The 112,875-nt window shown below is 66.6% G+C and carries 113 protein-coding genes, 2 tRNA genes and 2 pseudogenes (1 of these 117 only partly in view); 67 read left to right on the top strand and 50 right to left on the bottom strand.

The genetic code is table 11. The features are described 5' to 3' along the window. The first annotated feature begins 52 nt into the window (after positions 1-52). On the top strand, positions 53-1,468 hold the full coding sequence (locus DVK07_RS11780; protein ID WP_121597239.1) for a GntP family permease: 1,416 nt from the start codon (positions 53-55) through the stop codon (positions 1,466-1,468). Positions 1,469-1,555: 87 nt separating this feature from the next. On the opposite strand, the gene ligA is transcribed toward DVK07_RS11780, so the two are convergent. From ligA to DVK07_RS11740, 8 genes are all read right to left on the bottom strand, one after another. Then, positions 1,556-3,736 (bottom strand): NAD-dependent DNA ligase LigA, encoded by a 2,181-nt coding sequence (gene ligA, locus DVK07_RS11775; RefSeq protein WP_121597238.1) that lies wholly within the window; start codon positions 3,734-3,736, stop codon positions 1,556-1,558. A 589-nt stretch (positions 3,737-4,325) separates the two neighbouring features. Next, positions 4,326-5,525 carry an amidohydrolase family protein gene (locus tag DVK07_RS11770; protein ID WP_121597237.1) on the bottom strand — a complete coding sequence of 400 codons (1,200 nt, stop codon included), beginning with the start codon at positions 5,523-5,525 and terminating at the stop codon, positions 4,326-4,328. Between the two features lie 114 nt (positions 5,526-5,639). Beyond that, positions 5,640-5,975: a glutaredoxin family protein gene (locus DVK07_RS11765; RefSeq protein WP_121597236.1), complete on the bottom strand. Its 336-nt coding sequence runs from the start codon at positions 5,973-5,975 to the stop codon at positions 5,640-5,642. Further along, positions 5,972-6,355 (bottom strand): CTP synthetase, encoded by a 384-nt coding sequence (locus DVK07_RS11760; protein ID WP_121597235.1) that lies wholly within the window; start codon positions 6,353-6,355, stop codon positions 5,972-5,974. The genes DVK07_RS11765 and DVK07_RS11760 overlap by 4 nt, the downstream gene beginning before the upstream one ends. Beyond that, on the bottom strand, positions 6,355-7,272 hold the full coding sequence (guaA, locus tag DVK07_RS11755) for a glutamine-hydrolyzing GMP synthase (RefSeq protein WP_121597234.1): 918 nt from the start codon (positions 7,270-7,272) through the stop codon (positions 6,355-6,357). Before guaA ends, DVK07_RS11760 begins: the two co-directional genes overlap by 1 nt. Then, entirely contained in the window at positions 7,273-8,928 is a 1,656-nt protein-coding gene (locus DVK07_RS11750; RefSeq protein WP_121597233.1) for a CTP synthase, read from the bottom strand. A 110-nt stretch (positions 8,929-9,038) separates the two neighbouring features. Continuing rightward, positions 9,039-10,364 (bottom strand): PQQ-binding-like beta-propeller repeat protein, encoded by a 1,326-nt coding sequence (locus tag DVK07_RS11745; protein ID WP_121597232.1) that lies wholly within the window; start codon positions 10,362-10,364, stop codon positions 9,039-9,041. Positions 10,365-10,777: 413 nt separating this feature from the next. Beyond that, positions 10,778-10,861, bottom strand: a tRNA-Leu gene (locus DVK07_RS11740). A gap of 146 nt (positions 10,862-11,007) precedes the next feature. Between DVK07_RS11740 and DVK07_RS22210 the strand changes: the two genes are divergently transcribed. Beyond that, positions 11,008-11,679, top strand: a complete 672-nt coding sequence (locus DVK07_RS22210) for a hypothetical protein (RefSeq protein WP_147441154.1) — start codon at positions 11,008-11,010, stop codon at positions 11,677-11,679. On the opposite strand, the gene DVK07_RS22205 is transcribed toward DVK07_RS22210, so the two are convergent. From DVK07_RS22205 to DVK07_RS11730, 3 genes are all read right to left on the bottom strand, one after another. After that, positions 11,673-12,344 (bottom strand): hypothetical protein, encoded by a 672-nt coding sequence (locus DVK07_RS22205; protein WP_147441153.1) that lies wholly within the window; start codon positions 12,342-12,344, stop codon positions 11,673-11,675. The two genes, DVK07_RS22210 and DVK07_RS22205, sit on opposite strands and share 7 nt — an antisense overlap. A 73-nt stretch (positions 12,345-12,417) precedes the next feature. Continuing rightward, a complete protein-coding gene (locus DVK07_RS11735; protein WP_121597231.1) occupies positions 12,418-13,467 on the bottom strand; it encodes an ATP-binding protein in 1,050 nt (349 codons plus the stop codon). A gap of 90 nt (positions 13,468-13,557) precedes the next feature. Further along, a complete protein-coding gene (locus DVK07_RS11730) occupies positions 13,558-14,439 on the bottom strand; it encodes a DMT family transporter (protein WP_121597230.1) in 882 nt (293 codons plus the stop codon). A gap of 112 nt (positions 14,440-14,551) precedes the next feature. On the opposite strand from DVK07_RS11730, the gene DVK07_RS11725 reads away from it, so the two are divergent. Both DVK07_RS11725 and DVK07_RS11720 read left to right on the top strand, forming a co-directional pair. Then, positions 14,552-15,118 carry a DUF309 domain-containing protein gene (locus DVK07_RS11725; RefSeq protein WP_121597229.1) on the top strand — a complete coding sequence of 189 codons (567 nt, stop codon included), beginning with the start codon at positions 14,552-14,554 and terminating at the stop codon, positions 15,116-15,118. An 84-nt stretch (positions 15,119-15,202) separates the two neighbouring features. Next, the gene (locus tag DVK07_RS11720; protein ID WP_121597228.1) at positions 15,203-16,006 is read left to right on the top strand and encodes a succinylglutamate desuccinylase/aspartoacylase family protein; all 804 of its coding nucleotides are present in this window, start codon (positions 15,203-15,205) and stop codon (positions 16,004-16,006) included. 49 nt (positions 16,007-16,055) lie between these two features. On the opposite strand, the gene DVK07_RS11715 is transcribed toward DVK07_RS11720, so the two are convergent. Beyond that, on the bottom strand, positions 16,056-16,436 hold the full coding sequence (locus DVK07_RS11715) for a cupin domain-containing protein (RefSeq protein WP_121597227.1): 381 nt from the start codon (positions 16,434-16,436) through the stop codon (positions 16,056-16,058). A 55-nt stretch (positions 16,437-16,491) separates the two neighbouring features. Here DVK07_RS11715 and DVK07_RS11710 point away from each other — a divergent pair, with 55 nt between their 5' ends. The 3 genes from DVK07_RS11710 (at position 16,492) to DVK07_RS11700 (ending at position 20,911) form a co-directional block, all read left to right on the top strand. After that, on the top strand, positions 16,492-17,676 hold the full coding sequence (locus tag DVK07_RS11710; RefSeq protein WP_121597226.1) for a CBS domain-containing protein: 1,185 nt from the start codon (positions 16,492-16,494) through the stop codon (positions 17,674-17,676). A gap of 76 nt (positions 17,677-17,752) precedes the next feature. Then, positions 17,753-19,804 carry a DUF460 domain-containing protein gene (locus DVK07_RS11705; protein ID WP_121597225.1) on the top strand — a complete coding sequence of 684 codons (2,052 nt, stop codon included), beginning with the start codon at positions 17,753-17,755 and terminating at the stop codon, positions 19,802-19,804. Positions 19,805-19,924: 120 nt separating this feature from the next. Beyond that, on the top strand, positions 19,925-20,911 hold the full coding sequence (locus DVK07_RS11700; protein WP_121597224.1) for a tyrosine--tRNA ligase: 987 nt from the start codon (positions 19,925-19,927) through the stop codon (positions 20,909-20,911). Between the two features lie 6 nt (positions 20,912-20,917). Here the strand turns inward: DVK07_RS11700 and DVK07_RS11695 are convergent, their stop codons facing one another. Further along, positions 20,918-21,718: a topoisomerase DNA-binding C4 zinc finger domain-containing protein gene (locus DVK07_RS11695; RefSeq protein WP_121597223.1), complete on the bottom strand. Its 801-nt coding sequence runs from the start codon at positions 21,716-21,718 to the stop codon at positions 20,918-20,920. Between the two features lie 132 nt (positions 21,719-21,850). Between DVK07_RS11695 and DVK07_RS11690 the strand changes: the two genes are divergently transcribed. Beyond that, positions 21,851-23,200: a RimK/LysX family protein gene (locus tag DVK07_RS11690; protein WP_121597222.1), complete on the top strand. Its 1,350-nt coding sequence runs from the start codon at positions 21,851-21,853 to the stop codon at positions 23,198-23,200. Between the two features lies 1 nt (position 23,201). On the opposite strand, the gene DVK07_RS11685 is transcribed toward DVK07_RS11690, so the two are convergent. After that, positions 23,202-25,544, bottom strand: coding sequence for a DEAD/DEAH box helicase (locus tag DVK07_RS11685; protein ID WP_121597221.1), 2,343 nt, complete (start codon positions 25,542-25,544; stop codon positions 23,202-23,204). A 202-nt stretch (positions 25,545-25,746) separates the two neighbouring features. On the opposite strand from DVK07_RS11685, the gene DVK07_RS11680 reads away from it, so the two are divergent. From DVK07_RS11680 to DVK07_RS22665, 5 genes are all read left to right on the top strand, one after another. Continuing rightward, positions 25,747-26,109 (top strand): TRAM domain-containing protein, encoded by a 363-nt coding sequence (locus DVK07_RS11680; protein WP_121597220.1) that lies wholly within the window; start codon positions 25,747-25,749, stop codon positions 26,107-26,109. 92 nt (positions 26,110-26,201) lie between these two features. Next, positions 26,202-30,257, top strand: coding sequence for an LAGLIDADG family homing endonuclease (locus DVK07_RS11675; RefSeq protein ID WP_121597219.1), 4,056 nt, complete (start codon positions 26,202-26,204; stop codon positions 30,255-30,257). An 825-nt stretch (positions 30,258-31,082) separates the two neighbouring features. After that, positions 31,083-31,538, top strand: a complete 456-nt coding sequence (locus tag DVK07_RS22200) for a hypothetical protein (protein ID WP_147441152.1) — start codon at positions 31,083-31,085, stop codon at positions 31,536-31,538. Continuing rightward, on the top strand, positions 31,535-31,759 hold the full coding sequence (locus tag DVK07_RS22195; protein WP_147441151.1) for a hypothetical protein: 225 nt from the start codon (positions 31,535-31,537) through the stop codon (positions 31,757-31,759). The genes DVK07_RS22200 and DVK07_RS22195 overlap by 4 nt, the downstream gene beginning before the upstream one ends. 46 nt (positions 31,760-31,805) lie before the next feature. Continuing rightward, positions 31,806-31,970 (top strand): hypothetical protein, encoded by a 165-nt coding sequence (locus DVK07_RS22665; RefSeq protein WP_158603150.1) that lies wholly within the window; start codon positions 31,806-31,808, stop codon positions 31,968-31,970. A 325-nt stretch (positions 31,971-32,295) separates the two neighbouring features. Here the strand turns inward: DVK07_RS22665 and DVK07_RS22190 are convergent, their stop codons facing one another. The 7 genes from DVK07_RS22190 to DVK07_RS22175 all read right to left on the bottom strand — a co-directional run bounded on the left by DVK07_RS22190 (position 32,296) and on the right by DVK07_RS22175 (position 38,974). After that, entirely contained in the window at positions 32,296-32,475 is a 180-nt protein-coding gene (locus DVK07_RS22190) for a hypothetical protein (protein ID WP_147441150.1), read from the bottom strand. Positions 32,476-32,939: 464 nt separating this feature from the next. Beyond that, positions 32,940-34,208, bottom strand: coding sequence for a hypothetical protein (locus DVK07_RS22185; RefSeq protein WP_147441149.1), 1,269 nt, complete (start codon positions 34,206-34,208; stop codon positions 32,940-32,942). Positions 34,209-35,186: 978 nt separating this feature from the next. Further along, on the bottom strand, positions 35,187-36,062 hold the full coding sequence (locus DVK07_RS22180; RefSeq protein WP_147441148.1) for a hypothetical protein: 876 nt from the start codon (positions 36,060-36,062) through the stop codon (positions 35,187-35,189). A gap of 6 nt (positions 36,063-36,068) precedes the next feature. Beyond that, the gene (locus tag DVK07_RS22660; RefSeq protein ID WP_158603149.1) at positions 36,069-36,212 is read right to left on the bottom strand and encodes a hypothetical protein; all 144 of its coding nucleotides are present in this window, start codon (positions 36,210-36,212) and stop codon (positions 36,069-36,071) included. 137 nt (positions 36,213-36,349) lie between these two features. Continuing rightward, positions 36,350-36,481 carry a hypothetical protein gene (locus tag DVK07_RS24205; RefSeq protein WP_255410479.1) on the bottom strand — a complete coding sequence of 44 codons (132 nt, stop codon included), beginning with the start codon at positions 36,479-36,481 and terminating at the stop codon, positions 36,350-36,352. A 948-nt stretch (positions 36,482-37,429) separates the two neighbouring features. After that, positions 37,430-38,380, bottom strand: a complete 951-nt coding sequence (locus DVK07_RS11670) for a tyrosine-type recombinase/integrase (RefSeq protein ID WP_121597218.1) — start codon at positions 38,378-38,380, stop codon at positions 37,430-37,432. Next, the gene (locus DVK07_RS22175) at positions 38,381-38,974 is read right to left on the bottom strand and encodes a hypothetical protein (protein WP_147441147.1); all 594 of its coding nucleotides are present in this window, start codon (positions 38,972-38,974) and stop codon (positions 38,381-38,383) included. It abuts the gene before it with no gap. Between the two features lie 59 nt (positions 38,975-39,033). Between DVK07_RS22175 and DVK07_RS11665 the strand changes: the two genes are divergently transcribed. The 6 genes from DVK07_RS11665 to DVK07_RS11640 all read left to right on the top strand — a co-directional run bounded on the left by DVK07_RS11665 (position 39,034) and on the right by DVK07_RS11640 (position 42,855). After that, positions 39,034-39,330, top strand: coding sequence for a hypothetical protein (locus DVK07_RS11665; protein WP_121597217.1), 297 nt, complete (start codon positions 39,034-39,036; stop codon positions 39,328-39,330). A 129-nt stretch (positions 39,331-39,459) separates the two neighbouring features. Further along, positions 39,460-39,798, top strand: a complete 339-nt coding sequence (locus tag DVK07_RS11660) for a hypothetical protein (protein ID WP_017343686.1) — start codon at positions 39,460-39,462, stop codon at positions 39,796-39,798. Continuing rightward, on the top strand, positions 39,795-40,595 hold the full coding sequence (locus DVK07_RS11655; protein ID WP_394338881.1) for a hypothetical protein: 801 nt from the start codon (positions 39,795-39,797) through the stop codon (positions 40,593-40,595). The genes DVK07_RS11660 and DVK07_RS11655 overlap by 4 nt, the downstream gene beginning before the upstream one ends. A 24-nt stretch (positions 40,596-40,619) precedes the next feature. Next, positions 40,620-41,411 (top strand): hypothetical protein, encoded by a 792-nt coding sequence (locus tag DVK07_RS11650; protein WP_121597215.1) that lies wholly within the window; start codon positions 40,620-40,622, stop codon positions 41,409-41,411. After that, the gene (locus tag DVK07_RS11645) at positions 41,408-42,058 is read left to right on the top strand and encodes a chromosome partitioning protein ParA (RefSeq protein ID WP_121597214.1); all 651 of its coding nucleotides are present in this window, start codon (positions 41,408-41,410) and stop codon (positions 42,056-42,058) included. Before DVK07_RS11650 ends, DVK07_RS11645 begins: the two co-directional genes overlap by 4 nt. A gap of 95 nt (positions 42,059-42,153) precedes the next feature. Continuing rightward, positions 42,154-42,855: a peptidase gene (locus tag DVK07_RS11640; RefSeq protein WP_121597213.1), complete on the top strand. Its 702-nt coding sequence runs from the start codon at positions 42,154-42,156 to the stop codon at positions 42,853-42,855. 34 nt (positions 42,856-42,889) lie between these two features. Here the strand turns inward: DVK07_RS11640 and DVK07_RS11635 are convergent, their stop codons facing one another. Then, the gene (locus DVK07_RS11635; protein WP_121597212.1) at positions 42,890-43,195 is read right to left on the bottom strand and encodes a HalOD1 output domain-containing protein; all 306 of its coding nucleotides are present in this window, start codon (positions 43,193-43,195) and stop codon (positions 42,890-42,892) included. A 123-nt stretch (positions 43,196-43,318) separates the two neighbouring features. On the opposite strand from DVK07_RS11635, the gene DVK07_RS11630 reads away from it, so the two are divergent. The 3 genes from DVK07_RS11630 (at position 43,319) to DVK07_RS22650 (ending at position 46,900) form a co-directional block, all read left to right on the top strand. Continuing rightward, on the top strand, positions 43,319-44,848 hold the full coding sequence (locus DVK07_RS11630; protein ID WP_121597211.1) for a phenylalanine--tRNA ligase subunit alpha: 1,530 nt from the start codon (positions 43,319-43,321) through the stop codon (positions 44,846-44,848). Continuing rightward, complete coding sequence (gene pheT, locus DVK07_RS11625; protein WP_121597210.1) at positions 44,848-46,629, top strand: phenylalanine--tRNA ligase subunit beta; 1,782 nt, start codon at positions 44,848-44,850, stop codon at positions 46,627-46,629. The genes DVK07_RS11630 and pheT overlap by 1 nt, the downstream gene beginning before the upstream one ends. 115 nt (positions 46,630-46,744) lie before the next feature. After that, positions 46,745-46,900 carry a hypothetical protein gene (locus DVK07_RS22650; protein ID WP_158603147.1) on the top strand — a complete coding sequence of 52 codons (156 nt, stop codon included), beginning with the start codon at positions 46,745-46,747 and terminating at the stop codon, positions 46,898-46,900. Between the two features lie 45 nt (positions 46,901-46,945). Here DVK07_RS22650 and DVK07_RS11620 read toward each other — a convergent pair whose 3' ends face one another. After that, positions 46,946-47,584: a bifunctional 4-hydroxy-2-oxoglutarate aldolase/2-dehydro-3-deoxy-phosphogluconate aldolase gene (locus DVK07_RS11620; protein ID WP_121597209.1), complete on the bottom strand. Its 639-nt coding sequence runs from the start codon at positions 47,582-47,584 to the stop codon at positions 46,946-46,948. A 244-nt stretch (positions 47,585-47,828) separates the two neighbouring features. On the opposite strand from DVK07_RS11620, the gene dgoD reads away from it, so the two are divergent. The 3 genes from dgoD (at position 47,829) to kdgK1 (ending at position 50,959) form a co-directional block, all read left to right on the top strand. Next, complete coding sequence (gene dgoD, locus DVK07_RS11615; protein WP_121597252.1) at positions 47,829-48,980, top strand: galactonate dehydratase; 1,152 nt, start codon at positions 47,829-47,831, stop codon at positions 48,978-48,980. Between the two features lie 40 nt (positions 48,981-49,020). Further along, positions 49,021-49,851: an SDR family NAD(P)-dependent oxidoreductase gene (locus DVK07_RS11610; protein WP_121597208.1), complete on the top strand. Its 831-nt coding sequence runs from the start codon at positions 49,021-49,023 to the stop codon at positions 49,849-49,851. Positions 49,852-50,002: 151 nt separating this feature from the next. Further along, a complete protein-coding gene (gene kdgK1 / locus DVK07_RS11605; protein ID WP_121597251.1) occupies positions 50,003-50,959 on the top strand; it encodes a bifunctional 2-dehydro-3-deoxygluconokinase/2-dehydro-3-deoxygalactonokinase in 957 nt (318 codons plus the stop codon). 64 nt (positions 50,960-51,023) lie between these two features. On the opposite strand, the gene DVK07_RS11600 is transcribed toward kdgK1, so the two are convergent. Beyond that, positions 51,024-52,028: a Gfo/Idh/MocA family protein gene (locus tag DVK07_RS11600; RefSeq protein WP_121597207.1), complete on the bottom strand. Its 1,005-nt coding sequence runs from the start codon at positions 52,026-52,028 to the stop codon at positions 51,024-51,026. A 262-nt stretch (positions 52,029-52,290) separates the two neighbouring features. Between DVK07_RS11600 and DVK07_RS11595 the strand changes: the two genes are divergently transcribed. After that, complete coding sequence (locus DVK07_RS11595) at positions 52,291-53,682, top strand: ATP-binding protein (RefSeq protein ID WP_121597206.1); 1,392 nt, start codon at positions 52,291-52,293, stop codon at positions 53,680-53,682. A 37-nt stretch (positions 53,683-53,719) separates the two neighbouring features. On the opposite strand, the gene DVK07_RS11590 is transcribed toward DVK07_RS11595, so the two are convergent. Next, positions 53,720-54,538 carry an SWIM zinc finger domain-containing protein gene (locus DVK07_RS11590; protein ID WP_121597205.1) on the bottom strand — a complete coding sequence of 273 codons (819 nt, stop codon included), beginning with the start codon at positions 54,536-54,538 and terminating at the stop codon, positions 53,720-53,722. A gap of 269 nt (positions 54,539-54,807) precedes the next feature. Here DVK07_RS11590 and DVK07_RS11585 point away from each other — a divergent pair, with 269 nt between their 5' ends. Both DVK07_RS11585 and DVK07_RS23315 read left to right on the top strand, forming a co-directional pair. Next, positions 54,808-55,296, top strand: a complete 489-nt coding sequence (locus tag DVK07_RS11585; RefSeq protein ID WP_121597204.1) for a type II toxin-antitoxin system death-on-curing family toxin — start codon at positions 54,808-54,810, stop codon at positions 55,294-55,296. A 25-nt stretch (positions 55,297-55,321) separates the two neighbouring features. Further along, the gene (locus tag DVK07_RS23315) at positions 55,322-55,462 is read left to right on the top strand and encodes a hypothetical protein (RefSeq protein ID WP_199719475.1); all 141 of its coding nucleotides are present in this window, start codon (positions 55,322-55,324) and stop codon (positions 55,460-55,462) included. Between the two features lie 202 nt (positions 55,463-55,664). Here the strand turns inward: DVK07_RS23315 and DVK07_RS11580 are convergent, their stop codons facing one another. Together DVK07_RS11580 and DVK07_RS11575 are read right to left on the bottom strand one after the other, a co-directional pair. Next, a complete protein-coding gene (locus tag DVK07_RS11580; protein ID WP_121597203.1) occupies positions 55,665-56,708 on the bottom strand; it encodes a site-specific integrase in 1,044 nt (347 codons plus the stop codon). Positions 56,709-56,807: 99 nt separating this feature from the next. Continuing rightward, complete coding sequence (locus tag DVK07_RS11575; protein WP_094519959.1) at positions 56,808-57,068, bottom strand: hypothetical protein; 261 nt, start codon at positions 57,066-57,068, stop codon at positions 56,808-56,810. 382 nt (positions 57,069-57,450) lie between these two features. Here DVK07_RS11575 and DVK07_RS11570 point away from each other — a divergent pair, with 382 nt between their 5' ends. Beyond that, a complete protein-coding gene (locus DVK07_RS11570; RefSeq protein WP_049902462.1) occupies positions 57,451-57,708 on the top strand; it encodes a winged helix-turn-helix transcriptional regulator in 258 nt (85 codons plus the stop codon). Positions 57,709-57,722: 14 nt separating this feature from the next. Here the strand turns inward: DVK07_RS11570 and DVK07_RS11565 are convergent, their stop codons facing one another. Further along, positions 57,723-58,499, bottom strand: coding sequence for a hypothetical protein (locus tag DVK07_RS11565; protein ID WP_121597202.1), 777 nt, complete (start codon positions 58,497-58,499; stop codon positions 57,723-57,725). 202 nt (positions 58,500-58,701) lie between these two features. Here DVK07_RS11565 and DVK07_RS11560 point away from each other — a divergent pair, with 202 nt between their 5' ends. Further along, a complete protein-coding gene (locus tag DVK07_RS11560) occupies positions 58,702-59,127 on the top strand; it encodes a type IV pilin (protein ID WP_199719479.1) in 426 nt (141 codons plus the stop codon). 11 nt (positions 59,128-59,138) lie between these two features. Here DVK07_RS11560 and DVK07_RS11555 read toward each other — a convergent pair whose 3' ends face one another. Together DVK07_RS11555 and DVK07_RS11550 are read right to left on the bottom strand one after the other, a co-directional pair. Continuing rightward, positions 59,139-59,396 carry a hypothetical protein gene (locus DVK07_RS11555; protein WP_080506889.1) on the bottom strand — a complete coding sequence of 86 codons (258 nt, stop codon included), beginning with the start codon at positions 59,394-59,396 and terminating at the stop codon, positions 59,139-59,141. Between the two features lie 239 nt (positions 59,397-59,635). Continuing rightward, positions 59,636-59,845: a hypothetical protein gene (locus DVK07_RS11550; RefSeq protein ID WP_007345570.1), complete on the bottom strand. Its 210-nt coding sequence runs from the start codon at positions 59,843-59,845 to the stop codon at positions 59,636-59,638. A gap of 113 nt (positions 59,846-59,958) precedes the next feature. On the opposite strand from DVK07_RS11550, the gene DVK07_RS11545 reads away from it, so the two are divergent. The 10 genes from DVK07_RS11545 to DVK07_RS22170 all read left to right on the top strand — a co-directional run bounded on the left by DVK07_RS11545 (position 59,959) and on the right by DVK07_RS22170 (position 66,959). Next, the gene (locus tag DVK07_RS11545) at positions 59,959-60,369 is read left to right on the top strand and encodes a hypothetical protein (protein WP_192961279.1); all 411 of its coding nucleotides are present in this window, start codon (positions 59,959-59,961) and stop codon (positions 60,367-60,369) included. Next, entirely contained in the window at positions 60,366-60,629 is a 264-nt protein-coding gene (locus DVK07_RS11540) for a DUF378 domain-containing protein (RefSeq protein WP_121597201.1), read from the top strand. Before DVK07_RS11545 ends, DVK07_RS11540 begins: the two co-directional genes overlap by 4 nt. Then, positions 60,629-61,144, top strand: coding sequence for a hypothetical protein (locus tag DVK07_RS11535; protein WP_121597200.1), 516 nt, complete (start codon positions 60,629-60,631; stop codon positions 61,142-61,144). The genes DVK07_RS11540 and DVK07_RS11535 overlap by 1 nt, the downstream gene beginning before the upstream one ends. Before the next feature lie 171 nt (positions 61,145-61,315). Further along, positions 61,316-62,896: a hypothetical protein gene (locus DVK07_RS11530; RefSeq protein ID WP_199719473.1), complete on the top strand. Its 1,581-nt coding sequence runs from the start codon at positions 61,316-61,318 to the stop codon at positions 62,894-62,896. Continuing rightward, complete coding sequence (locus DVK07_RS11525) at positions 62,896-63,075, top strand: hypothetical protein (RefSeq protein WP_121597199.1); 180 nt, start codon at positions 62,896-62,898, stop codon at positions 63,073-63,075. The genes DVK07_RS11530 and DVK07_RS11525 overlap by 1 nt, the downstream gene beginning before the upstream one ends. Before the next feature lie 2 nt (positions 63,076-63,077). Beyond that, complete coding sequence (locus DVK07_RS11520; RefSeq protein ID WP_233565412.1) at positions 63,078-63,647, top strand: hypothetical protein; 570 nt, start codon at positions 63,078-63,080, stop codon at positions 63,645-63,647. After that, a complete protein-coding gene (locus DVK07_RS11515; protein ID WP_121597197.1) occupies positions 63,644-64,414 on the top strand; it encodes a hypothetical protein in 771 nt (256 codons plus the stop codon). The genes DVK07_RS11520 and DVK07_RS11515 overlap by 4 nt, the downstream gene beginning before the upstream one ends. Beyond that, positions 64,404-65,495, top strand: coding sequence for a hypothetical protein (locus tag DVK07_RS11510; RefSeq protein ID WP_121597196.1), 1,092 nt, complete (start codon positions 64,404-64,406; stop codon positions 65,493-65,495). The genes DVK07_RS11515 and DVK07_RS11510 overlap by 11 nt, the downstream gene beginning before the upstream one ends. A 189-nt stretch (positions 65,496-65,684) precedes the next feature. Further along, entirely contained in the window at positions 65,685-66,119 is a 435-nt protein-coding gene (locus DVK07_RS11505; protein WP_121597195.1) for a hypothetical protein, read from the top strand. A gap of 3 nt (positions 66,120-66,122) precedes the next feature. Continuing rightward, positions 66,123-66,959 (top strand): hypothetical protein, encoded by an 837-nt coding sequence (locus DVK07_RS22170; RefSeq protein WP_147441146.1) that lies wholly within the window; start codon positions 66,123-66,125, stop codon positions 66,957-66,959. A gap of 248 nt (positions 66,960-67,207) precedes the next feature. Here the strand turns inward: DVK07_RS22170 and DVK07_RS11500 are convergent, their stop codons facing one another. The 8 genes and pseudogenes from DVK07_RS11500 to DVK07_RS11465 all read right to left on the bottom strand — a co-directional run. After that, positions 67,208-68,824 (bottom strand): hypothetical protein, encoded by a 1,617-nt coding sequence (locus tag DVK07_RS11500; protein ID WP_121597194.1) that lies wholly within the window; start codon positions 68,822-68,824, stop codon positions 67,208-67,210. Next, the gene (locus DVK07_RS11495; protein WP_121597193.1) at positions 68,821-69,183 is read right to left on the bottom strand and encodes a hypothetical protein; all 363 of its coding nucleotides are present in this window, start codon (positions 69,181-69,183) and stop codon (positions 68,821-68,823) included. The genes DVK07_RS11500 and DVK07_RS11495 overlap by 4 nt, the downstream gene beginning before the upstream one ends. Then, entirely contained in the window at positions 69,180-69,656 is a 477-nt protein-coding gene (locus tag DVK07_RS11490) for a hypothetical protein (protein ID WP_121597192.1), read from the bottom strand. The genes DVK07_RS11495 and DVK07_RS11490 overlap by 4 nt, the downstream gene beginning before the upstream one ends. Continuing rightward, the gene (locus tag DVK07_RS11485; protein ID WP_121597191.1) at positions 69,653-69,985 is read right to left on the bottom strand and encodes a hypothetical protein; all 333 of its coding nucleotides are present in this window, start codon (positions 69,983-69,985) and stop codon (positions 69,653-69,655) included. Before DVK07_RS11485 ends, DVK07_RS11490 begins: the two co-directional genes overlap by 4 nt. Then, entirely contained in the window at positions 69,975-70,673 is a 699-nt protein-coding gene (locus DVK07_RS11480) for a DNA cytosine methyltransferase (RefSeq protein ID WP_121597248.1), read from the bottom strand. The genes DVK07_RS11485 and DVK07_RS11480 overlap by 11 nt, the downstream gene beginning before the upstream one ends. A gap of 112 nt (positions 70,674-70,785) precedes the next feature. Further along, complete coding sequence (locus tag DVK07_RS11475) at positions 70,786-71,028, bottom strand: hypothetical protein (RefSeq protein WP_121597190.1); 243 nt, start codon at positions 71,026-71,028, stop codon at positions 70,786-70,788. Positions 71,029-71,208: 180 nt separating this feature from the next. Further along, positions 71,209-71,281: transfer RNA gene (locus DVK07_RS11470), tRNA-Arg, on the bottom strand. A 27-nt stretch (positions 71,282-71,308) separates the two neighbouring features. Further along, positions 71,309-72,145 (bottom strand): annotated as a pseudogene (locus DVK07_RS11465) (MMPL family transporter); the annotation flags it as partial. Between DVK07_RS11465 and DVK07_RS24270 the strand changes: the two are divergent. The 7 genes and pseudogenes from DVK07_RS24270 to DVK07_RS11430 all read left to right on the top strand — a co-directional run. Beyond that, positions 72,131-72,388 (top strand): annotated as a pseudogene (locus DVK07_RS24270) (TrmB family transcriptional regulator); the annotation flags it as partial. The pseudogenes DVK07_RS11465 and DVK07_RS24270 sit on opposite strands and share 15 nt — an antisense overlap. Positions 72,389-72,548: 160 nt before the next feature. Further along, a complete protein-coding gene (locus DVK07_RS11455) occupies positions 72,549-74,231 on the top strand; it encodes a PAS domain-containing protein (protein ID WP_121597189.1) in 1,683 nt (560 codons plus the stop codon). Positions 74,232-74,337: 106 nt separating this feature from the next. Further along, the gene (rimI, locus tag DVK07_RS11450) at positions 74,338-74,844 is read left to right on the top strand and encodes a ribosomal protein S18-alanine N-acetyltransferase (protein ID WP_121597188.1); all 507 of its coding nucleotides are present in this window, start codon (positions 74,338-74,340) and stop codon (positions 74,842-74,844) included. A gap of 90 nt (positions 74,845-74,934) precedes the next feature. After that, entirely contained in the window at positions 74,935-76,734 is a 1,800-nt protein-coding gene (gene pepF / locus DVK07_RS11445; RefSeq protein ID WP_121597187.1) for an oligoendopeptidase F, read from the top strand. Positions 76,735-76,789: 55 nt separating this feature from the next. Beyond that, on the top strand, positions 76,790-77,266 hold the full coding sequence (locus DVK07_RS11440) for a hypothetical protein (RefSeq protein WP_121597186.1): 477 nt from the start codon (positions 76,790-76,792) through the stop codon (positions 77,264-77,266). A gap of 382 nt (positions 77,267-77,648) precedes the next feature. Continuing rightward, positions 77,649-78,062, top strand: a complete 414-nt coding sequence (locus tag DVK07_RS11435) for a winged helix-turn-helix domain-containing protein (RefSeq protein ID WP_121597185.1) — start codon at positions 77,649-77,651, stop codon at positions 78,060-78,062. Between the two features lie 71 nt (positions 78,063-78,133). Continuing rightward, positions 78,134-79,273 carry an aminopeptidase gene (locus tag DVK07_RS11430; RefSeq protein ID WP_121597184.1) on the top strand — a complete coding sequence of 380 codons (1,140 nt, stop codon included), beginning with the start codon at positions 78,134-78,136 and terminating at the stop codon, positions 79,271-79,273. 538 nt (positions 79,274-79,811) lie between these two features. Here DVK07_RS11430 and DVK07_RS11425 read toward each other — a convergent pair. Next, on the bottom strand, positions 79,812-81,116 hold the full coding sequence (locus DVK07_RS11425) for an O-acetylhomoserine aminocarboxypropyltransferase/cysteine synthase family protein (protein WP_121597183.1): 1,305 nt from the start codon (positions 81,114-81,116) through the stop codon (positions 79,812-79,814). A 151-nt stretch (positions 81,117-81,267) separates the two neighbouring features. Between DVK07_RS11425 and DVK07_RS11420 the strand changes: the two genes are divergently transcribed. After that, entirely contained in the window at positions 81,268-82,488 is a 1,221-nt protein-coding gene (locus tag DVK07_RS11420) for an SPFH domain-containing protein (RefSeq protein ID WP_121597182.1), read from the top strand. A gap of 28 nt (positions 82,489-82,516) precedes the next feature. Here DVK07_RS11420 and DVK07_RS11415 read toward each other — a convergent pair whose 3' ends face one another. From DVK07_RS11415 to uvrB, 3 genes are all read right to left on the bottom strand, one after another. Then, the gene (locus DVK07_RS11415; protein ID WP_121597181.1) at positions 82,517-83,107 is read right to left on the bottom strand and encodes a hypothetical protein; all 591 of its coding nucleotides are present in this window, start codon (positions 83,105-83,107) and stop codon (positions 82,517-82,519) included. Between the two features lie 76 nt (positions 83,108-83,183). Then, on the bottom strand, positions 83,184-83,714 hold the full coding sequence (locus tag DVK07_RS11410) for a hypothetical protein (protein WP_121597180.1): 531 nt from the start codon (positions 83,712-83,714) through the stop codon (positions 83,184-83,186). Between the two features lie 101 nt (positions 83,715-83,815). Continuing rightward, positions 83,816-85,870 (bottom strand): excinuclease ABC subunit UvrB, encoded by a 2,055-nt coding sequence (gene uvrB / locus DVK07_RS11405; RefSeq protein WP_121597179.1) that lies wholly within the window; start codon positions 85,868-85,870, stop codon positions 83,816-83,818. A gap of 128 nt (positions 85,871-85,998) precedes the next feature. Between uvrB and DVK07_RS11400 the strand changes: the two genes are divergently transcribed. Together DVK07_RS11400 and hisG are read left to right on the top strand one after the other, a co-directional pair. Further along, the gene (locus DVK07_RS11400; protein WP_121597178.1) at positions 85,999-86,409 is read left to right on the top strand and encodes a hypothetical protein; all 411 of its coding nucleotides are present in this window, start codon (positions 85,999-86,001) and stop codon (positions 86,407-86,409) included. 518 nt (positions 86,410-86,927) lie between these two features. Further along, the gene (gene hisG / locus DVK07_RS11390) at positions 86,928-87,818 is read left to right on the top strand and encodes an ATP phosphoribosyltransferase (RefSeq protein WP_121597176.1); all 891 of its coding nucleotides are present in this window, start codon (positions 86,928-86,930) and stop codon (positions 87,816-87,818) included. A gap of 9 nt (positions 87,819-87,827) precedes the next feature. On the opposite strand, the gene DVK07_RS11385 is transcribed toward hisG, so the two are convergent. From DVK07_RS11385 to larB, 3 genes are all read right to left on the bottom strand, one after another. Beyond that, positions 87,828-88,094 (bottom strand): GIY-YIG nuclease family protein, encoded by a 267-nt coding sequence (locus DVK07_RS11385; RefSeq protein WP_121597175.1) that lies wholly within the window; start codon positions 88,092-88,094, stop codon positions 87,828-87,830. 109 nt (positions 88,095-88,203) lie between these two features. Continuing rightward, positions 88,204-88,356 (bottom strand): hypothetical protein, encoded by a 153-nt coding sequence (locus DVK07_RS23310; RefSeq protein ID WP_008440770.1) that lies wholly within the window; start codon positions 88,354-88,356, stop codon positions 88,204-88,206. A gap of 157 nt (positions 88,357-88,513) precedes the next feature. Further along, complete coding sequence (larB, locus tag DVK07_RS11380) at positions 88,514-89,281, bottom strand: nickel pincer cofactor biosynthesis protein LarB (RefSeq protein ID WP_121597174.1); 768 nt, start codon at positions 89,279-89,281, stop codon at positions 88,514-88,516. Between the two features lie 306 nt (positions 89,282-89,587). Here larB and DVK07_RS11375 point away from each other — a divergent pair, with 306 nt between their 5' ends. Next, positions 89,588-89,755: a DUF1931 family protein gene (locus tag DVK07_RS11375; RefSeq protein ID WP_004047560.1), complete on the top strand. Its 168-nt coding sequence runs from the start codon at positions 89,588-89,590 to the stop codon at positions 89,753-89,755. 102 nt (positions 89,756-89,857) lie between these two features. On the opposite strand, the gene rpiA is transcribed toward DVK07_RS11375, so the two are convergent. From rpiA to DVK07_RS11360, 3 genes are all read right to left on the bottom strand, one after another. Further along, on the bottom strand, positions 89,858-90,613 hold the full coding sequence (gene rpiA, locus DVK07_RS11370; protein ID WP_121597173.1) for a ribose-5-phosphate isomerase RpiA: 756 nt from the start codon (positions 90,611-90,613) through the stop codon (positions 89,858-89,860). Positions 90,614-90,695: 82 nt separating this feature from the next. Continuing rightward, positions 90,696-91,820 (bottom strand): ORC1-type DNA replication protein, encoded by a 1,125-nt coding sequence (locus tag DVK07_RS11365; protein ID WP_121597172.1) that lies wholly within the window; start codon positions 91,818-91,820, stop codon positions 90,696-90,698. A gap of 105 nt (positions 91,821-91,925) precedes the next feature. After that, entirely contained in the window at positions 91,926-93,044 is a 1,119-nt protein-coding gene (locus DVK07_RS11360; RefSeq protein WP_121597171.1) for a TIGR01177 family methyltransferase, read from the bottom strand. An 84-nt stretch (positions 93,045-93,128) separates the two neighbouring features. Here DVK07_RS11360 and DVK07_RS11355 point away from each other — a divergent pair, with 84 nt between their 5' ends. After that, positions 93,129-93,689 (top strand): TATA-box-binding protein, encoded by a 561-nt coding sequence (locus DVK07_RS11355; protein WP_096394324.1) that lies wholly within the window; start codon positions 93,129-93,131, stop codon positions 93,687-93,689. Between the two features lie 114 nt (positions 93,690-93,803). Further along, complete coding sequence (locus DVK07_RS11350; protein ID WP_121597170.1) at positions 93,804-94,163, top strand: hypothetical protein; 360 nt, start codon at positions 93,804-93,806, stop codon at positions 94,161-94,163. Between the two features lie 36 nt (positions 94,164-94,199). Here DVK07_RS11350 and DVK07_RS11345 read toward each other — a convergent pair whose 3' ends face one another. After that, entirely contained in the window at positions 94,200-96,419 is a 2,220-nt protein-coding gene (locus tag DVK07_RS11345) for an ATP-dependent DNA helicase (protein WP_121597169.1), read from the bottom strand. Between the two features lie 143 nt (positions 96,420-96,562). Here DVK07_RS11345 and DVK07_RS11340 point away from each other — a divergent pair, with 143 nt between their 5' ends. From DVK07_RS11340 to argF, 13 genes are all read left to right on the top strand, one after another. Further along, positions 96,563-97,063 (top strand): amino acid-binding protein, encoded by a 501-nt coding sequence (locus tag DVK07_RS11340; protein WP_121597168.1) that lies wholly within the window; start codon positions 96,563-96,565, stop codon positions 97,061-97,063. A 182-nt stretch (positions 97,064-97,245) separates the two neighbouring features. After that, the gene (radA, locus tag DVK07_RS11335) at positions 97,246-98,277 is read left to right on the top strand and encodes a DNA repair and recombination protein RadA (RefSeq protein WP_006629066.1); all 1,032 of its coding nucleotides are present in this window, start codon (positions 97,246-97,248) and stop codon (positions 98,275-98,277) included. Between the two features lie 497 nt (positions 98,278-98,774). Continuing rightward, positions 98,775-100,502 (top strand): ammonium transporter, encoded by a 1,728-nt coding sequence (locus tag DVK07_RS11330; RefSeq protein ID WP_121597167.1) that lies wholly within the window; start codon positions 98,775-98,777, stop codon positions 100,500-100,502. Positions 100,503-100,651: 149 nt separating this feature from the next. Then, positions 100,652-101,989 carry a glutamate-1-semialdehyde 2,1-aminomutase gene (locus DVK07_RS11325; protein WP_121597166.1) on the top strand — a complete coding sequence of 446 codons (1,338 nt, stop codon included), beginning with the start codon at positions 100,652-100,654 and terminating at the stop codon, positions 101,987-101,989. Between the two features lie 866 nt (positions 101,990-102,855). Next, complete coding sequence (locus tag DVK07_RS11315; protein ID WP_121597165.1) at positions 102,856-104,097, top strand: argininosuccinate synthase; 1,242 nt, start codon at positions 102,856-102,858, stop codon at positions 104,095-104,097. Next, entirely contained in the window at positions 104,098-105,570 is a 1,473-nt protein-coding gene (gene argH / locus DVK07_RS11310) for an argininosuccinate lyase (protein ID WP_121597164.1), read from the top strand. It abuts the gene before it with no gap. A 222-nt stretch (positions 105,571-105,792) separates the two neighbouring features. Then, the gene (gene lysW, locus DVK07_RS11305; RefSeq protein ID WP_004599337.1) at positions 105,793-105,981 is read left to right on the top strand and encodes a lysine biosynthesis protein LysW; all 189 of its coding nucleotides are present in this window, start codon (positions 105,793-105,795) and stop codon (positions 105,979-105,981) included. A 78-nt stretch (positions 105,982-106,059) separates the two neighbouring features. Further along, positions 106,060-106,986 (top strand): lysine biosynthesis protein LysX, encoded by a 927-nt coding sequence (lysX, locus tag DVK07_RS11300; protein WP_121597163.1) that lies wholly within the window; start codon positions 106,060-106,062, stop codon positions 106,984-106,986. Then, complete coding sequence (argC, locus tag DVK07_RS11295) at positions 106,983-108,032, top strand: N-acetyl-gamma-glutamyl-phosphate reductase (RefSeq protein ID WP_121597162.1); 1,050 nt, start codon at positions 106,983-106,985, stop codon at positions 108,030-108,032. Before lysX ends, argC begins: the two co-directional genes overlap by 4 nt. Beyond that, entirely contained in the window at positions 108,029-108,949 is a 921-nt protein-coding gene (locus DVK07_RS11290; RefSeq protein WP_121597161.1) for an acetylglutamate/acetylaminoadipate kinase, read from the top strand. Before argC ends, DVK07_RS11290 begins: the two co-directional genes overlap by 4 nt. Next, on the top strand, positions 108,946-110,073 hold the full coding sequence (locus DVK07_RS11285; RefSeq protein WP_121597160.1) for an aspartate aminotransferase family protein: 1,128 nt from the start codon (positions 108,946-108,948) through the stop codon (positions 110,071-110,073). Before DVK07_RS11290 ends, DVK07_RS11285 begins: the two co-directional genes overlap by 4 nt. Beyond that, positions 110,073-111,236: a [LysW]-lysine hydrolase gene (locus DVK07_RS11280; protein WP_121597159.1), complete on the top strand. Its 1,164-nt coding sequence runs from the start codon at positions 110,073-110,075 to the stop codon at positions 111,234-111,236. The genes DVK07_RS11285 and DVK07_RS11280 overlap by 1 nt, the downstream gene beginning before the upstream one ends. 68 nt (positions 111,237-111,304) lie before the next feature. Then, complete coding sequence (argF, locus tag DVK07_RS11275) at positions 111,305-112,204, top strand: ornithine carbamoyltransferase (protein ID WP_121597158.1); 900 nt, start codon at positions 111,305-111,307, stop codon at positions 112,202-112,204. A gap of 28 nt (positions 112,205-112,232) precedes the next feature. Here argF and DVK07_RS23305 read toward each other — a convergent pair whose 3' ends face one another. Beyond that, positions 112,233-112,388, bottom strand: a complete 156-nt coding sequence (locus tag DVK07_RS23305) for a hypothetical protein (protein ID WP_004599330.1) — start codon at positions 112,386-112,388, stop codon at positions 112,233-112,235. Between the two features lie 155 nt (positions 112,389-112,543). Between DVK07_RS23305 and DVK07_RS11270 the strand changes: the two genes are divergently transcribed. Continuing rightward, positions 112,544-112,875, top strand: the beginning of a protein-coding gene (locus DVK07_RS11270) for a nucleotidyltransferase domain-containing protein (RefSeq protein WP_121597157.1). 529 nt of this gene lie beyond the right edge of the window; 332 of the gene's 861 nt are visible here — the first part of the coding sequence; its start codon is at positions 112,544-112,546; the stop codon falls past the right edge of the window.

The following is a 112,875-nucleotide window of genomic DNA, read 5'->3' as shown; positions in this document are numbered from 1 at the left end:
AATTTGGGGCCGCAAAAAGATTTAAATGATAATATCGAACAGTATCACCGGCATGGCTCCGATACCGCTTCAGTCAGCTATCGAGTTCTCGCATAGTCCGCTACTAACTTTCATAATTGGACTGATAATCGTCGTCGCGCTGCTCGTGTGGCTGGACCTCCCGGCGTTCATCGGGCTGATCATCTCGGCGTTCCTGGTCGGCGTGGTGAACACAATCTTCGTCGCCGACTTCACCGCCGCCGACGCCGGAAGCCAGGTCGCGACGGCGTTCGGGAACGGGATGGCGGGGATCGGCATCCCGATCCTCATGGCGGCGGTCATCGGCAAGGGGATGTTAGAGAGCGGTGCGGCCCAACGGGTCGTCCGCGGGTTCCAGAACCTCCTCGGCGAGAGCAACTCCGACGTGGCGCTGCTCGGAAGCAGTTCGGTGCTGGCGATCCCGGTGTTCTTCGACAGCGTGTTCTACCTGATGGCGCCGCTCGCGCGTTCGATGCGGGCGCGCGTCGGCCGCGACTACACGCTGTTCATCGTCGTCGTCGGTGCGGGTGCGGCGACGACGCACGTGTTCGTCCCGCCCACGCCGGGCCCGCTCGCGGTCGCCGCCGAGATCGGGAGCAACCTCGGGACGACGATCCTCGTCGGGCTGGCCGTCGCGATTCCGGCCGCCGTCGTCTCGGGGCTCGTGTACGGGCGCTGGATCAACAGCCGGCTCGACATCCCGCTGCGGGACACGATGTCGACGTCGACGGAGGAGCTCCAGGAGGTCGCCGACCGGCCGACCAGCGAGCTGCCGGGCGTGCTCGAATCGCTGGCGCCGATCCTGCTGGCGGTGCTGCTGATCGCGTCCTCGACGGCCGTCAACACCTTCCAAGAGGTCCTTCCGGCGCTCGCCTCGCTTCAGCCGATCACGGACTTCCTCGGCAACAAGAACGTCGCGCTGACTATCGCCGCGCTCGCGGCCGCGTACACGTTCTACCGCTACGAGGCGATGACCCGGAGCGAGTGGAGCGACGAGCTCACCGAGGCGCTGAAAAGCGGCGGGAACATCGCCGCGATCACGGCGGCCGGCGGGGCGTTCGGCGCGCTGCTCGCCGCGTCCGGCATCGGTGACTACTTGGCCAACGCGCTTCAGGAGGTCGGCATCGGCCTGCTCGTTACGGCCTGGCTCATCGCCGCGATCGTCCGCATCGCGCAGGGGTCGGCCACGGCCGCGATGTTGACCGCCGCGGGGATCATGGCGCCGCTCACCGGACAGCTGACCGTTCACCCGGCGTACCTGGTGATGGTCATCGGCGCCGGCGGGAACATCTTCTCGTGGTTCAACGACTCCGGCTTCTGGCTCGTCAGCGAGATCGGCGGGCTCACCAAGCGGGAGACGCTCCAGACGTGGACCGCGCTCACGACGATCATCTCGGTGACCGGGCTGATCACCGTGCTGATCCTGTCGACGGTCCTCCCGCTCGCCTGAGGCGAGCGACCCGTTTTTCCGAGCGGTTTTTTTTTTCCTGCGACTCGACCGCGCCAGCGACTCGACCGCGCAGCGGCCGCGCCGTCGCTACTCGTCGCCCTCGGGGGGCCACGCCACGCCGCGCTCCGCGAGCAGGTCGGCGAACTCGTCCTCGTCGGCGACCGGCACGTCCTCGGCGGCCGCGTCGTCGCGCTTCGATTGCCCGGGACTCTCGCCCGCGACGAGGTAGTCGGTGTTGCCGGAGACGCTCGACGTGGCGTTGGCCCCGTGCGCCTCGACGTGCGCCTGCGCCTCGCTCCGCGGGACGGACAGCGAGCCGGTGAACACGAACGTGAGTCCGTCGAGCGCGTCGACCGGGCCGTCGCCCGCGTCGGTCTCGAACGGCTCGGGGTCGACGCCGCGTTCGCAGAGCCCCTCGATCGCGGCGCGGTTCTCCTCGCTGTCGAGGAACGAGCGGATCGACTCCGCCACCTCGGGCCCGACGTCGTCGACCTCGCGGAGGGCCGCCTCGTCGGCGTCGAGGAGCGCGTCGAGCGTCCCGAAGCGCGCGGCGAGCGCGCGGGCCGTCGTCGCGCCCACGTCGGGGATCCCGAGCCCGGCGAGGAAGTCGTCGAGCGGCGGGTTCCGGGTCGCGTCGAGCTCCGCGATCAGGTTCTCGGCGCTCGTCTCGCCCCACCCCTCCAGGTCGGCCAGCTCCTCGGCGGTCAGGTCGTAGAGGTCCGGCAGCGACTCGACGAGGCCGGCCTCGCGGAGCTGTTCGACGCGCTCCGGACCGAGCCCCTCGACGTCGAGCGCGTCGCGGCGCGCCCAGTGTTCGACCGCCCGCTCTAACTGCGCCGAGCAGCCGAGCCCGCCGGTACAGAACGCGAGCGGCCCGTCGCGCTCGATCTCAGCGCCGCAGACGGGACACTCCTCGGGGAACTCGTAGGTCCCCTCGCTGCGCTTCTCGACGACCTCCGGGACGTAGGGTATCACGTCGCCCGCGCGGTAGATCCGGACGCGGTCGCCGACGTTGACGCCGAGCGCCTCGATCTCGGCGGGGTTGTGGAGCGTCGCGCGAGAGACGGTGACGCCGCCGACGTCGACGGGATCGAGCTCGGCGACGGGCGTGAGCCGCCCGGTTCGGCCCACCTGAACCGTGACCCCCTCGACGGTCGTCGTCGCGGTGCGCGGCGGGAACTTGTGCGCGAACGCCCAGCGCGGCGCGCGCGACGTGGCCCCGAGCGCCTCGCGGTGCGCGAGCGCGTCGGCCTTGATCACGACGCCGTCGACCGCGTAGTTCAGGTCGTCGCGGGCGTCGAGGATCGCGTCGCGGTACTCGATGGCGGCCTCGACGTCGTCGACGACTTCCACGCGGTCGTTCCGGGGCAGACCGAGCGACGCGAACGCGTCGAGCGCGTCGCGGTGCCGCGCGGGGCGCTCCGGGCCGTCCTCGCCCGCCTCCCACGCGAGTACGTCGAAGAAGAAGACGTCGAGGGGGCGCTCGGCGACGACCGCGGGGTCGAGCTGGCGGAGCGTCCCGGCCGCGGCGTTGCGCGGGTTCGCGAACGGCTCCTCGCCGCGCTCGATCAGCTCGTCGTTGTACGCCTCGAACGCGTCGCGGGGCATGTACACCTCTCCGCGGACCGCGAGCCGGTGGGGGTGATCGTCGCCGCGCAGGCGGCCGGGGACCGAGCCGATCGTCCGGACCTGCTCGGTGACGTCGTCGCCCTCGCGGCCGTCGCCGCGGGTCGCCGCGCGGACGTACTCGCCGTCCTCGTACACCACTTCGATCGAGAGGCCGTCGAACTTCGGCTCGCAGACGTACGCGAGGTCGTCGGGGTCGAACTCGGGGAGGTCGCCTGACTCGGCCGCGTCGGCCAGCCCCTCGCGGACGCGCTCGTCGAATTCTCGGACCGCGTCCGCGTCGGTGTCGTTGTCGATCGAGAGCATCGGCGCGACGTGCTCGACCGTCTCCAGCGCGTCGAGGGGTTCGCCGCCGACCCGGCGAGTCGGCGAGCCCTCGGTCGGGAGGTCGAACGCGCCCTCCAGTTCCTCCAGCCGGGCGAACAGCCGGTCGTACGCCTCGTCCGAGATCAGAGGATCGGCCGCGACGTAGTACCGATGGTCGTGCTCGCGGAGCGCCGCCCGGAGCCGAGCCGCCTGCTCGGCGGCCGCGTCCGGCGAGAGGTCGTCGACCGGGTCGAAGTCGGTCGGGGGGTCCTCGACGTAGGGGTTCTCGTCCGGGTCCGCGTGCCGGGTCGACGACCCGGATTGCGCGCTCGTCATCGACCGACTCTTGCGTCGGCTCGGGTTAAAGGCGACCGTTCGACTCCCTCCGCGGCCGGCTACGCAGATCGGCGGCAGCGAGACAGTATTTAAATATCAGCGCGGCGGCGATAGCTACTTATAAACGGACGCGCGGTGCGGTGGCGTTGCCGGCGGCTCCGCCGCCGGCTGCAAGAGGCGCGTCGCGCCTCCCTGCGTGCCGACGAGCGCCCGAAGGGCGCGAGTCGCACGCGCGAGGGAGTCGGTCGCCGAGCGAAGCGACGGCGACCGACGAGGCTGGGGAGGCGTGAGGCGCTGTGCGGTCGTGGTCGGGTGGGACTCAAAGGGGCAGTCGCGAGGGCGCCGTAGGCGATGTAAGCACCGCAACGAAGGAGCGAACGGAGTGAGCGACCGAGTGAGGAGCGCAACGAGCGTACGGCGCCCTCGCGACTGGGGCTTTGGAGGTCCTCACCGCCGATCCACTGTCGATCATTTATAAACAAGCGACTGAGGCTTTCGACGCGTTCACCGCAGAATCGTCGGTCGGTTGGAAACAGCCTACGGCGGCACCTCTCAGTCGCTTATGAGAGCCGAAGCGGAACCACACACCCTATTCTACGCGCTCGCCGCGCGCGAACACCGCCTCGGGATCCTGCCACGCCGTCACGTCCTCCGTGGGGTCGGCGTCGAGGACGACCAGATCCGCCACATACCCCTCTTCGACCCGGCCGACGTCGTCAAGCCCCAGCAGGTCGGCGGCGTTGACCGTCGCGGCCTCCAGCGCCCGCTCCGGCGAGAGCCCGTAGTCGACCATGTGGGCCATCTCCTGCGGAATCTCTTCGAAGAAGTTGAACGGCGTGCCCGCGTCGGTGCCCATCGCGATGGGGACGCCGGCGTCAAGCGCGTGGTTCCACGCGTCCTCGAAGCGGTTCGCGGCGTCCTCCGCCTTCGCGACGGCGTCCTCGGGGATTCCGGCCTCGACGCCGTTGTCGACGATCCCGCGGAGCGCGCTTGCGGTCGGCACCCAGTAGGTGCCGCGCTCGGCCATCATCTCGGCCGCCTCGCGGTCCATGAACGTCCCGTGTTCGATACTGGAGATGCCGGCCTCAACGGCGTTCTTAATGCCCTCCTCGCCGTGGGCGTGGGCCCCGGTCGGCGTGTCGGTCGGCGCGGCCGCGTCGGTGAACGCGGCCAGCTCCTCGGGCGTCAGTTCGGGCGCGCCCGTCACCGCGCCCTCGGTGAGGACGCCGCCGGTGGCCATACACTTGAGCACGTCCGCACCCGCTTTCAGCTGCTCGCGGGCCGCCTTCCGCACCTCCGCGGGGCCGTCGGCCTCGCGGCCGAACCAGTTGCCGTGGCCGCCGGTCATGATCACGTTGCGGCCGCACGCGAGGACGCGCGGGCCCGGGATATCGCCCGCCGCGACCGCCTCGCCCGCGTCGAGCGCGAGCGTCCCGCGGCTCCCGAGGTCTCGGATGGTCGTGACGCCGGCCTCGACGGCGGCTTCGAGGTTGCTCGCGGCCCGGTAGCTCGCGGTGTAGTCGCTGTCGGACACCGCGGTCGAGACGTCCGGACGCCCGTCCATCATGGCGTGGACGTGCGCGTCGATCAGCCCGGGCGCGACGACGCGGCCGCTCGCGTCGACGCGGTCGATCTCCTCGTCCGGAACGTCCGCGACCGCGTTCGCGGCCGCCTCCGGGTCGCCGACCGCCGCGATCTCGCCGTCGACGACGGCCACGTCGGCCCGCCGGGTTCCGTCCGCGTCCGCGACTCGACCGCCGGTGAACAGGTGTGTGCCTCCTTTTGCCATGCTAATCAGAGGGAGGGACACGAACCTAAAGGGTCGGGTCGCGGTAGGAGAGATCGCGGGTGATGGTGGGCGGGGCGCGGGCGAATCGCGGGCGGGGCGCGGGCGCCGACCGCGTCAGGTCGCCGCCAACAGCTTCAGACGCAACTCTCGCTCGTCGACCTCGTACTTGAACGCCGGGTGGCCGTCGACCAGCACGTACGGGACGCGCTCGCCGTACTCCTCGGCCAGTTCGGGGTCGGTGTCGACGTCGATCACGTCGAGGTCGACCCGTACGCCGTCGAGGTCGGCCGCGACCGACTCGATCGTCTCGCGGGCGACGACACAGAGCGAGCAGTCCTCGCGGGTGTAGAGGGTGACCGGGACGGTCGCGGGGGCGTCGTCGGACGCGTCGTCTCGGGCCGCGTCCCCGTCGCCCTCCTCGGCCGCCGTCGAGTCGTCCTCCCCGCTCACGGCTCGCCGTCGTCGTCGGACAGCAGCTCCTCGGCGACCGTCGCTGCGTCGAGCAGGTCGGGGTCGACCGCGAGGTCGGCGACGGTCGCGACGAACTCCGGCAGCGACCGGCCCGCGTACGTGACGATCCGGACGTCGGGGTTCAGTTCCTTCGCGACCGGGATGCCGGTGGCCTCCTCGACGTCGGTGAGGACGAACAGGTCGGCGTCGGCGACGCCGGCGTCCTCCAGCTTCGCCGCCGTGACGAGCCCCTCGATCCGGCGGATCTCGACGCCGAGCGCGGCCAGCTCCTCGCCGAGGCCGTGCTCGTCGGGGCCGGCGACGATCGCGATTTCCCCCTCGGCGCGACCGCCGTCGGGGCGGACGGGAGCTCCCGCCATCACTCGTACTCGATCGTCGCGGGCGGCTTGTGGGTCACGTCGTAGACGACGCGCGCCACGTTCTCGTTCTCGCCCGTGATCCGGCTCTGGATCCGCTGGAGCGTGCTCCAGTCGAGCTCCTGCGCGCGGGCGGTCATCCCGTCGCGGCTCTCGACGGAGCGCACGGCGACGACCCAGCCGTGGACGCGGTTGTCGCCTTTCACTCCCGTCGCCTTGCCGAGGACCGCGGCGAACGCCTGCCACGGGTCGTACTCCTCCAGCTCCTCCTCGACGACGTGGGTCGCCTCGCGGGCGACCGCGGCCTTCTCCGGGGTCACCTCGCCGACGATCCGGACGGCGAGCCCGGGACCGGGGAACGGCATGCGCTCGGAGATGATCTCCTCGAGTCCGAGCGCGCGGGCGACCTCGCGCACCTCGTCCTTGTAGAGGTCGCGGACCGGTTCGACGATCCCTTCGAAGTCGACGACCTCGGGGAGCCCGCCGACGTTGTGGTGCGACTTGATGTTCCCCTCCGACTCGATGCGGTCGGGGTAGATCGTCCCCTGGACGAGGAAGTCGGCGCCCACGTCGCGCGCGACCGTCTCGAACTCGTCGATGAACCCCTCGCCGATGACGTGGCGCTTCTCCTCGGGGTCGGTGACGCCGGCGAGCCGGTCGAAGAACCGGTCCTGCGCCTCGATCACCCGCAGCGACTCCATGAAGTCGAACGTGTCGCGGATCTCTTCGGTCTCGCCCTTCCGCATCAGCCCCGTGTCGACGTAGACGGGGGTGAGCTGGTCGCCGACCGCCTCGTACGCGAGCGTCGCCGCGACCGAGGAGTCGACGCCGCCCGAGAGGGCGATCACGGCGTTCGCGTCGCCGATCGCCTCCCGGATCTCCGCTTTCGCCTCCGCGATGAATGCCTCCGTCTCGACCATCTATAGCCTCACGTCCGCGTTCCGCTCGGTTGTGTCCGTCGATCCCAGCGCCGCCTCGACGAGCGAGACGAAGGGGGGGCTCGCGCGGTCCGGGCGCGACCGGAACTCGGGGTGCGCCTGCGTCCCGAAGAAGAACGGGTGGTCCGGGCGTTCGAGGATCTCCATCCGGTTGTCGGCGCGCCCGGAGAAGACGAGCCCGTCGGCCTCCAAGGCGTCGATGTACTCGGGGTTCACCTCGTAGCGGTGGCGGTGGCGCTCCGTACAGGAGTCGGCGCCGTACACGTCCGCGGCGAGCGTGCCGGGCTCGATGTCGGTCTCGTGGGCGCCGAGCCGCATCGTCCCGCCCATGTCCTCCGTCTCGTACTGCTCGGGGAGGAGGTCGATGACGGGGTGGGGCGTGTCGGGGTCGATCTCCGCGGAGTGCGCCCCGTCGAGCCCGAGGACGTTGCGCGCGTGTTCGACGACGGCCATCTGGAAGCCCAAGCAGAGCCCGAGGAACGGCACGTCGTTCTCGCGGGCGTAGCGGACCGCCTCGACCTTCCCGTCCGTGCCGCGGGAGCCGAACCCGCCGGGGACGACGACGGCGTCGGCCTCGGCGAGCCGCTGTTCGTGCTCCTCCCGCGTCTCGTCGGCGTCGACCCACAGCACGTTCACCTCGGTGCCGGTCTGGATGCCGGCGTGTTTCAGCGCCTCGTGGATCGACATGTAGGCGTCCTCGAGCGCGTACTTGCCGACCAGGGCCACGTCGATCTCCTCGTCGCGGTCGCGGGTGACCAAGTCGCGCCACTCGGTCGAGCGCTCTTCCTTCGGGAGCGCCTCGTCGACGAGGCCGAGCCGCTCCATCACGTACTCGTCGAGCCCCTCGTCTTCGACCATCAGCGGGACGTGGTAGATGTCCTCGACGTCGGGGTTCGAGAAGACGGCGTCCGTGGGCACGTCGCAGAATAAGGCGATCTTCTCTTTCGTCTCCGGGTCGAGTCGGTCCTCGGAACGGCCGACGAGGATGTCCGGCTGGAGCCCGATCGAGCGCAGCTCCTTCACGGAGTGCTGGGTCGGCTTCGTCTTCTGCTCGCCGTTCTTCGAGTAGGGGACGAGCGTGACGTGGGTGAAGAGGATGTCCTCGTCGTCCTCCTCGTGCGCGAACTGGCGGAGCGCCTCGAGGAACGGCATCGACTCGATGTCGCCGACCGTCCCGCCGATCTCGACGAGGCAGACGTCGGAGCCCTCGGCGGCCTCCCGGATGCGGCGCTTGATGTCGTCGGTGACGTGCGGGATGATCTGGACGGTCTTGCCGAGGTAGTCGCCGGCGCGCTCGCGCTCGATGACGTGCTGGTACGTCTTCCCCGTGGTGACGTTGTGGTCGAACGTCATGTCGGTGCCGAGGAAGCGCTCGTAGTTGCCCAGGTCGAGGTCGACCTCGCCGCCGTCCTTGAGGACGTACACCTCGCCGTGCTCGTACGGGTTCATCGTCCCGGCGTCGACGTTGAGGTAGGGGTCCACCTTGACGGCGGTCACGTCGAAGCCCGCGTTGGCGAGGAGGCGCCCGGTGCTGGCGGCCGTGATGCCCTTGCCCAGCCCGGACATCACTCCGCCCGTGACGAACACGAACTTCCGACCCAGCGAGGGGTCGTACCCCGTGTCGGGATCTGCTGGCATATCGACCGTCCGTCAGGGGCCGGCAAAACCGTTTCGGACCCTCCGTTTCGGGTGGACGTTCGTGACTCTCCGCCGAGACCGCCCGACCGCCCGATAGCGTGGCGGTCGGCTCACTCCGGCGCGGCGAGCCGGTAGCACATGCCGGGTTCGTCGGTGTCCTCCGGGGCGCGCTCGGTGTAGTAGACCCCGTCGTCGGTGACGAACGGCGCGCTGGTCACCTCGCCGTTGCCCTCGACCGCCCAGGTCACCGAGCCGTCCCCGCGGTCGAGCGCGTAGAGGTGCTCGTCGTACGAGCCGACGAGGACGTGCCCGTTCGTCACGGTCACGTTCCCCGTGATCCACCCGTCGGTCGGGGTCGACCACAGCTCCTCGCCGGTCGCTAAGTCGATCGCGTAGACGTTCGTGTCGTGGCTCCCGACGTACACCGTGCCGTCGTGGACCGCCGGCGCGCACATGACGCCGCCCGTGCGGATCGGGTCGGGCTCGGCCGACGGCGACACGGAGTCGTCCGTCTGGAACTCCCAGATCCCGGAGCCGTCGGCGACGTCGACGGCGGTGACGGTGCCGGCCCACGACGGGACCACCGCGATCCCGCGGCTGACCGCGATCGGCGCCTTGACGTCGCCGCCGGTGTCGAAGGTCCACGCGCGCTCGCGGTCCGAGAGGGACCACGCGTAGACGCGGCCGTCGTTGGCCCCGAACAGGAAGCGGTCGCGGTCGAGGTCGACCGCGACGGTCGAGTGCGGGTGGTCGGTCGGCCGGCCGTCGCGCCACACCTCGTCGCCGGTCTCGGCGTCCAGCGCGACGGCGGCGCCGCTCGGCGGCGAGAACTCGACGGCGACGTACAGCGTTCCGTCGTGGTACGTCGGACTGGCGGCGGCCGCGTCGCCGACGTCGGTCTGCCACTCGATCTCGCCGCTCGCGACCGAGACCGCGGAGACGACGCCGTCGTAGGTGCCGACGTACGCCAAGCCGTCGGCGATCGCGGGGGTGCCGTGGCTCCCCCACTTGGCGTCGGAGAGGTCCGTCGCCCAGTTCGTCGTCCCGTCGACCGCGATCGACTGGATCCGGCCCGTGTCGTCGGCGACGAGCATGTCGCCCGCCGGCGTCGGTATCGGACTGCCCTTCGAGGCGGAGTGCTCGCCGCGGTTCGCCGGCACCGACCACCGCACCTCGACGGTCTCGGGTATCGTCGCGTCGATGTGGCCGTGGTTCCGGAGCCCCTGCCGGAACTGCGACGCGAGTCCGTCCGACGACTGCGGTCGGGCGTCGAGGTCCAGCGGCAGGTCGACCTCGTCGAACCCCGATCCGGCGCCGGCGGCGGGCGAGTCACCGTCGCCCGACGAGTCGCCGCCGAGCGAGCTACAGCCAGCGAGTCCCGCGACGCCGACGCCGCCGGCGACGCGGAGCAGGTCGCGACGCGTCCGTTCTCTCATACGGACCCGTTCGCGGGTGAGGATAAAAATCCACGTCGCTCGGACCGAGCCGGAGCGGAGTTGCCGACCGCGACGCGGCCGCGGCTGGTCGCGTTCGAGTGAAGTTTTGCGAGGGAAGAGCGCTCCGAGAGCGTCTTCCGCATCACGGGGGTTGACCCCGGCGATGCGAGGGGAGGGATTTGAACCCACGGACCACCGCGAGACGGTCCGGCTCGCTTCGCTCGCCGGCTGCGACTCGCGTGCTCTCGTTCGCTCGCGTCGCTCGCTCACGAGAACTCTACAGGAGCGGAGCTTGAATCCGCCGCCGTTTCCGGGCTTGACGATACCGGGGGCTCTGCGTGAGTCGAGTGAAGTTTTGCGAGGGAAGAGCGCTCCGAGAGCGTCTTCCGCATCACGGGGGTTGAACCCGGCGATGCGAGGGGAGGGATTTGAACCCACGGACCTCTACAGGAGCGGAGCTTGAATCCGCCGCCGTTTCCGGGCTTGGCTACCCTCGCACGCAGTCATCTGTATTAGTTCACGGAAATTTAAGCCACCGATTTCCAAGTGTAGGTTATAGAATATCCGGCCCTAGTTGAGCAAAAAATAGGTTACCAGATTACACAAGATGTTTTATTGGACGCGACAATTGTCCAACAGACAAATGCTACCTTCCCTATCAGGATTTATCTGGCAAATTGTTGCGGGGGTGGTAGCGACAGGTACAGTAGCAATATTGAGTTATGTATTTAAGTCGGAAATTGTTCGCAAGTGGCGACGCACAAAGAACTATATATTTGACTCAAAAGTCGATATTAATTTAACTAGAGTAGACCGATACTCAGATCCACCTACAAGATCCCTTGATATGAGGTTCTTCAATGAATTAAAACAAGATATTGATGAAATTACATTTGAGGGCCTTTCAGATGACTGTCTGAAAGTGAGCATCCCGGGAATATCTACACCAATAGAGGTTCGTATTGAAAATGAACCTTCATTTGATGATCCACATGGAAATTCTGAGAAATTTGAATTGCGGGTTGAAACTCAAAATTCAATGACGTTTGGATATCGCTCTGATGAATCACTACGGACTTTTGAACGGGTTGCTAGCGACATTAGTAGTCGTGCTGAGGAGAATTTCCAAGGCTCTCCAAGTACAACTTTTCTTACAGGCACATTATTCGGACAGACTCCAGTCACAGATGGCGTGATTGAAGATGAGGATCTGGAAATGAGAGCTGTATTCAAAGATTCAACTTTGGAGATGAGGTTTAGTGATCCTCGCTTACTGAGCCGAGGAATTCGCAAATATTTCACACCGATTCAGTAGGCATAGGTAATGAGAATTTCCTCAACGAACGAGAGGAATTTCTCTCTCTCGTAATCTCCGGGAGATACAACCTGTACGAATCCATCGGCTGTAACTCGTGCTTTGATTTCACGGCCGTCAAATTCAATAATGGGGCCAATTTGGTTTTTGTCAGCACTTATAAATGCGTCACCCATATCGATATCACGTTCAATCTCGTCTCCGTACAGTGTTCCAGATCGAACGCGTTCTTCTCTATCCTCAAATCCACCCATCCAGTGTCCAGGATGGTTTTGAACAATTTCAGTCAAGTTGAAGCTTGCCCTACGAACATCTAGATCTATCGCCTCAGATAGTTTGTCGAATGGGAATGTGCCGCTTGATCTTGATACCATAATAAATTTGTCAGGAACACTCCAGATCCTCGCCCAGTCCCAATCAGATTGCCTTGTTTCTGTGACATCAACAGACCCATTATCGATAAGAACCTGTTTTTCAGTTAGAGTTCGCTTTGCGGCGATCAGGCCTTCTTGGAATAAAATATTACCATCAAGAGACACTTTCTCGTTCTTAATATCAATATAACATTCAGTATTATCTTCACCTTCTTCTTCAGAGATGTGTGTGTCACTGATCGTCCCGAAGTCGGCTGGTACTAATGCTACGACTCCGGATGTGAACGTCATAGCAGCGAGATTGTTGTAATCTACCTTAGTGGTTGGGGAAATAAATCAGAGCTGTAGTTCCTCTGTCCCCAATTCACTTTTTCGTCGCACCGACCAGCGTCGCGCGGAACCCGCCCTCGGCGGACTCGCCGATCTCGAGCGTCCAGCCGTGCGCGGCCGCGACGCGTTCGACGATAGCGAGTCCGATGCCCGTGCCGCCGTCCGGCGAGACGCCGAAGTCGGTCAGTTCCGCGCGCGCCTGCTCGTCGTCCGGAAGCCCCGGGCCGTCGTCGGCCACGTACACGCCTCGGTCGTCGACGCCGACCCGGACCGTGGGCTCGTCGCCGCCGTGGTCGAAGGCGTTGCCGATGAGGTTGCTGACGGCGCGCCGGAGCAGGGTCGGGTCGCCGGCCACCGGCCCGGGGTCCTCGACGACGAGCTCGGCGTCGGCCGGGCAGTCGCCGACGTCGCCCGACTCCAAGCAGTCGGCGGCGAGGTCTCCGAGGTCGACCGCGGCGTCCGCGGTCTCGACGGCGTCCGGATCGCGGGCCATCACCAGCGCCTCGTCGATCATCGACTCGATCCGGTCGAGCGCCTCCTCGGCGGCCGCCAGCCGCTCGGTGTCGCCCGTCTCGCGGGCGAGGTCGACGTACCCCCGCGCGACCGACAGGGGGTTCCGGAGGTCGTGCGAGAGGAGGCCGGCGAGCCGTTCGAGCCGCTCGTTGAGCCGCTCTAACTCTCGTTCTCGCTCGACGCGGTCCGTGACGTCGCGGACCACCCCGACCGCGCCGACGACCGAGCCGTCCCGTTCGACGGGGGTCAGCCGCGTCTCGGTGGTCACCTCGCGCCCGTCCGCGAGCGTCATCGTGAGCTGGACGCGCTCGTCGTCCGTCTCGCCCGCGAGGACGCGCTCGACGGCCGCCCGGTAGCGCTCGCCGGTCTCCTCGGACCAGTACCCCTCCTCGACGAGCCGCTCCGGGTGCTCGTCGTGGAGGACCGCCTCGTCGAACCCGGTCACCTCGCGGAGCCGGTCGTTGACGAACACGCGGTTCCGGTCGGCGTCGAGGACGTACGCGCCGTCGCCGAGCGCGTTCACGACCGACTCGGCGTGGTCGATCGGGCTCGACTCCGGCGAGGAGTTCATACGATCGGTACGGGCCGAACGGGCAAGTGTCTCTCGGGTAGCGGCAGGCGTGACGGTCGAGGCGGGCGGCGGCTCGTCCCGCGCGCCGCCTCACCCCGCGATCATCGCGACGCCGACCACCGCGAGGACGGCCGCGACGAGCCGCAGCCGGAAGTGGCGCTCGCCGAGCAGCAGGCCGCCGAGGACGACCGCGACGATCGCCTGCGTGTTGATCACGGGAGAGGCGACGCTCGCGGGCAGCGCCGCGAACGCGACCGTCGTCAGGTGCTCGCCGACGGCGACGAGCGCGCCGGCGGCGAGGAACTTCGGGAGGTCGTCTCGGCCCGCCTCGATGGGGTTCCGGACCGCCGCGGGGAGCAGCACGACCGCCACGCCGGCGAGCAGCAGCGGCACCCAGAGCGTGCCGGGGATCGCGAGTTCCTGGAGCGCGACCCGCTTGCCCACGTCGGCGACCGCGTAGCAGGCCGCGCTCGCGAGCGCCAGCTGCGCGGGTCGCGAGCGGGCGGCCCGCGCGAGCGGCGCGAAGAAGCTTCCCGGCTCGTAGTTCGCGACGTACACCGCGAGCGTGGTGACGACGACGCCGGCGACCTGGATCGGCGCTAACACCTGCCCGAGCAGCCCGACCTCCAGCGGGAGGACGAACATCGGGACGACCTTGTTGATCGGCGCGACGTACGACACCGCACCGTTCTCGATGGCGCGGAGGAAGAGGACGAACGCCGCGGCCGTCGCGAGGCTCGTGACGGCGACGACCGCGAACCGCCGCGGGACGACGAGCCCGGCCAGCCCGGCCGCGGCGTCGCCGAAGCCGACCGTGAGCCCGGTCCCCGCGAGGAACCACCCGAGCGCCGCGGCGTTTATCGCCACGGTCAGCGCGGCGGGAGGATACTCCGAGAAGGCGCGCTTCAGGACGAAGAGGTACGCCCCCCAGACGACGGCGGCGGCGAGCGCGAAGAGGAGTCCGGCGTCCATTCGTTCGCCCCGAGCGCGACCGGGGGAAAAGAAGGGTTCGATCCGGTCCCGAGCCGGTTCATGCCCCTCCCCCGCGAAACGGTTAGGTCGCTCCCGCGTGAACGGCCCGCACATGGACGACCACACCCGCGACCCGGGCGTCGCCCCGCCGCTCGGGGACCCGACCGGGTGGCACGCGGGCGACGGCGCCCCGGACGAGTCCGGGGCAGGCGAGGAGGACCAGTCGGCGGGCGGCCCGCCTGACGCGCGCGTGGTCGGCGGCTACTGGGAGCACGCGACGCTCCGGCGCGCGACCGAACACGGCGTGCGGCTGTTCAACGACGGCGCCTACCACGAGAGCCACGACTGCTTCGAGAGCGAGTGGTACAACTACGGCAGCGGCACCGTCGAGAGCGCATTCCTCCACGGGATGGTTCAGGTCGCCGCCGGCGCGTACAAGCGCGTCGACTTCGAGAACGACACCGGGATGCGGTCGCTGTTCGAGACGGCCCTCCAGTACCTCGACGGCGTCCCGAGAGATTTCTACGGGGTCGACGTCGACGACGTCCGGGAGACGCTCCGGGCCGCGCTCGACGACCCCAGCGCGGTCGACGACTGGCGGATCGCCCTCGACGGGGCGCGTCCCCCGGCGTACCCCGCCGACTACGAGTACGCCGAGCGCGTCGACGAGGAGCACTGAGGGGACCGGCCGACCCGAGCGGCGACGGTCGATCTCCCGCCGCGGATCCGAACGCCACTTATCCGCCGCGCGCCTGCGAGTCGTATGGAAGTTCACGATCTGGGCGACGGGGAGCCCGAGGTCGCCGTCGTCGGCGCGATCCACGGCGACGAGCCCTGCGGCGCCCGCGCCGTCGAGCGCCTGCTCGACGCGGACCTCGACCCCGAGCGACCGGTGCGGCTGATCGTCGCCAACGAGGAGGCCCTCGACGCCGGCGAGCGGTATCTCGACGCCGACCTCAACCGCGTGTTCCCGGGGAATCGGGACGCGGAGGCACACGAGGTGCGGCTCGCGGCCGACCTCGTCGACGCCGTAGCGGGGTGTACCACCCTCGCGGTCCACTCGACGCAGTCGTACGCCGAGCCGTTCGCCGTCATCGACTCGATGGACGAGGTGACGCGCGCGGTCGCGCCGCACCTCCCGGTCGACGCCGTGATCCAGACCGACGCGTTCACCGAGGGACGGCTCATCGAACACCCGCACACGCTCGAAGTGGAGGCCGGGCTCCAGGGCTCGGAGGCCGCCGCGGACAACGCCTACTGGCTGGCGCGGGCGTTCCTCGCCGCGACCGGGGCCGTCTCCGCGCCCGGCGCCGACGACGTGCTCGACGTCGGCGGCCGCGAGGACGTTCCGGTGTTCCGGCTCCGCGAGCGGATCCCGAAGCCGGAGGCGGAGGCGTACGAGGTGTTCGCGCGCAACTTCGAGCGCGTCGAGTCCGGCGAGCGGTTCGCGGCCGCCGACGGCGAGCCGCTGCTCGCCGACGAGCCCTTCTACCCCGTGCTGCTGTCGCCGAACGGCTACCGCGACCAGTTCGGGTACGTCGCCGACCGCGTCGGGGCACTGGAGTAGCGGGCCGCCTCCCGCTCCGACCCCGGCGAGCGCGGTCGGCCTCGACTTCCTACTCGACGAGCTCGATGGTGTCGTCGCCGTTCGGCACCGCGCAGATGAACGCGCCGGGCTCGTCGCCCTCGTTGCGGTACCAGTGTTCGACGCCCGCGGGGACGAGGAGCGCGTCGCCGGGCGAGACGGCGTGCTCCTCGTCCCCGATCCCGACGACGTACTCGCCGGCGAGGACGTACTGCTCGTGTTCGACCGCGTTGGTGTGGCGCGGGACCTCGGAGCCCGGCGCGAGCTCGAACCGGCGTATCGCGAAGTTCGGGGCGCCGTCGGACTCGTCGAGGAGGACGCCCTTCGAGAGTCCCTCGGCGGCGTCGGCGGGCTCGTACGAGATTTCGTCCGCGCGTTTCACGACCGGGTCCGGGTCGCTCGCATCGGTCATGGCTGTCCGTGACGGGGCCCGTGTATTTAACCGATCACCACCCGAACTCGATGGCATGCGTGGAATCAAGGTCGGGAGCGCGTTCGGGATTCCGATCCGGCTCAACTGGACGTTCCTGATCGTCTTACCCCTGTTCGCGTACCTCATCGGCGGACAGGTGGGAGAGATCGCCGAGGTGATGAACGAGGTCGCCGGGCTCGGGATCGACGCCGGCGCGGTCGCGGCCGGGAACACCCCGTGGCTGCTCGGGCTGGCGGCCGCGGTGGGGCTGTTCGTCGGGGTGCTGCTCCACGAGTTCGGCCACTCGCTGGTCGCGATGCGCTACGGCTACGAGATCGAGTCGATCACCCTGTGGCTGCTCGGCGGGCTCGCCAGCTTCGCCGAGTTCCCCGAGGACTGGAAACACGAGTTCTGGATCGCGATCGCCGGCCCGCTCGTCAGCGTCGCGGTGGGGGTCGCCTGCTACGGGGTCGTCCTCGTCGGGGCGGGGGGCTCCGACGCCCTCCTCTTCGTGTTCGGCTACCTCGCGCTGTTGAACGTCGTCCTCGCCGGCTTCAACATGCTCCCCGCGTTCCCGATGGACGGCGGCCGGGTCCTGCGTGCGCTGCTCGCGCGGAACCAGCCGCACGCGCAGGCGACCCAGCGGGCCGCCGCCGTGGGGAAGGTGTTCGCGTTCCTGATGGGGATCGTGGGCCTGTTCACCTTCCAGCTGCTGCTCATCGTGCTCGCCTTCTTCGTCTACATCGCCGCCTCCGGCGAGGCGCAGCAGACGACCCTGAAGGCCGCCTTCGAGGGCGTCACCGTCACCGACATCATGACGCCGCGCGGGGACCTCCACACGGTGTCGGAGGACACCTCCGTCGCCGACCTGATGAGCCGGATGTTCGAGGAGCGCCACACCGGCTACCCCGTCCTCGACGGCGACGAGCTCGTCGGGATGGTCACCTTAGAGGACGCCCGCTCGGTCCGCGAGGTCGAGCGCGACGCCTACCGCGTCGACGACGTGATGGCGACCGACCTCGTCGCCGCCGACCCGAACGCCGACGCCCTGACCGCGCTCCAGACCATGCAGGAACACGGCGTCGGGCGCCTTCCGGTCGTCGACGCCGACGGCGAGCTCGTCGGTCTCATCTCGCGGTCGGACCTGATGACCGCGTTCAACATCATCCAGACCGGCGGGACGCCCGGGATCATCAGCGGCCGGCAGCAGGGGGCGGGCGACGAGCCGCGGATACTCTGACCGCTCGCCGGCCTAACGCCGAGCGACCCCCGCCCCCGGCGTGGGGTATATACGCGGCAACGACCTACCTCGGCCCGTGACAACCCGGACCATCCGCGCCCGCGACCGGCCGGTGTTCGGCGTCGACGTCCACAGCGGCGACGTCCGCGGCGACAGCCCCTCCTACGCCCTCGTGGTCCTCGACCCCGTCGACGAGGACGACCCGGACGCCCCGGACGCAGACGGGCCGATGGCGCGGGTCACCCGCGACGTGGTCTCCTTCCGGAAGCTCTGCCGGCTGATCGACGACCGCGAGCCCCTCTACGTCGCCACCGACAACGCCTACGAGCTGGCGGCGGACAAAGGGGAGCTGGTCGGGTTCCTCCGGTCGCTCCCGGACGGCACCCGGCTCGTCCAAGTGACCGGCGCGGAGCGCCCGGAGCCGCTCTCGCGGGTCGCCTCGCGACACGGCATCCCGTACGGCAAGGAGCCGATGAAGGAGGCCGAGGCGTCGGCGCGGCTCGCGGCGGCCAACGTCGGCCACGAGGTGACCGCGTTCACCGACGAGACGCGGGTGAAGGTGTCTCGGGGGCGCTCGACCGGGAAGGGCGGGTGGAGTCAGGACCGCTACACCCGACGGATCCACGGCAACGTCCGGAAGCGGACCCGGCAGGTCCAGTCGAAGCTGAAGGAGGCCAACCTCGACTTCGAGCGCGACGTGACCGAGAAGTACGGCGGCTACGCGAACGCGACGTTCACGGTCGAGGCCCGCCCCGAGGACATCCCCGTCTCGAACTCCCGGGCCGGCGACGTGCGCGTCGAGGTCGAGCGCGAGCGCCGCGACGGGATCGAGTACGAGCCCTTAGTGAAGCGGCGCGACCGCGTCATCGTCGGGATCGACCCCGGGACGACCACCGCCGCCGCGGTCGTCGGCCTCGACGGCACCGTCCACGCGCTGTACTCCTCGCGAACCGGCGACACCGCCGAGGTGACCGAGTGGATCGTCGAGCAGGGGCGTCCGATCATCGTCGCCGCCGACGTCGAACCGATGCCGGAGACCGTCGAGAAGTTCCGGCGCTCGTTCGACGCCGCCGGCTGGCGCCCCACCACCGACCTCCCGGTCGACGAGAAGCTCCACCGCACCCGCGAGGCGGGCTACGCGAACGATCACGAGCGCGACGCGCTGGCCGCGGCGCTGTACGCCTACGACGACCACGAGGACCAGTTCGAGCGGATCGCGGCGAAGACGCCGCCGCGGCTCGACCGCGGGGCGGTGATCGCCGGCGTCGTCGCGGGCGAGTCGTCGGTCGAGGCCGTCATCGAGGACCTGAGCGAGGACGACGGCGGCGACGGCGACGACGGCGGCGACGCCGACGAGACGGACCCCACGGAGCCCGAGCGCACCGAGGAGGAGGAGACGATCCGGCGGCTCCGCGAGCGCGTCGACCGGCTGGAGTCGCACGCCGACTCGCTGGAGGAAGACCTCGACGAGCGCGACGATCGGATCGCGGAGCTGGAGTCGGAACTGGACGAGGCGAAACGCGAGGAGCGCATCGAGGCCCGCACCCGGCGGGCGGTCTCGCGGCTGGAACGCGAGACGGACCGGTTAGAGCGCGAGCGCGACGAGGCCCGCGAGCGCGTCGAAGACCTGGAACGGAAGGTGGAGACGCTGAAGGAGCTGTGGCGGCTCGACCACTCGAACTTCGGCGACGTCGCCGAGGGGCAGGGGCTCGTGAGCGTGAAGGTCGTCGAGCAGTTCACGCTCGACGCGCTCGACGCCGCCGACGAGGCGTACGGGCTCGTCGCCGGCGACGTGGTGTACCTCCGGGACGCCTCCGGGGCGGGCCGCCGGACCGCGGAGCGGCTCGCGGAGGCGGAGCCGCGGGCGGTGATCCGCGGCGAGGGGAACCTCTCCGACGTGGCCGACGAGGTGCTGTTCGAGCGCGCGGTCCCCGTCGTGCCCGCCGACGCGGTGCCGGTCCGCGAGGTCGACGAGCTGGCGGTCGCGAGCGAGGAGGACCTCGCCGCCGCCGTCAACGAGTGGGAGGAGCGCGCCGAGGAGCGCCGGCGCGACGAGAAGGCCGAGCGGATCGACCGGATCATCTCCGAACACCGGGCGGGGCGGACGCTCCCCGAGACGGAGGAGTGAGGGCGGCGCGGTCGCCTCGAACCCGAAGAGCGAGCGCCCGACGGCCGCGCTGGCGGCGCTCCGCGTGATCCGTCGGCACGCATCCAGAAGTCATATGTCCGGTAACGCACAGTCGGACGTATGGACGCTCACGAGCTGATCACCCGGAACGCGGCCGAGGTGGTCACCGAGGCGGAGATCGAGGCGCTGGCCGACGACCCCGAGGGCAAGCGGGCGTACGTCGGCTACGAGCCCTCGGGCGTGCTCCACATCGGTCACATGCTCACCGCGAACAAGCTCATCGACCTCCAGGAGGCCGGCTTCGAGGTGACCGTACTGCTGGCCGACGTACACGCCTACCTCAACGACAAGGGGTCGTTCGAGGAGATCCGCCACACCGCCGAGCGCATGCGCGACCAGTTCATCGCGTACGGGCTCGACGAGTCGAACACGCAGTTCGTGCTCGGCTCCGACTTCCAGCTCGACGACGACTACACGCTCGACCTCCACGCCCTCGAACTGGAGACCACCCTCGCCCGCGCCGAGCGCGCGATGGCCGAGATCACCTCCGGCGACTCGGTGAAGGTGTCGCAGGCCGTCTACCCGCTGATGCAGGCGCTCGACATCCCGTACCTCGGCGTCGACCTCGCGGTCGGCGGGATGGAGCAGCGCAAGGTCCACATGCTCGCGCGCGACGTGCTCCCGAGCATCGACCGGGAGCCGCCGACGAGCCTCCACACGCCGCTGATCGCCGACCTCGGCACCGGCCGCGGGAAGATGTCCTCCAGCGAGGGCGTCACCATCTCGATGGAGGACTCCCGCGAGGACATCGAGTCGAAGGTGAACGACGCCTACTGCCCGCCGACGGCCGACCCCGAGCCGACCGACGAGGGCGAGTCGCGCGAGAACCCCGTCCTCCAGGTGTTCGAGTACCACGTGTTCCCGCGGTTCGACGCGGTCACCGTCGAGCGCCCCGAGGAGTACGGCGGGAACCTGGAGTACGACGCCTACGACGACTTGGAGGCCGACCTCGAGTCCAGCGATCTCCACCCCGCGGACGCGAAGGGCGCGCTCGCGGAGTACCTCGACCGCCTCATCGCGCCGGGGCGCCAGCAGCTCGCCGAGTAGTCGACGCTATCCGGTGTTCGGATCCGGCGCTTCCGCCGTTCCGTTCCCCGTCTTTTCGCCGTCTATTTTGTGCCCGTCGAGCGGACAGGTCCCGTCCAGACAGCCCAGCCCGGCGGCCGTCTCGAAGACGGGGAGCCCGCAGTCGCACTCGTCGACGACGACGCCGGCGGGGAACGAGAAGGTGGTCTCGCAGTCGGGGTAGTTCTCGCAGCCGAGGTAGACGCGGCCGGGCGCGGAGCGCACCCGGAGGTCGCCGTCGCAGTCCGGACAGTCCCAGACCCCGTCAAAGCGGTCGCTGACGGCGTCCTCCATCGGGTCGCAGGCGGGGTCGAGACAGAGGTGGAACGGCTCGCCGCGTTCGACGCGGATCTTCGGGAGCCCGCAGTCGTCGCAGGTCGCGTCCGTCACGCTCGCGCCCGCCGGGAGCCCCCACCGCGTCTCGCAGTCGAGGCAGACCACGTCGCCGCGCGAGCGCACGAGCGGTCCGCCGTCGTCCGGGCAGGTCCCGACCGGGACGCCCGCCTCGGTGACGGGGAGCGCGCGGCTCGCGGTCGCCTCCTCGGCGACCACCCGGAGTCGGCGGGAGCCGTCGCGGGCGGTGACGGTGAACCCGTCGCCGTCGCCCTCGACGACGACGCTCTCGGGGCGGGTGAGCCACGCGACCGGCTGGTAGCCGTCGGCGTCGTGGACGAGCGTCGTGTCGTCGGGCTTGATCAGGACGACGACGCGCCCGCGGTGGGTGCGGGTGCGGTCGCCGCGGTCGGTTACCTCGCAGTCGCCGGCCAGCACGCGGAGTCGTTGCGGCATGGGACCGGTGGCCGCGGTATGGGTGAAAAGCGGTCGGCGGCGAGCCGCTCCGCGCGACCGGCCGCCCGGTCGCCGCTCTTTACACCGGGTATTGTGTGGTTAACTTAGCAAGATCGCTCTGGGAGGGCAGGTATGAGAGAGGGCTCCGGTTCGGACCCGTCGGTGACGGCCGACGGAGCGTCCCCGGTTCGAGTGGGCGTGTTGAGTTTCCACAACAGCAAAGAGACCAAAGCGATCCTCAACGCCGTCCGGGCGCTGGGACACGAGCCGGTCTGGCTCCGCGAGGAGAACACCAGATCGTGGATCGAAGACGAGAGCCTCCGGTTCGACCCCGACGTGGATGTCGTCGCGAACCGACTGCTGATGACGAAGGCCGCCGAGCCGTTGGACGACCTCGGGATCGCGACGGCCTACGCAGCGTCCCGCGCGGTGTTGAACCCGCCCGAGGTCGTCGTCCAAGCGCTTCACAAGTACGGGACCGCGGCGAGGCTCGCGACGGCGGGGATTCCGGTCCCGGACGCGTACATCGCATTCAGCCAACGGACGATCAACGAAGGGAACCGCCTCACGAGCGAGAAGGCGGTCCACAAGTCCGCGATCGGGACGAACGGGAATCGGATGGCGGTCGTCGGCGCGGACGACGTCGTCGCTCCGCACATCGCTCGCCGTCGGGCGTTCTTACAGGAGTTTATCGACACGGGCACCGAGCGACCGTTCGACGTCCGCGCGTACGTCGTCGGCGACCGCGTCGTCGGCGCGATGAAGCGGTACGCGCCGTCGGACGAGTGGCGAACGAACGTCGCCCTCGGGGGCGAGGTCGAAGACCTCACCGCCGACCTGCCCGAGGAGGCGGCGCGACTCTCACGAGAGGCGGCCGACGTGCTCGGCCTCGACTACGCCGGCGTCGACCTGTTGCGTCGCGACGGCGCCTGGTACGTGCTCGAGGTGAACGTGACGGCGGGATTCAAGGGGCTCTTCGAGGCGACGGGGATCAGTCCGGCGCCGTACATCGCCGCGCTCGCTATCGAGCGGGGCGGCGGCAGCGTCGATCGCGACCGCGTCACGTCCCTCGCGTCGGTTCTGGACGATTCGGTCCCTGACTGTAAGCCCTCGATCGATCCGGAGCCGGAGGAACCGATGACGATCGGCTACACCGAGGCCGTGACGGTGAGCGCGGGCCAGCGGGCGGTCGACGTGGTCGCCAAGTCGGACACCGGCGCTCGGCGGACGAGCATCGACTTCGACGTCGCCGCCGAGACCGGCGCCGGGCCGATACTCAAGACGGTCCGGGTGAAGTCCGGATCGCACCAGAAGCGACAGCGGCGCCCGCTCGTCGAGGTCGACGTGAAGATCGGGAACCGCTGGCAGACCGTGACCGCGAGCGTCGAGAACCGGAGCCACATGAACTATCCCGTGCTGCTCGGGCGGGACGTTCTCGACGGGTACCACGTGGACGTCACGAAGCGGGAACGCGAGGAGTGACCTACTCCACCCGGACCGTCCGCGTCGCCGTGACCGGCAGCAGCGGGAGGTCCGGGAAGACGACCTCGACGACGAACTCCAGCTCGTCGGCGTCGGGCGTGCCGAACACGCCGACCGGGACCGTCGCCTCACCGTCGAGGTACGTCGTCGTCGCGGTCATCTCCACGTCGTTGACCGTGACGCGGATCCCGGCGCGGGCGCTCCCGGAGGCGGCGGTCACGGCGACCTCGCACATCTCGTTTTCGCCGACCGCGATGCTGTCCGGGAACTCGCCCCAGTCGACGTCGACCCGGGGACAGTCGCGCGCGGCCTCGACGATGCGCTCCGCGACGGAGGCGCTCATGCCGGCGTTTTCGAGTTCGGTCGCGCCGCCGTCGACCACGTCGGCCGGAGAGGTGAGGCCGGCGTCCGCGAGGCGCTCGGCGCGGCCGGAGCCGACCCCCTCGATCGCCGTGAGCGCGACCGCCTCGCGGGAGACGCCGTGTTCGACGCGCGCCTCCACGCGGCGGGCGAGGTTGGCGGCGCGCGGGCCGGCGAAGCGGTCGAGGAACTCCGCGAGCGCGGCGAGCAGTCGGAGCGCGTTCTGCCGGATCACCCACGCGTCCGACCGGAGGTCGCTGGGGATCGAGTCGGCCATTCCGGCGAGCAGGATGGCGAACACCTTGCGGTGACCGTCTTCGAGGTCGGTGTCGCGCCCGTCGAGAATTCGGTCGATCGCGTCTGACTCGGCGGAGCGCGCGGAGACCGAGTCGAACTCGCCGGCCGACGCGACGGTCTCCAAGACGGAATCGACCGTCAGCGTCTCGCGGTCGGCGAGCCGTCGGAATCGGCGGGCGGTGTCCAAGCGGAGGTAGTACTTCGAGGCGAGTCGCCCGAGTCCGGTCGGCTCGATCGCGAGATTGTCGTCGGCCGCGACGAACCCGTCGTCGACGAGCGATTCGAGCGTGTCGCGCACGCGGTCGCGGAGCGTCGGGAAGTCGTACTGCTCCGGCTGCGACTGCGCGCGGACGTAGTAGAAGGTCGTCTCTAACCACGCCATCACGTCCTCGAGCCCGCGGATGGTGCCCATCGCGATCTCGGCGTTGAGGTGGGACTCGAGGTCCGCCGCGAGCCGCGACTCGATCTCCTTGCCGTCGCGCAGCAGCTTGCGGTACTTGTCGGCGTCGGCGCGGTCGCAGACCACCCAGCCGTACCCCACGTCGTCGTACTCGGGGCGCCCGGCGCGGCCGAGCATCTGGAGCACGTCGAGCGGCGAGATGTCCGTCTCCCCCTCCAGCGGGTCGTGGTACTTCGTGTCGCGGATGACGACGCAGCGCGCCGGGAGGTTCACCCCCCACGCGAGCGTCGACGTCGAGAAGAGGAACTTGATCTTCCCCTGCTTGAACCACTCCTCGACGCGGTCGCGGTCGTCCTTGCCGAGGCCGGCGTGGTGGAAGCCGACGCCGTCGGTGACCGACTGCCGGAGCGTGTCGTTGGTCAGCTCCGTCGCCTCGTTGTGGAAGTCGTAGTCGTCTCGGGAGTCGATCGGGATGTCGCGCTCGGTGATCTCGTCGCGCGCCTTCTTCGCGGCCTGGACCGTGTCCTGCCGCGAGGAGACGAACACGAGCGCCTGCCCGTCCTCGCGGACGTGCGGCTCGGCGAGGTCGAGCGCGCGGTAGAGCCGCCGGTACTTGTCGGCGAAGGCGTTCGACCCGTGCGAGTACGTCTTCACGCCCGTTTCGAGGTCGACGGGGCGGTACTCGTCGCCGAACGCGTAGGTCGTCTCCGCGGGCGCGTCTAACCACTCCGCGACGTCGTCGATGTTCGGCATCGTCGCCGACAGCGCCACGACGCGGGGGTCCTGGAGCCGACGGAGCCGGGAGACGGTGACCTCCAGCACGGCGCCGCGCTTCTCGGAATCGAGCAGGTGGACCTCGTCGATGACGACGCAGTCCACGTCGGTGATGAAGGAGTAGCGCGCGGAGTCGTGCTTCCGCGTCGCGCTGTCGGCCTTCTCGGGGGTCGTCACCAGCACGTCCGCCCGCTCGGCGCGGCGGGGGTTGAGGTCGCGCTCGCCGGAGACGACGTAGACGGAGTAGCCCAGCTCCTCGAACCGCTCCCACTCGCTCTCCTTCTCGTTGGTGAGCGCGCGGAGCGGCGCGACGAAGAGGGCGGTGCCGCCCTCCGAGAGGGTCTTACAGATGGCGAGCTCGGCGAGCGCCGTCTTTCCGGAGGCGGTCGGCGCCGAGGCGACCACGTTGTGGTCGGTCTCCAGAATTCCCGGGAGCGCCTCCCGTTGCATCCGGTTGAACTCGTCGAACCCGAAGGCGTCGGCGAACTCCGGCACCGCGTCCGCGACCTTCACGGCACACCACACCCGTGCGCGAGTCGTCGGGAACCGCGGCTGTGTCGCATCGGATCGAGAGGGGGGCTTCGAGGGCAAAGGCGTTTCTCATGCGGGCGCGAGGAGAATCGGACCGTCCGAGCGGCGAAGCGCGAAGCCGCGGGGCGCCGAAGCGCCGCCGCGGACCCACATCGTTTAGGCGACCGCGGCCGACCGGGCGGGTATGATTCCCACCTCGCCGCTCGTCGTCGGTATCGCCGCCGCGGTCGCGGTGCTCGCGCTGTTCGTGCTCGCCCGCCGGCTCCGCGGACCGTCGGCCGACGCGCGCGAGTCGAAGCGCGCCCACGACGCGGCCCAAGAGCGCGAACCGCCCGTCGAGATCGGCGAGACGTACGAGTTCGGCGTCACCGAGCTGACCGAGCACCACTCCGGCGACGAGGTCGCCGTCGGCAAGGTCGAGGGGTTCGTCGTCTTCACCGAGGAGATCCCGAGCGGGCTCGAACCGGGCGACGTGATCCGCGCGAAGGTGCTCTCCTTCAACGAGGGGCGCACCTCCGCCGACGCGACGTTCGTCGGGCGCGCGTAGTCGGGGACGGATCGTCGGAGCGAAACGGCGGCCGCGACCACGTCCGCCCCGAACCGGAGGTTCATACGTGATGCCGACGAAGTGGTGTCGCAATGGCTCAGGCCGGCACCCAGGACCTCACGGAGCGGTTCATTCAGTTCTATCGCAACTACTATCGGGAGGAGATCGGACAGCTCGCGCAGCGGTACCCCAACGAGCAGCGCTCGCTGTACGTCTCCTACGACGACCTCTTTCAGTTCGACCGCGACCTCGCCGAGGACTTCCTGAACAAGCCGGAGCAGATGCGCGAGTACGCCGAGGAGGCGCTGCGGCTCTACGACCTCCCCGCCGACGTCAGCCTCGGCCGCGCGCACGTCCGCATCGAGGACCTCCCCGAGAGCGTCGACATCCGCGGCATCCGCGTCCACGACGACCACATCGGCAAGCTCGTCTCGATCCAGGGCATCGTCCGGAAGGCCACGGACGTCCGCCCCAAGGTGACCGAGGCCGCCTTCGAGTGCCAGCGCTGCGGCACGATGACGTACATCCCGCAGTCCGACGGCGGCTTCCAAGAGCCCCACGAGTGTCAGGGCTGTGAGCGGCAGGGCCCGTTCCGCGTCAACTTCGACCAGTCCGAGTTCGTCGACTCCCAGAAGCTCCGCATCCAGGAGTCGCCCGAGGGACTGCGCGGCGGCGAGACCCCCCAGTCGATCGACGTCGACATCGTCGACGACATCACCGGCGAGGTGAGCCCCGGCGACCACGTCACCTGCGTCGGCGTCCTCCACATCGAGCAGGTCGAGCAGGGCAACGAGAAGTCCGCCATCTTCGACCTCTACATGGACGGCGTCTCCATCGCCATCGAGGACGAGGAGTTCGAGGACATGGACATCACGGAAGCGGACAAACGCGACATCATCGAGCTCTCCGAGCGCGACGACATCTACGAGGCGATGGTCGGCTCCATCGCGCCCGCCATCTACGGCTACGAGGAGGAGAAGCTCGCGATGATCCTCCAGCTGTTCTCCGGCGTCACCAAACACCTCCCCGACGGGTCGCGGATCCGCGGCGACCTCCACATGCTCCTGATCGGTGACCCTGGTACAGGTAAATCTCAGATGATTTCGTACGTAGAAAACATCGCACCGCGCTCGGTGTACACGTCCGGGAAGGGGTCGTCCGCAGCGGGGCTGACGGCCGCGGCCGTCCGGGACGACTTCGGCGACGGCCAGCAGTGGTCCCTCGAAGCCGGCGCGCTCGTCCTCGCGGACAAGGGAATTGCGGCAGTCGACGAGCTCGACAAGATGGACTGCGTCACGGGCGACACGCTGGTCTCGCTCGCCGACGGGCGCGTCGAGCGCATCGACGAGCTGTCGCGGGAGGCCGCCGAGGACGGCGATGTCGAGGAGCTCTCGAACGGTCGCCGCGTCCGCGACGTCGACCTCGACGTCTGGTCGATGGACGAGGACGGCAACCTCGTCGAGCGCTCCGTCTCTGCGGTCCACGAATACGACGCGCCGTCGGAGCTGACCCGGGTGACGACGGAGACCGGGGAGTCACTGACCGCGACGGCCGACCACCCGTTCTTCGTCCTGGACGACGGCGAGCGCGTCGAGCGCGAGGCGGCCGCGCTCGACGACGGCGACTGGGTGTACGTTCCCCGAGAGATTCCGACGAAGGCCGCCGACGGCGGAGCGGTGGCCGCGAGCGGCGGAGATGGACCGACGACCGAACCCGTGGACAGCGAGGGAATCGACGCTGACGGCGTCGACGCCGCCATGGCGAGCGTCCTCGGGTACCTCTCCGGCGACGGGAACGTCTACTACGACCGCGACGAGGGCGTCTACGGCGTCCGGTTCACCAACGCGGACGACGAGCTCTTGGACGACTTCGAGCGCGCGGCGCGGGCGGCGTTCGACGCGGAGCCGACCCGTCCGCCGAGCGAACAGCGCGACGACGGCGTCGAAACGGTCCGCGTCACCGGGAAGGAACACGCCGACGCCGTCCTCGACGCGGGGATGAACCTCGGTCGGTACGACGGGAAGTGCTTCCCGACCGCCGTTTCGACCGGGGGCCGCGCGGCGAAGGCCGCGTTCGTTCGCGCGCTCGCCGACAGCGAGGGGCACGTCGACGAGTCGGCCGGAAACGTTCGGATCGCGTCGGCGAGCCGAGACCTGCTGGACGGAACGCGGAACCTCCTGTTACAGTTCGGCGTGTCGAGCCAGCTCCAGCACCGCGAGCGGCATGGGGGCCGCGACGTGTACTACCTCACGGTGACCGACGCGGACTCGCTCGCGGCGTTCCGGCGGTACGTCGGGTTCACGGCGGCACGGAAGGCGGCGGCGCTCGACCGCGTCGTCGACGCGGCCGACGGCGACCGCACGATCCTCGACGTGGTCCCGGAGGTCGACGACGTGCTGGCGCGGTGTCGCGACTCGCTCCGGCTCCACCAGAGCGAGTGCGGAGTGAATGCGGTTACGTACCACGACTTCGAGAGCGGGGCCGCGAACGTCTCGCTCCGCCGTGCCGAGCGGATACTCGCCGGGTTCGAGGACCGCCGGGAGCGCGCAGACGACGACCGCGACGCGCTCGACGAGACGACGACGTGGGAGACCCTCTCGGAGCTTCGGAGTCGATACCACGTCACGCAGTCCGAGTTGGCCGAGGGAACGGCGCTGTCCCAACAGCAGATCTCCCGCGAGTGGGGCGAGAGCGAGGCGGTCCGTCGGACGGTGACCGAGCGACTCCGAGCGGTTCTCACCGAAGTCGCGGAGACCGACCTCGACGACCTCCGAGGGTTCGTCCGCGGCGACGTGAAGTGGCGTCGGGTCGAGTCGGTCGAGACGGTTCCCCCGGAGTCGGTCGAGCACCGCGGCGAGGTGCTCCGGCAGCGCCTCGCCGACGTCATCGGCGGGCCGACCGAGACGGTCGAACGACGCGCGCGAGAACTCCTCGACCGCGGTCCGGTCGGCGAGACGCGGACGGAGCTGTCGGCGGCGGTCGACGCGTACGGAGTCAGTCAGGCGGACGTGGCGTCGAGACTGGACGTGACGCAGGCGACCGTGTCGCGCTGGCTCTCCGGCGCCGTCGAGACCGACCGGCTCGGCGACGTGCGTGAGGCGGTCGCGAGCGGGGTGACCGCCGTCAGGGAAGAGCTGCGGTCGATACTGACGCGGATCGACGACGGGGAGCGCCCGCGGGTGTACGACCTGACGGTCGAGGGGACGCACAACTTCGTCGCGAACGGGCTCGTCGTCCACAACTCCTCCGACCGCTCCGCGATGCACGAGGGGCTCGAACAACAGAAGATCTCCGTCTCGAAGGCCGGGATCAACGCGACGCTGAAGGCGCGGTGTTCGTTGCTCGGCGCGGCGAACCCCAAGTACGGCCGGTTCGACCAGTACGAGCCGATCGGCGAGCAGATCGACTTGGAGCCGGCGCTCATCTCGCGGTTCGACCTCATCTTCACGGTGACGGACAGCCCGGACCCGGAGCACGACTCCCGGCTGGCGAAACACATCATCAAGACGAACTACGCCGGCGAGCTCAACACCCAGCGCGAGGAGCTGGCGAGCTCGGAGTTCACCTCCGAGCAGGTCGCGGCGGTGACTGAGGAGGTGGCGCCGGAGATCGACTCGGAGCTGCTGCGGAAGTACATCGCCCACGCGAAGCGGTCCTGCTTCCCGACGATGACCGACGAAGCGAAGGATCTCATCGAGGATTTCTACGTCGACCTGCGCTCGAAGGGCGCGGACGAGGACGCGCCGGTGCCGGTGACCGCGCGGAAGCTAGAGGCGATGGTGCGGCTCTCGGAGGCGAGCGCGCGGGTGCGCCTGTCGGACACCGTCGAGCGCGAGGACGCCGACCGCGCGACCGACATCGTCGAGTCGTGTCTCAAGGACATCGGCGTCGACCCCGAGACGGGGCAGTTCGACGCCGACGTGGTCGAGACGGGCACCTCGAAGAGCCAGCGCGACCGCATCAAGAACATCAAGGGGCTCATCGCCGACATCGAGGAGGAGTACGAGGAGGGCGCGCCGGTCGACGAGGTGCTCGACCGCGCCGGCGAGATCGGGATGGACCCGGGGAAGGCGGAGCAGGAGATCGAGAAGCTCCGGACGAAGGGCGAGGTGTACGAACCCAAGCAGGGCCACCTCCGGACAACGTAGATGGACCGCATTTAACGCAGAACGCTATACTTCTTATACATTGTTCCGAGCCATAGGAGATGAATATAGATGTTCTGAATTCACATTCTCTTTCTAATCTCCGAACCCTCTCCGGTCATGCGATTTGGGTAAATAATGCTATTCTGTGAAATTTATATAATGGTTGTACATTCCTGTGGTGGGAAGAGTTAGCAAACAGAAAACCTCCCGAAAGTGGCCTTGTATTAAAACCCCCAAGGCAGGGTTATGACCTACTCTTGAAACACCAAGAAGGCGAAGAGCGAGGAAGAGGTTTTCTTTTTCCCACAAAGGGGAAAGGACATGAATTTGCCCTTACTGTATATTTACGAATCAGAAACTTAAAAATATATCGATTGTGACTTGATAATTGGATAAGTAAACAACCATAGTTACATTCAAGATTGAAATGGCAGATTGTAAATAGAAATAAGTTAAAATCCTAGTTTCAAAGGGGATTTGGCGATTTATGTCGCTCATGTGGATTTGAGGGTAGGATATAGTCTATCCTACGAAATCAGGGAGTATTGTACTATCTACCTGCTAAACATCGATAATCACCCTTCCTCTAAATCCCTAATCCGTTGATATTGACCCTTACAATCCCCTTAGCTTGCCAATCTACATCTCCAATTCAAAGATATGCCCAATAGCAATAAAATTAGAATATAGTAAGAAGAGAGCTTGAGAGTGTCAAAATCGGGGAGAGCATACCTAACTACCCCCCAATGTATGATCTGCCTTGCGTCTAGCGATTTTCCTGAAAGAGAGAAAAGGATAACTGTTATTCTGAACAAAGTTTCTGCTATGAATATCCCTCTAATTAGCAAAGATGAACGGGAAGATTGGGTCAAAGTTCTAGAAGCTATGTATGAGAATCATATCATAGTTGATCCGGAAGTGAGTAGCGGAATGCTAAGTGCGCGAGAGGCTAACCAGTTTGTGACTCCTGCTGTTAGTTTTTATCGAGAAGTAGAGCCAAAGTTTGACAAGGATATCATGCCGATAGTTGAGAATTTAGAGCAAGTTGGTCTTGTGAAAATTAATAGAAACACGGGATACGGTGGTTTTGACGATCTTGATGCTGATAGAAATGTTCCGGTCCCCGGTCTTACACAAGAGGGATTAGAGCTAGCTCATAACATCAAAACAGAGCGACAGCAGCAAACGACCAACGAACTTCTGCTATGGTTGACTGTAGCTCTTACCGTGTTGACGATCGGATTACTTTGGCTGGAATTATTCCGCATCTTTTATCTATGAACGAACGTCAGAAAGTCTCTTTTGAAATAGCTCTCACAAGGATGTCATGGGTAATATACGCCGGGGTATTTTGGTATTTTATTGAAAACTTTTCAGATCCGGCTATGTGGGTATTTGCCTTTGTTCTGGTATTCCTAATGGAATATCGGTTAGCAAGGTGGACATTTGAACTTGAAGCAGAAAAACAGGATTTGATTGATGAAATAAGAGAGCAAGACTGACAACTAATAGGCAAATATTTAACAAGTTCTAGTGTAAAGAACAAGTATGGTAGAAATCAGCAAGGAAGGCAATATGTCGTTTAGTGTCGAGTCAGATGGGGACCATGTAGATATAGACATTGACGACGGGACCGTGAACTTGAGGCTTTCAAATGAAGGAGCCGAAGAGTTTGCAGAACACTTGCTAGAAGAGGCAGGAAAATCCGAATAGCCGACCAAGGAGCAAATGGATTCTAAGGAGACTCAGTTGTACATATAGTAGATAGAATAAGATTTCAAATGATGATGAGGGGCAAACCACTTGTCCCACCCTCAAGAGTGATTTTTGTTAACGCTCTGTGCCATTCAAAGATTCTAGAGAATTACTCCGTATAGCAGAGAGAATCCTACACTCAACATCCCGAAGCTCAATCCCATAGGCACTAACGAATTGCCAAAGCCCCTCTCCCCGAAAAACACCTGATAGCAAAGGATTGAGCCAAAGATTAGCAAAGTCGCTCCAAGTCCAAAGCCGAACGATGAAAGGAGAGTGAATATCATAGATATCCTTCCTCTTCAAGCAGCTTTCCAAGTGCTACCTCAACCAGCTTCTTTTCTTGATAGTTCTTATCATAGCTGTAGTTCTCTAGAGCTTCGATCAAATTCTCGTCAGAAATCGCACAGCGAATTAGTTTAATGTCGGTTCCATCGTCGTTGTTATTTACTGATAAACTCATAGTTAGTAGTCCCAAATTGAGTCCTTATCTTCAACACAAAAAGGACAATAATATTCGTCACTCGATTCATCAAACAAAGGAGTCTGACCACAGTTACATTCCAATTCGTATGTCCATAGCTCATCGAGAGAGTCGTTCTGCTCGATGAGTAGAGGGGCTTGAAGATAGCCCATGGCAGTTTCGTGAAAACTCCCGAAGATCCTAGTGTGGAGTCTCCTTGGCACGTCAAATTCCAAGTGATCCAAGTTAACGACGATCTTGCTAACGCTGAATCCCTCTGGTCGATCCTCCAATACCTCCCGGCATATTCGATGGTAATCTAAGTCGCTCATAGGGAGTATATAAGGTGTATGCCGTTTTCGATGGTCTTAGAGGGTTGTACTGCCTGAAAATCGAACCGTGGTATATCATGGACAGTAGTATAGTAGTTATTAGAGTTAGTTAACATAGTATTTCTATTACTATTATTTCTCATAGGATTCTTTGATCGGCTTGTAACTTTCATCGTTATTTAGTCTAGTTAACTCTTCAACATACTCCGTATTTATATCTTTATTCTTGTAAACCCCGTGGGAAATTCTTTCAATTAATTCTAATTCCATCATAATTCCTAATCCTTTCTTGATGCTATCTTCATGATATAAATCCTTAGTTTTGATATTGTATATTTGATCGTATAGTTCATTAGCCTCCACATCTTCATTTTCAAGGAAGTATTCCGCCACTTGTTCTCTGAAATTGAACGACAGAGCGTTAATGTAGTAGGGTCGTGAAACATACTCTTCAAAATTCAACACGTCTTTAGCATGAGTCTCATTCTCATGATACTTTAGTTGTTCAGTACGGAAGATCGGTAATTCCTCTTCGAAGATGTGTTGAACAATCTTTCTGTCGGCATTGAAGCGCCATGCCAATTCTCTGCTTAGTTCTATTTCGTTCCGTGATCGATCTTCGGGTTGAGCAAACCATAGTTGCTTGAGTTTATCGTTATCATGAATGACGTGTCTTAGCCTATCCCTGAATGAATCCGTCCCCGGTAAGTTATCCTCGCAGTAGGATTCAATATCGAATGAGTCGGGTAGAGTATCGATTTCTTCCCTTTCCTTCTGGTTATGACCCTTACCACTACCCGACCCTTCGGACTTCTTTTCTATTGGTATATCGTTCAGAATTTCTCGGATAGAATCGATTTCTACGGTGGGAGCTTGAGCGTTAGTCTCCAAGTCGTCGTATTGGTGATTGTCGTCTATCTTCGATGGTGGGACAAGTGCATATCCAGAGGTAAGAAGCTCTAAGTCGTGTTTGTCTCCTTGGAACGTTACTTTTTGTTTGAATTGGTCCAAATGCTGATACGCATCCTGAGTAACTGTTAGTAGGTGATTGGATCCACCGGATTGACTTTGCCATGATATCAGAGCCAATTCAGAGATTGACTGTAGGAGGTTATCAGGAATATCACCGTAACTCTCCTTATCGAAAACGACTGTATAGCCTCGTTCAGTATCGATCCCTAGCCTGATAGCGATATTTCGTTTTCGGGATAACAGAAAGCCCATCTCTCTCGCTGTTTTGAGCCTATCTGGATTATTCCAACCACCGAACCCGGCTTTCGTTCTTGGTTGGATGGAATGGAATACAGGGGTTTCATCGAATAACTCGACATATTTCGATATTTCAGTTGCTTGTGCCGCTGAACCAATACATTTATTATCTTGGGGATGTAATTTACTCATGTTAGGAAATAGAAGTCATATGCTTGCTTCCTCCGGTTGTGTGCCACCACAACCGATTTTGCTTACTTCATCGCATAGATATGCGATTTAAATCCGCATTCGTTTAGATTCTTTCTTACTTACTTTAGAATCTCATCGTTTAAAAATCTTGCCAAGTGCTTGTTAAAACTCCTTCTATTTTTCTAAAAAATAAGTACGTTAATTATCCACATATTAATATTTAGTCTGAAATATTAGGATATTAAAAGATTTAGAAAGATATTTAAAGATTGGATTCTTAGATTAAAGTGCTATTGCCCAAGCAAACAAAAACTGAGGGACCGAATAAGCTCTCAGTTTTTCATTCATCGTAAGCTATTGCTCTTAGTTATTAGCAGATGTCCAAATATATTGGACTAAATTCAAAAGAATTAAATAATTTGGGTTCTTAATTTAAATTGCTTTGACTGTTTCGAATCAAGGAGGTTTTTAAACTTTCCTCCTTGGTTTTGTTTTGCTCCTAGTGATAATATCGGAGATTAGTTTCTTTTTCGAAGCGAGAAATGTCAATTATGACAGTAACATTACCCTCCAATTCGTCTCTAGAGTAACCGATTAGCTCATTATCTTCATGTAGATCCTCTTTGATTTCCTCCAAGTGGCGATCATCGACAGTTGAGGTGAAATAAGAGTCTGTGGTAACTATGGTCATTTTGCTAAATACTCCTTGAATCCGCGGTTAAAGTCACACTTGGGACAATCGGTGATAATAGTAAGACAGAGCTTCGCATCTCCGAGAAAAGAGAGATTAAGATTATCCTCTGATACTGCTATATCAGTCTGACATCGGGGACAAGGGACGTTATCGATCATTTGGCAAACCCGCAGTTTCGACATTGAGAAAAGAACGTGTAACCAATCCCACTTGGAGATCCCGGAACTTCTTCTTCCTGATAGGAAGGATCACCACAACGAGGGCATTTTGAGTGAGGCATTATCTTAATCCTCTCTCACAACTGCTATCACAGTCGAACCAGAGTCCTTTTCAATTTCTACTTCCCCATCGAAGGGTTCGCTCCGATAGTTCCTCAGAGCATGCATTAGCTCTTCATCCTGTGTGGTGACTCTCTTGGAGTTTGGACCGACCGACTCATACATTGATTTCGTGGAGGATTGATTCAAATCCTCCACGAAATCATGCCAATACTCCTTGTCAGAATCCTTCCATGCCTCAAGTCCTTCATCTAATTCCTCAATTTCAGTAGAAGGATCCTTTATCTCGGGTTCAGACTCTTCTAGAAAGCTAGAGTAACGCTCTTCGACTGTCTCAAGAGCTTCTTGTAATTCAGCCTCATCGACGTGAGAACTATTGTCGTCAGACATTACTCGCTGTAGCATTTCGCCCGTCATGTCCCGGACTTTACGGTCCATGACAGGATCGCGGTACGCCTCTCGAATTCTCTCCTTTTCTAGCTCCTTCTTGTTCTTTGCTACCTCCTTGTTATGCTTTCGCACACCCTCACGAATTCCGTCCCATACTTCATCGATATCTTCGGGTTCGGACTCTCCTTTTAGCGTCCTTTCCCGATCTTGAAGCTCTTCAATCTCGTCGTCCGTGAAAAATTTTTGAACCTTATTAGAATCCAGATCCGCCTTGATATATCGCTCATCCTCCTTTCTTTCGCGGATTCTAGGATTTCCACCTTCCAACTCTTCTACTACAATATCCGTTTCAGGATCTAACTCTTCAATCTCCGAACGAGATAATTCAGCTACGTTCGATCCGCCGGTATTCCCGCTTCCCTTTGGCTGGATAATGTTGTTATTTCTACCTGTGCGCTCTGCCTGTTTCAGATTAGCTCCTTGTGTCGTCATATTAAATCAATCCTCAAAACCTAATTCGCTCTGTAAATAATCGTTATACGACTCTCCCCAGTCCATATTCTGCTGCATATGTTCCACTAATCCCCGTTCAAGGGTTACTGTGGTTTTATCCTCAATCCACTTAGAGTTATTTTCACACATATTCTATTAGTTAATTAGAACTATTAATATTTAAGAGTTTTCATTTATATTGAACATATTTGGAGATTCTAAAGTTAAAACCCCTAGCAGTTTAGAGGATGAGTATTTCTATATTGTATTATCTAGTATATTCTCAATTACATCATATGGTCTAAATCCTCAGCCATATCTTTTGCCTCTTCAGCTTCCCATCTAGTCTCTTCTAATTGATTTCTGATTTCAATAATCTCGTCTCTTATCTCCCCAATCTCAAGGTACAGAACGAACATGATTCCGATGTCCATAGTTAAGCCTACAAACGTGAATCCAAACCCGATCCACCGACTATTAGGGAAAAGTAGCGGTTGAAGATATCCAGTAGAAATCAAGAGGATACCAATAGCCGCTAAAAGGGCTTTGACTCTTAGACTTTGATCCTTGATTAACTGAATATACCTGTTTGACATATGGGAAAGCCAACGACCCATTTTCAAAGTTCTATCGTTACCTCAAAATCCGCAAACGGTGTTCTCAGGTGGATACGTATAGATTTACCACCTAATTCTAAGCAAATAGACATCCGGATTATTGCTCCAAATAGCTAAACAAATAGCTCAAAGTAATACAATCCCCAAATTTATGACAAGTATTACAGAAACTTTCCTAAAACTTTGAGAAAGTTAATAGAATATCAAAAGGAACAATAGAATATGAAATAATAATCTCACACTCTGCTATTCTATAACTCTCTTCCTTCCTTAGCGATCCGTCTACTCTCTAAGACCCAAGCTCTGTGCCTCCTAAGCGTTTTTCCATGAGATACGACCCAAACCACTTGGAGGCAAATCAAAGCTCACAGATTACAGTATATGGGCATACAGTACACTCAGAATAGATTTGAGCCTATCACCGAAGCTCTGAATGAGAAAAGAGTCTGATTGTAGCTCAAGAGTGATCGTCTCCCTCCTATCCCACCTCCGAATCAATACGATCCACCTTCGACCGACTTGGAGCTAATCTCCCTATCTTGTGTTATCCTCATCAACATAATAACATTATTGAAAAGAAATACTACTATAAAGAAACAAGGCATCATTCTTGTAGGCTATCTTTCTAGTAACTAAGTAAGGATATATCTCTAATTCCTTCGCCGTATGGCGATTTTTGGGTGAAATAGAAAGTGGGGACGCACATCGACATTAATGAGGCTATCCCGGATTGCGGGACTAGAAAGACAATCAGGCAGGAAACGAATCCTGATATTCCTTCTTAACATCGGTGTCAATCAAATCAAGATATTGCTGAGTCGTGGAGATATCTGAGTGACCCAAGTGCTTCTTGATGAAAGCAATATCAATCCCTGATTTAAGAGAATGCACAGCATGTCCATGCCTGATTGTATGAGACGTGATTCTATATCGGGGTTCTCCGTTAACGTCGTTCCCAACTACCTCTTGGATCCCGGCGTTCTCTGCCGATCTTCTAACGATTTTATTGATATTGCCCGGAGCTATTTTTTCGGATTTCCGTGAGACGAACAGGTAACTGGATTGATCCGCCGACGTGAACCTATTCCGGTATCCACGGTTGATATACTGTTCTAGTAGGATATCCAGCGAGGGTTGAAAGAACACCTCTCTCCAATCTCCCGTTTTCGGAGCGAATATATCGATCTTGCGTTCCTCCCTGTCAATGTCGTTTAGCTCAATCAGGGACGCTTCGGATTGCCGAATTCCCGTTTGCCACATTAACTCGATGAGCAATTCGTTCCGGAGCTTGGGATCGGGGACGTGCTTTTTGAGTTGATCCTTTTCGCTTTCAGAGATATATTTGATATCCTGTTTATCCTCTCGCCTCTTCCTCTCTTCATGCGATCCTGAGGAATCTCCGGTGTAATTCGCGTTTTTCAGTCTATCGCTATTAAAAGGAGACTCATCCTGTTCGGTGATATAGTCATAGTATTTTTTCAGAGAGTAATATCTATTAGAAATAGTGGCGTCACTATATCCGTTCTCTCTTATTTCGTTCAGATATTCGTTTATCTCTTCATATCCAGCATTAACAGGCTCAATGTCGTGTTTTTCGCACCAAGATAGATAATCTTCCAAGTCACCCTTTCTCTTAGCGACTGTCGAATCTGCCAAGCTCCCCCGTTCTAGTTCCTGTTCAATGAAGCTCTGAATACTCATTTACACGTCCCTCCAATAGCGTTCCTTGCCCTCATGCTCTGTTACCCGGACTCTGCCGGACATGTCGCTCACAAGCTTTTCTAGGGCTTTCCGTGCATCTAGCTCAGTCACTTCAAAGATATCAGCAAAGGACTCTGTGGTGCCTTCCCACCCATAGAGCCTTTTACGCGCTTCTTCCGAATCTCCACGGTCAATATGACCCTCTTCAATAGCCTCCAATTCATCATTCTTGTCGTTCCGTTCAATTTGCCACGCATCCGTTCCGGGTTCTTTGTCCGGGAGATATTGGAAGATATCGTTTGCTAGCTTGTTTATTTCGGGATCTTCTTGTGTTGAGGTTTCAATACGTGAAAGACGGTTCTCTAATTGCCCGATATTGTTCTGGATATCGTTGAGAGTCCTACTGATACTCTCTAGGTGTTCTGAGTTGGATTCGGAACCAGATTCTCCCGTATCTCCTTGTATCTCTTTTTCAACGGAGAGACGAACAAGATCGGACATGCTATTCACTTCAAGCGATTCATCAGCATATTCTTGCCACCGTTCTTTCGCTTCCGGAGCGATTTTGACATTGACTTGCTTACGTTCGGGCATGGCAACACGCTTGAATTCGGTATCAGAGAATATAACGATTGGTACCAATTTCAACTAATATGGACCGCATCTCCGCGATACGGAACGTCGAGGACGCGCTCCGCGAGTTCGAGAACGGCGACGCCGACCTCGCGGCCACCGAGCGGCGCGTGGCGGCCGTACTCCGGACGTACGCGACCGAGTTCGACGGCGACGGTGACGTGTTCCGCGCGGTCGGCGACGACCCGGTCGACGACACCGTCGTCGTCGCGCCCTCGGAACCGGCCGCCCGCGAGCGCGTCCTCACGGCCTGTGGCCTCGACGAGGGGGACCCGGAGGGTGACGCCGATCCCGAGTTCGACGTCGAGCGGTTCTAACGTCCGACGGCGGGCGGTTCCAACCGCCGACAGCGGGCCGACGAAGGGCGAACCGACCCGCCGTCGCTGAAGGCGGTTGAAACGTTCCGGTCCGGAACGGATAAATTTCAAAACCGACCACCGGCGGGCGTGCTGCTGGTCGTGACGTACTCGGCGGCCGCCCGAACCGGCCTCCGGAACCTGTGTCGTCGCCACGAGTCGGTCGTCGCCCGGCGGTTCGGCCGCGCCGCGCTGTTCGACGAGACGGTGTACGCCGCCTTCCTCGCGCTCCGGCTGCGGGAGTCACACGGCGGAGACGTCCAGATAGAGCGCACCGAACCGTTCAACGAGTTCGTCGCCGTCGACGAGCCGGTCCGGAAGGCCGCCGCGGCCTACGCGGACCGGTCCGCGGAGTCGACGCCGTACACCGCCTTCGCGGCGGGGACGGAGCATCCGGACCCGGACGCCATGCGCGACCGGGAACTGTGACCGGGGCGATGTCGGTCCCGCCGGATTCCGACGATGACAGCGAGGCGGACGGCTCCGTCGGCGTTGAGGAGCGTCCGGAACCGAGCGCGGTTCTCGGGCGACTCCCCACCGAGGCGGGACTCCGGCGACAGCTCGCGGCGGCCGCGCGCTCGCGGGGACGGACCGCGTCGGTCGCGCCCGAGATCGACGAGATCGAGGCGGAGCTCGCGGCGATCGAGATCGAGCCGGTGGACCTGACGGCGGCGCGGCGGCGGGTCGCCGAGACGACCGGAGAGACCGAGCGGCTGAAAGAGCGTGTCGCGGCGCTGCGCGGCGACGCCCGAGCGCGCCGCGCGGTCGACGCCGAGGCTGACGAGACGCTCGGCGACCTGGAGGAAGCGGCCGCGGAGCTGTCGGCCGCGCAGACGGAGGCCATCGCCGCCGAGCAGGCGCTCGAACGCGCGCGGGCCGAGGCGGCCCGGAACCGGGACGAGCGGCGACGACGGCTGCGGCTCCGCGACCGGCTCCGAAACCGGCTGCGGACCGCCCGCCGCGAACTCGCCGAGGCGGTCTATCCGTCGTTCCGCCGCGCGCTGGGGGTCGTCCCGGGCGGCGACCCGAGGGCGGCCGGCGCGGCGCCGGACGACTACGACGGGGATCCGGTCGCGGCGTCGCTCGCGGCGGTCAGGGTCGCGGCGCTCGACGGGGTTGTCGAACTGCGCGGCGACGCGGCCCGGAGGGTCGCGGCATCCGAGCGGGGCGCGAGGTCGCTGCTCCGGACCGCGGAGGTCCGCGTGGGGTCCGACCCGGACACTTAAATGCGATTCCGCGGCACCCGGCGCATGGAACTCGACTGGTCCGTCGACCGCGAGGGTGACGCGTCGCTCGTCGGCGTCCGGGTGCGCAACGACGGAGCGGTCCCGCGGCGCGTCCGGATCGAAAGCCGGCTAGACGGCCCGGTTCTCCCGCCTCGGCGCGGCGGCGTCCCCGAATCCGGATGGGACACTAGAGGCGTGACCGCGGTGATCGATCCGGGCGACCGCGCGGCGTTCGGGTTCGCGGCGCTCGCCGACCCCGTCGACCCGCCGGTCGAAATCGCAAGCGTCGAGCCCGTGAGGGAGAACGCAGACGACGGTCGTACGGCGGCCGAGAGCGAGTCCGACCTCGCGCGGGCCGCAGTCCGGGACCTCGAATCGCATCGCCCCCCGCGGCGCGCGGTCGCCGGAGAGGACGCCGGCGATGCCGTCAACGAGGCGGGCGGTGACGTGGGAACGGTCGACGGCGAGGAGGACGGCGTGGACGGGGGAACGGTCGACGGCGAGGAGGACGGCGACGCGGACCGATCGACGGTTCCCGACTTGCCGCCGAGCGCGGCGGCGCCCGACGACATCGACGCGTGGTTCGCGGCCGTCGAGGCGCGGATGGAGCGGGCGGAGCGGCTGGCCGACGCCGACCTGGCGACGGCGACGGCGGTCGTCGAGGAGGCCGGCGGCCTCGACGCGGTGGAGGGACTCGATGAGCGCGTCGCCGCCGACGCCGAGCGCCTGAAGGCGGTCCGCGACCGCGCCGCGGCGCTGGCAGAGCGCGCCGAGGAGAGCGAGGTCCCGACCGAGGCGCTGGAGGCGTTAGCGTGATCCTCGCGGTCGCGGGCGGGAAGGGCGGCGTCGGGAAGACGACGCTCGCGTACAACGTCGCCGCCGAACTCGACGGCGTCGTCGTCGACGCCGATCTCGGGATGGCGGACCTACCGGACGGCCGCGGACCCGACCTCCACGACGTGCTCGCCGGCGCGGCGGACCCGATAGAGACGGTTCGGTCGGGGCCGGTCGACGTCGTCCCGTGCGGGCGGACGCTGGCCGGCGCGCGGGCGGCCGACCTGACGCGGCTGAAGGGGGCGGTCGCCGCGGTCGAGCGCGAGTTCGGGACCGTCGTCCTCGACTGTCCCGCGGGACGCCGCGCCGACGCCGGCGTACCGCTCGCGGTCGCGGACGCCTGCCTCCTCGTCGTCTCGCCCCGGGCGTTCGCGCTGGCGGACGCGATCCGCACCCGGGAGCTCGCCCGCGAGCTCGACGCCGGTCTGGTCGGCTGCGCGGTCAACCGCGTGACCGAGCCGCCGCCGGTCGAACCGATCGGCGACGCGCTCGGCGCGCCCGTCGAGGTGGTCCCGGCCGACCCGCGCGTCGGTCGGTCCGTCGCGACGGAGCGACCGATCGTGAGCGCCGCGCCCGACAGCGAGGCCGCGGCGGCGGTCAGGGCGCTCGCGCGGCGCGTTCCGGCGTGAAGAGGGCGGGACGGGTGAGATGCGCGAGACGGAAAAACCGGGAACGCGTCGCGACACCGCGCCTTTTTACTCCGGTCGTCCCGTCGGCGAGAGCGATGATCGGAGTCGCGTTCGTCGTCGGCGTCGGGGTCATCTCCGCGCTCGCGGTCTCGGTGGGACCGCTGTACGCGGCCGACCGCTACCGGGATTTACGGGAGCCGACGGACGCCGAGCGCGCGCAGATCGCGGCGCTGACGGACCCCGCCGGACTCGAACTCGACCGGGTCGCGATCGAGTCCGTCGACGAGGCGGGGAGCGGCGACGGCGCGAGCAACGGGGGAGGGTCGGCGGCCGGCCCCGCCGAGGTCGCCGTCCGCGGGCCGCCCCGGCGCCGGGTGCTGTTCCTCACGGCGGACGTGTTGACCGACCTCGACGAGGACGTCGCGGTCGGGCTGCTCGCCGCGGAGGCCGGGCGAGTCGCGGCGTACTACGCCGAGTTCCGCGCCGTCGCGGTCGGCGCCGTGCTGGCGACGCTGGCGGCGGTCGTCACGACGCTCGTCCCGTTCGAGTCCGGCTTCGCCGCCGTCATCGCCGTAGGGATCGCCTCCTTCTGGGCCGGCCGCCGGGTCCAGTACGCGGCGGACGCCCGCGCCGCGGACGCGGTCGGCGCGGACCGCGTCGCCGACGCGTTCGAGCGCGTCGCGGAGCGCCGCGGGGTCGAGCCGGAGACCGGCGACTGGTCGACGTGGTTCGAGGTCCAGCCGCCGCTCGGCGATCGGATCGCGCGGCTCCGCGAGCGGGCGGCAGACGGAGAGTAGCGGCGGAAAACGGGTCCGCGCCGTCGACTGCGTCTCAGTCCCGCACTCGGCGAGCAACCGCGGAGTCGGGGCCGACGCGGACGTCGTAGCCCGCCACCGTGAGCGAGACGTCGACGTCGGCGTCGGACCGCCCCGAGACGAGCGCGTTCAGCGCGTCGGGGTCGACGTGTTCGTACAGCACGACGCCCTCCTCGGACAGGTCGACGGGGTCGACGTCGACGAGTTCGGCGATCGCCTCGACGACCGCGAGGCTGGGTGCGGGACCGTCGCCGCCGTGACAGACGCGGGCCGTCTCCGGAACCGAGCCGGAATCGTTCGATCCGGCCGTTGCGCTGCTCATAGCTCCTCTACTCGGATACGGTATATAACTCGATCGTTCAATTTATCAGAAATGATTCTCTTTCGAGTCAGTCCGGTCCCGGAACCGTTACCAACCAGCCGCCCGAGTGTAGGGATAACTCGAATGCGACTCCCGGAACGACAGCTCGCGGTCCTCGAGGCCGCGAGCGCGACGGACGAACGAACGGTGGCGGAGATAGCCGCGGAGACCGATCTGAAGCCGGAAACGGTCGCCGGCGCGGCGTTTGACCTCGCCGACGAGGGGCTCGTCGAGGTCGGGTCCGCGACCGACGAGACGCTCGAACTCACCGACGAGGGACGGACCTACGTCGAGGCCGGGCTCCCCGAGACGCGGCTCTACCGGGCCGGGCTCGACGCGGGCGCCGACGCCGAACCGGTCTCGATGGGCGCGGTCATCGGCGAGGCCGGCCTGGATGGCCCCGAGGTCGACATCGCGCTCGCGAACTTCGCGCGGAAGGGCTTCGGGAGCGTCGACGGCGGCGAGCTCTCGGTCGACCCGGACGCCGACCCGGACACTGACCCCGAGGCGACGGCGCTCGCCGCGCTCGCCGACGCCGGCGGAGCGGGCCTCGACGCGGACGCCCTCGACGTCGACGAGGCGGTGATCGACCAGTTGGACTCGCGCGGGCTGGTGGCGGTCGGCGAGTCGGTCACGCGGACGGTCCGGCTCACCGACGACGGCGTCGACGCGCTGATGACCGGCGTGGAGGCGACCGAGACGGTCGGGGCGCTCACGCCCGAGCTCCTCGCCAGCGGCGAGTGGCGCGACGCGGAGTTCGCCGAGTACAACGTCGAGGCCGACGCGGAGACGGCCCGCGGCGGCCGGAAGCACGTCCTCCGTCGGACCGCCGACCGCGTCAAGGACGTGCTGGTCGGGATGGGGTTCCAGGAGATGGAGGGCCCGCACGCGGACGCCGACTTCTGGATCAACGACTGCCTGTTCATGCCCCAGGACCACCCGGCGCGGACCCACTGGGACCGGTTCGCGCTCGACGTGGACCCGATGGAGGGAATCCCGGACGAGCTGATGGCCCGCGTGGAGGCGGCCCACCGCGACGGGTGGGGGGTCGACGGCGACGGCTACCACTCGCCGTGGTCGGCCGACTTCGCCCGCGAGGTCGCGCTCCGCGGTCACACCACCTCGCTGTCGATGCGCTACCTCTCGGGGATCGCGGGCGCGGAGCTGGGGCCGCCCCAGCGCTACTTCTCGGTCGAGAAGGTGTACCGCAACGACACGCTCGACCCGACGCACCTCTTGGAGTTCTTCCAGATCGAGGGGTGGGTGATGGCCGAGGACCTCTCGGTGCGCGACCTGATGGGCACCTTCGAGGAGTTCTACCGACAGTTCGGCATCACGGACATCCGGTTCAAGCCGCACTACAACCCCTACACGGAGCCCTCCTTCGAGCTGTTCGGCGAGCACCCGGAGACGGGCGAGGAGATCGAGATCGGCAACTCCGGCGTCTTCCGCGAGGAGGTCACCGGCCCGCTCGGCGTCGACTGCGACGTGATGGCGTGGGGGCTCGCCCTCGAACGGCTGGCGATGCTCACGACCGGGGCAGAGGACATCCGCGACCTCCACGGGACCTTGGCCGACATCGACTTCCTGCGGAACGCGGAGGTGAGCTACTGATGCCCGTCGTCGACATCGACCCCGACGAGCTGCGCGAGCTCACCGGCCACGAGGAGAAGGACGACGAGGAGCTGAAAGACGACCTGTTCGGGCTCGGCTTAGAGTTCGAGGGCGAGACCGACGACGGGATGTTCCAGTTCGAGTTCGCGCCCGACCGGCTCGACCGGCTGAGCGTCGAGGGGGTCGCGCGCTCGCTGCGCTACCACTACGGCGACGCCCGCGGCGTCTACGTGCCGAACACGAACGACCCCGAGTGGACGATCGAGGTGGACGAGTCGGTGCCCGACGAGCGGCCGTTCGTCACCGGCGCCGTCGTCCGCGGCGTCGATCTCGACGAGGCGGCCTTAGAGTCGCTGATACAGCTCCAGGAGAAGCTCCACGCGACGATGGGCCGCGGCCGCGCGAAGGGCGCGATCGGGATCCACGACCTCGCGATGGTGAAGGGCGCGCCGCTCCAGGAGGGCGCGGAGCCGTCGATCACCTACCGCGGCGTCAACCCCGACGGGGATACCTTCGTCCCGCTCGACGCGAACGACGAGCTGACCCCGAACGAGGTCCTCGACGAGCACGACACGGGGACGACCTACGCGGACCTCGTCGAAGGGCTGGACCGCTACCCGGCGATCTACGACGAGCTCGGCCTCTTCTCGTTCCCGCCGGTGATCAACGGGAAGCGCACCGAGGTGACGACCGGCTCTCGCGAGCTGCTCGTCGAGCTCACCGGCACCGACCAGTGGACGATCGACCGGATGTGCAATATCATCTGTTACGCGCTGTCCGCCCGCGGCGCGACGATCGAGGCGGTCGAGGTGAACTACGCCGACGGCGCGACGCACCCGGGCGAGTACGGGGCCGAGCTCGTCCGGCCGAACCTCGACGTCGACGAGAAGAGCGTCTCGCACGACCGGATCGAGACGCTGCTTGGCGTCGACTTCGAGCCCGAGGAGGTCGTCGACTGCTTCGAGCGCGCCGGCCTCGACGCCTCCTACACCCTCGACGAGGACGTGACCTACGAGGTGTCGATTCCGCCGTACCGCGTCGACGTGCTCCACCCGCTCGACCTCGTCGACGACGTGGGGCGCGCGTACGGCTTCGACAACTTAGAGCCGCGCTACCCCGACGTGGGGACGGTGGGGGGACGCCACGAGCGCTCGCGCTTGGAGGACGCGGTCCGGACGAGCCTCGTCGGCCTCGGCTTCGAGGACCTGCTGAACTTCCACATGACGAGCGGGACGGAGAACTACGACCGGATGAACGTCGAGCCCGGGACCGGGGGCGCGGCGATCGCCGACGGGGAGACGGCGAACGCGAGCGCCGGCGTCTTCGGCGGCGGCGACCCCGTCGAGATCACGGAGCCGTACAGCGAGGAGTACACCCAGCTCCGCACCTGGGCGCTCCCGTCGCTCGTCATGCTGTTGGAGCGGAACACCCACAACGCCTACCCGCAGGACGTCGCCGAGGTCGGCTTCGTCGCCGAGCGCGACGACGCCGAGGAGGCGAACGTCGCCGAGTCCCGCCGCGTCGCCGGCGCGGTCGCCCGCCGCGACGCCTCCTACGAGGCCGCGAAGGGGCGCCTCCAGGCGCTCTGTGACGACTTCGGCGCCGAGCTGGCGACCCCGCGGACCGAACACCCCTCGTTCATCGAGGGGCGCGCCGCCGACGTCGAGATCGACGGCGAGCGCGTCGGCGTGATCGGCGAGCTCCACCCCGCGGTGCTCGTCGAACACGACCTGGAGGTGCCGGTCGCCGCCTTCGAGTTCGAGCTCGACGCGCTGCGGTAGCGGCCGCGGTCGGAAGGACCCGAGCGGGATCTCCGTTCCGTCGGTTTCCTAACGAATTATCACAGATCCGACTGCGAGCAGAAGACATATATCCGTCTTGGCGTAGTGGCCGGCCATGAACTGCGAAAAGTGCGGCGTCGACGCTCCGCTCGCGCACCGGGACGTCGACGGCTTCGCGTACTACCTGTGTGAGGCCTGTATCAGCGGGTGGGACGCGGTTCGGGCCCCCTCCGCCGACGCCGCCGACGAGGCCCGGTCTCCCGCGCGGTAGCGGGCCTCGGGTTCGGCGGCGACGCCGGATCGGAGCGGTGAGCGGTCACTCCCGAGCCGCAGCGACGGCCTCGACGACGGCGCGCGCGTTTTCCCGGATCGCGTCGAAGTCGCCGTCGGTGACCGCCTCGCCGTCGACGATCGAACTGCCGACGCCGACCGCGACCGCGCCCGCCCGGACGTACTCGCCCGCGTTTTCGGCGCCGACGCCGCCGGTCGGCACGAGCGGGACCTGCGGGAGCGGGCCGCCGATCGCCGCGACGTGGTCCGGGCCGCCGGTCTTCGCGGGGAACACCTTCACCGCGTCGGCGCCGGCCTCGTAGGCCTCGATCGCCTCGGTCGGCGTGTACGCGCCGACGACGACCGGGGTCCCGTAGCGGTTCGCCGTCCGGATCACGTCGCGGTTCACCGTCGGCGTGACGAGGAACTCGGCGCCGGCGAGCTGCGCCGCGCGCGCGGTCTCGGCGTCGAGGACGGTGCCGGCGCCGACGACGGCGTCGTCGGTGCGCTCGGCTATCGCCTCGACGGAGGCCATCGCGTTCGGCGTGTCCGCCGTCACCTCCAGCGCCGTCACGCCGGCGCCGACGACGGCGTCCGCGACCGCCACGGCGTCGTCTCGCGCCGCGCCGCGGAGGATCGCGATCACGCCGCCGTCCGTGATCCGGTCGAGTCGGTCGGTTCGCATGCGTGGTCCTGCTCGTCGCGGGGGCTTAAATCGAGGTGTGTCGCGGCCGTGTGGGGACGCCCGCGGTGCGACCGCACACACCCGCTATTTAAGAGACCGACGGGTAAGTACGACCGTGGCGACGGACCGGTCCGCGTCGGACGCGGGCGACGACGGACGGCGACAGACGGCGCGCGACCCGCGGCGACCGGCGGCGTGCGGGTCCCGCGACCGACGGACCGGTTCGGAGTTACCCAAACTCACCATGTACATCACCGACTACGAGCTGTTCGAAGTGCCGCCCCGCTGGCTGTTCCTGAAACTCACGACGAGCGACGGGAGGGTCGGCTGGGGGGAGCCCGTCGTGGAGGGCCGCGCCAAGACGGTCGCCGCGGCGGTCGAGGAGCTGCTCGACAACTACCTGCTCGGCGAGGACCCGACGCGGATCGAAGACCACTGGCAGGCGATGTACCGCGGCGGCTTCTACCGCGGCGGCCCCGTGCTGATGAGCGCCATCGCCGGCATCGATCAGGCGCTGTGGGACCTCAAGGGGAAGCAGTTCGGCGCGCCAGTTCACGAGCTGCTCGGCGGCCGCGCGCGCGACCGGGTCCGCGTCTACCAGTGGATCGGCGGCGACCGCCCGGCGGACGTGGGCGAGGCCGCGCGCGAGAAGGTCGACGCGGGCTTCTCCGCGCTGAAGATGAACGCCACCCCGGAGTTAGAGTCGATCGACTCGCCGGCCGCGGTCGACGCCGCGGCCGAGCGGATCGCGGCCGTGCGGGAGGCGGTCGGCGACGAGGTGGACATCGGCGTCGACTTCCACGGCCGGGTTGCGAAGCCGATGGCCCGCCGGCTCGCCTCGGCGCTGGAGCCGTACGACCCGATGTTCATCGAGGAGCCGGTGTTGCCCGAGAACAACGACGCGCTGCCGGCGATCCGGGCGTCGACGACGATCCCGATCGCGACCGGCGAGCGGATGTACTCGCGGTGGGACTTCAAGGAGGTGTTAAAGGCGGACGCGGTGGACCTGATCCAGCCGGACGTCTCCCACGCCGGCGGGATCACGGAGCTGAAGAAGATCGCGTCGATGGCGGAGGCGTACGACGTGTCGGTCGCGCCGCACTGTCCGCTCGGGCCGATCGCGCTCGCCTCGTGTATCCAGGTCGACGCCTGCACGCCGAACGCGCTGATCCAGGAGCAGTCGCTCGACATCCACTACAACGAGACGAGCGACGTGTTGGACTACCTCGCCGACCCGTCGGTGTTCGAGTATCGGGACGGGTTCGTCGAGGTTCCCGACGGCGACGGGCTCGGGATCGAGATAGACGAGGAACACGTCCGCGAGCAGTCCGAGGAGGACGTCGACTGGCACAACCCGGTCTGGCGCCACGACGACGGGTCGGTCGCGGAGTGGTGATCGCGATGACGGTCCAATCGCGGCGACCGCGGGGTGAGCGATGACCCGCCGTCCGGAGTCGCCGACCGAGGGGTCGGTCCCCGGACGGTTCGCCGGCGAGACCGCGATCGTCACCGGGTCGACGCGCGGGATCGGCGCCGGGATCGCGGAGCGGCTCGCCGCCGAGGGGGCGAACGTCGTGGTCAGCGGGCGCTCCGAGGGGGTGGGGGAGGCCGTCGCCGAGCGGATCGCGTCGGGGAGTGCGGAAGGAGACGCGACGTTCGTCCGCGCCGACATGCGCGACCCGGACGACGTGGCCGCGCTGGCGGAGGCGGCCGCCGAGCGGTACGGCTCGGTCGACGTGCTCGTGAACAACGCGGGCGTCCAGACGGAGACGGCCGCCGACGACGCGACGCTCGACGACTGGGCGTTCGTCGTCGAGACGGACTTCCGGGCGTACTGGCTCGCCGCGCGGGCCGCGCTCGAACACATGGACCGCGGCGCGATCGTCAACGTCTCGTCGAACCACGCGTACGCGACGATGCCGGCGCACTTCCCGTACAACGCCGTGAAGGCGGGGATCAACGGGATGACGCGGTCGCTCGCGGTCGACTTCGGTCCCCGCGTCCGGGTGAACACGGTCGTCCCCGGCTGGGTGGAGGTCGAGCGCACCCGCGAGGAGCTCCCCGAGGGACGGCTGGAGGAGGTCGAGTCGATCCACCCGACCGGGCGGATCGGGACGCCGGCGGACGTCGCCGGCGCCGTCTCATTCCTCGCGAGCGAGGACGCCGCGTTCGTGACCGGGGCCGCGCTGCTCGTCGACGGCGGCCGCGGCGCGGTGATGCAAGACGACGTGCTCCCGGACTACCGGGCGCGAGAGGACGCGGAGTAGACGGTCGCCGCGGCGCGGAGAGGCGGGCGCCGCGAGGGAGATGCCCGGGAGGGCCTCTCCCGCGGTCGGCGGCGATCACCCGTTCTTATAATCGGCCGAGCGTAGCACCGGGTATGAACCCGTTCGAGACCTGCGGCGCGGGGTGGCGCCGATGACCGACCTCGTCACGTTCGGCGAGACGATGCTCCGGCTGTCGCCGCCGCGCGGCGAGCGGCTGGAGACGACGCGCGACCTGACGGTCCAGGCCGGCGGCGCGGAGAGCAACGTCGCGGTCGGGGCCGCGCGGCTCGGCGCCGACGCCCGCTGGCTCTCGAAGCTCCCCGACTCGCCGCTCGGCCGCCGGATCGTGACCGAGCTTCGGAGCCACGGCGTTCGCCCGGGCGTCGCGTGGGCGGACCCCGACGAGAGCCGCGTGGGGACCTACTACCTCGAACACGGCGGCGAGCCGCGGGGGACGAACGTGATCTACGACCGCGCCGACGCGGCGATCACGACCGTCGAGCCCGCGGAGCTCCCGACGGAAGCGGTCGCCGAGGCGGAGTGGTTCCACACGACCGGGATCACGCCCGCGCTCTCGGAGGCGACCGCGGCGACGACGACCGCGCTGTTGCGGACCGCCGGCGAGGCCGGGACCACGCGCTCGTTCGACCTGAACTACCGGGCGAAGCTCTGGGACCCGGAGACCGCGCGGGCGGCCTACGAGGACCTGTTCGAGCACGTCGACACCCTGTTCGTCCCGCGGCGGGACGCCCGCGAGGTGCTCGACCGAGAGGGGAGCGCCGTCGAGATCGCGCACGGCCTCGCCACGGAGTTCGGCTTCGACACGGTCGTCGTCACCCGCGGGCTGGAGGGCGCGGTCGCGCTCCACGACGGCTCGGTGTACGAACAGGACGTGTACGAGGCGGAGACGTTCGACGCGATCGGCACCGGCGACGCGTTCGTCGCCGGCTACGTCGCGGAGCGGCTGCGCGGCGGCGACCTCCCCGCGGCGCTCCGCTGGGCGGCGGCGACCGCGGCGCTGAAACGCACCACCGACGGCGACCTCGCGGTGACGACCCGGGCGGAGGTCCGCGACGTCATCGACGGCGAGGGCGGGATCGACCGGTGAGCCGGGCGGCGGCGATCGGAACCGGCGCCTGACGGGGGTCGGCGGTTCGGAGCCGTGGCCGCGTTCAGAGCTCGACGGGGCCGCCCTCGGCGGCGCTTGCGGCGAGCGCGTCGATTACCTCCATGTTCGCGACCGCCTCCTCGCCGTCGGTCAGGGGGGCGGTCCCGTCGGCGACGCGCTCGGCGAAGTGTTCGACCTGAAGCCGGTACTGGTCGACGGCGGGGAACGTCTCGACGCCGTGGCGGCCGTCGATCTCGTACTCTAACTCGACGGGCTCGTCGGTCGGGGCGTCGAACGCGCGCTCGACCTCGATCCAGCCGTTCGTCGCATCGACGCGATAGCGCTGGACCAGTTGCGTGTCGAAGCCGGAGGCGACCCGCGCCGAGCGGCCGTCGTCGTACGCCAACACGCCCGCGAGTTCCGTGTCGACCCCGGCGTCTCGGGTGTCGCCGGCGTGGGCGTAGGCGCGGTCCGGTTCCCCGAGAATCGTCCGGGCGAGCGAGACGGGGTAACAGCCCACGTCCATCAGCGACCCGCCCGCGAGGTCGGGGTCGAGCCGCACGTCGTTCGGGCGGTCGTACAGCGGGAAGCGGAAGGTGGCCGTCACCGTGCGGACGTCGTCGAGCTCGGTCGCCGCGAGCGCGACGGCGCGCTCGGTGCGGGGGTGATACCGGTACATGAACGCCTCCATCAGCGTGACGCCCCGCTCGTCGCAGTGGGCGACCACGTCGCGCGCCTCGGCGGCGTCGGCGGCCAGCGGCTTCTCGCAGAGGACGTGGAGCCCGGCGTCGGCGGCGCGTTTCGTCCACTCGGCGTGGCTCCCGTTCGGGAGCGGGACGTACACCGCGTCGAGCGCGTCGTCGTCGAGGAGCGCCTCGTAGGAGCCGTAGCTTCGGGGGATCGAATTCTCGGCGGCGAACCGCTCCGCGCGGGCGGCGTCCCGGGACGCCACCGCGCCGACGGTGTGATCGCTGGCGGCGATCGCCGGGATCACCGCTTTCCGGGCGATCCCCGCGGTGCCGAGGACGCCGAATTCGAGGCCGGACGGCTCAGATGCCGGTGTGCTCATGGGCGGAGCGACGGACCCCCCGGTCAAGTGGTTTGTGTCCCTCGGGCGAGGTCGCTCGGTGACGGGGGCCGGAGCCCGGGGAGTCGCGGTCGCGAGAGTCGAAAGATGAGAATTTCAGTCAGCTTGTCACAGTGTACAGTCGGTGTCGGAGCGATGCTGATTTTGCTCTGGTGAAATCCTCAGTCGATGAGATCTCCAAATATGATATTCCAGATTATGATTATTCAGAATATTTTTATTTTAGACCCACTAACTCAGCGCCATGACAGACTTCGTGAACCGCTCGGAGGAGTTAGATCGGCTTCACGACCTGTTTGACTCGGAGAACGCGGATCTCGCTGTAGTGTACGGGCGACGACGGCTGGGAAAGACGAGACTCGTCAAGAAGGCGCTTGAGGGACGAGAGAACGCGGTCTTCTATCAGGCACGACAGAAGACGCGGGAGCTCCAACTGGAACAGTTCGTCGAGGCCGCGGCTGACACGGTTCCTGGTATCGAAGATATTCGTCCCGATTGGGAGCGGCTGTTCAGGTATCTGGCCGACCAGAACGCGATCGTCGTCCTCGACGAGTTTCCGTACCTGATCGAACAGGACGAGAGTCTTCCGTCGGTGTTACAGGCGTTGTTCGACCACGAGTTCGACGAGTCGGAGACGACGTTCGTGCTGGTCGGGTCGTCGATCAGCATGATGGAGGAAGCGACCCTGCTCGGAGACAGCCCGCTATACGGGCGAACGTCCCTCACACTCGACATCCGTGAACTCTCGTTCGACGCCGCGACGGAGTTTCTACCGGACGATGCGACGCCGGACGAGGCCGTGCGTGCGTGGAGTGTGTTCGGAGGCGTTCCCTATTACCTCGAAGAACTCGACGCGGATCGGTCGCTCGGCGAGAACATCCAGCAGACGGTGCTGACTCGTCACGGCTCGCTCCACAACGAGCCGGAGCACGTCCTCCGGATGGAACTGACGGAGCCGACGCGCTACTTCTCGATCCTCGAAGCGATCGCCGGCGGGGCGACCGGCCGCAACGAGATCGCCGGCGTGACCGGTATCGACTACAACCAGCTATCGACGTATCTGGACCGGCTCTCTCGGCTTCGGCTCGTCAAACGGCACGTGCCGGTGACCGAGAAACCCGAACGATCCAAGCGAAGTCAGTATCGGCTGCGTGACCCCTTGTTCCGGTTCTGGTTCCGGTTCCTGTACGGGAGTTCGGATCGCTACGATCAGTTCGGCGACGAGGCCTACGAACGACTCGTCGAACCGGAGCTGGCCGATTTCGTCGCTCCCGCCTTCGAGCAACTGTGTTGTGAGGCCCTGTGGACCCTGTACGACGAGACACCGATCGTCGACGTCGGGCAGTGGTGGTATCAGGACCACGAGATCGACGTCGTCGGACTCACTGACGAAGACACGCTCGTCGTCGGCGAGTGTAAGTATCAAGAATCGCCACTCGACTACAGCGCACTGGCGTCGCTGGAGACGCACGTCGAGGAACTCCGGTGGCAGCCGTCGGGCGGTGGCGCGCGAACCGTCGAATACGCGCTGTTCTCCCGGAGCGGATTTACGGATAGCGTCCGCGAAGCCGCTGTCGAGCGTGACGATGTACACCTTTATACGATCGACGACGCCGTCGCCGCAGTTAGAAAGTGAGCGACCGAACCGCGGCGAAACGCGAGATAGCGGAGAATTATTCTCGCCGCTCAGTGAGCGTTTCCTCCAACTCCGTCGCTGCGCGCTCGAAGTGCTTACTGAGAAACGGTGTCCCCGACGTCGCCCGACCCTCGAGGAACGCGACCGCATCGGCGGCCTCATCAGCGGCAATATCTCCTGCCGTCACGCAGTCGACGTACCCGTCGAGTGCTCGCGTGAACTCCTGCGAGAAGTGGTCGTACGCCCCGTCGACGCGCTCCATGTTGTCGTCGAGCGATTCGACGAGAGCGCGATACACTGCCGCCGCCGACGTGTACCGTCTCTGATCGAGATACTCGCTCGCGAGATCGAACCACTCGGAGAAGTCGATCGGCTCGAAGACGACGAAGTAGTCGGGGTTCGTCTTCTCGAACTCCCGATCGATCGCGGCGCGCAGGGCGTCGACCGACCGCGTCGGCGACTCGCCGAAACGGGCGAAGAACCGTTCGCGGACGGCAACGTCGGTCGCCAGCGCCTCTCGAAGGAAATCGCGGAGGTCGTCGGCGTCGGCAGTTCTGAGTACGGCGTCAAGCCGGTCACCCTCGTCGGGAGGGCACTCGTCCGCACATCGAAGTAACACGACGACGACGTGCTTACACGCCCCCGGCCCGTCGTACGGGCAGTCACACCACGGATCGAACCCCTCGGCCGCGAGATCGACGCGCGCGTCGTACTGACGGCTACCACTCACGACGGCGGTTACAGTCGTATCAACGCGATGAATATCGAGGATTCGGTTCTCAGAAAGGTATTTTTCGCCGCGTTCGAAGACCGCGTCGGTACAGATCTCCCGAACTGTTCCCTCCGTCACGTCCATGAGTGTGAGCAGTGTTCCGTCGCGGTCCGGAAAAAGTCGACACACGAACCTCGCCTTCGTTCAAAATCGTAACTCTCTCACTCTGAAAGAAGCCGTCACCCCGCCGCTGTCATGCGATTGGAACGCTACGGGCGCTACTTCGACTGTCGAACGGCTTGATCTTTGAGGCGTGAGGCGGCCGAATTCGACGTCATCGAAACGGTGATTTCTGACATCGTTCAGCCGACGATGACAAAATCTACACTGGTGTAGCACCGACGCCAGAGCGAATGGCCGACTCGTTGTGGTACCCGTCCGTCGAAGACGTCGTCACCATCCACGACGACGTCGTCGCGGAGTATCCCGATACTCCCGCCGGCGTTCGGAACCGCGGCGACATCGAGTTCGCACTGAACTACATCGAAGAGGGGAGCTTCGGCTCAGCGCCGGAAACCATCCACGAGAAGGCGTATCATCTTCTGCGGCTCCTCGTCGCTAATCACCTCTTCGTCGATGCGAACAAACGTACCGCGCTCAACGTGACGGTCGTCTTCTACTTCCTCAACGGGTATCGGTTCGAGTACGACGACGAAGTGAGGACGATACTGAAAGCGTTCGGCACCGACGAAGCGGCCGTCGATGAGGAGGACACCACGGAGTATCTCCGATCCCACACCGAAGCACTCGATCTGGCCGGTGAGATCGAAGCGTGGCGAGACGAACTCATCCGGTACGGGCTAGCGGAGTTGACCGGTGACTCGTCGGACCCGAACGATTAACGGCGTTCGACGCGTCCGTACAGGTATGGCCACCGAAGAGGGAGCAGAAACGACATCACCGCTCGACGACGTAATGGAGGACATCCGGCAGGAGTTGGTTCGACGGGTCGCGGCGGACGACCGCAATTCGAACCGAGACGTCTACGACGCGCTCGAAGACGAGTAGCCGGTACTGTTGCGATTTTTTGGGTTGTTCTGTTGTTATCTCTCGATTAGAACGATACGGCGCGACGGGATCCACGCGAGCGAACGCAGTGAGCGAGCGTGGAGCCAGTCGCGCCCGTGACTGAGCGAAGCGAAGGAACGGGCGCGACGGGACTTGAGTCCCGTAGTTATCCCGCTGTAATCGGCTTGAATTTGTGTGACACTCATTGTTGTATAATCCGCCAGCGGCGGTCTGCCTTCTCGCGCTCCGAAGCGCGGTCGTAGTGCTTGTCGAGAACGTCCTCGCTCGCGTTGAGCTGATCCGAAACGACGCCCCGAGGGACGCCGTCGTTCCGGTACTTCGTCACCCGCGCCTTGCGGGCGTCGTGAGGCGACCGAGCGGACGGACACCCGCTCACGTGCCGGAACGTCGCGAACTTACACGAGTCCGGATCCTCGTCGTGCGGGCACTCCTTGCCGATGAAACACGGCCGAGTCCATCGGTAGAACGCCTTCCGGATAGTCCCGGCCGCGATCCGACCCGCGTCGGTTGTCACGAGCGGGTTCCGGCCGTGGTCGTCGACGGCGTCCGTCCGCGGACCGTCGATGTAGTCCTGTAGAATCTGGGCGACGCGGCGGCTGATACGGTTGACCCGTTCACTCGCAGCGTCGTTCTTGAGCGGAGTTCCGGTCTCTGGCCGGTGAACGAACTCGATCGAGGGCTTGTTTCCCTCCAAGTCGAGATCCTGGAGATCGAGCGATCGGACCGCGCCGAGACGCGCGCCCGTGTGCCAAATCAACGCCCAGACGACGTGATCGCGGCTCGCGTACTCGTACCGAGAGAGGTACTCGACGATGTCCGCTGCTCGCTCCGGTCGAAGGTACGAGTCGCTAACCTCGTCCTCGCGGGTGAGCTTCACGAGCGGCACCTTCTCGTACAGGTCCGACGGGACCGCCTCGATCTCCCCGCAGAACTTGAGGAACGACCGCAACGTCGAGAGGTTCGAATGAAGCGTCTTCTTCGCGAGTTCGTCGACCTTGCTGTTGCTGTACCCTCCCTCCCGGCGCCAGATCCGGTATTCGTACAGGTCCCGGCCGGAGAGTTCGTTCAGATTGTCGATCGAACCCTCTTCGCGGCACCACTCGACGAACGGCCGAAGCTCGCTCTGGTGGGTCGTCCGGGTCCACTCGGCGCGATCCTCTTTCATCCGGTCGAGGTGCATCTCGACGGCGCGCTCGGGCGGGATCGGTTCGAGCTCGTCACTCATCGGACTCCTCCGGCTCTTCGGTCTCATCGTCTTCGCCGTCCTCGTCGTCGTACATCGCGAGCTGCTCGGCGATCCGGCGGGCGTGTCCGCTCTCGTCGCTCACGCGGACCCCTCCTCGCCGTCGAGATCTCGGTCGTAGGGGCCGACCGGCGTCACGAGCCGCACCCGATCACGAGTCAACTCGGCGCCGGTCTTACGGTCGCGGAGGGTCTGAAAGACACCGTCGTAGTCGTCGCTCGCGGCACACTTCTGACACCAGAAGTGGTGATTTGTCGGTTCCCACGAGCGGTGGCCGCGGGGACACACGAACCGCCACCTATCCTGCCGGTCTTCGATCCGCACAACTTCTTTCGGAGGCATCGATTCCAACCGATGAACGGGTGTTAAAAAGAAAAGATCCAGACGCGGGCGGTGAAACTGAAAGTAGTCGCCTCCGGCGATTGTGTTGCGGTTCCTCGGTCGATCGGGGATTTCAAATCCCGGCGCGTAGTGGTCGAGCATGGCTTTCGTGCCTATCTCACGGAAGCCCACGCGGACCCGCTGTCTCCAGCAGCGGGGTCCGCTTTTGCGAATGATTGGACCCATCAGGAGCGACGGGTCCGCGATAGTGCTTCCGTTGTACGCTCCGAAGGACACCAACGACTTAACATTAACCCATCAAACCGTGTAGTAGAAAACACTAAATGCCAATTGAACCAAACCGAACCGGTATCTGTTATATGAACCCAAATAAGTCGAGGGTATGCGCCCTCGGGTGGACTGGATGAATCAGACCGACGACCGAGTGCTTGAGCTACTCGACGAGTCAGGTCTCATCCTGACGCCCGCCGTAATCGCGAAGAACCTCGAATACACTCGGAACTGGGTCTCTCGACGGATCGGAAAGCTCGAAAATTCCGGTCTCGTCGAGCCGGTCGACTCAGGGTACTACCGAATTACAGACCGGGGACGCGCATACCTCGCAGGCGAACTCGACGCCAGCGACCTCGAAGGCGAGTGAGGCGAGTGTCGTCGTTACTCTACACCGAGCTCCCGAGCGGCAGCCGCCGAGATCGTTAGTCCGGCGTCCGCCGTGGTAACGCGCTCATCTAGTACGTCGTCCAGAACCTCCCGAAGTTCGGTGATGAACGAATTCGGACGTTCGACCTGTACTTGTGTCGTCGACTTGTCGGGGTATCTCAGCCCGCGGTGTCGAACGTAGATCCGTGCGAACGACCGACGAACCGACTGAGGAACGTCCCACACGACCGCCGGGAGGTGATCGAGCGATGTTTTCACACCCGTTGGTGCTCCCATTGCGACGAGACATCGACCGAGAACCGTCCCGTCGCACGTGGGGACGATCTCGGTCGCCCGGTTGGGCGTGTCGGCGTTACGGGTGCGCGTCACCACACCGACGCGCTCGAAGGCTTCCCGGACCTCCGTGGCGCTCACTCGTTTCCCGGGCGTCACCGCAGGCGCGTAACTCTCGGCCGCGATGCTCCCCCCGGCGAGGACGTGCGCGAGCAGGTCGACGAGCGCGACGGCCGTCTCGCCCTCGGGGTCCGGGTCGAGCCAGCCACGGTCGATCGCGGCATTAATTCCCCGAACCGGATCGGGCACAGCGTCTTTGAGCCAGCCGCGGACGCGTGCGGAGGGAAGATCAAGCGCTCGCCCAACACGGACACGGCCGGCGTTCGGGTGTTCAGCGGCGTACTCGCGGACGCGGCGATAGTCGAGGACTTTCTCCCACGGATCCGGATACACGCGATCGCTGTAAGTCCGGGAGAGGGAGGGCGCCGTGGGTTCCATAATGTAACTACATACGTCAGCGAATGTGAACCTATTCGTCTAATTTTCTCCGCTGATACTCATGCCAGTAAGTACATAAGGAAGCCCTACCTCCCTACGAGTGACCAGCAACCGATCTGAACGGGACGAGGGAATCTCCGGCGTCGACGACGGCGCTCGAGTCCCCGAGACCTCGTTCGGCGGTGGCCGCTGGGTTCAAACTATGAAACCACGCAACCAATCCAACGCGGACGACAGGGCAGTGAGTCCCGTCATCGGCGTCATACTCATGGTCGCAATCACCGTCATCCTGGCGGCCGTTATCGGGACGTTCGTTCTCGGACTCGGCGACCAGTTAGGAGATACAGCGCCGCAGGCGAGTTTCGATATCGAAAGCTCAAACGATTCATCGGTGAATATCACAAAGACTGGTGGTCAGGCAATTCCGATCGACGATCTCGTCTTATCCGTTGACGGAGAACGGCGTACTGGAGTTACCCCAGACCTTTCTTCAGATAATTGGCAAACGGGGGTAACGGTAAAGTTTGACAATTCCAGTTCGTTCAGTGGCGGCTCAGATTCAACGATCCAGCTCATTCACGATCCGAGTGGCAACGTGATCTTTGAGGGGACTGCCGACCTCTCATAGGCTGACCACAGCTATCTCCAACGACTTTCTATTCTTGTTCTGTACCGCAATCCGAGTACATCTGTATTGAACTGCTGAATTGTTGCCGGATCTAATTCATCGCGAGCCTCGCGGATATTCTCCTTTGACTGAATCAGATGTGCGAGGGCGGCGTCGATCACGACGCTCATCGGCGGGTCGTCGTCGGGACCGCTCGCCACGATCTCACTCGCCTTTTCGAGCTGGCGCTCGCGTTCGTCGGTGATCTTGAGGCTGGTTCGACGGCTCATTTATACCACATCGTATGTCCGGGGGTCGCGATCCCGTCGTTCTGGAGTAACTGAATCGGTCCGTGTTGAAGTAGCACCGCCAGATCGACCACGATCACCGCGGCCGCCACCCACAACCCGACCGATTTCTATGTACCTTGCGCGCCGATCGCGTCGAGCGAAGTACATAGATCGCGGATCGTGAATACATCTACGTCGGACCCCACGGGCTCGCGTCGAGAGCCCCCTTCCGCGAGGTTTCACGCTCGCCCCACGAGTTCCAACAGCGTCGGTACTTCGCCGTCCTCGGGGAAGCGCACCAGGTACGCGCGCTCGCCGACGCGCTGCGTGTGAGCGTCGGCCTCCTTGATCGATCCGTCGGCGGCGACTAATCCGTCGAGTTCGAGGTGCTGTTTGTCGATCGTCACGGTTCCGCTGCCGTCGCGGTCGACGAGACTTTTGAATCCCATCGCCCCTCGCGGGCACGGTGGTTCACTTAAATGTACCTCAAAGTGACACGGAACGGGCACAGACCGTACTGAATGCGGGAGTATATGGGGATCACCGTGGCCCGGCCGCTCGCATGGCGAAAATGGAATTCGACGCCGTCGACGCCGCCCTCGTAGTGGCGGGGCTCGCCTCGGCGTTCATGCTCGTCGGTATCGCATCGTTCCAGCTGTTCGACGTGGACTTTACCGCGACCCAGTTCACGCTCGGCGGAATCGGCCTCTCGACCGCGTGGATTCTCGGCTACGCGTCGATCGTCGGGGTCATCATCACCAACGACAACACCGAGTTTCAATCCCTCTCGGACGATATTCAGGGGCTACAGGGCTGGTACATGGCCGCGGCCGTGGGGACGCTCGTCCTTCCGGTCGCGTTCGTCGCGCTCCCTGACACGGTCGGCAGCTTCTTCCAGAGCTCCGATCTGTGGGGCCTCCTGTACGTGATCGCGGTTACGACCGGGCAGTTCGCCCTGGGGTGGATGCTATGAGCTCCATCTGGGACGGAGAAGACACGATCGCGGGAGTGATCTGGATCCTCACGTCGATCGGCTCGATCAACTGGGGGCTGCTGGAGTTCTTCGACTACAACGCCGTCGCCGAGCTCGGGACCGCGGTCGGCTCGCCGACTGCCGCGACCATCGTCTACGGCGCGGTCGCCGTCGCCGGCGTCGTCACGCTCGCTGATCACGCCGGGTTCTACGACGTCCCCGACGTCGTCGACTCGATCCGCGGTGACGGGGGAGACTGATGAACCGCAACACAAGCGCGGCCCTCGTCGTCGCGATCGTCGCGATCGCCGGGCTCGGTCTCGCCTTCGCGGCCGGCGGGGTCGCCGGACAGACCGGTACAACCGAGCTCGCAAACGATTCCGTCGACGTCGCGAACACGACTGAATCGGTCTACGTCGACGTGACCGGCGTCGACGACATGAACGGCAGCGGACCGGTCGACGTGAACGTGACGTTCACTGGGCTCAACGAGAGCGACGGGAGCAGTACCGTGCTCGAAGAGACGACGATCTCGGTCGCCGAGAACACGACCGAATCCGCGAACGCGACGCTCAACGACTCCGACCGCGAGAGCTACGACTCGGTCTGTGTCGTCGCCTCGACGGGCGGCGACTCTTCCCTCATCAACTCCGTCAACTGGGGGACGGTCGGCATGGGCGGCGGCGCCGGAATTGGGCTCGGCGGTGAGACCGGAGCGATCGGCACCGTCGCGGTGGTGTTGATCGTCGTCTGGCTCGTCGGACGGGAGGACTAACGCATGACCGCAACACAACCAGATTCGCCCCGGATCACTCGTCGGGGACTGCTGCGGACGACGGCGGTCGGCGTCGGCGCCGCCGCCGGCGTCGGCGCGCTCGGCTCGACCGCGCGCCCGGCCGCGGCGATCGACTGGGGGAGCGTCGGTAAGACTGCGGCGCTCGCCGCCGTGAGCCCGCCGGTCGCGCTCGGGTGGGCGCTCCGCGAGTACGAAGTACTCGGGTCTGATTCGCCGGCTGAAGGCCTGACTGCTGATGTTCTGAAACAACAAGTATATCAGACCGCCCGGACGCGGAAATCGACGAACGCGAGCACGATCGTCGACAACCAGAACATCCTCGACGGCGTCGAACACACCGCCTATACCGAGGCGAAGATCGCCGCCATCGAGGAACTAAACGCCGGTTCCTCTGAGTCTGCGGTCCTCGACGCGGCAACCGGCGCGATAGACACCTACGAAACGACTGTCCGAAAGAACTTCCTCAAGACGTGGAATGAGTCTGTTAATGAACTCGTTGCTCTTGTGGGTTCTCTCGAATCGCACCCTGACGCTGGTGTAACTGATGTCATTCAGCCCTACAAAATATTTGACGGGGATGAATTTCAACACCATACCGCAACCTCTGTTACAACTACACATACGTTCCCTGATGGCTCGGAGTTAGACCTACTCCAATTGGAAACGGCCAACAGCGCCGGGGATTCTGTTATCCGTTACTCTCCGCTTAATACTAATTCCGTTACGGGGATTGGTTCAAACCCTGCGGTTAGAGTGTCTTACGGTGGTGAGACGTTTGAATACCTCTTTGATGGTGATTGGCAAAGTATTAATGAAGAGATGGAAACCACGTTCCAAAATGTCCGCGACGGCATCTCGACGTGGGTGACGAACGTCTACGGCGACGTTCAAAGCGGCGAGATTGAAATCACCGAGCTCATCACGCCCCGCGAGCGGGCGGCGATGCTCCCTGAAGAAGAGTCGCAGGCACAGGCGATCGCCGACCTTGCCGCACTCAACATCCCGATCGACTCTGAGCGTGAAGTGACGGTGACGATCTCGGAGACCGGCGCGACGCTCTCCGGAACGATCGGCCTCACCGACGAGTCGGACGGACCGATCGAATCGGGGGCGACGTACGTCCCGAGTGAGCTCACCGGAGACGTCTATCTCACGGCCGACGTGAGTCAACTCTCCGGTACGTGGGACGCCTACGAGACCGGCGTCGACGGCGGGACGATCACCCTCACTGCGCAGCCCTACGAGGGAACAGTCCTGAACGTGACGACGACGGCCGGCGAGACCGTCTCGGTCCCCGCAAGCGATTGGACCGACAACGGCGACGGGACCTATTCGTACGACGCGAGCGGAGACCTTGAGACAAACATCACCGAGGTCGAATCCGTCGAGTACGTGTCCGGTGCCGACGAGACTCAGTACGAGACGCTGAACCTCTCTAAGGAGTTCACCGTCGAGTCGATTGTCAACGAGCAGACCGGCGAGCAGACGTCGAGCGCGTCGTTCGAGTCGTCGGAGCCGCAGAACGATTCGAACTACATCACGGAAGACGAGTGGAACCAGCTGGAGCAGCAGAATCAGGAGCTGATCGAAAAGTACGAGGAATCTCAGAGCACAGGCGGCGCCGGTGCCGGTTGGTTTGAGGGGAACTCGCCCGATGTCGGACTCATCGCGGCCGTAGTCGGTGGCGCGGGAGTCGTGTACGCGCTCTTCGGACAGGGAGGTAACAGCTGATGATCAACCCTCTCGCGCCGTACCTGTCGATCCTGTCGTTCGTCGTCGAGCCGATTCTAAAAGTCGGCACGGCGGCCGTGTTCATCGGGATCGTCATGGTGGCCCTCGGCTACGACCCGATCGGACTCGCGTGGGGGTTCGTTGAGAGTACGATCCGGTCGGCGATTCCGGGGGTCTAACCATGCGACGTGTCCTGATTTTTTGTGTTGCGGTGAGCCTCGCGGCTTGTGTTGCGGTCGGCGGCGCCGCCGCGCAAGACGACGGCGGTCCCGGCTTAGAGACGAACACGTCCGTCGATGTCGGCGAGCCCGAGACGTACGCGCAGGAGATCGACGCCGACACCCGACTCGTCGAGTGGGAGTACGACCGCGACCGCGGCGGGTTCAGACTGCTCTTCGAGACCGACGAGTCGACGCGTATCACCCTCACCGAGGCGGTTCAGTTCGGCGAGGGCTCCGGCTCCGGTCGTATCTACCAGCATCGGCTCCCAGAGGGGCAGACCGAGATTTTTGTCTCGGTCCCGTTGCGAGCCGGGCAGGCGGCCGTCACCATGACGACGCCGGGCAGCATCGCGAACAACCGGTTTGCCTACGTCTCGACCGGGCAGACGACGCCAGACCGCCCGCCGATCAGCTACGAGCGCGCGCAGCTGTTGATCCTCTTCTCGGGGATCGGCGGCGCCGGTCTCACCTACCGCGTCGTCAAGCAGCGCCGCGAGGATGAAGAGAAATCCGTCGAGAGGGTGCTATGAATCCGGTCGCCGCAGCCCGCGAGCGCCCGATTCTCTCCGGCGGACTTGTGTTGCTGTTCATCGCCGGCGCCGAGAGCGGTCGGTATCCGTACCCGTGGAACGTCGACGGCGCCGGCGTCGTCGCGACCGCGGCCGTCGCGATCGCGATCGGCGGGTACGTCGCCGGCGGGTACGTCGCCGATCTACTCCCCGATGAGGAGGGGATCTATCTCGTCGCGTTCGACGCCAGCGATGACACCGGCGGGTCGATCTGGGAGCTCTCCGAGGACCAGTTCGCGGACATGGACGTCCACGCCGGCAGCCTCTTCGAGTGGCCCGTCGCGAAGCGCGTGTACGAGGTCCGCGAGTACCGTCCCGAGGACAACGTCGCGGTCGCCAACTGGCGAGAGTCGGTCGCCGGCTCCGAGCTCGCCGGCGACGTCCAGGTCGTCGACGCGATGGAAGCGATCGCCGAGCTCCGCGACGAGTTCGAGCCGGACGCCCGCGAGGCGCGGCGCCTCAAGCGTCGGCTCCGGTCGATCGCTCGGACGCTCGACAAGCGCCGGCTCAAGGACCAGGAGGCGATCCTCGACCCGACGCTCACGCCGTCGTTCGACGACGACAGCGCGACCGTCACAGCGGTCCTCGACGAGGAACTACCGGACGATCTGAAACCACAGAGCATGAAGGGAGACGACGTCGACACCGAGCGGAACGGGCACAGAGACACGATCGGCTTCGAGCTGCTCGACGAGACCGAGGCGCTGGAGGTGGACGATGAGCGATAAGACCGGCGCGTACGCGGCGGCCGAACTCGCGAGCGCGCTCCGAGGCGAGGACCCCGGCGAACACGTCCGCGGGTACGCCGGGCTCGTCGACGACCGCCGGACGCTCGCGGTTCTCAACTACTACGACGGGCTGCTCGACGAGCCGATCGAGGAAACCCGGATCGGCCGGCTCATCATTTCCAACGCCGCGACCGAGACGATCGACGAGGCGGTGCGACACGGGTCGGTCTCGCAGATGAAGAGCGCGACCGGCCTCACCGGGCAGGAACGCGAAGGCGGCGACTTGTACCGCGACGCCGCCGGCGAGCTCGCGCACGAGGGCGCGATCGGGCTCGTGTTCGGGGCGCCCGGCTCGGGCAAGACGGCGACGACGCTCGACGTGGCGATGTCGTGGAAGATCCGGACCGGCGGCGCGCTCATCGGAAACACGTCGTGGGACGGGTTCGACCGCGTGGTGCGTTCCGACCGGGAGATGCTCGAAGCAATGGCGGAGATCGAGGGGCCGGTGCTGGCGGTCCTCGACGAGATTGCCCAGGAGCTCTCCGGGTTCGGCTCGGGCAACAAGGCGGCCGAGCAGTTCTCCGACTCGCTGCTCTTCATCCGCAAGAAGGAGTCCAAACACGGACCGAATCCGAAGCGCGGGAGCGTCCTGCTCGTCGGACACACGCGGACGAAAACCGCGAAGTCGATCCGCCGGGTCGCGTCGCTCGCGATCGAGAAGCCCTCGCGGTCGGACCCCGGTCGCGCTCGCCTCTTAGAGAGCGAGGGCGGCAAGGACGACTGGGAAGAGGGGAGCGACTACAAGGGCCTGACCGACACGGCCGCGGACTACCCGGAACACGAGCCGAGCGAGTTCGCGATCGAGCTCGTCGACGAGGACGACGAGAGCGAGGGCGTCGACGCCGACTCGGTCCGGCGCGAGGAAGCGGTGAGCAAGGCGATCCGCGCGGTCGAGAATCACGGGATGACGTACGCCGAGGCGGGCGACCTCGTCGGCTACTCCGCGGCGTGGGTCTCCGACCGGATGGCTGAATACAGGAACGGCGACCACGGCGAGGTAGTGAACGATGCCGTCGCGTGAATCGATAGACGCGGTGGGGATTCACGCGTTCATTCAGCCGCCCGCCCCGGCGCATACCTCTGTTTATACGCGTGCGATCGCGGCGGGGGGTCCGAATCCGCGGAGGGCCGCACGGCCGGGGTTCGGTCGAAATTCGTTCGTCGACGCCGATCGGCGCGGCGACCAACCGCAACCCAAACGAGGACGCCTATGAGCTACGACCCGGCGATCGTCGGTCGGTACGGGAAGCTCGTCGAGCTGTGGGCGACGGACCGCTACCCGCTCACGCTCGACTATCCGGTCGTGGACGGGCTCAAGTTCGACGCGACCGACGAGAACGGCCGCCCGTGGGACGTGAAGGGCTCGATGGTCAACGGCGTCCGACCGACGTTCAAGTTCTGGGAGGACCAACACGAGACGCTCGCGGACGCTGACGGCGGCTACGCGCTCGTGTGGTACCGAGCGGAAGGGAGAGAGATCACGGTCGTGTCGTCGCGGACGGTTCGCGCTCGGGACTTGGAGATCACTAACTGGACGAATCCCGGTGAGACGCACTATCGGTCTCATAGTCGCGAAGCCCAAGTTCTAGCATCTGGTCTCTTCAAGTCATACCGAACTTATTTTTGTTTCAAATTTGAACGTTGATATATGAGTGATGAAGACACATGCTTTGTCGTATCTCCTATCGGTGAAGAAGGGTCCGACACAAGAGAACGGTCGGACAAATTATTTGAATATGTGATTGAGCCAGCTGTAAGCCCTCACGGATATGAGCCAATTCGGTCAGATCAGATCGCTGAACCGGGTATGATAACAAGTCAAATAATAGATCATATTGTAGACAGTCCACTTGTTATTGCAGATCTGACGGGGAGTAATGCGAATGTGTTCTACGAGCTTGCTATTAGACACGCATTACAGAAGCCTCTTATACAGCTGATCAGTGTAAATGACAGTATTCCATTTGACGTTGCTGGGACACGAACTATACAAATTGATCTTTCAGATATTGAATCTGTTGAAAATGCGAAAAGTGATATCAGAGACCAAATTAGCAATCTTGATTCAGGTGATCAGAACATTGAGACACCGATCTCAGTCGCGCTTAACCTTAGAGATTTAAAAGATAGTACGGATCCAGATGATCGTTCAATGGCAGATATCATGGAAACACTCACCGAAGTCCGTACAAATATAATCACACTTCAAAATAAATTGGAAGAGCCAGAAGAAGTTATCCCGCCAGAATATATTGAAGATATCTTCGGTGACGCGTTCGATCAGGATTATATGATGATCGTGGAGAGGCTAGATCAAGTAGAAACCATGGTAGATGATTTATATCATTATCTTGAAGAAAATGAGGCCCTAGATGATAATATTGAACGAGACTTATCAAAGATTGCTCACAACGTTATGCACCTCAAACACGTATTAAGAGAAGAGGCTCAACGGTCAATAAATACAAATCTCAACGAGTACTGAATTTACAAGCCAGTCGACTCGGCAGTAAAGATGAGTGAGTACCTTAGCTGTGTGGCCTTAGCCACACCCCTAACCGCCAACCGACCCCCCGGTGTCGGTTCGGCGTCGACGAGCAGCTCGTCGAGACCGAGATCGCGCTTGTGTTGCGGTCGAGATCGTCGCGAACCCGCCGGTCGAGAAGGTCGATTGAGGCGAAAACGGCCGCGAAAAGAGGATCTGGATAGTGTTGCCACTCACGAGGGGCCGCGCTACCGGAGCGTCTGACCCTTCCCCCACGCACTCCGCACCGGCCGGATCTTCGGTCCCGACGCGTCCCGGTAGTGCGACACCGCTTCTTTCAGTCGCTCTGGATCGCGACCCGCACCGACCCAGTACCGCTTGAGCCGCGTCACCAGCTCTGACCACGACTCACCCGCGAGGTTCCCCATCCGAACTCGAAGGTGCGCCTCCCGCTCGTCGATGTGGATCCCGTTCGCTTGGCAGAACGCGATCAGTTCGTCCGTCCGCTCGTCGAGGGACGCACGCTCGGCGTTTTGGACCGCATTTGCCGCGGTCCCCATCGCCTTCCGCACGCCCTCACGCGCCGCGTCGAGCGCCTCAACGACCTGCTCGGCGACGTGGTGGGACCGCAACGCCACCGACCCCTGCTCGCGAACGACCATGTTCTCGATCCGCCGCAGCCCCCGGCGCACGCTGTCCGGGTGCCAGTCGTGTTCGTCCGCGATCTCGGCCGGCGACACGTCGCCGCCGTCAGCGACGAGCGTCTTCAGCGAGTCCCACTCGACGGGTGAGAGTCCGTCGGCGAGCTGCCGGACGACCACGTTCCGCTGGTCGCTCTCGACGCGTTCGAGGTTCAGCGGGAGCACGCGCGACCGGTCGACGGTCTCCGCCTCGAAGTACGTATCTTCGACGAACGTGCGACCGCCGCCCGGTCCGTCGTCGTCGAGCGGCTGGGTGGGTAGCCCCGACTCGTTCAGCGTCGCGAGGATCGCCTCTTCGAGCTCGTCGGCGATCTCCGCGTGGTCGACGGGCCGGAGCGTCTCGTCCCACCGGCTCGACTGATAGGACGCTTCGAGCTTCGGGTGCGCGAGCGGATGTTCGTCCGGCAGCGACTCGGCGTTCCGCGCGTAGTAGTGCTTGAACTCCTTCGGGATCCCGTGGTCCGGGAAGCACTCACGGATGCGCTTCGGCCCGAGCGTCACCGTGTGGTAGTAGCCGGCCCGTTCGGTATCGTCCTGAACGACCTTCCGGTACCCCGAGCGATCGCTTTCGAGCAGGTGACCCATCCGCGCGAGCGGGCCCTCCCGGGAGTGAATCGCACCGCACACGTCCCGGTCGATCCGGACGTACCGCGCCGCGTCGATCACGACGCTGTACTCGTCGTTGCGGCTCTCGAAGTACATCGGATCGAGCGTCACCGCGCCCGCGGCCCGCTGGATGACCGACTCGACCGCGTCGAACTCGACGTTCGACGCGTTCACCCGGACGTTCACCGCGTCGCCGAGGTCCCACATCGGCCGCGCGACCGACTGCCCCTCTTCGGATTCGAGCCCGCGCCACCGGGGCTGTATCAGGGCCTTCACCTTCCGCTCGCCGACCTCGTCGTCGGCGACCGCGTTCAGCCGGAACTCCCGGAGCGTGTCGAAGTCGACGCGCGTCCCGTCCGGCGTCTCGCCGCCGTCCGGTGGGGCGAGTCCGGACTCTTGATAGGACAGGGTGACCCGCCACTTCTCGCCGTCGAGCGTGAAGCTCCCGCGCCGGCTCCCGGTCGCGTCGACGAGCCGCGCGGCGCCGAACCACGCCCCGAGCCCGGAGTACACGTAATTCGCCATGTACTCGTGCGGGGCCGTCTTGACGGCCTTCATCGCGAGCTCACCTCGCGACGGGGAACCACGATCGGCCGCTTCGAGCCGTCGACGAACACCGCACCGAGTCGGATCCACGACGCCCGGTCGGAGTCGTCGGTCGGATCGTCGACGTCGACGATCGCGGCCTCGGGCGCGATCGCGAGGACGTACCGGCACGCCTCGCAGGTGTACCCGCGGGCGTTGATCGCGTCGCCGTCGGCGCGCGTCGGGTTCTGGTTCGCGAGCCGGAGCGTCGCGATCGCCGGCGCTCCGAGGGTCTCGGTCACCTCATCCTGACACCGCGGACACGCCGCGTACTTCTCGTTCCCTTCCCAGCGGGCCACGGGCCGCCGAAGCCCGTAGGCGGCGGTACTCACGGCTCCACCTCGCTCGGGTGGAAGATCCGCGACCACGCGACCTGCGAACACTCCGGGCGGTCGTCCCCGCCGGAGCGCCACGCGGTGATCGCGTCGTCGACGACGGTCGCGGGCACGACCTTCATCGCGACCGGGTTGCGGCCGGGTCGGGGCTCACACACCGCGAAGAGGTAGCTCCCGCCGGCGTCGCGGAGCAGCTCGTGCTGCTCGCGCCGGAGGTAGAACCGACCGCGGCGGCCGCTCGCGAGCCGCGGAATCGCGCTCTTGATCTCGACGAGCGAGCCGGCTTCGAGCAGGCAGATACCGACGAACGGGAGCGACCGCGACGGAACGACGAGCGTCTCGGCGCGAGCGTCGACGTGTTCGGTCTCGGTGTCGGGGACGTACGCCAGCCCGTCGACCGCTTCGAGGATCGCAGCCTCGGCGTTCTCTCCCGCCCGCTTCGACGAGACGGGACCGCTCGCGCGGCTCACGCGAACACCACCACCAAGTTCACCGCGGCGACGGCGGCGCCGATCGTCGCGATCCCGAGGCCGACCCACTCGGGCGCCTCCAGGGCGTCGGCCGCGACCGGCCACGCACCGCAACACAAGCCGACGACCGCGAGCATCACGACCGCCGCGGGCAGCTCGCCCATCGCGAGCAACTCGCGGACGATCGGGTTCGCCTCGGCGCTCGGACCGACCGCTCGGGCCGCGAGGATCGTCGTCGACGCGTCGAGAACGCCGTGAGACGTGAAGATCGCGGCGGTCTCGCCGGAGCGAGTGACTCCGTTATCGGATTGGACGGCGTCACTCGGCAAGCGACGCCACCTCGGTTAGCTCCGACTGCTCGGTCGTTGGACCGTCGATCGCCGCCTCAACTGCCTCTCGAATCGCAGCGGAGAGTTCGTACGGCACCTTCGCCCGCTCGGCCGGTGTGTCCCCAAGAATTCGAGTCGCGCTCGTCCCGTCGTACTCGACGTTTGCCTCGTGGCAGGGCCGCCCTCGCGAACACGACCGGTACATCATCGGCGGGTGGTCACCCCACAGGTCGGTTCGCTTCATGTAGGGGCGGCCGTACTGGCAGTAAGTCACCTCTCCAGCCGGCTCCCCGAGGAACCAACGGAGTCGGCCCTGCGGGTTCTCAAGGAACCAGTACTCCGGAGCGAGAGCGCGAATCAGACCGACCGTATGGAAGACAAGTGCGACCGCCTCACGGGCCTCTTCTGTGACTGGTTGATGCGTCTCGAAGTCCCACGCATGGTGATTCCCGGCTGTCGAGAAGTAGGTACACGGCGGGCTGGCGAGAACGAGATCGGCGTTCGGGAGATCTCCCGGCCGAAGGTCCATTACATCGGCCTGGATATCTGGATCGAACTCCTTCTCCAACTCCACCGTGACCACGTCCCACCGATCCGACTCCTCGAACGCGGCGGAAAATCCACCCAGACCCGCGAAGAGGTCGAGGCAAAGCAGACGGTCAACGATCCGATCAGACTGATCGCTCACGCTGACCGCCCCCGTTCGGCGTCGCGTTCCCACCGGAGCCGAGCGGCGTCGAGGACGTGCGACCGCGGGCCCTGTGCCGGGTCGTACAGCCGGCTCGCACGCACGAACGGGTTCATCCCGACAGCCCTCCGTCCCACGGCTCGCCGGCGTTGCGGGCGGGACTCGTCTGCGGGTCCGGCGTGACGACATCTTTCCCGGCCGCGCTTCCCTCGCAGATCCGCACCCACGAGTCGCACTCGGGACACCGGTGAGCGCGGTCGTCGTCGTCGCCGTGAACCCGACCGAATCGCGGCGGGAGGTGCGACCCGCACTCCAGACAGACCCCGGACTCGTCCGGCTCAACCCGGAGGTCCATCATTCAGAGATCACCCCGAAGTTGGTCGGGTCGATCACCCGACGCGAAGGGGTCGCGATCGGTGCCGTATTCAACCCGATTTCAGGACCGGGTTTCGAGGGAACCGATTCGGTCGATTCCGTCGCGTAGCGAGTCGCTACGGTAGAATTAGCATTAGTCGTGAAACGGTCCGTCAGTAAGCGGGCGCGACGGGATTTGAACCCGCGGCATCTTGGTCCGGAACCAAGTGCTCTGTCCGCTGAGCTACGCGCCCTCACGACCGGGTATCCGCGGCGAGCGTTTAACGCTTCTGGCTCGGGTCCTCGGCGGGCGGCCGCGGGTCGGTCTGCCACTCGAACGCGTCGGCGTCGTCGGCGACGCCGGAGTCGTCCGTCCCGCCGTCGGTGCGGGCCCGGTCGGTCGCGTCGCCCTCGTCGGTCGGGATCACGTCGGCGGCTGCGAGGAAGCGGCCGACGAACAGCAGTCCGGGGCGGCGCTCGACGACGGCGACCCAGATGACCAGCGCCGGGGGCAACACGATCAGCGACGCGAGGTACGCGAGCGTGATGCTGGCGGCCGTGAGCAGCCCGAACTGGCCGAGGATCGGCGTGATGGCCAAGACGAGCACGCCCGTGCCGAGCGCGGTCGTCGCCCACGTGCCGGTGAGCGCGCCGCCGGTCCCGCGGAGCGTGGTGACTACCGCGGCGTCGACGTCGCCCCCGCGGGGGTACTCGTCGTGGAAGCGGTGCGCGACGTGGACGGTGTAGTCGACGCCGAGCCCGATGGTGATCGCGAGGATCGTCGCGGTGATCGCGTTGAACGGGATGCCCGCGAGCCGCATCGTGGCAGTGAGCGTCGCGACGGCGACCGTCACCGGGACGAGCGTGACGAGCCCCAGCGTCGGGCTGCCGAGCAGCAGCCAGAAGAGGATGACGAGGAACACCGCGGAGAGCCCGAGCGCGGCCGCCAGCGAGACGATCGCGGAGTCGAATATCGTGTCCGCGACCGCCTGGAACACGACGATCTGGCCGGTCGCGGTCGCGTCCCCGCGGTAGCGGTCGGCCACGCGCCGGGCGTCGGCGGTGATCTCGGCGTCGCTGGCGTCGGACTCGACGGCGTACACGATCCGCGTCGAGCGGTCGACGAGGACCGCGCGACGCTGACGATCGCGCAGGGCCCCTTCGAGCTGCGCATCACGGAGGACGCGTACGGGAACTTCTACCTCATCGACGGCGAGGAGGTGTGCTTGGAGGTCGCCGACCCCCTCGCGCCCGACCGGCTGTTCGGCATGCTCGACCTGCGCGACCGCGGGTTCGCCGCCCGCGTGCGCGACGGCTTCGAGGCCGCGTGGGCGGCGGGGACCGTCGTCGACGAGGTGTGACGGCCCGCGAGGGCGACGTCTCGCGAGCCGCGAGAAGTCCACGGCGCCCGAGGGTCGCGCCGGACCCGGATCGGCCCGACGTCCGAACGGAATTATCGCGTTTGATTCTTCCGCCGCGCGGTTTTATCCCCTCGCGTCCGTACGGCCGATAGAACTCACCGTGACCCTCCGGCCATCCGACACGTCGACGCCGGTCCGCGGCGCTGACGAGGGCGACGCCCCCGACCCCGACGACCGAGCCGCGACCGACGCGCCGACCGCCGACGCGGAGCGGGCGGGTCGGTCGGACGACCGCGCCGACGCCGGCGGACCTCCGACGCCGCCGACCGACGCCGACGAGCGGTCGGGGGGCCTCGGCGCGACGCCCGCGGAGGGGTGGTCGCGCCCGATCGAGCCCGACCGGTTCCTGCTCGCCGTGGCCGTGGACGGCGAGGTGCTGTTCGCCGGGCCGTCGGTGCCCGACGTCGTCGGCGTCGAGCGCGACGCGCTCGTCGGGAGCGACCTCCTCGACCGCGTCCACCCGAGCGACCGCGAACCGGTGGCCGACGCCCTCTCGGCCGTCGCGACGAGCCGGACGGTCACCCACCGGGTCCGCCGCGCGAGCGGGGGGTACGCGTGGGTCGAGTCCGTCGTCGACGAGGATCTCGCCCCGGAGTTCGGCGGCCGGATCGTCACGGTCCGCCGGGTCGACGCGGACCGCACCTTCCCGGAGCGCTACCGCGCCTTCCTCGAGTACGGCAGCGACCTCGTCACCGTCGTCGACGGCGACGGCCTCGTCGTCTACGAGAGCCCCTCCGTCGAGGAGGTGCTCGGCTACGAGCAGGGGTCGACCGTCGGGCGCTCGCCGCTCGGCTACGTCCACCCGGACGACCGCGAGCGCGTGACGGAGCGGTTCTACCGCGCGCTGGGCGAGCCCGACGCGGCGCCCACGCTGGAGTACCGCTACCGGGCCGCCGACGGCGACTGGGTCTGGCTGGAGTCGCGAACGCGGTCGCTGCCGGCCGACAGCCCCGTCGGCGAACTGCTCATCAACTCGCGCGACGTCAGCGAGCGGAAGGCGCGCGAGCGGCGGCTCACCGACAGAAACGAGCGGCTCGACCGCTTCGCGAGCATCGTCTCGCACGACCTGCGGAACCCGCTGTCGGTGATCCGGGGGTCGATCGAGATGGCGCGGCACCGCGACGAGACGGAGCCCCTCGAACGCGGCGAGCGCGCCGTCGACCGGATCGACCGGCTCGTCTCGGAGCTGCTCACCCTCGCGCGGCAGGGAACCGGGATGGACGAGCCCGCGGAGTTCGCGCTCGCGGGCGTCGCTCACGACGCCTGGGAGACGGCCGCCGATGGCGACGACGCGGAGTTGGTCGTCGCCCGCGACGCCCGGATGTACGGCGACCGCGGCCGGATGCGACAGGCCTTGGAGAACCTGTTCCGCAACGCGACGGAACACGCGACGGCGGACGCGGCAGAGGCGAGCGGGAACGATTCCGACGGCTGCGCGTCGGGCGACGACCCATCCGACGGCGACGACCTCACCGTCCTCGTCACCGCCACCGACGAGGGGTTCCTCGTCGCCGACGACGGGACGGGGATCGACCCCGACCACCGGGAGTCGGTGTTCGAGTCGGGGTTCACCACGCGAGCGGACGGGACGGGGTACGGCCTCGACATCGTCCGCGAGGTCGTCGAGTCGCACGGGTGGCGCGTGGAGCTGCGAGCGCCCGCGGACGACCCCATCGGGCTCCCAGACGGGCGGCGGCTCCGGCCGCCGGACGGCGCCTGCTTCGAGGTGTGCGCCCCCGACCCCGCCGAGGCCGACCCGGAAGAGCCCTGGATCGACGCGTGAAGGGCCCACGCGTCGCCGCCGCGGCCCTCGTCGACCCGGCGCGTTCCCTCTCAGCAGCCCTCCGCCGACCCGGGGCGTTTATTCTCCGCGGCCCGCAAGCCGACCCGTGAGCGTCCCCGACGTCGCGGTCCGGCGGGCGGAACGCGCCGACCTCCTCGCGGTGGTCCGGATCGAGCGCGCCTGCTTCTCGGACCCGTGGCCGCACGACGCCTTCGAGCGGCTGCTCGACGAGCCGGCGTTCCTCGTGGCGGAGCGGGCGGGCACGGTCGTCGGGTTCGTCGTCGCCGACCGGACGCCGAACCACGGCCGCGACATCGGCCACGTCAAGGACCTGGCCGTCCACCCCGACGCCCGCGGCGAGGGGATCGGCCGGACGCTCCTCCGGTCGGCGCTGGCCCGGCTCCGCGCGACCGGCGTCGCGGTCGCGCGCCTGGAGGTGCGCGAGGGGAACGACCCCGCGCGGTCACTGTACGCCGACGAGGGGTTCGAGCCGATCCGGCGGGTGGGCGGCTACTACCGCGACGGCGAGGACGCACTCGTGCTCGTCGTCGACCTCGCGGCGTGGGCCGACGGGGAGGCGGGGAGCGGCCGCGGGCGAGACGAGCCACGTTGACACGCATCGATTGCGGCCGGTTCCCACGCCTATCGGCCCGCCGCGCGGGGTTTGCCAAGGCTTAGTGTGCGCGAGGCCGACCAGATGGGTATGAGTTCGGTTCCCGAGCGGTCCGAGATCGACGCCGAGTACAAGTGGGACCTCGACGGCATCTACGCCGACGACGAGGCGTGGGAGTCGGCCTACGAGACGGTTTCCGACCGGATCGACGAACTGGCCGCCTACGAGGGGCGCGCGACCGAGGACGCCGCGACTCTGCTCGAACTGCTCGAACTCCGCGAGGAGATCTTCCGCGAGCTCCAGCAGGTGATGACGTACGCCCGCCTGCGCAGCGCGGAAGACACGCGGAACCAGGAGTACCAGGCGATGTCCGCGCGGGCGTCGTCGCTGGGCTCCGAGGCGTCGAGCGCGGTCTCGTACCTCGAACCGGAGATCCAGTCGCTCACCGAGTCGGACGTCGAGGCCTACCTCGACGACGAGCCCGCCCTCGCCGAGTACGAGCACTACCTCGACGACGTCCTCCGGAAGAAGCCGCACACGCGGTCGAGCGAGGTCGAGGAGGTGCTGGCGGACCTCTCGGAGGTCACCGACGCGCCGAGCGAGATCTACTCGATGCTGACGAACGCCGACATGACCTACGGCGTCGTCGAGGACCCCGACGGGGAGGAGGTGGAGATCACGCAGTCGAACTTCACCAAGCTCCAGACGAACCCGGACCGCGAGTTCCGCGAGCGCGTCCACGAGACGTTCTACGACGAGTGGGCGGACGTGCGCAACACGGTCGGCACCTCCTTAGAGAAAGCCGTCCGCGAGCACGTCACGAGCGCCGAGATCCGCGACTACGACTCGGCGCGCGCCGCCGCGCTCGACGACTCGAACGTCCCGGTCGAGGTGTACGACACCCTCGTCGAGTCGGTCGACGACAACCTCGACGTGCTCCACCGCCACGCGGAGCTGAAGGAGCAGGCGCTCGGCGTCGACCAGCTACAGAGCCACGACCTCTACATGTCGCTGACGGGCGACCAGGGCCCCGACGTGGAGTACGAGCAGGCCCGCGAGTGGGTGATCGAGGCGGTCGCGCCGCTGGGCGACGCCTATCAGGACCGACTGGCCGAGGGGCTCGACTCGCGGTGGGTCGACGTGTACGAGAACCGCGGGAAGCGCTCGGGCGCGTTCTCCTCGGGCACGTACGACACCCAGCCGTACATCATGATGAACTACCAGGACGACATCGCCTCGATGTACACGCTGGCCCACGAGCTGGGCCACTCGATGCACTCGGAGCTGGCGGGCGACGCCCAGCCGTGGCACGACGCGAGCTACGAGATCTTCGTCGCGGAGATCGCCTCCACCGTCAACGAGACCCTGCTCACCCACCACCTGCTCGACACGGTCGAGGACGACGAGCTGCGCACCCACGTCCTCGACGAATACCTCGAACGCTTCCGCTCGACCCTCTTCCGACAGACGATGTTCGCGACGTTCGAACAGCAGATTCACGAGCGCGTGGAGGCCGGCGACGCGCTCACGCCCGACGCGTTCGACGAGATGTACGGCGACCTGAAGGGCGACTACTACGCGCCCGCCGAGCTGACGGGCGGCATCGAGCGCGAGTGGCAGCGCATCCCCCACTTCTACTACGACTTCTACGTCTACCAGTACGCGACCGGCATCTCCGCCGCGGCCGCCATCGTCGAGCGCATCCTCGACGAGGGCGAAGACGCCGCCGCCGACTACCGCGAGATGCTGAAGGCCGGCGGCTCAGAGTACCCGCTCGACGTGGTCGAACTCGCCGGCATCGACATGGCCTCGCCCGACCCGATCGAGTCCGCGGTCGGTGTGTACGACGAGTACCTCGACGAGATCGCGACGCTGCTCGACTTGGAGTAACGGCGCGCGACCCGCACAAGGCATATATTTCGCTCGGATCTACCTGCCCGGCGCGATGGACCGCAGGCTCCTCGCCGTCCCGGGCGCCCTCCTGCTCGGTTTCCTGATCGCGGACGTGAGCGTCGTCGGCTGGCGGGCGACGTTCTACCCGGGACCGGGACTCGACCAACACCAAGTCGTGAACGCAACCGACCTCCGCGCGCGGTGCGCCGACGCCGCGGTCGCCCTCGCGGACGGCAACAACGTCTCGATCCGAGGGTACCGGATCGCTCCCGAGTCCGTCGACCTCCTGTTCGAACGCGCGTCAGCCTCCGGAGAGTGGGCCCTCGGCGACGCGAACTGCGCGAACCGGCTCGCCGGAGTCGACAACCTGCGCGTCGACGGGGAGTCGTACAGGGTCCTCGGCGGGTACTCGCGCGAGCGCCTGGACCGAACCCCGCTTGCCGGGCTGGCGAAGGTCGGCAGCGGGCTCGTCGGCGTCGCGCTGCTCGCGGTCGGGCTCCTCGCGACCGTCCATCGGGAGTCCGAGTGACGGCCTCGTCGTATTCCGACGAGACTATTTAAATAACAGCGGCGGCGTGTGCCGACGAGCAGCCGGCAGGCTGCGAGTCGCACGCGCGAGGGAGTCGCGAGCGCTTTTAAGCGCGAGCGACGAGGCTGGGGAGGTGTGAGGCGCTGTGCTGTGCGGGGTGGGACTCAAAGGGGCAGCCGTGAGGCCGGCGTAGGCGACGCAAGTACCGCAAGGAGGGAGCGCTAGCGACCGACTGAGGAACGCAGCGAGCGTACGCCGGCCTCACGGCTGGGGCTTTGGCGGTCTTCACCGATGATCTTCCGTCAGTATTTAAAAGACGGCTTTTTTGAGAAACTTTGGCTTAAAAGAGCCTAAGCATCCCTCCCTCGTACGAAACACTACGATGGCGACGAATCACTCGCAGCCCGCCGGCGCAGGATTCCCGGAGGATCCCGAAGACCTGCTGCCCGAGGACAGCGTCCTCAGCCTCGACGAGTACCTGGCGATGCACGCAGCGGTCGGACACCGCACCAGGTACGAAATTCTCTATCGACTCGTCCACAGCGACGACATGAGCCCCAAAGAACTGGAGGACGCTATCGAGGTCGACGACAGTACCCTCCACTACCACCTCAACAAACTGGTCGACGTCGGCCTCGTCGAAAAGTGCCAACACACCGAGCGAGGAGCGGACGGCCTCTACACGTACTACCGAGCGACGGTGTTCGGCGAGGTAACGCTCACGAGCGGCGTCGACGAACTGATCCGCGGCGAAGCGGCGTTCGAAGCGATGTACGACAGTTCGACCGAAGAGTAACTTCCCGAGACGCTCGAACAGTACTCGTCGTCCCGGCATCGATTTACGCTTCCCCGAACACACACAGCGTAATGGACGAACGCGTACGCGAGCACGCCGAGGTGCTCGTCGACTGGAGCGCGCGGGTCGAGGCCGGCAACGACGTCGTCGTCAGCGTCGCGGAGGACGCTCACGAGTTGGGTGTCGCGGTCGCAGAGGCGCTCGGCGAGCGCGGGGCGAACGTCACGACGCTGTACGGGTCGAGCGAGGTCTCCCGCGCCTATTTAAAAGGCGTCGAGGCCGGGACCGACGTCGACGTCGACGCCGACGACTTCGACGACGACCCCGCCGTCGAGCGCGCGGTCTTCGAGGCGGCCGACGCCTACCTCCGGATCGGGGGCGGGCGAAACACCACCGCGTCCGCGGACGTCGACCGCCCGACGCGGCAGGCGTACGCGAAGGCCCGGCAGGGCGTCCGCGAGGCGCGGATGGACACCGACTGGGTGTCGACGGTCCACCCGACCCGCTCCCTCGCCCAGCAGGCGGGGATGGCCTACGAGGAGTACCAGGACTTCGTGTACGACGCCGTCCTCCGCGACTGGGAGTCGCTCGCCGAGGAGATGGCACAGATGAAAGACGTCCTCGACGACGGCGACGAGGTCCGGATCGTCACCGAGCGCGACGGCGCGCCCGACACCGACGTGACGATGTCGATCGCGGACCGGACCGCGGTCAACTCCGCCGCCTCCGTCGCGTACGACTCCCACAACCTCCCCTCTGGTGAGGTGTTCACCGCCCCCTACGACACGGAGGGCGAGGTCTTCTTCGACGTGCCGATGACCATCGACGCGACGCGCGTCCGGAACGTCCACCTCGCGTTCGAGGGCGGCGAGGTCGTCGACTTCTCGGCGGAGGCGGGCGAGGACGCGCTCGCCGACATCCTCGACACCGACGAGGGCGCGCGGCGGTTGGGCGAGCTCGGTATCGGGATGAACCGCGGCATCGACCGGTTCACCGACTCGATCCTCTTCGACGAGAAGATGGGCGACACCGTCCACCTCGCGGTCGGCCGCGCCTACGACGCCTGCCTGCCGGAGGGCGAGTCCGGCAACGACAGCGCGGTCCACGTCGACATGATCTCCGACGTGAGCGCCGACTCCCGGATGGAGGTCGACGGCGAGGTCGTCCAGCGGAACGGGACGTTCCAGTGGGAAGAGGGGTTCGAGGAGTAAGTCCGGAGGACGGTAGCTCCGTGAGAGACCGTCGGCGCTGTTGAAACCCTCAAGTGGTGATATGTTCTTCGAGGCGTACTAAATGTAGAGCGCGGATCTCGCACAGAACCGCTTATGGAATCAACTGTTCCGGATCGCCCAGTAGAGAAAAAGAACCGAACTATTCACATCAAGCACAGGTAATCTGGTTGTATGTCCGACCGTACCGAGCGACTTCTCGCTGTATTGGTCATCCTGATGGCCTTGTTAGTAGTTGCTCAAACGACTGTTGTCCCACGAAACCAATTTCTGAGTACGGTAGGCATCATTTTCGGGACTATCGCTATCGTATACGGACTTGCCGAATTTCTGAAAATATTCTAACTGATCGCCTGAACCGATACACTCGCAAGCACGTTCTATCGACTGATTCAGGACATAGATGGAGAAAATAACGTACTTCTCCGTGATGATTCCACCCTCTGTATCTCGCACGAGGATTGTATCAGTCTCCGAGGATCCCAACGGAACAAAACCGTCGGAAACGGGCGGATTGCGCTTACGCGGTCGCCGCCTCGATGGCGGCCTCTAGGTCGGCGACGATGTCCGCGGGGTCCTCGATGCCGACGGACAGGCGCACCATGTCGGCGGTGACGCCCGCGGCCTCCTGTTCTTCCTCGGTCAGCTGCTGGTGGGTCGTCGACGCCGGGTGGATGACGAGCGTCTTCGCGTCCCCGACGTTCGCGACCAGCGAGGCGAGGTCCGCCTCCTCGACGGTCGCCCGCGCGGCCTCGTAGCCCGCCTCCAGCCCGAAGGTGAGCATCCCGCCGTAGCCTCCGTCCAGGTACTCGCTGGCCTCCTCGTGGGTCTCGTGACTCTCTAAGCCGGGGTAGTTCACCCACGCGATATCGTCGTGATCGTCGAGGTACTCGGCCACGACGCCCGCGTTCTCGCAGTGGCGGTCCATGCGCAGCGGGAGCGACTCCGTCTGCTGGAGCGTGTTCCACGCGTCGAACGGCGACTGCTGGTCGCCCAGGTCGCGTAGCCCGCGGGTGACCGCCGCGAAGGTGAACGCGGCGTCACCGAAGCGCTCCGCGAAGTTGATCCCGTGGTAGGCGGGGTTGTCCTGCGCGATCTCGGGGTACTTCTCGGCGTGCTCGGCCCACGGGAACGAGCCGCCGTCGACGACGACACCGCCGACGGTGGTGCCGTTGCCCGTGAGCCACTTCGTCGTCGACTCCCAGACGAGGTCGGCGCCGTGTTCGAGCGGCCGGCAGAGGTACGGCGTCGCGAACGTGTTGTCGACGAACAGCGGGACGCCGTGGTCGTGCGCGATGTCGGCGATCCGCTCGATGTCGGGCGTGACGAGGGCCGGATTACCGATCGTTTCGAGGTGGACGTAGGCGGTGTCCTCGTCGATGGCCTCGGCGTACCCCTCGTAGTCGAGCGGGTCGACAAAGCGAGTCGAGACCCCGCGGCGCTCGACGGAGTGGGTGAGGTAGGTGTAGGTGCCGCCGTACAGCGCCGACGACGTGACGATGTTGTCGCCCGCCGAGGCGAGCAGGAACGTCGTCACGTCGAGCGCGGCCATGCCCGAGGCGGTCGCGACCGCGCCGACGCCCCCCTCCAGCGAGGCGATCCGCTCCTCGAGGGCGGCGTTGGTCGGGTTCATCAGTCGGGAGTAGACGTTGCCGGCCTCCTCTAAGGCGAAGAGATCCGCGGCGTGGTCGGCGTCGTCGAACTGGTAGGCGGTCGTCTGGTAGATCGGCGTCGCCCGGGCGCCGGTGGCCGGGTCCGGATCGGAGCCGGCGTGAACGCTTCGCGTGCTGAACTTCGGCCCGTCGTTCCCCTCGTCGGATGGCATGCGTCGGTCTTCCGCCGCCGCGTAGTTAAACCCGACCGGCATACGCGGGCGTTTCCGGTATCTCAGAGATCGGCCCGCGGCGGGGGCGCGACGCGGCTCCCGGGCCCGAACTCGTGACAACGGTTAACAGCGTCGGGCCGTAATTCGACGTATGGGAACACAAGGTCCGCGCGGCGAGTCCGCCGAGCTGGAGGAGCTGCTGGCGGAGGTCCCGGACGGGATCTGGCAGTACCTCGCGCTCGGCGTCGCCCTCCTCGTCGGGGTCGCCCTCCTCGGGCAGAGCCTCGTCTACGGCGTCGCGGCGCTCGCGGTGCTGCTCGCGGCCGTCACGGTCGTCAGCGCCGTCGAGATCGTCGACGCCTACGACAAGGAGGCGCTCACCGTCTTCGGCGAGTACCGCAAGCTGCTCGAACCGGGCGTCCACCTCATCCCGCCGTTCGTCTCGCGGACGTACGCGTTCGACATGCGGACGCAGACGATCGACGTGCCGAGCCAGTCGGCGATCACCCGCGACAACTCGCCGGTGACCGCCGACGCCGTCGTCTACATCAAGGTGATGGACGCCAAGAAGGCGTTCCTCGAAGTCGACGACTACAAGAACGCCGTCTCGAACCTCGCGCAGACGACCCTCCGCGCGGTCATCGGCGACATGGAGCTCGACGACACGCTCTCCCAGCGGGAGCTCATCAACGACCGGATCAACGAGGAGCTCGACGAGCCCACCGACGAGTGGGGGATCCGCGTCGAGGCCGTCGAGGTCCGCGAGGTGAGCCCCTCCCAAGAGGTCCAGCGCGCGATGGAGCAACAGACCGGCGCGGAGCGTCGCCGCCGCGCGATGATCCTCGAAGCGCAGGGGGAACGCCGCTCCGCGGTCGAGCAGGCCGAGGGTGACAAGCAGTCCAACATCATCCGCGCGCAGGGGGAGAAGCAGAGCCAGATCCTCGAAGCGCAGGGGGACGCCATCTCCACCGTCCTCCGCGCGCGCTCCGCGGAATCGATGGGCGAGCGCGCCATCATCGAGCGGGGCATGGAGACCCTCGAAGAGATCGGGAAAGGCGAGTCCACGACGTTCGTCCTCCCGCAGGAACTCACCAGCCTCGTCGGCCGCTACGGCAAGGCACTCTCCGGCTCCGACGTCCAGCAGATGGAGGGGCTCGAGGGCAAGGAGTTCGACGAGGAGACGGAGAAGCTGCTCGGGTTGGAGGACATCGAGAGCGCGCTCGAACAGCTCGACACGGTGGCCGACAGCGACCTCCGGACCGACGAGACCCGGGACTCGGACAACGTCGACCTCGCCAAACAGGAGGCGGCGACCCGCGAGGCCGACCGCGACATTGAGTTGGAGACGGAAAGCGAGCGGCCCGGGAACTGACCGCGGGACGGCCGAACGGGGCCCGAACTCAGGGCCGCCAGCGCTCGGGGTCGACCGCCCAGAGGAGGCCGACGGCGACCGCGCCGCCGACGCCGCCGGCGACCAGCGAGAGGGGGAGGGACGATCCCGACGCGATCGCCGCCAGTAACAGGACGGCGCCGGCGAGGAGCGCGACGGTGTCCTCCGTGATCGCCGCCTGAACCACCGGCGCCAGGGCCGCACCGACGACGGCGCCGGCGGCGATTCCGCTGCCCCGCCCGATGAGAGCCGCGTGCGCCGCTGGATTCGTCGCCGTTTCGGGGACCGACGCGGGTGCGAGGACGAGACCGACGCCGAACGCGAACGCGGCGGCGGCGCCGAGCGCGGGCGCGACCAGCGCGGCGCGCGCGGAGCGCTCGGTGCCGCCCGCGGCGGCCGCGCCGCCGACGAGCAGGACCGACCCGGCCGCGAGGAGCGCGGGGGCGGCGAGGAACGAGACGGGCGAAGGGGTGACGAAGGCGATTCCCTCTGCCGACGACGGCGAGGGGACGAACCCGGGCGCGACCGTTCCGGCGAGACCGAGCGCCGCGACGCCGACGACGAGGAGGGCCGACCCGAGGAGCCGACTGCGGAGTGACATGGTCGCCCGGAGGCGTTCCGATCACAAAACGATCGCGGGACGGAGTCGCGGTCGGCGGGGCAAGCGATCCCGGCGGTCAGATCGTGATCCCGGCGCGCCCGTCGCCGACGACGACGATCGCTCGCTCCGGCGGGCCGCGCTCGTCGGTGAGCCGCAACAGGAGCGTCTTGACGACCGGCTCGTCCGTCTCGATCTCGCCGCGGACGCCGGACTGGTCGACGGCGATCCGGAGCGAGCGGTCGCCCGTGCGGCTGATCCCGCCGAGGCGGAGGCGGACCTCGTCGGCGGTGAGCCGCTGGGCGATCACGAGGATCGCGTCCCCGCCGTCGTCGACGAAGTCGGTGCGCTCGACGAACTCGCGGGACTCGGTCGCGTCGGGCGTGAGCGCGCCCCGGGCCGCGTCGGCGGAGCGGAAGGAGGCCGCGTGCGTCAGCAGCTCCTCGGGGCGCGCGAGGACGCTGCGCTCGTCGACCATCGGGTTGCCGTCGACGTATCGGCTCCGCACGCCGAGGTCGCCCGGCGTCGAGGCGGCGACGTCGTGGAGTCGGTCGACGCACCCGGCGGTGGCGACGGCGAGCGCGCCGGCCACGACCGCGCGACGGTACACGGCCGGGTGTGTGACGCACCGACGTAAAAACCCCGCCGTCACGGTGACGCGGACTGAGAATCGGAGCGGTGGTCGGGGTCGCCGCTCGGGCGCTCCGGCCGCTACTCCTCCATCGCGGGCGCGGGGACGCCCGCGTCGTCCGCGTCGATCTCGAAGGCGCGCCGGAGCTCCGCGATCCGGTCGCGGATGTCCGCCGCTAACTCGAACTCCAGGTTGCTCGCCGCCTCGTCCATCCGTTCCTCGAGCGCCTCGATCTGCGCTTTCGCCTCGTCCTCGCTCTCCACGTCGCCCACGCTCACGCTCGAGGTGTCCGTCTTCGACCCGGGGAGGTTCGTCTCGCTGACCGGCTTGTCGATGGTGGTCGCCTCGTAGCCGTGTTCCTCGTTGTACTCCAGCTGGATCTCGCGGCGGCGCTGGGTCTCCTCGATGGCTTCCTCCATCGAGTCGGTGGTTTCGTCGGCGTAGAGGACGACCTCGCCGTTGACGTTGCGCGCGGCCCGCCCCATCGTCTGGACGAGGGTCGTGGTGGAGCGGAGGAACCCCTCCTGGTCGGCGTCGAGGATGGCGACGAGGGAGACCTCCGGGATGTCGAGTCCCTCGCGCAGCAGGTTAATTCCGACGAGCACGTCGATGTTGCCGAGGCGGAGGTCGCGGATGATCTCGTGGCGTTCGAGGGTATCCGTCTCGTCGTGCATGTACGCCACGTCGACGCCGGCCTCCTCGAGGTATTCCGTGAGGTCCTCGGCCATCCGCTTCGTGAGGGTGGTGACGAGGACGCGCTCGTCGCGCTCGATCCGGTCGTCGACGCGTTCGAGGAGGTCGTCGACCTGCCCCGTCGCGCCCGTCACCTCCACCTTCGGGTCGACGAGGTGGGTCGGGCGGACGATCTGCTCGACGATCCGGTCGGAGGTCTCGCGCTCGTAGTCGCCCGGCGTCGCCGAGACGTAGAGCGTGCGGTCCGTCTTCTCCTCGAACTCCTCGAAGGTGAGCGGGCGGTTGTCGTAGGCCGTCGGGAGCCGGAACCCGTTCTCGACCAGCGAGTCCTTCCGCGACTTGTCGCCCTCGTACTGCCCTTTGATCTGGGGGATCGTCTGGTGTGACTCGTCGACGACGGTGAGGAAGTCGTCGGGGAAGTAGTCGAGCAGCGTGTACGGGGCGTCGCCGGACTCGCGGTCGTCCATGTGGACCGAGTAGTTCTCGATCCCCGAGCAGTAGCCGGCCTCGCGAAGCATCTCGATGTCGAAGGTGGTGCGCTCCTCGATGCGCTGGGCGGCGACGAGGTCGCCCTGCCGCTCGAAGTAGCCCACGCGTTTCTCCATCAGGTCCTCGATCTCGGCGACCGCCTGTTCGAGCTTGTCGTCCGGGATCGAGTAGTGCTCCGCCGGGTGGAGCATGACGGCGGGCTCCTCGCTCACGACCTCGCCGTGCATCGGGTCGACCTTGATCATCCGGTCGATCTCGTCGCCCCACAGCTCGACGCGCACCGCGTAGCGCCCGTACATCGGGTAGATCTCGACGGTGTCGCCGCGCACGCGGAAGGTGCCCTGCGTGAAGTCCACGTCGTTGCGCTCGTAGTTCAGGTCGACGAGCCGGGTGAGCAGCTCCTCGCGGCCGATCTGCTCGCCGACCTCGAGGCGCAGCGCCATGTCGCGGTAGTTCTGCGGATCGCCGAGCCCGTAGATGGCCGAGACGGAGGCAACCACGATCACGTCGTCGCGGGTCAACAGCGACCGCGTCGCGGAGTGGCGCAGGCGGTCGATCTCCTCGTTGATCGACATCTCCTTGTCGATGAACGTGTCCGTCTGCTCGACGTACGCCTCCGGCTGGTAGTAGTCGTAGTAGGAGACGAAGTACTCGACGGCGTTGTCCGGGAACAGCTCGCGGAACTCCTCGTACAGCTGGGCCGCGAGCGTCTTGTTGTGGGCGAGAACGAGCGTCGGCTGGTCGAGCTCCTCGGCGACCCACGAGACGGTGTTCGTCTTCCCGGACCCGGTGACGCCGAGGAGGGTCTGCTTGTCGGCGCCCGACTCGAACCCCTCGACGAGCCCCTCGATCGCCTCGGGCTGGTCGCCCGCGGGCTCGAACGGGGCGTCGACGCGGAGCGGGCGGTCGACGGTCGGGCGGTCCTCCGAGAGGGGGGAGTCGGCGTCGCTCACGATACGCGTCGTTGGGCGGCGAGGCACTTGAGCGGCGCGGCTACGTGGCTGGCGGCGACGAAACCGGCCCCACGCGGACGTTTCCGTGCGGGGGAAGACCGATTACCGATCGGGCCGAACGCAGATCCGTGTCCCTCCTCACACCGGCCGTCGCGTTCGGCGCGGCCCTCGTCCTGTTCGTCTGGGTCGCGGTCGGCGCGTGGGTCAACTTCGACGCCCACGCCCGCGGAAGCGACCATCCGGGAATCTGGGGCGTGCTCGCCCCGGTTTCGGGGATCGTACTGGCCTACTACCTGCTGTGGTGGCGCCGCGGGCGCTCCCGCCGGTATCCGGCGTCCAAGTGGGAGCGGGCCACCGCGATTGTCGTCGTCGCCGGATTCGCGGGACTGGTCGTCGGGAGCCTCGTCTCGCCGCCCGATCCGACCTCGCAGCTGACCGTCTGGCCGGTCGCGTTCGCCGGCTGTCTCCCCGTCGCGTACTGGGTGGTCAGAAGAAGGTTTGACGCGACCGGCGACTCGTCTATAAATGATCGACTGTAGATCGGCGGCGGACATCTCCAAATCCCCAGCCGCTCATTTATAAGCGGTTAGTGACGGATCGGGGGGCGAACACCGCCAAAGCCCCAGCCGCTCGCTTATAAACAGCTGACAGCGGCTCGGCAGCGAACACCGCCAAAGCCCCAGCCGCTCGCTTATAAACAGCTGACAGCGGCTCGGCAGCGAACACCGCCAAAGCCCCAGCCGCGAGGGCACAGTACGCTCGTTGCGCTCCTCGGTCGCTCACTCCGTTCGCTCCCTGCGGTGCTTACGTCGCCTACTGTGCCCTCGCGACTGCCCCTTTGGGTCCCGCCCCCGCACGGCACCGCACCTCACGCCTCCCCAGCCTCGTCGGTCGCCGTCGCTTCGCTCGGCGACCGACTCCCTCGCGCGGTGCTGTTCGCGCCCTCCGGGCGCTCACAGGCACGCGCCACCGCGTTTGTTTATAAACGGTCTCGCGTCGACACCCGCGCCGCTCCCCGGACGAAAACGTTTCCCCCTGTCCCCGCGAGTCGTGGCGTATGCGCATCGCCGTCCCCAACAAGGGCCGCCTACACGAGCCGACGCTCTCGCTGTTGGAGCGCGCCGGGCTCCACGTCGAGGAGACCGCCGACCGCCAGCTGTACGCCGACACCGTCGACGAGGACGTGACGGTGCTGTTCGCGCGGGCGGCCGACATCCCCGAGTACGTCCGCGACGGCGCCGCCGACCTCGGCGTCACCGGCCTCGATCAGGCGGCCGAGTCGGGCGGCGTCGCGGACGACGCCGCGGCCGCCGCCGACGGCGACCTCGTCGACCTGCTCGATTTAGGCTACGGCTCGTGTAAGCTCGTCCTCGCGGCGCCGGAGGACGGCGACGTGGCGGCCGTCGAGGACCTCGGGGGGCGGACGATCGCGACCGAGTTTCCGAACGTCACCCGCGACTACCTCGATCGCGTGGGCGTCGACGCCGACGTGGTCACCGTGACGGGCGCGACCGAACTCACGCCGCACGTCGACATGGCCGACGCCATCGTCGACATCACCTCGACGGGGACGACGCTGAAGGTGAACCGATTGGCCGTGATCGACGACGTGCTCGCCTCCTCCGTCCGGCTGTTCGCGCGCCCCGACGTGGTCGACGACGCGAAGGTCGAGCAGGTGGTGACCGCCTTCGAGTCCGTCCTCGCCGCGGACGGTCGCCGCTACCTGATGATGAACGCGCCCAAGGCTCGGCTCGACGAGGTAAAGGACGTGATCCCGGGGCTCGGCGGCCCGACCGTGATGGACGTCGAGGCCGACGAGAACGGCAACGGGATGGTCGCGGTCCACGCCGTCGTCGACGAGCGCGACGTGTTCGAGACCATCTCGGAGCTTCGCTCGGTCGGCGCGACCGGCATCCTCGTCACGGAGATCGAACGGCTCGTGGAGTGAGGTCGAGGCTTAAGCCTCGTCGGAACCGCCGTCGCCGTCGATCAGCTGCTCCTTCTCGGCGCGCGACAGCGACTTGATCGCGTACTCTCTCGACATCGCCGCCGACTTCGAGTCGAACGACTCGACGTGGCGCAGCGTCACCGGCGTCCGACCGCGGGTGTACTTCGCGCCCTCCCCGGCGTCGTGTTCGGCGACGCGCCGCTCGACGTCCGTCGTGTACCCGGTGTAGAGGGTGCCGTCGGCGCACTCGATCACGTACACGTAGTTGTCGGCCACGGGCGGCCGTCCGAGTCCGAGCGCAAAGTGGGTACGGATGTGCCCGAAGCGGGGTCGAGACGGAGCGGCCGCTCTCCGTGCGCTCGGTCTCCGATCGGCGTTTCGCCGGTCAGTCCCCGGTTCGCGTCCGCTCGCGAGACACCTCGGCGATGCCCGCGTTCGCGGAGCACTTCGGGCACGCGTTCAGGTCGCCGCGCTCGTCCGCGAAGACGCGCGCGAAGCGGTCCGAGACGTGCGACCCGCAGTGGTCACAGCGTGGCATGTGATGCCGACGTGCGTCGGCAACTACCATACGGACTCGACGAACTAATACCCTTTCTCGGGCCCGTCGACTGCCGGTATTCGCGCCTTCGGGTCGATCCGTCGAACGGAGCGTTCGGCGAGTTCCGATCCGGTCACTCGGCCGGGTCGCGCTCGCCTCACTCGGCCCGGGCCGCGTCGACCGCGCGGGCGATCAGGCCGGCCTGCGCGCCGGCGACGAACCCGGCGTCGACGTTGACGGTCGTGAGCACGGAACACGACTGGAGTGCCCCCGAAAGCGCCGCGACCCCCTCGCCGCCGACCCCGTAGCCGGTCGAGACCGGGAGGGCGATCACGGGCGCGTCGACGAGGCCGGCGACGACCGTCGGCAGGGCGCCCTCGCGGCCGGCCGCGACCACGACGACGTCGGCCTCGCGGATCCGGTCGACCTGATCTAAGATTCGGTCGAGGTTGGCGACGCCGACGTCGTCGACCCGGTCGACCGTCGCCCCGATCTCGCGGGCGACGACCGCCGCCTCGCCGGCGACCGGCGCGTCCGCGGTGCCGGCCGCGACGACCGCGACCGCGGCGTCGAGCGACGGGGGCTCGAAGTCGGCGGCGTGCGCGACGACGGACCCCGTGCGGTCGTCGCGGTCGACCGTCGCGTCCGGGTCGCCGTCGCCGACCGCCGACGCGACCGCCGCCGCCGTCGCCTCGTCGGCACGCGTCACCAGCGCCCGTCCCGTCGTTTCGAGCGCCGTCGTCGCCAGCGCGGCGACCTCCGCGGGCGTCTTCCCCTCCGCGAGGATCGCCTCGGGGATCCCGCGTCGCCGCTCGCGGGCGGCGTCGAACCGCCCCGCGTCCGTGGTCGCGTAGCCCGCGAGCCGTGATTCCGCCTCCTCGACGCCGATATCGCCCGCTTCGAGCGCCGCTAACGTCTCTCGCATGGCGGACCGTCGGCGGGGGAGCCGGTCGAACCTGTCGGTTCGCCGCGGGCGAGCGCCGCGCGCGAAGCCGAATCGCAGGCCGGAGCGCACCCGCGAGCGTCACGCGACGGGGGACGCGGTCCGATCGAGGCGAGTCCGAGGCGGTGTCGAGGGCGGTCCGGAGCGCGTTCGGTCCGGAGCGGCGACGATAATCTCACAAGATTTATAAGTGACTGTGTTCGCAGCCCCCCGCGAACCGGCTTCACGGCGCCCCTCGCGGGCGAATTCAGGAACTCTTATTAACCATCGCCGGGTAGGCCCGATCGCATGGCAGACCTCATTGTCAAAGCGGCCGTCAAGGAAGCCCTGGACGACAAGAACGTCGCTTCGGACTTCTACGACGCGCTGGACGACGAAGTGGACGAGCTGCTCGAAGACGCCGCGCGCCGCGCCGAGGCCAACGACCGGAAGACGGTCCAGCCGCGCGACCTCTAAGACGGAACTCGTTTCCGTTCCATTTTATTTGGACGCTGTCCGCCGAGCGGCCGCGCTGTCGGTCGTTCCGACGCTTTTCGACGGTTTCAACCCTCCTCAATATCAGACCTCGTCGACACGGACGCCCGACTCCGTGCCGACGTGGATCTCGTCCGCGAGTCCGACGAAGAGGCCATGTTCGACGGCGCCCGGAACCGCGGACAGCGTCGCCGACAGGGCGGCCGGATCGGCGATCTCGCCGAACGCGCAGTCGAGCACGAGGTTCCCGTTGTCGGTCACGACGGGGCCGTCCTTCCGCTCCGCGCGCCGCAGCGTCGGCTCGCCGCCCGCGTCGCGGACCGCCGCGGCGACCGCGGTCCGCCCCGCGGGGAGCACCTCGACCGGGACCGACCGGTCCAGCCGCGGCGACTCCTTCGAGGAGTCGGCGACCACGAGGAAGCGGTCGGCCGCGGCGTCGACGAGCTTCTCGCGAGCGTGGGCCGCGCCGCCGCCTTTTATCAGTGCGCCGCCGGTGACGGGGTCGTCCGCCCCGCCGCCCCCGGCGTCCGACGCCTCGACGCCCGTCGCCACCTGATCCGCGCCGTCGATGGCGACGTCGATCCCGGGCCCGTCCGGGCCGACCGCCTCCGGGAGGTCGAGGCACGGGATTCCCTCTTCGACCGCGAGTTCGCGGCTCGCGAAGGAGGTCGGGACGCCCCGAATGTCGAGGCCGGCGTCGACCCGGTCGCCGAGGCGTCGGACCGCGTGCGCCGCCGTCGACCCCGTTCCGAGGCCGACGACGTCCCCGCCGCTCACCGCCGCGGCCGCCGACTCGCCGGCGCGTCGCTTCGCCGCGTCGCTCCCGCCGCTCGTCTTCATGCGGTCGACTGCGTACGGCGGCGTTGAAAAGGCGTCGGCGGGCGACGCGGGGGTGCGAGAGCGCGGACCCGCGCGGGACCCCTCACTCCAACCGGTCTAACACGGCCTCGGCGTCGTACGCTAAGGTGAGCTCTCGGGAGCGGCCGCGGCCGTCGACCTCGGCGTACTCCGCGTCGATCACGCCGAGCTGGTCGAGCTTGTTGATGATCTCCGAGTAGCGGGTGTAGCCGAGGTCGGTCTCGTCGTTGAACGCGTCGTACACCGCCCCGGCGCGCTCGCCGTCGTGTTCGGCGAGGACGCGGACGAGGTCGCGCTCGGACTCCGAGAGGCCGCGGAGCGACCGCGAGAGGTGGACGTGCTTCGACTTGTCGTACGCCTCCTCGACGTCATCTTCCGATATCGTCTTCGAGGCGCGCATCTCGGCGTTGAGTCCGGCCCGGCGCAGGAGGTCGATCCCGACCCGGAGGTCGCCGCTGTCGGCGGTGAGGTCCGCGACGCGCTCCAACTCGGCGTCGCCGATGACCCCCTCGTGGAAGCCGCGCTTGGCGCGCTCGGCGAGGATGTCGTATATCTCGGTCGCGTCGTAGACGGGGAAGTACACCTCCTCGGGCCGGAAGACGGACTGGACCCGGGTGTCGAGGTCGTCGATCACGTCGAGTCCGAGGTCCGAGGAGACGACGATCACGCCGATCTTCGCGCCGGAGTGCGCCTCGTGCGCGCGGAGCAGCGAGTACAGCGTGTCGGACGCCTCGTTCTCGTAGAAGAGGTAGTTCACGTCGTCGAGGGCGACGACCAAGACCTCGTCCTCCTCGACGAGCCGGTCGGTGATCTGGCCGAACAGCTTCTTGAAGGAGATGCCCGACGACGGGGGCTCGTACTCGAAGATACCCTCGAACAGCCGGGAGAACACCGCGTAGCGCGTCGAATCGACCTGACAGTTGACCCGCACCGTCCGCACCTCGGTCCGAGCGCCGAGCTCGCCGAACAGCTTCTGGACCGCGGTGGTCTTCCCGGTTCCGGGCGGGCCGCGGACCATCGTGTTGAGGGGACGGGAGCCGCGGACCGCGGGGCGGAGCGCGTACTTCAGGTTCTCCAACTGGCTCTCCCGGTGGCGGAACGTCTCGGGGACGTGGTCGATCTCGAACACCGACTCGTCGCGGAACACGGACTCGTCCCACGAGAGCATGTCCCCGGCGTCCCCGGTCATGCGAGTACCACGAGAGGCCGCGCACTTAACCGTTGCCCGGCGGCGAAGCGAAACTGAAACTTGTCGCGCGAGCCGCCGATGAGAGCGATTCCGCCGATCGCTCGTTCACTCTCGGTCCGCCGAGAGACCGGCCGCGACCCCTCCGCTCCCCGCCGCGTCCCCGCGGCGCAACACCAACACGTGGCGCGTCAGCGACCGGTGGACGCGGCGCTCGAACGCCGCGTCGACGGTCCACCCGGCGTCGCGGGCGGGGGCGCGCCAGTCGCGGTCGGCGACGAGCACCGCGCGCGGCGCGACCCGGGCGGCCTCGTCGAGCGCGCCCGCGACCAGGTCCGCGAGCTCGTGGCGGGCGATCTTCGACTGCCGGCCGTACGGGGCGTCGAACGCGACGCCGTCGACCGCGTCGTCCGCGAGCGGGAGCGCGGTCGCGTCGCCGCGCGCGACGTGCCAGTCGGGGGACCCGTCGGTGCCGGGGTCGTCGCGCCCCGAGTCGGCGGCGTCCCCGTCCAGGTACTCGCGGAAGTTCCGACGCGCGCCGCGGACCATCTTCGCCTGCGCGTCGCAGGCGACGACGTCCGCGCCGACGAGCCCCGCTTCGAGGGGAAGCCCGCCGGTGCCGCACATCGGGTCGAGCAGGGTCCGCCCGGGGGCCGCGCCCGCGAGGTTGGCGTAGGCGCGGGCGTCCGCCGGGGCCATGCTCCCCGGCTGGAAGAAGGGGCGGTCGGTGGGGTCGGGCGCGAAGTCGCGGGCGGCCTCGACCGCGACCCACCCGAGCGCGCAGACGTCCGCGTCGCCGCCGTCCGCGCCGGCCACGGCGTCGTGTTCGGCGCGCGGGCCGGCCGCGAACAGCGCGCGGAGGACGTGGTCGGGGTCGTCGAGGTCGACGTCGAACCCGCGGTCGACGAGGACGCCGCCGAGCTCGCGCTCGGCCGCCGCCGTCGAGACGCCGGACGTGGCCCGGACGTCGCGGGCGCGGACCGCGACGCTCCCGGAGCGGTCGAGCGACGCGGCCCGGAGCGCGGCGGTCGCGGCGGCGACGTCGGCGTCCGTCCGCGCTATCGCCTCGTGGGCGGCGCGGGTGTACGCGAGCCGGCGAACGCGGGCGGGGTCGATCCCGCCGGCCCGCGCGATCCCGGGCGCGAGGAGGTCGACGCCGGCCGCGGCGGTGGCGGCCTCCCGGGCGGCGAAGGCGTCGGTCTCGCCGGCGAGTTCGAGCCAGTACACGCCGACGGCTCCGCGCGGCGAGGGGAATAGGGTGGCGGTTCCGACCAGCCACCTTTTTACGGCGTTCGGGCGAGAATAGAGGTAATGACGGCCGACCCGAAGGAGACGATCACCGTAGAGAACGTCGTCGCTTCCACGGGGATCGGACAGGAGCTCGATCTCCAGAGCGTCGCGATGGACCTCGAGGGCGCCGACTACGACCCCGAGCAGTTCCCCGGACTCGTCTACCGAACCACGGACCCGAAATCGGCCGCCCTGATCTTCCGCTCCGGGAAGATCGTCTGTACGGGCGCGAACTCGATCGAGGCGGTCCACGAGAGCCTCGACATCGTCTTCGAGGAGCTCCGCGCGCTCCAGATCCCCATCGAGGACCCGGAGGTAACGGTCCAGAACATCGTCACCTCGGCCGACCTCGGCGAGAGCCTGAACCTGAACGCGATCGCGATCGGCCTCGGGTTGGAACACATCGAGTACGAGCCGGAGCAGTTCCCCGGGCTCGTCTACCGGCTCGACGAGCCGGAGGTCGTCGCGCTTCTGTTCGGCAGCGGCAAGGTGGTCGTCACCGGGGGCACGACCCCCGACGACGCGGCGGCCGCCGTCGACGTGATCGTCGAGGAGCTGAACGGGCTCGGACTGTTAGAGTGACCCCGCGGACCGAAGCGGACCGCATCGGACGGGAGAACGCCGCGGCCTCGACGCGGATGCGACACCGTCGGCGCGTTCCGCGGCCACTTTTACCCCTCGTCCCGTAGCCCGACCATGCTCTTACAGACGGTGACGCCGGTCTCCGTGCTCGGGACGACCGTCCTGTTGGCGCTGTTCCTCTCTCTCACCGCGCACATCGCGGCCCGGAACGTCCTCGGCGACGTCGACCCGCGGCGCGCCCTCTACATCGGCCCGCTGCCCGCGGTGATAAGCGTCGTCGGGAACGCGTTCGAACTCTCCGGGGCGCTCATCCTCCCCGCCGCGCTCCTCGTCGACGGGGTGATGTTCTGGTGGAGCTACGAGCAGCCCCGGCGGGCCGTGGCGGTGATGACGCTGATCCACGCCGTGGTCACGACGCTGCTCAGCGGGCTCCTGCTCGTGGCCTCGATCCTGCTCGCGTCGATGCCGGGGTAGGGTCGGGGACGGCGGCGGCTCCTGCTCCCGGTCGCCTCACGGCGACGGCGGCGGTCCGTCGTAGGCGTCGTGATCTTGGTAGAAATTCAGCATCGCGAACTTCAGCTTCTCGGGGTCGACGTCGAGCAGTTCCTCGCGCTCCTCGGGCGGGAAGGCGGAGCGGACCGAGTACTTCCCCATGTCGGCGGTCGTGTAGCGGCGGTCCGCGAGGATCCGGACGCCGAAGTCGTCGGGGCCGCGGATCACCCGGCCGAGCGCCTGCCGGGTCTTGCGTATCGTCGGGATCTCGACGGCGTAGGTCCACCCCGGGTCGCGGGAGCGGTCGCGGTCCGCGAACGCGCGGTCGTAGGCGTCCTGAACCGCTTCGGTTCGGTCCGAGAGGTGCGGGTACGGGACGCCCACGACGACGACCGTGCGGGCGTCGTCGCCGTCGAAGCTCACCCCCTCCCCGAGCGTCCCCCACAGCGAGGTGAACAGCGCGGCGCCGTCGCTCTCGACGAACTCGCTGCGGAGCCGCTCCTCGTCGACGCCCGGACCGTCGAGGTGGATCGGGCCGAGGTCGGCGTCGCCGCCGGCGGCCGACCCGCCGCTCGGGCCGCTTCCGCCGCTCGGGCCGGCGAGCCGTTCGTGGTAGCGCTCGGCCTCGGCGTACGAGGGGAAGAAGGCGAGCGTGTTGCCGGGCGTGAACCGGATCGCGCCGCGGAGCAGCGACGACACCGCTTCCTGCGTCTCCGGGTCGTTGCGGTCGGAGGCGAACAGCGGCGGCACGTCGGCGGCGAAGGTCCGGCGGTTCCCCTCGGGGTAGCCCATCTCGTAGGCCATCGACGCGACGTCCGCTAACCCCAGCACGTCCTCGGTCACGTCGAACGGGCGCAGCGTCGCGCTCATCAGGACGGAGGCGGCCACCTCGTCGAACAGCTCGCTCGTGACGTTCCGCGGGATACAGGTGTACAGCTCCGCCCGGCCGTACACCTCGTCGGTGCCGGCGTCGCGCCGGACGGAGACCACCGGGTACTGGCCGAACTCGGCGCCCTCGTCCATCCACGTCGCGACGAACCGGGCGGCCGCGAGCGTCTGCGACTCCGAGCGGGTCGTCGCCTCCCCGTCGCGGTAGCGGCGCTCGTACTCCTCGTCTATCGCCTGCCCGAGCTGCACGGCGAGCTCGGTTTCGGTGTCGATCCCCCGTCCCTCGTAGTTGCGGAGGAACGCCAGCGTGAGGTCGTCGCGCCGGTCGTCGTTGGCGATCGAGACGTCCTCCCAGCTCTCGGTCACCGACTCCGAGCCGCCGAACCCGAGCGCGTCCTCGTACGTCTCGACGAGGGCGTCGCGGAAGGCGCGGAGGACGTTCTCGGCGGGCTCCGCGCGGGAGTCGTCGCTGTCGGCCAGCTCGTCGAGCGCGGCGTCGAGGGTGTTCTCGGTCAGCGTCCGGGTGGCGTGGTCGCGCGCGGCGTCCTCGATGTTGTGCGCCTCGTCGAAGACGGTGACTATCTCGCTCGGGTCGCGGTCGATCCACCGGAAGAACTGCTCGCGGATGTTCGGGTCGAGCAGGTGGTGGTAGTTGCAGACGACGAGGTCGACGCCCTCCATTCCCTCCTTCAGCAGCTCGTAGCCGCACAGCTCGCGCTCGTCGGCGTACGCGTACACGTCGTCGGGGGTCCGGACGTCGTCGAAGAGCCACGAGAAGAACTCGTCGGTGTCGCGGGTGAGGTTGTTGCGGTAGTGTTCGCAGACGTTCGCGGCCTCGTACTCGTCGAGCTCGCCCTCCAGCTCGTCGAGCTCGTCCATGATCGCCTCCCGGGCCTCCGCGGCGCTCGCGTCGCCCTCGCGGCTCTCGGCGAGCAGCTCGCGCTGGCGCGACTCCAGCTCCCGGACCTCGCTCTCCGTCTCGACCACCTCGCGGGTGGTGTCCCGGAGGGTCTGACACTCCTGATAGTCGACGTCGATGTGGCACATCGACGACTTTCCTTTAAAAACGACCGCGCGGATGGGCTCCTCGCGGGTGATCGCGCGGGCGTCCTCGACGAACTGCCGCATCTGCTGGTGGACGTTGGTCGTGATGACGACCGTGCGGTCGTGCTCGCGGGCGTGTTCGAGCGCGGGCACGAGCGCTGAGAGCGTCTTCCCCGTGCCGGGCGCGCCCTCGAACAGCACGTCCTGCCCCCGGTCTAACGCGTTGGCGACCCTGTCCATCGCCTCGCGCTGGTTCGGGTACGGCTCCTCGTACGGGAAGAACCGCAGGTGCGGCGACTCTGACACGGGGCGGGGTTCGGCGGCGTCGGCTAAAAGGAGTCGGGTGGCGCGGCGGAAGTGGTCCCGGGCGGCAGCGGTCGCGAACGGCGACGCCGCCGCTCGCGACGCACCCGCCAATTTAACAGCGCGCGGCGAGCATCGGGAGACGAATGTTCGACGAGATCCTCGAGAAGTTCGAGGGGTCACCCAGCCAGCAGGCGGTGATCCGGCTGTTCTTGGAGCGCGGCTTCTCCGTCAACGAGGAGGGGCGGGTCGTCTCCGGCGGGATCGAGATCCCGTACACCGGGATCGCGCGCGAGCTCGACGTCGACCGCCGCGTCGTGGACTCGACGACGGACGCGATCCTGGCGGACCCCGAGCTGAAGCGCATCTTCACCAACATCTCGTCGGTCCCGAGCCTGATGGACCTCGCGCCGGTCTTGGATCTGACGGTCCTCACCATCGAGGTCGCGGCCGCCGACGAGGCCGGGATCGTCGCCGAGGTGACGGGGATATTGGCCGACCGCGACGTCTCGATCCGGCAGGTGCTGAGCGAGGACCCGGAGTTCACCGACGACCCGAAGCTGTACGTGATCACCGACGCCGACCTGTCGGGCGACCTGCTCGTGGAGATCCGCGACCTCGACTACGTCCGCCGCGTCGGCTTCTGAGGGACTGAAAGCAGGAGTTATCCGGACCGCCGAACCAGTTTCACCACCCGGTCCGACGGGCAATTCCGGCGAGGCGTTACGAGAGATGACGAGCCACGACCGAGCGACGACGCCGCGTCCGTTTCACTTTCACTGGGGTGTAAACCAGTCTTTATACGGGATGGCGAACAAGCCACGTGTACATGCCTGAAGACGAACTCGAGGACCTCCCCGGCGTCGGCCCGGCGACCGCGGACAAGCTCGTTGACAACGGATTCGAGAGCTACCAGTCGATCGCGGTCGCGAGCCCCGGCGAGATGTCGAACACCGCCGACATCGGCGAGTCATCCGCCAGCGACATCATCAACGCCGCCCGCGAGGCCGCCGACGTCGGCGGCTTCGAGACGGGCGCGAGCGTGCTGGAGCGCCGCCAAGAGATCGGGAAGCTCTCCTGGCAGATCGACGAGGTCGACGACCTGCTCGGCGGCGGTATCGAGACCCAGTCGATCACCGAGGTGTACGGCGAGTTCGGCTCCGGGAAGTCGCAGGTGACCCACCAGATGGCCGTCAACGTCCAGCTGGAGCCGGAGAACGGCGGCCTCGACGGCGGCTGTATCTTCGTCGACTCCGAGGACACGTTCCGCCCGGAACGGATCGACGACATGGTCCGCGGGCTCGACGACGAGATCCTCGCCGACGAGATGGAGCGCCGCGAGATCGAGGGGACGCCCTCGGACGAGGAAGCGCTCGAAGAGCTGGTCGAGGCGTTCCTCGATCAGATCCACGTCGCGAAGGCGTTCAACTCCAACCACCAGATCCTGCTCGCCGAGAAGGCGAAGGAGCTGGCCGGCGAACACGAGGAGACGGAGTGGCCGATCCGGATCGTCTGCGTCGACTCGCTCACCGCGCACTTCCGCGCGGAGTACGTCGGCCGCGGCGAGCTGGCCGAGCGCCAGCAGAAGCTCAACAAGCACCTCCACGACCTGATGCGGCTCGGCGACCTGTACAACACCGCCATCCTCGTCACCAACCAGGTCGCGTCGAACCCGGACTCCTACTTCGGCGACCCGACCCAGGCGATCGGCGGGAACATCCTCGGCCACGCCTCCACCTTCCGGATCTACCTCCGGAAGTCGAAGGGCGACAAGCGGATCGTCCGCCTCGTCGACGCGCCGAACCTCGCCGACGGCGAGGCCGTGATGCGCGTCCAGAACGAGGGGCTGAAGCCGGAGTAAGCGAGGTTTCGCCGGCGTTAGTCGATCGGTGATCGCGTCGGACAGCTACCGATCGTTCGAATCGGCCGTCGAACGAGAGATCGAGTTGACGAACGTCAATTTTCATCGAGAAGCCTCCAACCGTCCGAATTCGCCGAGGACGCCCCGTACGGCGACGAATCGCGAGACGGCGGCGTGGCAATACTCGCCAGAAGCGACCGCGCACGGGCGCAGAGCGGCCGTCGGCGAGGGATCGCGGCGGAATGGATAGAAATTTTACACAACGCTCGTCCGCTTCGAGCGCAACGATTGCCGCGAAATCCGCGAAGAAACGTCCTTATATTCCATAGACATCTCCTTATATCGGACGACCACCGTATTATCAACTCTCTTTTTTGTGAAACTCAACTCTAACGTTTATGTGTGGCCGTTCCCGGGAGTCGAAACGTGATTCAGCACATGAACACGAGCGAAACGAATCGTGAACCGGACAGTCGTTCAGTAGAGGTGGAGGAATCGTGACGGGCGGCGTTCTCGCCACGATCGATCCGAGCACGTTCGCGTCCGCGATGAACGGGACGTGGATCCTCGTCGTGACGTTCCTCATCTTCTTCATGCACGCCGGCTTCGCGATGCTCGAAGCCGGGCAGGTGCGGTCGAAGAACGTCGCCAACCAGCTGACGAAGAACCTCCTGACGTGGAGCGTCGGGGTGACGGTGTTCTTCCTCATCGGCACGACGTTCACGAGCCTCGTGAACGGGTCGCCGGGGATCGCCTCCGCCGCCGGGTCGCTGTTCTCCGGCGGTGAGCTCGCGGTCGAGGAGGGCGTCGTCGGCCCGTACGTCAACTGGCTCTACGGCGCGGTGTTCGCGATGACCGCCGCGACGATCGTCTCCGGGGCGGTCGCCGGTCGCGCGAAGCTCCGCGCGTACGTGACGTACACGTTCCTGCTGGCCGCGGTCATCTACCCGATGGTCATCGCGTTCACCTGGTCGGCGTCGGGCGACGGACTCGTCGCGCAGCTGACCGGGACCGCGTTCCACGACTTCGCGGGCGGCATGATCGTCCACGGCATGGGCGGGATCGCCGGCCTCACGGCCGCTGCCGTCCTCGGCCCGCGGATGGACCGCTACGCGAAGGACGGCTCGACGAACGTCATCCCCGGTCACTCGCTGACGTTCGCCGTGCTGGGGACGCTCGTCCTCGCGTTCGGCTGGTACGGCTTCAACGTCGGCACGGCCTCCGTGGTCAGCGGCGGCGTGTTCAACACGCTGACGCTCAACCTCGTCGCGATGGGGACGACCATCGCGATGGCGGCCGGCGGGATCGGCGCCGCGACCGTCGTGTGGCTCCGCACCGGGAAGGTCGACACGCTGTACGTCGCCAACGGGCTGCTCGCGGGGCTCGTCGGTATCACCGCGATCCCGGACACCACGGCGTGGTGGGGCGCGCTGGTCGTCGGCCTCCTCGCCGGCGGGCAGCTCCCGCTCGTCTTCGAGTTCGTCTCGGACACGCTGAAGATCGACGACGTCTGCGCGGTGTTCCCGGTCCACGGGAGCGCCGGCGTGCTCGGCACGCTGCTGTTCCCGTTCGTCGCCGCGCCGGGGCAGCTCAGCGCGGGCATCGGTGCGCACTTCGTCGCCCAGCTGACCGGCGTGGTCATCATCGGCGGCTGGACGCTCACCGCGACCGCCGCGGTCTGGTACGTTCTCAAGGCGGCCGGCGAGGCGCGCGTCACGCCGGAACACGAACAGGAGGGCCTCGACATCTCCGAACACGGCGTCGAGACCTACCCCGAGTTCGGCGGCGACCGCGTCGCGACCGACGGCGGTCCGTCCGTGGTCGACACGACCGAGTCCGACGGCGACTCGCCCCGCGCCGACGGCGGCGCGGAGGCGGGCACGCAGATCAAGATGGTCACCGCGGTGGTCCGCCCCGACAAGCTCGGGGACATCAAGCAGTCGCTCGCGGAGATCAACGCGCCCTCGCTGACGGTGACGAACGTCTCCGGCCGCGGCAGCCAGCCCGCGAAGAAGGGCCAGTGGCGCGGCGAGGAGTTCACCGTCGACCTCCACCAGAAGGTGAAAGTCGAGGTCGTCGTCGCCGACATCCCGGCCGACGAGGTGGCGGAGGCGATCGCCGACGCCGCCGAGACCGGCGAGCCGGGCGACGGCAAGGTGTTCATCATGCCGGTCGAGGACGCGCTCCAGGTCCGCACGGGCGTGACCGGCCCAGAGGCGGTGTAGCGGCGACCGGGCTGGGGGCAGTGTAGCGACGACCGGACCGGAGGCGGTGGAGGCGCGTAGCGCTCGAACCGACGCGGTCCCTTTTCGGCGTCCGAACCGGTTCGCCCGGTTCGGCAACTACTTTCAGCCCGACGCCCCAACCGTTCGCTATGAACCACGAGCGCTCGCGCGGGCTGTACGACCGCGCGCTGTCGGTCATGCCGGGCGGGGTCAACTCCTCGGTCCGGGCGACGATGCCGCACCCGTTCTTCGTCGAGCGCGGCGACGGCGGCCACGTGATCGACGCCGACGGCAACCGCTACGTCGACTGGGTGATGGGGTACGGACCCCTGCTCTACGGCCACGACCTCCCGGACCCGGTCGAGGCGGCGGTCCAGTCGCACGTCGCGGAGGGGCCGATGTACGGCGCGCCGACCGAGATCGAGGTCGAGCACGCCGAGTTCGTCGCCCGCCACGTCCCGAGCGTGGAGTCGATCCGCTTCGTCAACTCCGGTACGGAGGCGACCGTCTCGGCGGTGCGGCTGGCGCGCGGCCACACCGACCGCGACAAGATCGTCGTGATGCGGGGCGGCTACCACGGCGCGCAGGAGTCGACGCTCGTCGAGGGGTCGCCGGGGGACGCCCACCCCTCCACGGCGGGGATCCCGGAGACGTTCGCCGAACACACCCTGCCGATCCCGTTCAACGACCCGCAGGCGGCCAAGGAGGTGTTCGCGGAGCACGGCGACGACATCGCGGCCGTCCTCGTCGAGCCGATCCTCGCGAACAAGGGGATCGTCATGCCGATAGAAGGGTACCACGAGACGCTCCGGGACCTCTGTGACGACCACGGCTCGCTCCTCGTCTTCGACGAGGTGATCACCGGGTTCCGCGTCGGCGGCCTCGGCTGTGCGCAGTCGAAGTTCGGCGTCACCCCCGACGTAACGACGTTCGGCAAGATCATCGGCGGCGGGTTCCCCGTCGGCGCGATCGGCGGGCGCGCGGACATCATCGAGGGGTTCACCCCCGCGGGCGAGGTGTTCCAGTCCGGCACCTTCTCCGGGCACCCGGTGACGATGGCCGCCGGGAAGGCCGGATTGGAGTACGCGGCCGAGAACGACGTGTACGAGCACGTCAACCGCCTCGGCCGGAAGCTCCGCGAGGGGATCGCGGAGATCTGCGCGGAGCGCGCCCCGGAGTACACCGTCGTCGGCACCGACTCGATGTTCAAGACGATCTTCACCCGCGAGGCGCCTGACGACGTCGACGACTGCTGTGCCGGCGGCTGCCGGCAGGACCCCGACTGCGCCCGGTACGACCACTGCCCGAAGACGGGCGCCGACGTCGCCGCGGCCGCGACCGACCGCTGGGAGCGCGTGTTCTGGCAGGAGATGAAAGACCGAGGGGTGTTCCTCACCGCGAACCAGTTCGAGTGCCAGTTCACCTCGTACGCGCACACGGAGGAGGACGTCGAGCGGACCCTCGAAGCGTACCGAGAGGCGATCTGAGCGACGCCGGGAGCCGGTGTTCGAGACCGCCGCGTCGATTCGCTATTTAAATATGAGAGTCGCAACGATGATCGCTGATAAAGAGCGGCGCAGTGGCGCGTGCCTGCGAGCGGCCGCCCTCGGCGGCCGCGAGTCAGCACGCGCGAGGGAGTCGGGCGCTCCGAGGGCGACCGAAGGGAGCCCGAAGGACGCGCCCGACGAGGCTGGGGAGGTGTGAGGCGCTGTGCGGTGCTGTGCGGGGAGGGGACTCAAAGGGGCAGCCGCGAGGCCGCCGTAGGCGACGTAAGCACCGCAGCGAGCGGAGCGAGCGAGGAGCGCAACGAGCGTACTGCGGCCTCGCGGCTGGGGCTTTGGAGGTGTTCGTCGCCGATCCGCTGGCAGCCATTTATAAGCGAGCGGCTGGGGCTTTGGAGATGTTCTCCGTCGATCAGCTATCAAGTATTTATAAGCGAGCAATTGGAGCTTTGTCGGTGTTCGCCGGCGATCCGCTAGCAGCCATTTATAAGCGATCAACTAGAGCTTTAGAGAAGTCCGCCGTCGATCCGCGATCAATCACGCATTGCGGAACGTTTTTATATCGGAGATCGGGTACGTACAGGTGATGACCGCAGTGGCTCGTCTCGACGCCGCCCTCTTCCGAGACCGACGAGCCCTGCGACCGCGACGAGACGTCCGACCGCCGCGACCGGCTTCCGGCGCGGCGCGACGACGAGGCCCCTCGGGCCGATAACTTTCACCCCTCGTCGCGTTCGCGCCGTTCCGTTCCGAAGAGTCTCGACTCCGCGTTCCGCGAGCGGCCGCTCTCCAGTTTTCTTACAAAATTAAAACCGCTGAATTTAAGGGCATAGGCCGGGTGTACTCTGGTAATGACGAGCGTTGCACTCGCGTTCAGCGGGGGACTCGACACCACGGTCTGCGTACCGCTACTGAAAGAGGAGTACGGCTACGACGAGGTCATCGGCGTCAACGTCGACGTCGGCCAGCCGACGGAGGAGTTCGACGAGGCGGAAGAGACCGGCGACGCGCTGGGACTCGACCTCCACGTCGTCGACGCGAAAGACGAGTTCGCGGACCTCTGTTTCGACGCGGTGAAGGCGAACGCCAGCTACCAGGGCTACCCGCTCGGGACCGCCCTCGCGCGCCCGGTCATCGCCGAGGCCATTCTGGGCGTCGCCGAGGAGCAGGGCTGTGACGCCATCGCCCACGGCTGTACGGGGAAGGGGAACGACCAACTCCGGTTCGAGGCGGTCTGGCGCGGCTCCGACCTCGAAGTGATCGCCCCCGTGCGCGAGCTCGGCCTCACCCGCGAGTGGGAGATCGACTACGCCGCCGAGAAGGACCTGCCCGTCGAGGCCGGCGACGGCGGCGTCTGGTCCATCGACGAGAACATCTGGTCGCGCGCGGTCGAGGGCGGCAAGCTGGAGAACCCGGACTACGAGCCGCCGGAGGACATCTACGAGTGGACCGCGGAGCCCGAGGGCGAGACCACCATCGAGGTGACCTTCGAGGAGGGCGTCCCGGTCGCCGTCGACGGCGAGGCGATGGACCCCGTGCCCCTCATCCAGCACCTCAACGAGTACGCGGGCGGCTACGGCGTCGGCCGCACCGACGTGATGGAGGACCGCATGCTCGGGCTGAAGGTGCGCGAGAACTACGAGCACCCGGCCGCGACCGTCCTGCTGACGGCCCACCAGGCGCTCGAAGACCTCGTCCTCACCAAGAACGAGCGCTCGTTCAAGAAGGGGATCGAGCAGGAGTGGTCCGAGAAGGCGTACGAGGGGCTCGTGTTCGCGCCGGTCGTCGACGCGCTCGACGCCTTCGTCGACGAGACGCAGGACGTGGTGACCGGCACGGCGACGGTGAAGGTCTCCGGCGGCGACTGTCGCGTCGTCGCGCGCGACTCCGAGTACGCGGTCTACTCCGAGGAGATGGCCTCGTTCAACACCGAGGACGTCGCCGGTATCGCCCAGTCGGACGCGACGGGCGTCGCGAAGTACCACGGGCTCCAGGAGCGCCTCGCCAACGACGTGAAGGCGAGCGTCTCGAAGCCCGAACTGGCGACGGACGGCTCCGGTGAGCCGGCCGAGACCGACGAGACCGAGAACTGAATGACTGACGACGATCCCGAAACGGCCGTCCGCCGCGACCGCTTCAGCGGCGGCCCCGCGCGCGAGTTCCTGTCGAGCCTCGCGGCCGACGCCGCCATCTTCGAAGCGGACCTCGCGGTCGACCGCGCGCACACGGTGATGCTCGCGGAGCAGGGGATCGTCGACGAGGCTGTCGCGGGCGAAATCCTCGCCGCGCTCGACGACGTCGAGGCCGCCGGCCACGGCGCGCTGCCCGACGGTGAGGACGTCCACGAGGCGATAGAGACCGCCGTCATCGACCGGATCGGCCCCGACGGCGGCCGGATGCACACGGCCCGCTCGCGCAACGACGAGGTGGCGACGTGTATCCGGTATCGCCTGCGTGAGGACCTGCTGGACGCCGTCGCGGCGACGGTCGCCGCCCGCGAGGCGCTCGTCGAGGTGGCGGCCGACCACGCGGAGACGGTGATGCCGGGGTACACCCACCTCCAGCCGGCCCAGCCGACGACGGTCGGGCACTACCTGCTCTCGTACGAGGGCGGGCTCGCGCGCGACACGGAGCGCCTGCTCGACGCGTACGACCGCGTGAACCGGTCGCCGCTCGGCGCGGCCGCGTTCGCGGGGACGCCGTTCGACGTCGACCGCGACCGGACCGCCGAGCTGCTCGGGTTCGACGGGACGGTCCGGAACTCGATGGACGCCGCCTCCGCGCGCGACTTCCTCGCGGAGTCGGCGAGCGCGCTCGCGACGCTCGCGACGACGCTGTCGGGGCTCGCGGAGGACCTGATCGTGTTCTCGAACAAGGACGTCGTCGAGCTGTCGGACGCGTACTCCTCGACTTCCTCGATCATGCCCCAGAAGAAGAACCCCGACACGCTGGAGCTGACCCGCGGCGTCGCGGGCGACGCGATCGGCGAGGCGACAGGCACGCTGAGCCTGCTGAAGGGGCTCCCGCGCGCCTACAACCGCGACCTCCAGCGCGCCCACGCGAGCGTGTTCGAGATCGCGGACGAGGTGCGGGAGGCGACCGAGGTCGCCGCGGGCGCGGTCGCGACCGCCGACTGGGACGAGGCCGCGCTCGCGGCCGCCGCGGGCGAGGGGTTCTCGACGGCCACCGGGGTCGCCGACCTGCTCGCGATGGGCGGGCTCCCCTTCCGGACGGCCCACGAGATCGTCGCGGCGGCCGCGGAGACGGTCGCGGACGGCGACGCGCCGGCCGCCGCGGCCGCAAAAGTTGACGAGGCCGCTCGAAAGGTCACGGGCGAGCCCCTCTCCGCGTACGTGAGCCGCGAGGACGTGGAGTCGGCGCTCGATCCGACCGAAAGCGTCGCGAGCCGCGACTCCGCCGGGGGACCGGCCCCCGAGGCGGTCGCCGACGCGCTCGCCGACGCCGAGGCGGGCATCGAGGAAGACGAGGCCGCGCTGGCGGCCGAGCGCGACGCGCTCGCCGCCGCGAGCGAGGCGCTGGACGCGGAGGTCGACTGCTATGTCTGAGCCGCGACGACCGCGAGGTCACCGTCGGCTCGGTCGGGGCCGGCCCGATCGACGCCGACAACCGTCCCCGTAGGGGGACATATTTACTACCGAGATCTGACATCCGATCTCGATACGGCGGTTCTTCGCCGAAATACTCCCGTTAGCGGCCGATCTATTTTATGTAAACTATCTAATAGGTTCGAAGCCTTTATGCCTGTTCGAGGACGAGTGTCTGCCACGATGACGAGCGACACCGACACGCTGACCGCGGAGGACCCGATCACGGGCGAGGAGATCGAGATTCCGGCCGACGTCGAGGTCGGCGAGATCATCGACAGTCCGGTCACCGGGACCGAGCTGGAGGTCATCTCGCTCGACCCGGTCGTCTTGGAGGAGGCGCCCGAGCTCGAGGAGGACTGGGGCGAGTAATGGCGACGATCGCCACGGCCGCGACACGCGAGTGGTCGACATGCGCATGAGCGCCGACGCGAACGGAGGGGAGTCGACGTGCGCGTAGGGGTCCTCTACTCCCGGATCCGGAAGGACGAGAAGCTCCTGCTCAACGAACTGCGCGACCGCGGCCACGAGGCCGAGAAGATCGACGTCCGGAAGGAGCGGTTCGGCTTAGAGTCGACGACGGCGGCGGTCGACGACCTCGACATCGCCGTCGACCGCTGCCTGTCGACGAGCCGGTCGCTGTACGCGACCCGCTTCCTCGACAGCTACGGCGTCCCGGTGGTGAACTCGCCGGAGACGGGAGACGTCTGCGCCGACAAGGCGAAGAACTCGCTCGCACTCGCCGAGGCCGACGTGCCGACCCCGGCGACGGAGGTGGCGTTCACGAAGGACGCCGCCTTAGCGGCGATCGAGGAGTTCGGCTACCCCTGCGTCCTCAAGCCGGTCACCGGCTCGTGGGGGCGGCTGATGGCGAAGATCGACTCGCGCAACGCCGCCGAGGCGATCTTAGAGCACAAGGAGACGCTCGGCCACTACGAGCACAAGGTGTTCTACGTCCAGGAGTTCGTCGACAAGCCCGGCCGCGACGTCCGCGTCTTAGCGGTCGACGGCGAGCCGGTCGCGGCGATGACGCGCTCGTCTGAGCACTGGCTCACGAACGCCGCGAAGGGCGGCGAGACGGAGCCGTTCGACCTCGACGAGCGCGCGACCGAACTCGTCGAGAAGGCCTCGGCCGCGGTCGGCGGCGGCATGCTCGGCGTCGACCTGATGGAGGTCGGCGTCGACCCGGACGCCGACCCCGCCGAGGCCGACGCGGACGACTACACCGTCCACGAGGTGAACCACACCGTCGAGTTCAAGGCGCTCGACTCGGCCACCGACGTCGACGTCCCCGCGCGGGTCGTCGACTGGCTGGAATCGAAGGCGATCGAGCTGGCCGACGGCGACGGCCAAGAAGGGACGGGGGCGAACGCGTGACCGCCGACACCTACACCGCGAGCGTCGTCGGCGGCACCGGCTTCACCGGCGGCGAACTGCTTCGGCTGCTCGCCGGCCACCCGAACTTCGAAGTCGTTCAGGCCACCTCGCGGTCGGCCGACAACATGACCGTCGGGCGCTCGCACCCGAACCTGCGCGGGCTCGACCTGCGCTTCTCGGACCCGGACGACCTCGAATCGGTCGACGTCCTGTTCGCGGCGACGCCCCACGGCGTCTCGATGGGGCGGATCGACGAGTTCTTCGAGGCCGCGGACACCGTCGTCGACCTCTCGGCGGACTTCCGGCTCCCCGAGGCCGACGCCTACGACGAGTGGTACGACGGCCACGAGTCGCCGGAGTACTTAGAGCGCGCCGAGTACGCGCTCCCGGAACTGAACCGCGAGAACCTCCCCGGCGCCGACCTGATCGCCGGCGGCGGCTGCAACGCGACCGCGACGATCCTCGGCCTCAAGCCGCTCGTGGACGCGGGCGCGCTCGGCCCCGACGCGGGCGAGGTCGTCGTCGACGTGAAGGTCGGCTCCTCGGAGGGCGGCGCCGGCGGCGGCGCGGCCTCCTCGCACCCCGAGCGCTCGGGCGTCGTGCGCCCGTACGCGCCAACCGGGCACCGCCACGAGGCGGAGATCGAGGCGTACCTCGGGCTCTCCGTCTCGTTCACGGTCCACGCGGTCGACATGGTGCGCGGCGCGAGCGCGACCTGCCACGTCTTCCCCGACGGCCCCGTCTCGAAGGGGGACCTGTGGGGCGCGTACCGCGACGCCTACGCCGACGAGCCGTTCGAGCGGATCGTCTCGGGCGGGGGCGGGATCTACCGCTACCCCGAGCCGAAGTCGGTCGCCGGCACGAACCACGGCGAGGTCGGCTTCGAGCTCGACCCCGGGAACCGGCGCGTCGTCGTCTTCTCGGCCATCGACAACATGATGAAAGGCTCCGCCGGTCAGGCGGTCCACGCGGCGAACGTCGCGCTCGGACTGCCCGAGACCGCCGGCCTCGAGTTCGACGGGCTCCACCCGGTGGGATCGCCATGAGCGGGGAAGGGTCCGACGCGGGCGACGCGCCCGCGGACGAGCCGCCGGTCGTCGTCAAGGTCGGGGGCGCGAAGGCGGTCGACCCGACCGGCGCGGTCGGCGACGTGGCCCACCTCGTCGCCAACGGCCGCGCGGTCGTCGTCGTCCACGGCGGCTCGACGGTCGTCGACGAGACGCTCGAACGGCTCGGCATCGAGCCGGAGTACGTCGAGTCCGCCTCGGGCGTCACCGGCCGCTTCACCGACGCGGAGACGATGGAGGCGTTCGCGATGGCGATGGCGGGCAAGCTCAACACCGAGCTGACGGCGCGGTTCCGCTCGGCCGGCGTCGACGCGGTCGGGCTGAGCGGCGTCGACGGCGGGCTCCTCGCGGGGCCGCGCAAGTCAGCGGTCCGCGTCGTCGAGGACGGGAAGCGGAAGATCCGGCGCGGCGACCACTCCGGGACGATCGAGTCGGTGAACGCCGACCTGCTCGCCGACCTGCTCGCCGACGGCTACACCCCGGTCGTCTCGCCGCCGATGGCGGGCGACGAGGGGGACGGCGAGGTCACCCCGGTCAACGCGGACGCCGACCGCGCGGCCGCAGCGGTCGCGGGCGCGCTCGGCGCCGACCTCGTCCTGCTGACCGACGTCTCGGGGGTGTACGCCGACCCGGACGACCCCGAGACGCGCATCGACGCGGCCGCGACGCCCGACGAGCTGGCGGCCGTCGAGGACGCCGCCGAGGGGTTCATGGGCAAGAAGGTGATGGCCGCGAAAGAGGCGATCTCGGGCGGCGCCGGCCGCGTCGTGATCGCGGACGCCAACGTCCGCGACCCGGTCGTCGCCGCGCTCGGCGGCGCGGGGACCGTCATCGAGCGGTCGGCGCTGGGAGAGGGTACAGATGAGCGGGCCGAAACGGGAGGTGAGACCGCGTGAGCGGCTTCGTCTTCTCCGAGAAGCCGATCGAGATCTCCTCCGGCGACGGGGTCAAGGTGACCGACGCGAACGGCACCGAGTACCTCGACTTCGGCGCCAGCTACGCCTGTACGCCGGTCGGCCACTGCCACCCCGAGGTCGTCGACGCCGCGACGGGCCAGCTCGAGGAGCTGATGTACGTCCAGGCGTCGTACCCGCACGCGGCGCGGACGGCGCTGTACGAGCGGCTGGCCGAGGTCGCGCCCGTCGACGTCGACAACGTCTGGCTCTGTAACTCCGGCACCGAGGCGAACGAGGCCGCGCTGAAGTTCGCCCGGCACGCGACGGGCCGCGAGAAGATCGTCGCGACCACGCAGGGATTCCACGGCCGGACGATGGGGACCCTCGCGACGACGTGGAAGGACAAGTACAGGGAGGGGTTCGGCCCGCTCGCCGGCGGCGTGGAGTTCGTCGAGTACGGCGACGCGGCGGCGATGCGCGAGGCGGTCGACGAGGACACCGCCGCGGTCATCTTAGAGCCCCTTCAGGGCGAGGGCGGGATCAACCCCGTCTCGACCGAGTACCTCCAGGCCGTCCGGGTCGCGACCGCCACCTCGGGCGCCGCGCTGATCCTCGACGAGATCCAGACCGGACTCGGCCGGACGGGTTCGATGTGGGCCGCCGAGAAGCACGACGTGGTGCCCGACATCCTCACGACCGCGAAGGGGCTCGGCAGCGGGCTCCCGATCGGCGCGACGCTGTGCCGCGACTGGATCGCGGAGGACTCGGGCGACCACGGCTCGACGTTCTCCGGCGGCCCGGTCGTCTCCGCGGCCGCGGGCGCCACCCTCGACGTGATCGAGCGCGAGGAGTTGGCGGCGCACGCCGAGGAGGTGGGGAGATACCTCCGCGGCGAGCTCCGCGACCGCCTCGGCGATGACGTGCGCGACGTGCGCGGCGACGGGCTGATGGTCGGGATCGAGGTCCGCCGCGGGTCGAACCGCCTGCTGCGCGACCTCGCGATCGAACACCAGATCCTCGCGCTGCCGGCGGGGCGGACCGTGCTGCGGCTGCTGCCGCCGCTGACGATCGAGCGCGAACACGCCGACGCCGTCGTCGACGCGATAGCCGAGGTGATCGGCTGATGGCGGCCGGCACGGAGCGGGAGACCGAGGCCGAATCCGAGGGCGGCACCGACGTCGTCGCCGGCGGCGGCTACCCCGCGGCCTGCGACACGCCGGCCCGGAAGCTGCTGTACGACATGGTCTCGATCCCCTCGCCGTCGGGCGAGGAGGAGCGGGCCGCCGAGCGCCTCGTCGACTTCTTCGAGGCGAACGGCCGGGAGGCGTGGATCGACGAGGTCGGGAACGTCCGCGCGCCGGCGGACGACGCCGTCCTCCTGACCTCGCACGTCGACACCGTCCCCGGCGACATCCCGGTCGAGGTGCGGCCGGCGCCGCCCGAGGGCGAGTTGCCGGAGCCCTCGGACGTCCGCGTCGGCGAGCCCGGCGACCCCGTGTTGTGGGGCCGCGGGGCGGTCGACGCGACCGGCCCGCTGGTCTCGATGGCGATCGCGGCGGTGAAGACCGGGGTCTCGTTCGCGGGCGTCGTCCGTGAGGAGGTCGACTCCGGCGGCGCGCGCGCCCTCATCGAGGACCGCGACGCGCCCGAGGCCGTGATCAACGGCGAGCCGTCGGGCTGGCAGGGGATCACGCTCGGCTACCGCGGCCTGCTGGAGGGCACGTACGTCAACACCAGCGAGTCGGGGCACTCCTCGCGGCCGGAGCCGAACGCGATCCAGCACGCGATCGACTGGTGGCACGGCGTCGAGGAGGCGTTCACGCCGGACGACGCCGAGACCGCCGTGTTCGATCAGGTGACGACGAAACCCATCTCGGTCGACGGCGGCCTGAGCGACGACGGCCTCGCCGTCGAGGCGACGATGGACGTCCAGCTCCGGGTCCCCCCCTCGCGCCCGGTCGACGAGATCCACGAGCTCGCGGAGGCGGAGCTGTCGACGGGCTCGGTCCACTGGGGCGAGCCGATGCCGCCCGTGATGGAGAGCCCGCGGACCGACCTCGCGCGGGCGTTCCGCGTCGCGATCCGCGGCGTCGGCGGCGACGTGCGCCTGCTCCGGAAGACCGGCACGAGCGACATGAACCTCTTCGCGGCCGCGTGGGACTGCCCGATGGTCACCTACGGCCCCGGGAACTCCGACCTCGACCACGCGCCCGACGAGCGGCTCCCGCTGCCGGACCTCGACCGCGCCGTGGACGTGCTGACCGAGGTCTGCCGAAAGCGACTGTAAGGTCCTCGTTTGCCCTCGTCACGGCTCGTTTTCAAACGACACCACGACACACACTCACACTACACACGATGCCACTCGCCACCGACGACTTCCTCGACATCGACGACGTGACGCCCGCCGAATTGGACGCCCTGCTCGACCGCGCCGCCGCGATGAAGGCGGGCGAGACCGACCCCCGACTGGCGGACGCCACGCTCGGGATGATCTTCGAGAAGCCGTCGACGCGCACCCGCGTCTCCTTCGAGACGGGGATGACCCGACTCGGCGGCCACGCCATGTTCCTCGGCCCCGACGACATCCAGCTGGGCCACGGCGAGCCGCTGCGCGACACCGCGCGCGTCCTCGGCCGCTACGTCGACGGCGTGATGGCGCGCCTGTTCGACCACGCGGACGTCGAAGTGCTCGCGGAGTACGCCGACTGCCCCGTGATCAACGGGCTCACCGACGAGGCGCACCCCTGTCAGACGCTCGCCGACCTCCTCACGATCCGCGAGACGGTCGGCGAGGACGCCACCGTGGCGTGGGTCGGCGACGGGAACAACGTCGGCCAGTCGTTCGTCGTCGGCGCCGCGATGGCGGGGATCGACGTCGAGGTCGCCACGCCCGCGGACTACGGAATGAACCAATCCGTCTTCGACCGCGCCGCGGAGTTCGGGCTGGACGTGGAGCCGACGACGGACCCGAAGGCCGCGATCGAGGGCGCCGACGTGGTGTACACCGACGTGTGGATCTCGATGGGACAGGAGGACGTGCGCGACGAGAAGCTGGCCGCCTTCGACGGGTTCCAGGTGAACGCCGACCTGCTCGCCGGCACCGACGCGAAGGTGATGCACTGCCTGCCCGCGCACCGCGGCGAGGAGGTCACCGACGACGTGCTCGAATCGGACCGGGCCCTCGTCTGGGACCAAGCCGAAAATCGGATGCACGCGCAGAACGCGCTGCTCGTCGAACTGCTCGGCGGGGAGTGACGGGCGACGCGCCGCGGGCGCCTTCGCCTCACTGACGCCGCGGCGGGTCGCGGTCGTCCATGAGGAAGACGCTGTCCTGATTCGGGTCGAAGTACACCTCCAGCGCGCGGAGGGCGCCCACGTACGCCGCGATCGCGGCGAACACGAACGAGACGGCGGCCGGAACGACGAGACCGAGGACCATACCGAGCCGATCGCTTTCCCGCGGACAAATGCGTAACGGCGGGAGGTCCCGACGAACGATCACTGGGCGCTAACGTGTACACATTTCAACGAGCGGGTCCGTAGTACTCACTGGGCAGTGGAGACGAACGTCTCACGATCTGTCGTTTTACCAGTATGACGATCAAGTTCGATTTGGATTCCGACTACCGGCAAGCGCTCCCGCCCAATGGCGCCGCCTTCTTACAGGAAGTCGCGGCGCTGCTGGACGACGAGAGCGTCGTGAGCGTCCTTTTGTTCGGCAGCGTGGTCACCGGCGAGGCCACCGCGATAAGCGATATCGATCTATTGGTTGTACTCGGTGACGGTGTCAGCGAGACCGACCGCGAAGCGGTCCGGTCGGAAATCGTGCGACTCGCCGAGAAGCACTTAGACATCGAGCAGGAACGGGGTAATCAGGTCGAGCACGTGGTCGACCGCGCGACTGGGATGTTCCGTTCGGGATTCGT

Origin of the sequence: Halorubrum sp. Atlit-26R, assembly GCF_003666015.1 — an archaeon.
Classification (GTDB): Archaea; Halobacteriota; Halobacteria; order Halobacteriales; family Haloferacaceae; genus Halorubrum.
The sequence above is the reverse complement of the archived record's forward strand: the minus strand, read 5'-3'. Positions and strand labels throughout refer to the sequence as shown.

Coding starts and splice junctions, on each gene's coding strand:
- DVK07_RS11780 (WP_121597239.1), top strand. CDS start 53: ATGGCTCCGATACCGCTTCAGTCAGCTATCGAGTTCTCGCATAGTCCG.
- ligA (WP_121597238.1), bottom strand. CDS start 3,736: ATGACGAGCGCGCAATCCGGGTCGTCGACCCGGCACGCGGACCCGGAC.
- DVK07_RS11770 (WP_121597237.1), bottom strand. CDS start 5,525: ATGGCAAAAGGAGGCACACACCTGTTCACCGGCGGTCGAGTCGCGGAC.
- DVK07_RS11760 (WP_121597235.1), bottom strand. CDS start 6,355: ATGGCGGGAGCTCCCGTCCGCCCCGACGGCGGTCGCGCCGAGGGGGAA.
- guaA (WP_121597234.1), bottom strand. CDS start 7,272: ATGGTCGAGACGGAGGCATTCATCGCGGAGGCGAAAGCGGAGATCCGG.
- DVK07_RS11750 (WP_121597233.1), bottom strand. CDS start 8,928: ATGCCAGCAGATCCCGACACGGGGTACGACCCCTCGCTGGGTCGGAAG.
- DVK07_RS11745 (WP_121597232.1), bottom strand. CDS start 10,364: ATGAGAGAACGGACGCGTCGCGACCTGCTCCGCGTCGCCGGCGGCGTC.
- DVK07_RS22210 (WP_147441154.1), top strand. CDS start 11,008: ATGCTACCTTCCCTATCAGGATTTATCTGGCAAATTGTTGCGGGGGTG.
- DVK07_RS22205 (WP_147441153.1), bottom strand. CDS start 12,344: ATGACGTTCACATCCGGAGTCGTAGCATTAGTACCAGCCGACTTCGGG.
- DVK07_RS11735 (WP_121597231.1), bottom strand. CDS start 13,467: ATGAACTCCTCGCCGGAGTCGAGCCCGATCGACCACGCCGAGTCGGTC.
- DVK07_RS11730 (WP_121597230.1), bottom strand. CDS start 14,439: ATGGACGCCGGACTCCTCTTCGCGCTCGCCGCCGCCGTCGTCTGGGGG.
- DVK07_RS11725 (WP_121597229.1), top strand. CDS start 14,552: ATGGACGACCACACCCGCGACCCGGGCGTCGCCCCGCCGCTCGGGGAC.
- DVK07_RS11720 (WP_121597228.1), top strand. CDS start 15,203: ATGGAAGTTCACGATCTGGGCGACGGGGAGCCCGAGGTCGCCGTCGTC.
- DVK07_RS11715 (WP_121597227.1), bottom strand. CDS start 16,436: ATGACCGATGCGAGCGACCCGGACCCGGTCGTGAAACGCGCGGACGAA.
- DVK07_RS11710 (WP_121597226.1), top strand. CDS start 16,492: ATGCGTGGAATCAAGGTCGGGAGCGCGTTCGGGATTCCGATCCGGCTC.
- DVK07_RS11700 (WP_121597224.1), top strand. CDS start 19,925: ATGGACGCTCACGAGCTGATCACCCGGAACGCGGCCGAGGTGGTCACC.
- DVK07_RS11695 (WP_121597223.1), bottom strand. CDS start 21,718: ATGCCGCAACGACTCCGCGTGCTGGCCGGCGACTGCGAGGTAACCGAC.
- DVK07_RS11690 (WP_121597222.1), top strand. CDS start 21,851: ATGAGAGAGGGCTCCGGTTCGGACCCGTCGGTGACGGCCGACGGAGCG.
- DVK07_RS11680 (WP_121597220.1), top strand. CDS start 25,747: ATGATTCCCACCTCGCCGCTCGTCGTCGGTATCGCCGCCGCGGTCGCG.
- DVK07_RS11675 (WP_121597219.1), top strand. CDS start 26,202: ATGGCTCAGGCCGGCACCCAGGACCTCACGGAGCGGTTCATTCAGTTC.
- DVK07_RS22200 (WP_147441152.1), top strand. CDS start 31,083: ATGAATATCCCTCTAATTAGCAAAGATGAACGGGAAGATTGGGTCAAA.
- DVK07_RS22195 (WP_147441151.1), top strand. CDS start 31,535: ATGAACGAACGTCAGAAAGTCTCTTTTGAAATAGCTCTCACAAGGATG.
- DVK07_RS22665 (WP_158603150.1), top strand. CDS start 31,806: ATGGTAGAAATCAGCAAGGAAGGCAATATGTCGTTTAGTGTCGAGTCA.
- DVK07_RS22190 (WP_147441150.1), bottom strand. CDS start 32,475: ATGAGTTTATCAGTAAATAACAACGACGATGGAACCGACATTAAACTA.
- DVK07_RS22185 (WP_147441149.1), bottom strand. CDS start 34,208: ATGAGTAAATTACATCCCCAAGATAATAAATGTATTGGTTCAGCGGCA.
- DVK07_RS22180 (WP_147441148.1), bottom strand. CDS start 36,062: ATGACGACACAAGGAGCTAATCTGAAACAGGCAGAGCGCACAGGTAGA.
- DVK07_RS22660 (WP_158603149.1), bottom strand. CDS start 36,212: ATGTGTGAAAATAACTCTAAGTGGATTGAGGATAAAACCACAGTAACC.
- DVK07_RS24205 (WP_255410479.1), bottom strand. CDS start 36,481: ATGTTCGTTCTGTACCTTGAGATTGGGGAGATAAGAGACGAGATTATT.
- DVK07_RS11670 (WP_121597218.1), bottom strand. CDS start 38,380: ATGAGTATTCAGAGCTTCATTGAACAGGAACTAGAACGGGGGAGCTTG.
- DVK07_RS22175 (WP_147441147.1), bottom strand. CDS start 38,974: ATGCCCGAACGTAAGCAAGTCAATGTCAAAATCGCTCCGGAAGCGAAA.
- DVK07_RS11665 (WP_121597217.1), top strand. CDS start 39,034: ATGGACCGCATCTCCGCGATACGGAACGTCGAGGACGCGCTCCGCGAG.
- DVK07_RS11650 (WP_121597215.1), top strand. CDS start 40,620: ATGGAACTCGACTGGTCCGTCGACCGCGAGGGTGACGCGTCGCTCGTC.
- DVK07_RS11640 (WP_121597213.1), top strand. CDS start 42,154: ATGATCGGAGTCGCGTTCGTCGTCGGCGTCGGGGTCATCTCCGCGCTC.
- DVK07_RS11635 (WP_121597212.1), bottom strand. CDS start 43,195: ATGAGCAGCGCAACGGCCGGATCGAACGATTCCGGCTCGGTTCCGGAG.
- DVK07_RS11630 (WP_121597211.1), top strand. CDS start 43,319: ATGCGACTCCCGGAACGACAGCTCGCGGTCCTCGAGGCCGCGAGCGCG.
- pheT (WP_121597210.1), top strand. CDS start 44,848: ATGCCCGTCGTCGACATCGACCCCGACGAGCTGCGCGAGCTCACCGGC.
- DVK07_RS22650 (WP_158603147.1), top strand. CDS start 46,745: ATGAACTGCGAAAAGTGCGGCGTCGACGCTCCGCTCGCGCACCGGGAC.
- DVK07_RS11620 (WP_121597209.1), bottom strand. CDS start 47,584: ATGCGAACCGACCGACTCGACCGGATCACGGACGGCGGCGTGATCGCG.
- dgoD (WP_121597252.1), top strand. CDS start 47,829: ATGTACATCACCGACTACGAGCTGTTCGAAGTGCCGCCCCGCTGGCTG.
- DVK07_RS11610 (WP_121597208.1), top strand. CDS start 49,021: ATGACCCGCCGTCCGGAGTCGCCGACCGAGGGGTCGGTCCCCGGACGG.
- kdgK1 (WP_121597251.1), top strand. CDS start 50,003: ATGACCGACCTCGTCACGTTCGGCGAGACGATGCTCCGGCTGTCGCCG.
- DVK07_RS11600 (WP_121597207.1), bottom strand. CDS start 52,028: ATGAGCACACCGGCATCTGAGCCGTCCGGCCTCGAATTCGGCGTCCTC.
- DVK07_RS11595 (WP_121597206.1), top strand. CDS start 52,291: ATGACAGACTTCGTGAACCGCTCGGAGGAGTTAGATCGGCTTCACGAC.
- DVK07_RS11590 (WP_121597205.1), bottom strand. CDS start 54,538: ATGGACGTGACGGAGGGAACAGTTCGGGAGATCTGTACCGACGCGGTC.
- DVK07_RS11585 (WP_121597204.1), top strand. CDS start 54,808: ATGGCCGACTCGTTGTGGTACCCGTCCGTCGAAGACGTCGTCACCATC.
- DVK07_RS23315 (WP_199719475.1), top strand. CDS start 55,322: ATGGCCACCGAAGAGGGAGCAGAAACGACATCACCGCTCGACGACGTA.
- DVK07_RS11580 (WP_121597203.1), bottom strand. CDS start 56,708: ATGAGTGACGAGCTCGAACCGATCCCGCCCGAGCGCGCCGTCGAGATG.
- DVK07_RS11575 (WP_094519959.1), bottom strand. CDS start 57,068: ATGCCTCCGAAAGAAGTTGTGCGGATCGAAGACCGGCAGGATAGGTGG.
- DVK07_RS11570 (WP_049902462.1), top strand. CDS start 57,451: ATGCGCCCTCGGGTGGACTGGATGAATCAGACCGACGACCGAGTGCTT.
- DVK07_RS11565 (WP_121597202.1), bottom strand. CDS start 58,499: ATGGAACCCACGGCGCCCTCCCTCTCCCGGACTTACAGCGATCGCGTG.
- DVK07_RS11560 (WP_199719479.1), top strand. CDS start 58,702: ATGAAACCACGCAACCAATCCAACGCGGACGACAGGGCAGTGAGTCCC.
- DVK07_RS11555 (WP_080506889.1), bottom strand. CDS start 59,396: ATGAGCCGTCGAACCAGCCTCAAGATCACCGACGAACGCGAGCGCCAG.
- DVK07_RS11550 (WP_007345570.1), bottom strand. CDS start 59,845: ATGGGATTCAAAAGTCTCGTCGACCGCGACGGCAGCGGAACCGTGACG.
- DVK07_RS11545 (WP_192961279.1), top strand. CDS start 59,959: ATGGCGAAAATGGAATTCGACGCCGTCGACGCCGCCCTCGTAGTGGCG.
- DVK07_RS11540 (WP_121597201.1), top strand. CDS start 60,366: ATGAGCTCCATCTGGGACGGAGAAGACACGATCGCGGGAGTGATCTGG.
- DVK07_RS11535 (WP_121597200.1), top strand. CDS start 60,629: ATGAACCGCAACACAAGCGCGGCCCTCGTCGTCGCGATCGTCGCGATC.
- DVK07_RS11525 (WP_121597199.1), top strand. CDS start 62,896: ATGATCAACCCTCTCGCGCCGTACCTGTCGATCCTGTCGTTCGTCGTC.
- DVK07_RS11520 (WP_233565412.1), top strand. CDS start 63,078: ATGCGACGTGTCCTGATTTTTTGTGTTGCGGTGAGCCTCGCGGCTTGT.
- DVK07_RS11515 (WP_121597197.1), top strand. CDS start 63,644: ATGAATCCGGTCGCCGCAGCCCGCGAGCGCCCGATTCTCTCCGGCGGA.
- DVK07_RS11510 (WP_121597196.1), top strand. CDS start 64,404: ATGAGCGATAAGACCGGCGCGTACGCGGCGGCCGAACTCGCGAGCGCG.
- DVK07_RS11505 (WP_121597195.1), top strand. CDS start 65,685: ATGAGCTACGACCCGGCGATCGTCGGTCGGTACGGGAAGCTCGTCGAG.
- DVK07_RS22170 (WP_147441146.1), top strand. CDS start 66,123: ATGAGTGATGAAGACACATGCTTTGTCGTATCTCCTATCGGTGAAGAA.
- DVK07_RS11500 (WP_121597194.1), bottom strand. CDS start 68,824: ATGAAGGCCGTCAAGACGGCCCCGCACGAGTACATGGCGAATTACGTG.
- DVK07_RS11475 (WP_121597190.1), bottom strand. CDS start 71,028: ATGGACCTCCGGGTTGAGCCGGACGAGTCCGGGGTCTGTCTGGAGTGC.
- pepF (WP_121597187.1), top strand. CDS start 74,935: ATGAGTTCGGTTCCCGAGCGGTCCGAGATCGACGCCGAGTACAAGTGG.
- DVK07_RS11440 (WP_121597186.1), top strand. CDS start 76,790: ATGGACCGCAGGCTCCTCGCCGTCCCGGGCGCCCTCCTGCTCGGTTTC.
- DVK07_RS11435 (WP_121597185.1), top strand. CDS start 77,649: ATGGCGACGAATCACTCGCAGCCCGCCGGCGCAGGATTCCCGGAGGAT.
- DVK07_RS11430 (WP_121597184.1), top strand. CDS start 78,134: ATGGACGAACGCGTACGCGAGCACGCCGAGGTGCTCGTCGACTGGAGC.
- DVK07_RS11425 (WP_121597183.1), bottom strand. CDS start 81,116: ATGCCATCCGACGAGGGGAACGACGGGCCGAAGTTCAGCACGCGAAGC.
- DVK07_RS11420 (WP_121597182.1), top strand. CDS start 81,268: ATGGGAACACAAGGTCCGCGCGGCGAGTCCGCCGAGCTGGAGGAGCTG.
- DVK07_RS11415 (WP_121597181.1), bottom strand. CDS start 83,107: ATGTCACTCCGCAGTCGGCTCCTCGGGTCGGCCCTCCTCGTCGTCGGC.
- hisG (WP_121597176.1), top strand. CDS start 86,928: ATGCGCATCGCCGTCCCCAACAAGGGCCGCCTACACGAGCCGACGCTC.
- DVK07_RS23310 (WP_008440770.1), bottom strand. CDS start 88,356: ATGCCACGCTGTGACCACTGCGGGTCGCACGTCTCGGACCGCTTCGCG.
- larB (WP_121597174.1), bottom strand. CDS start 89,281: ATGCGAGAGACGTTAGCGGCGCTCGAAGCGGGCGATATCGGCGTCGAG.
- DVK07_RS11375 (WP_004047560.1), top strand. CDS start 89,588: ATGGCAGACCTCATTGTCAAAGCGGCCGTCAAGGAAGCCCTGGACGAC.
- rpiA (WP_121597173.1), bottom strand. CDS start 90,613: ATGAAGACGAGCGGCGGGAGCGACGCGGCGAAGCGACGCGCCGGCGAG.
- DVK07_RS11365 (WP_121597172.1), bottom strand. CDS start 91,820: ATGACCGGGGACGCCGGGGACATGCTCTCGTGGGACGAGTCCGTGTTC.
- DVK07_RS11355 (WP_096394324.1), top strand. CDS start 93,129: ATGACGGCCGACCCGAAGGAGACGATCACCGTAGAGAACGTCGTCGCT.
- DVK07_RS11350 (WP_121597170.1), top strand. CDS start 93,804: ATGCTCTTACAGACGGTGACGCCGGTCTCCGTGCTCGGGACGACCGTC.
- DVK07_RS11340 (WP_121597168.1), top strand. CDS start 96,563: ATGTTCGACGAGATCCTCGAGAAGTTCGAGGGGTCACCCAGCCAGCAG.
- radA (WP_006629066.1), top strand. CDS start 97,246: ATGCCTGAAGACGAACTCGAGGACCTCCCCGGCGTCGGCCCGGCGACC.
- DVK07_RS11325 (WP_121597166.1), top strand. CDS start 100,652: ATGAACCACGAGCGCTCGCGCGGGCTGTACGACCGCGCGCTGTCGGTC.
- DVK07_RS11315 (WP_121597165.1), top strand. CDS start 102,856: ATGACGAGCGTTGCACTCGCGTTCAGCGGGGGACTCGACACCACGGTC.
- argH (WP_121597164.1), top strand. CDS start 104,098: ATGACTGACGACGATCCCGAAACGGCCGTCCGCCGCGACCGCTTCAGC.
- lysW (WP_004599337.1), top strand. CDS start 105,793: ATGACGAGCGACACCGACACGCTGACCGCGGAGGACCCGATCACGGGC.
- DVK07_RS11290 (WP_121597161.1), top strand. CDS start 108,029: ATGAGCGGGGAAGGGTCCGACGCGGGCGACGCGCCCGCGGACGAGCCG.
- DVK07_RS11280 (WP_121597159.1), top strand. CDS start 110,073: ATGGCGGCCGGCACGGAGCGGGAGACCGAGGCCGAATCCGAGGGCGGC.
- argF (WP_121597158.1), top strand. CDS start 111,305: ATGCCACTCGCCACCGACGACTTCCTCGACATCGACGACGTGACGCCC.
- DVK07_RS23305 (WP_004599330.1), bottom strand. CDS start 112,388: ATGGTCCTCGGTCTCGTCGTTCCGGCCGCCGTCTCGTTCGTGTTCGCC.